The sequence below is a fragment of the Hahella ganghwensis DSM 17046 genome, from assembly GCF_000376785.1.
GTDB classification, from domain to species: domain Bacteria; phylum Pseudomonadota; class Gammaproteobacteria; order Pseudomonadales; family Oleiphilaceae; genus Hahella; species Hahella ganghwensis.
Genome location: NZ_AQXX01000119.1, coordinates 1 through 90,707, shown reverse-complemented (window position 1 = coordinate 90,707; position 90,707 = coordinate 1). Strand labels below are relative to the sequence as shown.

Sequence of the window (90,707 nt, the reverse complement as noted above, 5' to 3'; positions counted from 1 at the left end):
GCTGAGGTTATAAAATAGCTGCATGCAGTGGACACGAAGCATGGTGGATAACGGATACGGAGGGCGGCCGTTCTCGCCCTTGGGGTAATAGCGGGCGATCTTCTTTTCCATGCGTTTCCATGGGATCAGCTTATCCATTCGCTCCAGAAAGATTTCCCGGCGGGTCTTACGCTTCTTATTCTGGTATTCAGCTTCGGAGAAAGTCATCTGATCCATGGATAGTATTCCTGATGAGTGAAGTTGGCCGTATTATGACTGATTTGGGGAGTTATTCAGAGCCTCCCTAAATTTATATGAATTATCTGCCAGTAGTGTCCATCTGCCCCCCTTCTTAGATAGCCACACAAAGTAGCAAGCTAAATGACTTTCGGCATTTCACCTTACTATAGCTCGTTGTTTTTACTTAATTTATATCCAAGCATGATTTATAAATTCCGCTTTTATGGACAAGGGCTGTGGCATGAGTGTGAGCAAGCCCAAATATTGCGCTATCAGAATTGAGGAAGGTTATTATGTCAATTCATGGTATCGAAAGAGCTTACGCCATGTATGAAGATGGTAATTATGAATGGGATATTGACCAAACATAGGTATAAGCTGAAAACCAGGAAATCCAAATCAACTTATCTCCAGCAGGAGGGGGCACACGATGAACCTGAACAAAGATATTGTCACCGTCAGACCTGATACCACTATCGATACCATACAGAAGTTACCCAACTATGTCGGGATCTCTGAAAAAACCGCAGGGGCCACCGGCATCTCAATGAATATTGTCGTGATTCCTCCCTCCGCCAGAGCGGAACCCCACTATCATGACGGGTTTGAAACCGCTATCTACTTATTAAAAGGAAACGTTAAGACGCTATACGGGGAAAATCTCTCCAAATCGGTTGTTAACCAGGAAGGGGACTTTATCTTTATACCCGATGGTGTTCCTCACCAGCCGGTCAATCTGAGCGATACAGAGGAAGCCATCGCACTGGTAGCCAGAAACGACCCTAATGAACAGGAAAGTGTCCAGGTATATAAAACGTCAACTTAACTTTGCTGCATTGACATATAACGCCACATTTAGCTTATTTTCATTGGCTTGTACTTGGTATTGTGCAAGACCGTCCTTATATAAAACAGCAAAGGACTATAGATCTTATAAAAAGCATATGGACATGCAGAAGTATGTACAGAAACAGCTTAAGAAAAATAAATTTTAAGGACCTGCATGACATCTTCTGAAAAAAGCACTTCGCAACATATCGGCATCGTCGGCTGCTCCGCAGAAGGCGCGGCACTATGCTACCGCACTATCTGCTCAGAGGGTGCCGGTTTACTGGGCCCCCATGCGCATCCCGAAGTTTCCATGCATACCCACTCACTATCGGATTATGTGGAATGCCTTGACGCCGGAAACCTTGAGGGTGTTGCAGAATTGATGCTGTCTTCGGCCAACAAGCTGGCTGCGGCCGGGGCAGATTTTCTGATTTGTCCGGACAACACGATTCATCAGGCGCTTCGATTTATCGAAGACAGGCTTCCTCTACCCTGGCTTCATATTGCGGATACCGTTGCAGATAAGGCCAGAGAGCAGGGCTATCAATGTTTGGGGCTGACGGGCACTCGCTGGTTGGTCAACAGCGACGTCTATCCGGAAAAGCTCCAGTCCAGAGGGTTGAATTTTATTCGTCCGGAACAGGATCAGCGTGAAGAAATCAGCCGGATTATTATGGAAGAACTGGTTTATGGTCACTTCCGACAGCCCTCAGTCGAGTACTTTCAGATGGTCATCAAAGAGCTTCAGAAAGCCGGCTGTGATGCGGTTATTTTAGGTTGCACAGAGATCCCATTGATTATTAATGATCAAAATTCGGTACTGCCCACTCTCGATTCAACGCGCTTACTTGCGCATGCTGCATTATCACGAGCGGTCAATGATTAGAGCTAATTGACGATACCTGGTCGCCACATCACCATATTCCCTGATTTGATCATTTACAAATCGGGGAATATGGGCGAACCTCATAACTGTCGGTTTAGATTACTGAACGTCATCCTGAATAACAGCAACAGACCTCAGTATCACGAGACTCCTCAAGACAGGGACAGTGATCATGAACAATCTACCTTGGATAGTGGCAGGGCCGATCCTTCGGCGCACAACCGAAAACCGCGTTTGTGTTTGGTTAGCGCTTAGTGAACAGGTCAATATTCAGCTCAAAATTCTGGACCAGAATGAGGATCTCCTCGGTATCAGTCAGGCCTCTCCTTCTCAGTTACAAAAACTCGGTCGACACTTATACGTTGCCCTGTTGGAAGCCAGGCCTCTTGAAGAGGTCAAGATCTTTCCCAAAGATCAGTTGCTCTATTACCAGATCACCGAAGCAGACGAGGACAAACCATCTTCACACCCTTTTGATCTGGGTGATTGCCGCCTGCCTGGATGCCCCTTTCCGAGTTTCTATATTCCATCGCGTCTGACGAAAATCGTGCATGGTTCATGCCGAAAGCCCCATGGTAAAGCTCTCGATGACACCGGCACAGAGTTCCATCTGGATGCGTTTCCGGAGGTCGACAAAACACTCGAAGCCCACGTTGACAATCTGGAACAACGACCCGCTATATTATGTCTGACAGGTGATCAAATTTATGCCGACGATGTACCTGACAGCCTGCTAGGCCCGATCAATGAGCTGAGCCAGAGACTCATGGAGAGCGACCAGGGGGTTCCAGGGTTCGAACATCCTGGCTTTGAAACAGGAAAACGCTGGGAAAAACTGAAAAAGGCAAAATCCGGACTATCAACCTGTAGTGGTTCCAATCACCTGATCGGCTTCGGTGAATTCGCGGCAGCCTATCTGGTCGCATTTGGTAACCTCGTGAGTCTGAAACCCTCTAGGCATGACGAATCGGTCAGAGCTTATCTTGAAAGCTCGAAAGCCGTCCGCCGGGCGCTGGCCAATATTCAGGTCTACACGGTGTTTGATGATCACGAAGTCAGCGATGACTGGAACATCAGCGGAGAATGGTATAACCGGGTACGTTTCAATCGCACTGGCCGGCGTATCGTTTCCAATGCGCTGGCTGCCTACTGGGCATTCCAGGGATGGGGAAACAACCCGGATCATTTTGATGAGGAATTCAAACAAGTCATTAGGGAGCATCTGGCCGAGCCGCACTCTGACGACAAAGGCGAATTGTTTGATCTGATGATGTGGAAACATCGTCACTGGAGCTATACCGTGCCGACCTCGCCGCCGATCATTGCTCTGGACACCCGCACTCAGCGTTACTATGACTCATCCGACAGTCCGGCACGCTTAATGGACCGTTACAGTCTTGACGAGTTGCGTATCAATTGGTGGAGACTGAAAAACCAGGGCGTGAAGGGTGCTCCCATTTTTCTCTCTGCGACGCCAGTATTCGGCTTTGACCCGGCTGAAAAAGGCCAGAGTCTGCTGTCAGGACTCCGCATCAATCCGGAAATGCTTGATGCAGAAGCCTGGATACTCAATAAGAAAGGCTACTCCGCCTTTCTCGACACCCTGCTCCTAAGACTTGGTATCACCCACGCCACGTTTCTTTCCGGCGATGTCCATTACTCCTATGTCAACAAAGGAACCTATCGTTCTGGCGGCAAAACCCTCACCGGATACCAGCTCACCAGCAGTGCCATGAAGAATTCACCGGGCAGCGGCAAATACCTGGACTGGTTGCGAAGAGCGTTTGGGGAAACCGAACACCATCACGGGCTCAGATCACTCGTACATATCCCGTTTTATCGTAAGCCATGGCTCCAGTTTACCCGGAATGACGCCAAGTACCCTGTCTGGAACCTGACGATCAGGCAGGTAGAAGACAAATCCGGATACCGTTGTGTCACCTGCATTCCCAATGTAGCCGTCATTCATATCAATCACCTGAAAGTTACGAAGCAGGAACTGATCACCCCTATTCCAGACATTCCTCCGTTAGTTTTCAATATTGAGGATTCCGGTCAGGAAGGTCGAGAAACCGGGCATCAAAATCAGGTTGTTTCAGTCAACCCCAATCCTGCTGCCTAGGGTCTTTTAGCGTTTTATCTGAAACGTTAACAGACCCAGACCTCCCCGGGGAATTTTCAAAATTTTACCATCCCGTCAAAGATGAACACCGGGAGCATCAAACTCATGCGCCCGACAAAGCTTGTCATAAAATACAATGAATTAAGTAATTCGCTAAGTGGATTGGCAACTTCATCATTTATTTTAGGAACCTCAGATTTATCGGGGACAGCTCCAATCAATCAGGGATGAAGAAGGAAAATCACCAGTCTGTACTATACTGGTAGCAGAGCAATCACAATAAAGTTCATTGTTCCGCATACCGTTGCATGGACGGTTATTTATTGCAGGACGTTATGTGACGGTCTTAAGTGGAGTTAGAAGTTATGACCGTCAGTCCTGGTATCCGTAGAGCCCACACGAAAATAGAAGACCCAGTTGAGGCTGCACGGACCTTTTATGAACAGGTTCAACAGGATGACCCGGCACTGGTCCTGTTTTTCTGCTCCAGCCATTATGATCTTAGCGCTCTGGCGTCTGAAATGGAGCGCCTGTTCCGGGGCATCCAGGTCGTCGGCTGTACGACCGCTGGCGAAATCGGCCCACTCGGCTACCTGGACCACAGCCTCAGTGGCATCAGCTTTCCCGCTGACAGCTTTACTGCGGTTTCAGGACTGATCCAGTCATTGCATAATTTTGAAATTTCACGGGGTGTCGATACAGGTAAAACCCTCATCAGTGAACTGGAGCGCCAGGCTCCGGACTCCACTCCGGAAAACAGTTTCGCCTTTCTGATGATAGACGGCATGTCACAGCATGAGGAACCCGTCACACGCGCCTTGAACAGTGCTTTGGGTAATATCCCGATTTTCGGGGGGTCTGCCGGAGATGATCTGACATTCGACAAAACCTGGATTTACCACAATGGGGCGTTTCACACGGATTGCGCCGCACTTGTCCTGGCCACAACCCCATACCCTTTCAGAATTTTCAAAACCCAGCACTTCACCGCCACCGATCAACGCCTGGTTGTTACCGAGGCAGATGCCTCCCGCCGGATAGTGACGGAAATAGACGGCCTTCCGGCTGCGGAAGAATATGCCCGTCTGGTAGGCGTAGACGTGGACGACCTGAATCCGTTTCGCTTCGCCACCTCCCCTGTTGTCGTTCTGATAGATGGGATGGAGTATGTCCGATCAATCCAGAAGGCCAATCCAGACGGCAGCCTGACTTTCTATTGCGCGATAGAGGAAGGTATCGTGCTTCGTGTTGCCCGCGGTGTGGACCTTATAGACAACCTTCAACAAACCTTCCAACAGCTGAACGACGACATTGGAGAGCCACAGTTAATACTGGCATGCGATTGCATTCTGCGAAACCTGGAAATAACCCAGGACGGCACCAAGAGCCATGTCGCCGACGTGCTCACCGAGCACAAGGTCGTTGGCTTCAGCACCTACGGAGAGCAATTCGCAGGTGTACATGTTAACCAGACCTTTACGGCACTGGCCATCGGCACCTCTTCGGGCCAGCGGTAATGAAAAAGACACTTCCCAAGGCCTGTGTGGCTTCACTCAATCCCGAACAATCAGAAATCGCACGACTGAATAAAATTATTGAAGCTTTGATGAACCGTGCAGAACGCAGCATGAGTCGTCAGGGATCGGATTTCAGCCTATTTCAGACAGCACTGACTCTGGAGGAAACCGTCAAAGCCCGTACCCAGGCACTGGAAGATGCTCTCCGGGAAAACGAAAAGATCAACCGGACTCTCTACCGCACCACTCAAGCCATGGAGCAGGAAATTGTTGAGCGCATTCGAACTCAGGAGGCGCTGACCGAAAGCGAGTCCCGATATAGAAGCGTCACCGAAGCTGCACTGGATGCTATTGTGACTTTTGACGCAAGGAACATCATTGCCTACGTCAATCCAACGGTGCAAACCATATTCGGAAATGATCAACAGGAGCTTATTGGCTCACCCATAGAAAAGCTGCTGCCCTCTTTAAAGGAAAAACAGATTAATCTGGCGGAATATCTGGCGACACACAAAGCCAGACACTATCGCGAACACTTTGAACTCACAGGCTACCATCACGACGGTTTCGCTATCGATCTGGAACTGTCTTTTGGGGAATTCCAATCCACCAAGCGTCGCTTTTTCACTGCTATTGCCCGAGATGTGTCTGAAAGGAAAAAGGCGGAGCGACTGCGCCAGGGCGAATACGAAGTACTGGAGATGATCGCTGCTGGCAGTCCACTGGAAGATGTACTATCAACACTTTGCAGCCTGATTGACCAACACATCTCCGACTGCCGGACGTCCATCATGCTGTTGGATCATGGTGGCCGCCATGTTGCCACGGCGATCAGCCCGGGAATGCCTCCTGACTACAACCGTCTATTGTCAGGGTTGGTAATTGGTCCGTCCTCAGGATCCTGTGGTACAGCCATGTATCGAAAATCGCCAGTCATAGTTCCCGATATAGAAGCCAGCCCCTTATGGAAGGATGCACGCCATGTTGCAAAAGAGTTCAACTTTGCTGCCTGCTGGTCGACACCGATTCTGACACCGGCAGGCAAGGTGCTTGGATCCTTTGCTGTGTATCATAGCCAGGTCCACGAACCATCACTTAGAGAGCGTGAAGTGGTGGCAAGCGCCGTCCATCTTGCAGGCATTGTAATTCAACGGGGACAGGCAGAAGAACGTATCAGCTATATGGCGCACCATGACGCTTTGACCGGCCTCCCTAACCGTACTCTACTGCAAGACCGCATTGAACAGGCAATCGCCCTGGCCCAACGAAAGCAGTCACAGACTGCCGTGATGCTGATCGACCTGGATCGCTTTAAAGCCGTCAATGATTCACTGGGTCATCATATGGGTGATAAGCTTCTGCAACAGGTTGCCGCCAGCCTTCAGCGATGCATACGGCGCAGTGACAATCTCGCTCGACTTGGCGGAGACGAGTTTGTGATTTGTCTGCCTGATGTGAAAGAGAATGACGGCGTGGTTCAGGTGGCCGAGAAAATCATTACCGAGCTGAAACAGCCTTTTCTGCTTGATGATGTAGAGCTGCGAATTGGCACCAGCATCGGTATCAGCCTGTTTCCAGCCGATGGTGATAATCCCTATGAGCTTCTCCGTGCAGCAGACACCGCCATGTATGCAGCCAAACAAAAAGGACGGGGGAACTTTCAGTTCTTTACCAGCGCCTTGAACCAGGCAGCCCACAATCATCTGGAACTGATCACAGAGCTGCGCAAAGCCATCGACATGAAGGAGTTCGAGCTCTATTTCCAGCCGATCGTGCATCTGGCAAGTGGACAGATTATTGCTGCAGAAAGCCTGCTGCGTTGGAATCATCCCAGAAAGGGCATCGTGTCACCCGGCGATTTTATTTCCACTCTGGAAGAAACCGGTCTGATTGTATCTGTTGGAGAATGGGTTCTCGACTCAGCCTGCCAGCAAATCAGTCAGTGGTCCAAGGAGGGTCGACCAGCGGTACCGTTGTCAGTCAACCTGTCGGCCATGCAGTTCTACCAGGGAAATGTTATCAACACCGTTCGCAAGGCTTTGGAGAGACACAATCTCCATCCCAATCTGCTGTCTCTGGAATTCACCGAAGCAGTGTTCTTTGACGAATCAGAGGACATCATTCAGGCCATGCACGACCTTAAGGATCTGGGAATCAAGCTGGCACTCGACGATTTCGGCACCGGTTACTCTTCCCTGTCTTATCTGCAAAGATTTCCTGTTGATAAACTAAAAATAGATCGCCGCTTTATCCCGAACGCCAAACAGGGAACGGGGAACACCAATATCATCAAGAGCATTATACAGCTGGCCCAAAGTCTCGACCTCGTCAGTGTCGCTGAAGGGGTCGAGACCATGGAGCAACTGCAGCTTGTGCATGAAATGGGCTGCAACGAGGTGCAGGGATTTCTGTTCAGTCGTCCGTTACCATCAGAAGAGTTCATGCGGCTTTTGGAGGCGGGACCGCAATTGGTCTAGGATGCCTCTGAGATACGTTTGTATGGCCGCCGACATTTACCCCGGCAATGGCTATACAGTTAGTTATTCAGAATTTCCCCGCCTCCTTGAATCGGCTTCATTAAGCAGGAGCCTCCACCAGTCCTTCATTCCCGTCATCACTGACATTCCGGTCCCTGATTCCTTTGCTGCGCCACTTACCTGTGTTCCATCGCCACAGATTAATCACCGCACGAATCGATTCGTCTACAGTAGAACACAACCAGACTCCCAGCATTCCGTATCCGAAATCGATGCCGACCCAAAAGATGAATGGAATCACCGCCCACATGAATATCATACTGCTGAGTGCAGAAAACCTTGCATCCCCAACACCTTTCAGGGCCATCCCGGCAATAATATTGACCGCACGTGCAGGCTCCATCAGAATACCCGCCACCAGCATCCATTTCGCCAGTTCCATGATCTCCGGATTATCGGTAAACGTGGAAAGCACTTGCTCATATATGCCGACGTAAAGGAGCAGATTAATCGCCGCAAAACCCGTTGCAGCTGCAATGGACTTCCAGAATATCCGATTAACATCCCCGAATCTGTCTGCTCCCATGTAATGCGCCATCAGAATCTGGCTGCCTGCCCCCAGGGCAAAGGCAAAGGTTATCTCTACCACCAGGATACGCAGCACGTAGGTATTGGCTCCCATCGCAGCCAAACCAAGTTGAATCACCACAACTGACACAATAATCTGCTGGATGGTGTAACTCAGAGGTTCAACCGCCGAAGGTATACCGATTTTCAGAATCGGCCGAAGTACTTTACGTATCGGCTCCCCCATTCCCTTGAGGCGAAAATGGATCTTCATTGGCCCATGTACCACCCACATCAGCAACACCGCCCCCACGAAAAAGGAAACGGAAGTCGCCAGAGCAATTCCAAACAATCCCAGCTTGGGAATCCCCCACCAGCCCAGAAAGAATGCGGCATTCAGTAGCACATTCAGCAAATTGGTGACCAGTGCTGTCGCCATGTTCCAGTGTGTCATTCCTTTGGATGCCAGAATGGACGCATAGGAAAATCGCACTGCCACAAAGAAGAAGCTGAAAGATACCACCATCAGATAGATCGACGAGTGTTCGTTCAGTTCAGGCGTCATACCAAGCCAGGTGCCGATGTGATCAGCATAGAGAAATCCACCGAGAAACATCAGTAATCCCAGTAAACTGCTCAGACCGACATTCGCCATATAGGTTGGCAGAACATATTGGTGCTGTCTGGCTCCGATGTATTGGGAAGCGACACTGGTTCCCGCGGTCGTAAACATCGGAATAATGAAAAAGCCCAACAGAAGCACTGGCAGAAGCACACCGACAGTAGCGGCGACCTCATCAGAAATACGGCTGAGAAAAAAAGCATCCGCGAGAAACACCAAGCCACCGGTGATTTCTTCTACGAAAATAGGCCACGAAAGTACCCACAGGTTGTGGGACCTTAATTCATGAGTCATTTGTTTATCCTGGCTAAAAGCCCGTCCTGGTCTTCATCACAACCACGAAGGGTGTCCGGAGCATCCCGTCTGAAGACAACGATCTTAAAAGAATCAAGGCTTACACAAGCATGATCTTAGAAAATCTTTGATTAAATAAATTCGGTTTTTGAAACCTGTTTGTTTGAAAAAACAGGAACAGCCCGTCGGCAGCATCGCATGCGCAGACAACAACGGAACCGTTTTAGAAAAGGGTACCGTCAGGCGGTAATCGGAGTGTGATGAATATCCATTTTGCCTGGCTCCTTGGGAAGGGAGTTAATAGAGAGTGGCAGAATATATCGCATTCGGCGTTAGATGCCAACTGCCAGTTGAACATAAGGAAGCATTTGAATATGACCGAACCTTAAGCAAAATGCTTACACACATAAGTTCTTCAGACTAGTGCTTTCATCATACAAACCAATACGCACTTGTTGTGGAGAAACCTTTGCCTTAGGGTCATCATGTACAGGATCAATAGCTGCAATCATAACAAGCAATAACATTACTGCACTTCCCCCTGGACAATTCCATCACTCTAAACTGATAACACGTCAACGCTCCGACGGGCGGAGGCTATGCTTCCGGCTTGTCTGATCAGTTGGCCTGAGAGGATTCATGAAATATTGCACCGCCCTATTCGGATTGTTCCTATTCTTTACTAGTCACTTAAGTCTGGCGTTATCTTCAGACAAGTCTTATGCGAACTTTGACTATCCTATTTCCCACACTTACTTTGTCTCTCCCAAAGGAGACGATAACCATCCCGGGACAAAATATGCTCCTTTCAGAACAATCAACAAAGCCCTGGAGTATGCCGAGGCTGGTGAACGGGTTTACCTGCTGGAAGGAGAGTACTATCAGGATGTCAGAACCGTCCGTTCTGGCACCGCAGACAAACCCATCCTGATCCACGGCAGCAAGAAAGCCGTGCTCAAAGGTGAAAGCGGAGGTCGGGTTTTCCAGGTAAACCATGACTATATCCACCTTCGCGGTTTCACCATCAACGGCCTGGTGGGTGACGGAAAATCAGAAAATGACTATCGCAAGAGCCTGATATTCGTTCACGGTACTGAAACACGTAAAGGACCTGAAGGTTTTGTATTAAGAGCCATGCGCATTCGTAACGCTGGCGGGGAATGCGTACGCCTGCGTTACTACGTCACCAAAGCAGAGATTTTCGGCAACACTTTCTACAACTGTGGCGCTCATGATTTCCAGCTTGAAGGTCGTGGCAAAAATGGTGAAGCCATCTATATCGGTACCGCATCCGGCCAATGGCACGACGGCAAAAAACCCACCGGTGATCCGGACCACAGCAACTACAACTGGGTTCACCACAACTATTTTCTGACCCGTGGAAATGAATGCGTCGATATCAAAGAAGGCGCGGAAAACAATCTGGTGGAAAACAATATATGCGCCGGTCAGCAGGACCCGGATTCCGGAGGTTTTGATGCCCGCGGTGACTACAATATCATCCGTTACAACATCAGCTACGAAAACAAGGGGGCTGGTGTCCGTATAGGCGGCAACCTGGTCAAAGGCAAGCAATACGGCGTATACAACGAAGTTTACGGTAACAAGCTTTACGACAACGAGAACGCCGGTGTGAAAGTCATGGCTTATCCCCAGCAGTATATTTGCGGTAACGCAATGGGAGATAACTCGAAAGGGGATATCGGAGGCGATTCTGCAACATTCTATGATCCGGACCACAGGTGTTAACGCTCGTCCCGGACAAATATTGTTAATCCAACAGGCAAATAGTCTCCCTCTATTTGCCTGAACCACCTCGACTCTCAAAGGAACTTGTCATAAGCCGGAGGTCTGACTCCGGCGATCCTGTCACTCCCCGTGCGGACTGAGTCTGTTCAGATATGGAGAAATCTCCTTTGTCCCCCAACTCCAGGGTAATGCATTTTTGATCCAATGCATCTTCCCGACTTCCATCCGTATCAACCGTTGGGCTCCCACATGCTGTTTCACCTCCTGCCCCGACCATAGAACGTCACATCGCACTGACAGGTACAGAAGATGACCGTGCTCAAAGTCGATAAACAACAATCCGGCGCGCGGATGCAGCAATAGATTTCCTAAAGTATTAAAAAAGAAATTCCCGCTGTAGTCCGGAACCTCAAGGTATCTTCCTCCCTCCTTCACCCTGATAAAACCGGGCTTACCACCACGATGGGAAACATCCACTCCATGTGCCCTTGCAGGCGGATTCTCCGAAGATTCCCGAAGGCTGATTCCGGGATAGGAGGATGCAATAAAAAACGTATCAGCCTGGCCAATAAGGTTCTGCACCTCCACATCCGCATAATGGCACGGCTGAACATAAGGTCTCACAGATGAATCCTGAGATTGGTACAGCAGACTTCTGCTTTGGATATATTTGGGGCAATTGCCAAAACTCTGGCTGACACTCACTGCATATTGGCCTTCCGAGCAGTCGGCCACCACACCGTTTAGCCGGTTACGCCGACGGGTATGAAAATCAATCCCCAGAATTCCAACAGGCGCTCCCAGCCGAAGATTCTCAGCCAAAGGATCTCCATGGTAGGGAACAGATGAGATCGTCAGCTGCCTTGGGTCAGGAGAGGCCACAAAACCGGCCTCACCGGTTACGATGGATGCCCAGGGATGTCCTTCATCATCCAGGCTACCAATCAGCAAATACTGCAGCCCGGAAAAGAACTCTCTGTGCTGCTCCGGCATGTAGTTGCGTATTCCCTGCCGAGCTGGACCATCTAGCCGATGCCTGATGCCCATATATTCCTGAATTCCCAGTTCGCCTTTATGAAAAGGAGACCCCTCACTCACCGGATGGCTCCATGGTTGGACTTTCTCGTGATCAGACATGGCATCTCCCCCTCTCTAATTCACCTATAACCCTAATTCACCTGTCCCCCTATTGCGCATAAAGACCGACTGGGGATTGCTCCATGGGAACAAACCCGGGTAATGCTTCGATACGCTTTAACCAGGAAAGGACATGCGGGTATGGCTCCAGAGACACATTGCCTTCAGGGGCGTGGGCTGTGTAGGTATACATGGCAATGTCTGCGATGGTCGGTGTGGAGCCAACAAAGAACTCCCGGCGACTTAGCTCGGCCTCCATTATCGCAAGCAGATCTGCTGACTTTTTCAGGGCTTCTTCAACATTCAGCTTGGCACCAAACAGCGTAATCAACCTGGCGCTGCCAGGTCCGTTTAAAAGAGCTGTAGCTGCCACGCTCAACCACCGCTGAGTTGTACCCGCACGTTCCGGATCCGTGGGCAACCATGCTCCATCGTCATATCGGGAGGCCAGATAAACCAGAATGGCATTTGAATCCGCCAGAATTATACCGCTGTCATCCATTACCGGCACCTGGCCGAAGGCGTTCAATTCTAGAAACGACGGTTGTTTATGTTCGCCTTTGAGCAGGTCCACCATAACAAGTTCATAGGGAAGATTCAGTATGGAAAGGAACAACTGCACACGATGGCAATGACCGGAAAGCGGGTATTGATATAACTTCACAGGTTGCTGAGGAACAGGCCGGGACATGGTTTCACCTCCAAGTTGGTTAATAGACTCAAATCACGTCCTGATCAGTATCATCACTCTCTATTCTGAAATAAATAACAATAAAGTGATTTAACTACTCCGATTTTCGGAGTAATCTGCCCACATGGATAAACTCAAAGCCATTCGTACATTTGTCCAGATTGCCGCTGACGGCAGTCTGACTGCTGCGGCCAAATCTCTAGGCAGTTCACTTCCGTCTGTCGTCAGGCAATTATCCGATCTGGAAACCTCTTTGGGCGTCCGCCTGTTCAATCGCACGACACGACGCATCTCCCTAACCGAGGAAGGTCAGCGCTACCTGCAAAGCTGCACTGACATACTCGCTTCCCTGGACGATGCCGAAGCCATGTTACAGGCCGACACCATTGAGCCCAGCGGCTCTCTGCTGATTACTGCTCCCGTTATGTTTGGGCAGCTTCATGTGGCACCTGCCGTGACACGCTTCGTCAAGCGTTACGAGAAAGTCCGGTGCCAACTACATCTGAATGACCGCTATGTTGACCTGCTGGAGAATGGTATTGATGTGGGACTCCGTATAGGCAAGCTTCCTGATTCATCGCTGATAGCCCGTGAAATATGCAGTGTTCGACGGGTGGTCGTGGCCTCACCTGAATATCTCAAAAAGCAGGGGGTACCGAAGCACCCCAGAGATTTGTTACAAGGTAATGCGGTACAGGTTTTCAGCCAATGGCAACCCTGGGTATTCAATGAAGGCGAGCGTCAATTAACAGTTCCCGTCACCGGCAACCTGGACTTTAACCAGATCGCTCCAGCGATCGACGCTTGTCTGGCCGGTATGGGGTTCGGGCTATTCCTATCCTATCAAGTGGCCCCCTACGTACAAAAAGGGCAATTGGAGGTAGTACTTGATTCATTTGAACAGCCTCCTCGTCCGGTCAGCGTGATCTACCCACATGCGCAATTGCTTCCCGCCAGAACCAGAGTGTTTATTGATTGGATCATCGGCGACCTGCAGAATACTGTTTTCGAAGTTTAAACTGGTTCGCATTCTATTTGAGCAGGTATTGCCAGACTTTGTATTCTTCTCCACGCAGAAGCTAATTGACTTCGGGTGCAAGTCATGAAGTTTGAGGATAGCCATCCTCATAGTACTGTTCCCGCCAAACCTGAATAGGGAGTAAACGTTAAATTTCTGAAAAGGATCTATACTTCAAATACTGTAGGTATATTCAATCAAGGTTAATAACCGTTGACCATGCAACAATCTTCAAAACGGCTACCTATCGACAGAGAGATGTCTGTCGATCATCTACTGTCTGTTAAATATCTTCCGGTACAAAATCCCGGAAACCTGCAGATTGCCCGCGGAAAAAACAAAACTTGTTATTTCTTGGTGTGCAACGAGGGAACTTCATGGAGACATCACGCGGCTTTTCCCACCCCTTCACTACACTGGTTTGGTTTCGGGCTGGGCTTGCAGTTTGCAGCCTTCTTCTGGCTTTCTCCACTAACGCTGAAACCATCCATATTGCCACCGGAGAATACCCTCCCTGGGCCTCTCAACAGCTTCCTCACGAGGGAGTGATATCTCATGTGATTGCCGAATCATTTAAGGAAGCTGGAATCCAGGTAGAGTTTCATTACTTCCCCTGGGCTAGAAGCTACGACCTGGCACGGCAGGGGCAGCATGATGCAGCATCATACTGGGCCTGCAGTGAGAAGCACCAGGAAGACTTTTACTGCAGCACCCCCATCATTCAGGAAGAGACCGTGTTTTTTCATCTCAAATCAAGTTCATTCACCCACTGGATGACACTTGATGACCTCAGGCCTTTCAAAATCGGTGCGACAGCAGGTTATACCTACACTCCTGAGTTCTGGGAAGCAGCAGAATCTGGGAGGATCACGGTGGACACAGTATCTGAAGATATACAAAGTTTCAGGATGCTGATTTACGGCCGGGTTGATCTCAGTATTATGGGAAAAATCGCCGGACTCCGATTGCTGAGGTCTCGCTTTAGCCGGGATGAAGCAAGCCAGATAATATATGACCCTCAACCTTTGGTTCTTCAGCCGATGAGTTTGCTGTTTCCCAAGGCAAAGAGTCACTCATTACAGTTACTTTTTTTATTTAACCGGGGTTTCGAAAAACTCAAGGAGTCAGGTGTTTACGATGAGCTTATGTCCGATCTGATTACAGGGAAATATGATTAACTCGCAGAAGCCATCAAGAGCCGCAAAATAGAGACAGAGGTTGAGAGAGCTACTGAAAGAGCACACCTCGCCATATTCGGAGATAACTCAAGACGCGCCAGAAACGTCTTCAAGCATCATAATTCAATACTTACCCCAAAACAGTTCAACAAAAGTCTCGCCTTAGTCACCATCCCTTCAAGGTGCACACTTCCAATTCCTTTTATTCAAGCACCTGATGAGGAATCTGACCACAAGGGTGAAAACTCATGGAGACATCAACGAATTCAAGGGTGGTCACAATGTTGATCACCTTATTAATCACGACCTTATTACCAGCGTGGGCCAATGCCGCAGGATTACTTAAACCTCTTAACAGCCAACTCCCCGACCTGGACATGCTCTCTCATGATGTCAGCGTAACGATTGAGAGCGGCTATGCCATTACCACCATTGACCAGGTTTTTCACAACCCTAACACTGCAGCACTGGAAGCCGTTTACTCCTTTCCGGTTCCGGAAAAAGCAGCTGTAGGGCAATTCACTTACTGGATTAACGGACAGCCTATACATGGAGAAGTGGTTGAAAAACAAAAGGCCCGTGAAATATACGAACAGGAAAAAAATCAGGGCCGTGATGCGGGACTGACAGAGCAGGATGATTACCGCACTTTTGACATTTCGGTCAGCCAGGTTCAGCCCCAACAGGATACCCGAATCCGTTTAGTATATTTTCAACCTGTGGACATAGATACCGGTATTGGCCGCTACGTATATCCGTTAGAGGACGGTGGTGTGGATGAACATAAACTTGCCTTCTGGACTGCAAATGAAAGCGTCCGGGAAAGATTCAGCTTCCAGTTGGAAATGAAAAGTGGTTACCCGATAGAGGCCTTCCGCCTACCGCATCACCCTCAAGCGGCAATTACCCGCATGGATGATCAGCATTGGCAGGTCAGTCTTATCGCAGATCATCAGTCTGCAAATCCCAAAGCAGCTGATCTGGATGCAAGCACTCAAGCACCGACACCTTCAAGACAGTCACTTTTGGACGAGGCACCTTCACCCTCCTCACCAACAAACCATTCGCCAGGAGTATACAGATTAGACAGAGACATTGTTGTCTACTGGCGCCTACAGCAGGGACTGCCCGGCTCAATTGATCTGGTAACCTACAAAGCACCGGATCAGGCACGTGGAACCTTTATGATGACATTGACACCGGGAGATGACCTCGCGCCGATTAACGAAGGACGGGATTGGGTGCTGGTGTTGGATCGTTCCGGATCGATGAGTGGCAAGTACAGCACACTCGCAGAGGGTGTTCGCAAGGGCTTTGACAAGTTTAATGCCAACGACCGTATTCGGGTGATCATGTTCAATCACTCAGCCCATGAAATAACTCGCGGCTGGCAACATGCGACACCGGAAAACCTGGATAGACTGTCTCAACTGATCGAAGGCACACAGGCCGAAGGAAGCACCAACCTGATGGACGGCATTCGCCTTGGACTGCGGAACCTGGACAGTGACAGAACCACCGCCATCTGGCTGGTGACCGATGGCGTCGCCAATGTCGGAGAAACCCGCCAGAAAGCCTTTCTGGATCTGTTAAAGCAGCAGGATGTCAGATTGTTTACCTTCGTCATGGGGAACTCCGCTAATCGTCCACTACTGGAAGCCATGACCCGGCAAAGTAACGGATTCGCCACCAGTGTCAGCAACAGTGACGATATCGTGGGTCAACTACTTCAGGCTGCCAGCAAGGTCAGCCACGAAGCCCTGCATGATGTGAATGTATCCATAGAAGGAGTGAAAACAGCAGATATCTTTCCACAACAACCGGGCAGCCTGTATCGCGGAGAACAGTTACAGATTTTCGGCCACTACTTCGGCGAGGGTAAAGTGAAGGTTACCCTGACAGGAAAACGTTCTGGGAGACCCGTCAGCTACAGCAGTGAGTTCACCCTAGGTGATCAGTCAGCCCATCCGGAGCTGGAAAGACTCTGGGCATTTGCACAAATTGAACACCTGATGATGGAACAACGGGATTATGGCGAGGATGCGGATCGTCAGGAAGCCGTTGTTGACCTGGCAAAAGAATATGGCCTGGTCACCAATTACACTTCCATGCTGGTACTGGAAGACGAACGCTTTAAGCAATATGGCATCAAGCGTCGGATTGGGGACCGAATTTCAGAGGAAGAATCTGCCAGGACAAAACGCTCACAACAACCGGCAAACTCCCAACGAGTGGATCAACATCAGCCAGCCTTCTCGTCACCCAGATCCAGCTATGGTGGAGGCGGTGGTGGCGGTAGCCTGAATCTCTGGGCCATTGCCTTGCTGTCACTACTGTGGACTCTTTCACTGCGATACCGAAAGCAGCAGTAACGACTGATAGGGACAGGAATACCTGTCCCTTTTTAGAGATCTATTACCGAGATATTTTGATGTGATTTTTTAAGGCATCGTTCAATAGAAGCTGACAAACCAACAACGTCGTGACTGTATAATATTTGAGCTAGAATGGGGTCGAGCATAAGCAAAAAAGGAATTTGCGAATGAACATTCAAGCCCCATTCTTTATCAGCATCATGCTTCTCGCCTCTCTTGGCACTTCCCAACAAACCTTCGCTTCTGACCCTTTGGAAAATGGTGTTGAAGTCACCGGTCTTTCCGGAAACAGAGGGAGTGAAGTGCGTTACTATATTGACGTTCCCGACAAAGCGATCAGCCTGGTCATAGAAATCATAGATGGCAGCGGTGACGCGGATCTTTACGTGAAGTTCAATCAGGAGCCAAACAAAAGTGTATTTGACTGTCGCCCCTATCAATGGGGGAATCGGGAAACCTGTACCTTTAAGCCACCCCAAAAAGGCAAATACCATATCATGCTTCACGGCTACAGCAGTTATAGCGGTATGAGCCTGAAAGCCACTTTCGTGGTGGACGATGACGGACAGGACCCTCCTGATCCAAAAGACTGTGAGCTTTCAGACGATCAGCAGGCGTTACTGACTGCCCACAATAATGCCCGCAGCCAGGGACGAAACTGCGGTGGTAGCTATTATGAACCTGCTCCGGCACTGGTCTGGAATTGTAAACTTGATGCCGCCGCGACCAAGCATACCCAGGACATGGTAGACAACAATTTCTTCAGTCATACCGGATCTGACGGATCTCAGGTCAGCGACCGGGTCAGGGCACAGGATTATAACTATCGTCTGGTGGGAGAAAATATCGCCGCAGGCTATTCCTCGGTCGAACGGGTGATGGAAGGCTGGCTCAACAGTCCGGGGCATTGCTCCAATATCATGCGGTCCGGTTATACGGAAATCGGTGCAGAAAAAATCAGTACCTCCAGCGCAGATTATCCTCACTATTGGACGACAGTGTTCGGAGATCAGTGAGAACAGTCAACCGTGTTGAAACAAGGGGCCTCAGGCCCCTTCCCTAAACCAGACTTTTCACGAGAAACCACGAATTAAAGCCATCAAATACAAAGACTTTTATGAAAAATACAGCAGTGCCAGCCCCGTCCGACGAAGTCGTTATTCTGTTACACGGACTCGCCAGAACCCATCGCTCATTGAGCAAGCTCGAACAACAACTTCACAAAGCTGGCTATACCGTTATTAATCAGGGGTATCCTTCACGGAAATACCCGATACAGTTCCTTGCGGAGAATTTTGTCAAGCCAGCCGTAATTCAAAGCAGGCATGCCCATCGAATTCACTTTGTCACCCATTCGATGGGAGGCATCCTGGTTCGGGAATACCTGAGCCATCACTTGCCGGAAAACCTTGGACGAGTGGTGATGATGGCTCCCCCCAACCAGGGCAGCCAGGTGGTCGACAGACTCGGCAAATATCCCGGCTTCAGATATTTTAACGGTCCTGCCGGGCTTCAATTGGGCACCGGCAACGAAAGCATTCCCAACAAATTGCCTGAGGTCTCATATGAGACCGGTATTATTGCCGGAAACAAAACCATCAATTTCCTGCTTTCCACGCTGCTGCCAGGGGACAATGACGGTAAGGTCACCGTAACCAGTACCAGAGTCAAAGGCATGAAAGATCACATCACCCTTCCGGTTAATCATCCGCTGATGATGAATAATGATGAAGTCATCAGTGAGATCACCCACTTTCTGAACAATGGACTGTTCCGACACCATCAACCATAGAAGAGACTTCACTTAAGCTTTAGGCGAACACACCACACCTGCCCCCCTGAAATGTGTAGAATGAAGTGCTCAGTTGAGAATAAAGAAGAGCCCGCTCTTCCCTCTTAGTCCTGCTAGGGTCGGCTGACAAGTGATATGTAATTCATACAGAACGCCGAAGGACCCTATGCCATCAGAGAAGGATTCACCATGTCGCAATATCCCTTTGAAGCGGTCATTTTCGACTGCGACGGTGTTCTCGTTGACACGGAACGAATGGCCAACCGGGTATGGAAACGAATGCTCGCCGAGCTGGATCTGCACCTGGATGACCGGCAACTGCACGCCCACTTTACCGGACATACCACTGAGCTTAATCTGACAACCGCCAGCCGGCTCTTGGGCGCCCCTCTCCCGGAGGGCTTTCACGGCAGATTACGGCAAGGTTTCCTGGATGAAGTTTTATCCACCGGATTACCTCTGATCCCTCATATTGAATTCGCCCTGACTTCGCTGAAGCTACCCAAAGCCATGGCCACCAACGCGTTACGTCAGGACATGCACTTTAAACTTGAGAAGTCTGGACTCAGACAGTTCTTCACCCACTGCTCCTGTGTTGAAGATGTCGAGCGTCCCAAACCAGCGCCGGATATTTATCTGCACACCGCCGACATTCTGAAGATTCCGGCATCACAATGTGCCGTGGTAGAAGATTCCCCAGCGGGCATTGAAGCAGCCAGGGCAGCGGGAATGACGGTGTTCGCCTACAGCGCCGATATGATCGCAGAGGAACAACAGAGCGCCGGAGCGGTTGCCACCTTTGATGACATGCGCGAATTGAATCAGCTTCTTAAGAGCTACTCAGAGGCTCTCCTCTAATTTTTTCTGAAGATACTTCTCGAACTCATCCAAAGGCAACGGCTTACTGAACAGATAGCCTTGACCAACGGGGCATCCCAGCGCCACCAGAGCCTGGACATGCCCTTCTGTCTCAATTCCTTCAGCCACCAGATCCAGCGCCATGGATTCAGCCAATGATACAACCGTTTTCACAATGTCGTAGTCACTATTGTCAGTCAGCATGTCACGAACAAAGGACTGATCGATCTTCAGCACATCCATTTTGAACTTTTTCAGATAAGACAAGCTGGAATATCCGGTACCAAAATCATCCAGTGCCACCTTGATTCCTTTGTCGCTTAATATGGATAAAATACTCTGGGCCTTCTCAGTGTCGTCCATCAACGCCGTTTCCGTTACCTCCAACTCCAGCAAATGCGCCGGTAAGCTTGAGCCTTCCAGCGCTTCCACCACTGTCTGCACGAAATCACTTTCAGAAAACTGGGCCGATGCCACATTCACCGATAACGGTACCTCCCGATACAACTCTTTCCAGCGAACGGCATGGCAGCATGCTTTCTCAAGAATCTGCTGGCCCAGCGGCACAATCAGATTGGTTTCTTCAGCAAGGGGAATAAATTCCAGGGGGGACACATACCCGCCTCCCTCCGCCGGCATTCTTGCAAGGGCCTCAACCCCAACCAACGCACCGTCAGCCAGTCGAATCTTGGGTTGATAAAATACTTCAATACTTCGGGTGGCAATGGTTTCACGCAATTGTTTCTCCAGGTGGTGTCGCTGCATCAGCTGATGTTCCAGCTCATCCGAGAAGAAGCAATAACGGTTACGCCCCTCCTTCTTGGCACGATACATGGCCACATCGGCATGGCGCATGATGGTTTCCTGATCTTTAGCATCGTCGGGGAACACACTCACTCCGACGCTCACAGACACATTGTACTCATTCCCACCCAGGGTGAACGGTCTGCTGATAACATTTGTCACATTGCATGCGATTGCCTGTATGTCCTCCAATTGAATGACATTCGGCACCAGAAGGAGGAACTCATCCCCCCCCACTCGCGCCAGCGTGCAGTTGGGTCCGATAGTTTGACTGATCCTACCGGCAACCTGCTTGATCAGTCGGTCCCCGAAGGAATGACCAAGGGTGTCATTAATAAATTTGAAGTGGTCGATATCAATGAGTAGCGTCGCCACTTTTTTACTGGTGTAGCTGGCCAGTTTGCAGGCGTACTCCAGTCGATCATGCAGCAGAATTCGGTTGGGAAGGTCGGTCAGTTGATCATGATTCGCCAGATGGCTCATTTTCACCGACATGGCAATCGCTTCACTGACATCATGGAACACGATAATCGCCCCGGTGATGTTGCCTCCGCTGTCTCGAATAGGCGCAGCAGAATCTTCCACCCGATAGGCATCGCCGGCCTGACTGACCAACTGACAATTCATGGCCATTCCAACAATACGCGCTTCTTCAAGCGCCAGGCGAATAGGATTCAGGCTCTTCTGATGGGTACTGGCATCCATCAGATTCATCACCTCTTCCACGGGTATACCAATCGCATCTCTGGCATGCCAACCAGTCATCCGTTCAGCAATCGGATTGATAAAAGTGATCGTTCCCTCGATATCTGTCGCAATAACGGCATCGCCAATCGAATTCAGGGTAATTCTGAGGCGCTCTTTTTCGTTGAAAAGCTCGGCCTTGGCCAGCTTAATGGACGTAATATCCACCATAGTGAGCAGATAGCCCACAACCTCATCTTCCTGGATGCTTTTGGAAACGCTGATCTGGACATATTTGGGAGCTTGTCCGTTTTTACAATATGAACTATCAAACTGTACTGCGAGCCCATCCGACTGTTCAGTAAAACGGATAATTTCCTCTCCCAGCGGCACTGGAAAAGCTTCTGAAATAGATTGGGCAGACATGTCAGCCGCTGTAATACCAAACCAGGTTCCGCTGTAATCATTGCAGAACTGATTAACCCAGTTTGCATCCCAGTAAGTAATCTGTACGGGAACCTGAGTCACCAGCCGATGCAGCTCTTCCTTGGCCTGTTTGAGTGATTTGGCATGTTGCTGAATCAACAGCTGGTTCTTTACCCTGAGGCGACAGGTGTTGAAATTAATCGGTTTGGTAATGAAATCGACTCCACCATTGGCCAGGGAAGTGACTTCAATCTCATCTCCCTGGTAGGAAGTCACAAATATGATGGAAATATTGACGGTCCGGGCGTCGTTTTTTAATCGCTGGCAAACTTCCAGGCCACTCATGTCCGGCATATCAATGTCCAGCAACACAATATCCGGTGACAACTCCATTGCCATCGACAAAGCTTCATTGCCATTACTCGCACAGTAAATTGTGCCGAGTTCGCCTAAAGCTTCCTCCAGCATCATCAGATTCGCGGGTTCATCATCGACAAGAAGAATTCGAGTGGTGTCATCAATACGATTACTTAACAGCATGCTGAATTTCCAAAATTCCCTGTTAACAGACTACGAAATCCGACTCCCGTTAGATTGAGTATTAATGAGATCTAAGAGTTTTCAAGGTGAAATTTCAAAGCCTGGGGATCGAATTTGGTCTTGCTCTCCAGATAGACTATGGTTTAAGCAGGGCTTAACTCTCAATAGCCAAGGACAGACCAAAATCAAATTGTGGAAAAAACACTAGACTCTATTCAATACTCGCTACGACCACTCAATCAGACCACTGTGCTGGTTGTGGACGATGAAGAGTTCAATCGCACCCTGCTGAAGCTCACCCTTGAAGAGCATTTCCAGGTGGTTGAAGCCTGTGGGGGGAAAGAAGCACTGGAAGTCTGCCTGCATACTCCACCAGACCTGATCCTGATGGATGTCATGATGGAGTCTATGAGTGGCTATGAAGCCTGCCGGTTATTAAAGCAGCACCCGGATACCCACCACATCCCAGTCATCTTTGTCACTGCCATATCCAGTCCCGAGGAAGAAAGCAAGTGCTGGGAGTCCGGAGGCATGGATATTATCGCCAAACCGGTTCACACCCCCACACTGATCCATAAGGCCCGAGCTCATCTGACTCTGAAACTCCAAGGCGATGCACTCCGGGAAATGGCCTATTTGGATGGCCTTACCAGTGTTTACAACCGACGCTACTTTGATGACTACTTTTCAAAGCAGTTGAATCAGGCCAAGCGAAGTAAATCCCCTACAGCCCTGATGCTCATGGACGTGGACTGGTTTAAGAAATTCAATGACCACTATGGCCATCAGGCCGGTGATGATTGCCTCAGGGTCGTCGCCCAGACCCTGAAAAAAACCTTGATGCGGCCTCTGGACATTGTGGCCCGTTATGGCGGCGAAGAATTTGCCTGTGTGCTACCCGATACCAGTGAGGAAGGCGCCATTTTCCTGGCCGAAAATATTCTAAAGAATATTAGAGAGCTGTGTATCACTCACGAATTGTCCCAGTTTGGCCACGTCACCCTCAGCATTGGTGTGGCCATCAGTCTCAGTGATGAAATGAATGTCGACGAACTGCTGGCGCTCGCAGACCAAAAGCTCTATCAGGCAAAAGAACAAGGCCGTAACTGTTTTACAATTGCCACCGGCCCACAAAAAAAAGAAGAATCGCCTTTATACGAGCGGCCTTCAGGCTGATTTTCCTGAATGTAAAATCCTATGAATTACATAGCATCTGGAAAAATTGCTGCTATGCTCATGTTACCAACCGGGTCGGTCAATTAGTGAACGATCCCTATATACTGATCTGATAAAGGTGTGTAGTACTGGTAGGGAGACTCAATGGTTAGCAATCAACATCAAACCAAGGATATTGGCTCTCGGCACTTTCTCCTGATTTCTTTTGCTTTACTTATCATTGTTGGCTTCATCCTGGTCATCATAGCCGAGCAGCACGCCCGTCGACAGTCACTTGATGAATATCACAACCTCCTTTCGGTCCAGGTCACGACGGCTGCCAATCAAGTCGCTTCTGACATGGAGCGCTCAAAGCGGCTGGCGAGGTTTATTCACTCTACACCACCGGTGAAAGGGTTAGTGCGGGCAAAAGCGAATGCCGGTATTGATCCCCACGATAATACCCCCTATGACACATGGATCGACCAGCTGCAGACGATATTTATCGCCCTGCTTGAAAATAATCCCACCATCTTTCAGGTGCGTTATATCGGCGTGGAGAACAACGGTCGAGAACTCGTTCGAGTACAACGGGATCACGGCAATATCAGGCCGGTAGAGGGCGACTTTCTCCAGGAAAAACAAAACGAACCTTATTTCCAGGATACGCTGAAATTAGCCCCTAACGAGCTCTATACCTCCGACATTACCCTGAACCGGGAACATGGAAAAATACAGTTTCCCCCACTGCCGGCATACCGGGTGTCTGTTCCTGTATTTTCAGCCCCTGATAAGATTTTTGGCATGATCATTATCAATGTCGATGCACGACCGCTGTTCAGAGCACTTCGAGAGAACTCGGGGGGACATGTACAATTAATTCTACTGAACGACAATGACGACTTTCTGCTCCACCTCGATCCGGACAAGGACTTCGGTTTTGACCTGGGCTCAGCGCCCGGATGGCAAGAAATGTTCACAGACATACGTGACGTCAGCACGGAAGATGGCAGCCTGAAATTATCTGTGACATCAGGCAACGAACCAGTCTATTACCTTGATCGCAATGTTTGGCTATCCAGGCCAGAGGAAGGCCGACACCTTAGTGTTATATCCCTGGTGTCGGAAAAGTTCATTAATAATGGAGCATTGATGCAAAACCGGCTGACCTCAATTGCACTGGTGTCCGCAATACTGCTCGTAGTGTCTGTCATTCTGTTCTTCTACCAGCGCTTTATGAACAATCGCCTGGAACTGAGCAAAACCCAAACCCAGTTCGAAGCCATGATCAATGGATCCGTTGACGCCATTATCGGTGTCGATGACAAAGGCATTATCACCAGTTGGAATAAAGCCGCCACTAGGATGCTTGCGGTGACGGATAAGGACGCAATTGGTCAGGGGCTCTTTGATTTTATCAAGGTCAGGCATTCAGACAAATTTAACCTGAACCATATTCAACGGATCATGGCAGGAGAACACCTTCCCTCCCTGGAAACAGAAATTGCGAACCAGGATGGTAATGAAACTGCTGTGTCCCTGACCCTCTCTCCGATCAAAGGCAGCCAACTGGCGAATCGAGGGGCGGCGATTGTCATTCGGGATATCTCCGAGCGTAAGGAATTTGAGCATCGCATCATAGAGCTCAACACATCTCTGGAGTCCCAGGTCAAAGAACGCACCGCCGAATTGGAAGTCGCCCGCAACCAGGCACTGGCCACCAGCAAAATGAAGAGCGATTTCGTCGCTAACATGAGTCATGAAATCCGCACTCCCATGAATGGGATTTTCGGCATGCTAAATCTGTTAAAAAGGGGCACTCTCACAGAGCAGCAGGAACGCTACCTGAAAATGGCCGAAGCCAGCTGCGAAACACTCTCCACGCTGATAAATGACATCCTGGATCTGTCTAAGATAGAGGCAGGCAAACTTGAACTGGAGTACACAGAATTCAACCTGATTGACACCATCAGCGCCCTGGTCTCCTCCGTCGCACTGAAAGCTCAGGAAAAAGGTCTTGAGGTTATTCTCGACTTCTCCGGTCTTTATCAACCCAGTGCAGTAGGTGACCCCCACAGACTGAAACAGATTCTGATGAACCTGTTGGGCAACGCCATTAAGTTCACCTCTAAAGGCGAAATCAAAATCAGCCTTTCCAGCAAAGTCGTGGATGACAACCATATTGCGCTTAATTTAAAGGTTCGCGATACAGGAATTGGCATCAAACCCGAAAAACAAGCCAAGTTGTTTCACGCTTTCACTCAGGCAGACAGCAGCATCACAAGAGAGTTTGGCGGCACAGGTCTGGGCTTGTCCATTACTCGACACCTTTGCCGCCTGATGAACGGTAACACCACGGTGGAAAGTACACCCTTCGAAGGTTCTGTCTTTAATGTGGAAATACAACTGGGTCGCGGCCAGCGGGACGAGCCGTTATGGGCCGAGACTATCTCCTTATCGAACAAAAATATCTGGATACTCGAGAACAACCGGACCCTCGCCCAAACGTTGCAGAAACAACTTGAGCAATGGGGAGCACAGACGCTGATCACAGACTCACTGGACCTGCTGTTTACCCAGTTTCAGGAGGCTGATCAACGTCCGGATATTCTCATGATCAAGCACAGCTTTCTGTCATCGGATACCAGTCGCGAGATGCTTCATCAGCTCATTGAGGAGACCTCTGGCAACCTGAAAGTAGCAATACTGAACGATCAGATGAACGACACCAGCCTTCCAACTCTCTTTGAAACCGATCACCTTTGCACTCTGGTCAAGCCACTTTCCCCTGACGAGCTGATCAGAATGGCTCATGAGTTCTACCCAACTGAATACGAGGTTGCCTCCTCTCAGAGCAGCCAAAAGCTCCTGAGCTCCTTTTTGGAAGATAAACTTTATGGCTACAAGGGTATCAGACTGTTGGTCGCCGATGATGTCATGATTAACCGAGAGGTGGTGAAGGATCTGCTGGTGGATTATGGGTTTGATATTATCCTGACCGCCAACGGACAGGAAGTTCTCACCTATATAGAGAGATGCACCAAAGAAGAACTCCCCTCACTCATTCTGATGGATTGCCAAATGCCTATCATGGACGGCTTTACAGCGACCAAGAAAATCCGTGCCGGCCATACAGGAGCTGACGTCAAAGACATTCCGATCATTGCCTTGACTGCGGGAGCCATGACAGGAGACCGGGATTACTGTCTGGCAGCAGGCATGAGTGACTATATCAGCAAGCCAGTTGATCCGGCAGAGCTGAAATCCAAACTGATCAACTGGCTTCCCCAGTCGCCCGACGATGACCAAGGGGCCCCAGACAATGGCCAAGGGGCAGTCACACCTCCCAAAACCATGGATACACCGGAAAATGCGACTCGCCCAACACCCTCCATGGAAAAAGAGGAGCTATCACTGGAAGAGCTATGCGTCTGGGACAGGCAGAGTGCGTTAAAGCGCATGGATAACCGGGAAAATATCTTGCATAAAATGATCACACTATTTTTGCGGGAATCGCCGGATCGTGCAGCTAAACTTCAAAAGGCCCACTCCTCGATGAACCTTGAAGACATCCAACGGCAAGCTCATTCACTAAAAGGTTTAACGGGCACGATTGGTGGCTCTAGGCTCCAGCATATTTGCTCTCAAATAGAAAAATCAGCGATGGAGAACGATTCTGAATCCGTGACCACTTGGTACAAGGCTTTTGAACCGGCTCTTCAGGAACTGGATCAGAAATTAAGAGAAGTGGAAGCGGCTTGAATCCGGAATAATAGGAAATTTGGCAGGATTAGAACACGGCCAGGCGTTCCGCTTCAGCGAAACGCCCATGCCTGAGAGCAGTTGATTATTCAGCTGGTACCGCTTCTTCCATGGCCGGCTCTGATGATTCTACACCTGCGGCCGTCGCTTCACCCGCGTAAACCATGAACTCGTTCAGGGATACCATGCCATTCTGATCCAGATCGATGGCTTCAAAGTCCTGGTGAATTGTGGCATTGACGGAAACTTCCTGCTCGTCCAACAACGTGTCCTGGTTGGCGTCCAAAGCAGTAAAAGCACGCTCAGAAGGAGACATGGATGCATCCAGCTCAGGAGAATTCTGCAGAGGCGTGGGCTCCATCGGTGCGGTCTCTTCCATTTCTGACACTTCACTGACGGAATAAGAAACGCTTTCCCCTTCATTCGCCGCCGGCTGCTCCAAAGATGCTTGATCTTCAGGTGCTTTCGTTTCCTCACTACATGCAAGCAACCCGCCTGCTACCAGAGAACCGGCCAGAATCATGGCTGTCGTGTTTTTCATCGCCTTTAGCATAGTCATTACCTTGTTCCTTTATCGAATTTTTATCCCAGATTCCGCATGTTTAATCTGAGTGATAGTCAAAGCCATCTATTCAATATTAGTGCCAACTATAGATTATTCTTTATTTTCATAAGGTTACATAAAAGCACGTTCTCATCTGGATAGGCCAAATGTCGCAATCTCGCAACAGGTCATACTCATCAGACCAAATTTCGAGTGAAATCATCAGGTTATAAGTTTCATTTTTGCAACATAAAGAAGCGGGAAGTTAACTTCTTCCAGGCAACTCCCGAACTTATTCTTAGTCCGCCCAGCTTAACTGTCAGACGAAACCGGGATTGTTCACTAAACTATAAAAAGATTCCCAATTTGTGCAGGAGAAAAATAATGACCGCCCAAACCAAAGCGTTAACCAACCATGAAGTGACCATATGTCTGACAGGCGGAGCAGTATTGGGACCATTCAAAGCGACCTGGAGCACCGAGCTGACCAGTGACGTCAGAGAACTGGTAAAGGACTACGACGCCTTCCTGCAGACAGGAAAGCAATCCCGCTTCAAGTACCACCTTCACGACTCAGAAAAACGCTACTCCCATACACTGGTCCTGCACTTCACTAACGTGACAGGAATTTATGACCGGGTAGCACTATCTGACGAATGAAAACAGGGAATAGAAGGATTAGATGTAATAACAAAGTATATTGAAAAAAGCGCAGAACCTAACGTTGAGAAAGTACATGGACATGCCGGTTGCATAGAAGCAACCAATAGAGGGGACGGAGGCTTCACACACTCACAACCTGATCCACATCCACCTTTCTCAACCTGGCGATTTCTTCAGCAAACAACTGACGGGTATGCTCAGCCAATTCAATATCGTCCATATTACCGTGCTGCTCAGGCTCAATAGCCTCTAATACCTTGACTGTAATCTTATGATGCCCGTGAAACTCCAGACTATGCTTGGGCAATGCCTGAGTCGTCCCCTCAATGACAACCGGCAGAATTGGTAGCTGTAACTTTCTGGCCAGTATGAAAGCTCCCGGCTTGAAGTGCTTCAGACGCCCGTCAAACGAACGGGTGCCTTCCGGAAACATGTACACCGAGCTCCCCTGCTGCAAATGCGACTCGGCAGCCTTCATCATCTGTCCGACGCTTTCAGCATCACCCCGTTTCAACTTTACATAACGATTCAGCACCATATTCCAGCCAATCAGGGGAAGCCTGAATATTTCAGCTTTTGATACCCATTTGAAATGGAAGAACAACCCGAATACCACCAGGATATCCAACAGTGACTGATGATTGGAAACCACAACGTAGGTTCGTTTTGGATCGATCTTGGACTTATCAACAAAGGTAACCGCCCAGGCCGGCCTTGCCCATACGTACAGATAAGCCCAAAAACAGGTGTATCGATGAAGTAGTATCAGACGATCATCCACCCACCGCGTACATAACCAGAGACACAATGCCCCCGCAAACAAGACCACGGAGGTCACAGCAATAAACAACAGAAACGCAACGCCTATAATTTTTTTCATTATTCAACAGCAAATCATGCACATCATTTTAAGGTGCAAGAATTTACCAGACTTCGCACCTTTGAAAAACTCGCGGCGGATTTTTCACACTAACGAGCTTTTTTTGCTTTAATGACTATATAAGCACAAGATCAATTCAAGCCAGTACGCTGCAATTGTGGCAGCCAGTAACTGCGTTAATCATTAGTAGAAATAGCCAGCCATTGAGCTAATCAGACGCTGAGCTAATCAGTAGTTGAAATAGTCAGTAGTTGCGAGTGGTCCGGCGGCTGGCCGAAGCTCCAAGGGTCTAGAGACTCATACCAGATCGGGCACATGCCTATTAAAAACAAGGGGCAGCCAAAATGGCACAGTATACTACTGACAATATTCGCAACATCGCACTGCTGGGCCACGTCGGCTCAGGCAAGACCACACTTCTTGAAGCCCTGCTAGCCCGTTCAGGCGAAATACCCACAGCGGGAAGCGTGGACAAAGGCACCACGCTGACGGACTTTGATCCTCAGGAAAAAGCGTTGGGGCATTCTCTTTACTCATCGGTGTGCAGCCTCGATTTTGAGACTGCCCATATCAATTTCCTGGACACCCCCGGATACCCTGATTTTATCGGTCGGGCATTATGTGTGCTTCCCGCGGCGGATTCTGCCGCCATTGTTATCAATGCTCAAGCGGGCGTGGAAATGGTAACAGAACGAGTCATGACGGCCGCCAAACAGCGGCAACTCTGCCGGATGATCATCGTCAACAAGATCGACAGTAACGAACTCGATTTTCAGGAATTGATGACGAACATCCAAGAGACCTTTGGCCCTGAGAGCCTGCCAATCAATCTTCCTGCCGAGAACGGCAGTCGTGTGGTGGATTGTTTTTTCGCGCCTGATGAATCTCTCACCACTGACTTTTCCTCCGTCAGTGATGCCCACGACGCTCTGGTAGACCAGGTCGTCGAGGTAGATGAACAACTCATGGAAGTTTATCTTGAACAAGGTCAGGCACTGACACCAGACCAGTTGCACGAGCCGTTTGAACAAGCATTGAGGGAAGGACATTTAATCCCTGTCTGTTTTGTCTCTGCGCAGTCCGGCGCTGGCATTGATGAGTTATTGCAAGTATTTGCCCGACTCATGCCCACACCAAAAGAAAGCAATCCGCCATTGTTTCTCAAAGGCGAAGGAGACGAGGCCGTGAAGGTCAGCGTTGAGGCGGAACCTGACCGGCATGCGATCGCTCATGTATTCAAAGTGACCGTCGATCCTTACGTTGGTCGCCTGGGTATCTTTCGCATCCATCAGGGAACCATTTCTCCCAATACCCAATTGTATATCGGTAACTCCCGCAAGCCCTTCAAGGTATCTCACCTCCTCAAACTGCAAGGGAAAAAAACCTGGGAGGTCAGTCGTGGTATTCCCGGTGATATCTGTGCCATATCGAAAGTGGAAGACATCGATTTCGACGCGGTTCTGCATGATTCGAATGACGAAGATCATTACCACCTCAAATCCGTGGATTTTCCGCCACCGCTCTATGGAATAGCCATTGAACCCATTCGCAGGGGGGACGAGCAAAAGCTGTCAGAAGCGCTTCAGAAGCTGGCAGCGGAGGACCCAAGTCTGAGAATAGAACACCGGGCTTCGCTCAATGAGACCGTCATGTACGGCATGGGCGACATGCACTTGAATGTCATCCTGGAAAGAATGAGCAATCAGTTCAACGTTGAGGTGAAAACTCACCCACCCTCCATAGCCTACCGGGAAACCATTTCCAAACCCGCCGAAGGTCATCATCGCCATAAAAAACAAACCGGGGGAGCCGGTCAGTTTGGGGAGGTGTTTTTACGTATCACTCCTCTCGAACGAGGCAAAGGTTTTGAGTTTGAGAACAAAGTGGTGGGTGGCGCCATTCCCTCTCAATTTATTCCCGGTGTTGAGAAAGGGATTCGGCAGATTCTTGATTCAGGTGCTATTGCCGGTTTTCCCATACAAGACATTAAAGTCACTGTTTATGATGGCAAGCACCATTCCGTCGACTCAAAAGAAATTGCCTTTCTCACAGCCGGGAAAAAAGCATTTCTTGAAGCTGTCCGGAGCGCTCATCCGGTCGTCCTGGAGCCAGTCGTGCATCTAAAAATCACAGCGCCGGCGAGCAGTCTCGGAGACATCACCGGACATCTGTCATCATCCCGCGGAATGATCAGTGGCAGTACCAGCTTGCCACGCAACCGGGTATCAGTGACAGCCCTGGTTCCCATGGGGGAGCTGGAGGACTATCAATCCAAGTTGAAGTCGATGACAGGTGGCGAGGGGTTATTTACCATGGAGTTCAGCCACTACGACGTCGTCCCGACAGCATTGCAGCAAAAGCTGGTGAGCCAATACAAGCATGAAGAATAAACCAGCGTAGTGTGTTGGTTTAGATGAGTGTTGTCACCAGACGCACCAAGTGATCAAGCTTGTCGTTGCTTAATTGCCGATAGTCAAAGTAGGGACACAAAATCATCCGGCCACGACGACTGATACTGAACGCCTCATCAATCATGTTCCAGTCGTCGAACCAGTTGGCCACCCCCAGCGATTGGGCATATTGCTTCCCCATGACAACGCGGCAGGCTTGATTGGTGATCTCTGACGCTGAAGACACTGGCTCCGAAAACAAGAGTGCCTGCCGGCTTCCTGCCTGCAAAAGAAAGTGGTCTCGATATTCCTGCCAGCTCTGGCATTCTTTCCAGCATTGGAGCTCTTTCCGACTTTGGAGCCCCTTCCAACTTTGGAGCTCTACTCCGGTCCGGCCTGTTATTTCGGGCAGGCTTACTGTCAGCCCTTCCCGACGACTGCCAGAGAATGCACCAGGACCGTCTTCGGATACTGATCTGTCTTCAATTGCCAGAGCGTTTTTGAGGGTAAGAAAATATCCCAGTTTGGCATAGAGATTGAAGATTTTGCGCCAGTGATTACCGGTTTTCTCAACAATATCGCTTATTTCGCCAGCACGCAGCGGGACCAGTGTATTCAACCGATCATAAGGCGCAACAGGAGGCCGATTGGCGATATACACCAGTATGTCCGCCGTTACATCGCCTACGCCAACGACAGACAGGCCAGCCTCGGATTGATCACTTCCTGATAAAACCAAAATATTACTCAGTGGTTCCTGGCCGTCGAAGCTTTCGTTCTCTGGTTCTCGGATTTTCTTGCTCTCTTGTTCACCGGTCTATTCGTCTTCAGACTCACCGTACAGAACATCGGGTGTCTTGGCCGCCCTGGCAAAAAGATGGCGGTTTTCAGCAATTTTCATCGCCACCTGCTCAGCCAGATCATCAGTGAGATCCGGGACTTCCCGCTGCAGGAACATAAGCAGGGCCTCGGAATATTCGAGCATTTTATCACGCTCGTCAGCGTCTTTTTTGGATGCAAATAACAGGTTTTCAGGATCAGCCATGACATCCTCTAACGCATCGCGTTCTGAATAATAAAGTACTCCAACGCCCATACTTAGTTTTCCTCATAATGAAATCTGTTCAACATTGGTTCTATAAAGTAGGTTCTATAAAAACACAGGGTTTATCGATAATAGCTTTCGATAATAGCTTTGAAAAATGGATCATTAGCCAGCTCGACCACTGTATTTATATACAGACCACGAGTCAAGTAACGAACTGAAACAGCTCCTCAGGGTTGGCTCACTTCAATAACCTCTAAGACAAATCTTGCGCCCCTAGGACAACCCTTGGAAAATAATGCCATAATGTTAAGAGATCATAGACGCCGAAATAGCGAAAGCCCAGCCGGAATCAAAAAACCGCTGTGTGGAATCCATTACTGAGAACAGGTTCCGATACCACCAAATATGCTGATTGTCTCCAATAGTGTCTCCATCCCCGATAGCGAACTTGAATATAGTGCCATTCGCGCCCAGGGGGCCGGAGGCCAGAACGTCAACAAAGTATCCAGCGCCATCCATTTGCGATTCGATATCAAGGCCTCTTCCCTGCCGGATTTTTACAAAGAGAGACTATTGGCCTACAACGACCATCGTATTAGCAAAGATGGTGTGATTATTATCAAATCTCAGGAACATAAAAGTCAGGAGCTGAACCGTCAGGCAGCTGAACAACGCTTGATCGGCTTGATAAAAGACGCGACCAGAGTTCAGAAGAAACGCAAGCCCACCAAACCGACACGCTCTTCCCAGAATAAACGCATGGACAGCAAGACCAAACGCGGCAGGATTAAATCCTTACGGGGACGAATCGACTAGGGTCTGCATATTCAAGAGACTGTCTTGAGCTGGCATAACCATGATTGAGTTACTACAGAATACCTTTTACAGCGATATCCCCATCACGCAGGCAATGAAACTGCAGGTGTTAAAGTACGATGGCATGTCCCTGACATTACGGGCTCCATTGCCACCCAACCGTAATGATAAGGGAACCGCATTTGGCGGCAGCCTATACTCGACTGCAGTGCTGGCAGGATGGGGACTGATTTACCTGATGACCAAAGAACGGAATCTGCAGGCTGATATTATGATCCATGAAAGCCACAGCCGCTTTATTGCACCGGTAACCAGTGACATTACAGCCACCTGTGGGTTTGATTCAGAAGAACAGATTGAAAAAGCGTTAAAGCTGTTTCACCGCAGAGGATTGGCAAGATTTCAACTAAACACCAGAATCAATGCAGGCATGTCAGATGCGATGACGTTCGAAGGCTCTTACGCCATCAGCAGATAAGCCCCGGAAACCGTCTCTTTGAAATCAGACTGAATACTGACAGGGGCAACTGCATTTAATTTGTTAGTAATTTCGCAGCACGAACAAGATGCTCCAAGTGAGTCATCAATTCTACATAAATAAATAGTTTGCCACTTCAAAGGCATCAGGTCGGCCTTCTTCATGACCGAAATAGCAAATATCCTCCATGGCCCTGCTGTCCGGGTCATAAATGCCGACAACAAACTCCAGTTTATGAGTCTTGGCCAGACCATAGAGAAAGTTCAAGGGCTCCTTTAACTGGGAAGCCTTACTGGCCTGAATATTGATGCCAAGATGACGCTCACCAGTTGCCTCTTCAGAGACATTTACCAGCTCGATTTCATCCCCTTGCGTGCCAGCCCATTCTGTTATGGCTGCGGTCATCGACTCATCGACCTCACCCCAATCCATGGTGTCAACCAGCATATAAAGTTTCATTAATCAGTCTACCTCAATGAAAAGGAAAACCAGGGTTTACGGAGGGTCCTTTCCGTAATGTCCCTGTTCAGGAATCGCTGGCCAAGGCCATTTTCTGCTCGTACTCGGCAATTCTATCACGCTCGTATTGACGGGCGGCTTTTGCCACAGATCCACTATGGCCGGTGGTAATCCAACGTTTAACCCGACCGGCATCACCGATTGGGCTGCGCTTGCCGAAAGAGTCCAGAAACACCATAGCCACATCGCGACCAGCGATATTACTCACCATCACCAGACAGCGTCCGGCTTCGTTGATATACCCTGTTTTACTGAACTTCACATCCCAGCTGTCCCGACGTACCAAAAGGTTCGTATTGCCATAAGCAAGCGTGTACCTGGGACCTCTGAAGCGGGCGTCATGTCTTGTCGTGGTGGTGAATTCGCGAATCTTATCATAGGTCATGGCCGCTTTAACCATTTTCACAAGATCTGCCGCAGTCGAGACATTCGTTACAGCCAACCCACTGGGATCTGTAAACCGGCTGTCGCTCATACCAAGCTCCTTAGCTTTGGCATTCATATCAGTCACAAAGGCATCAAGTCCTCCCGGATGCGACTGAGCCAGAACATTGGCCGCCAGGTTTTCTGAGGACATCAAAGCCAGCAGCAACAAATCCCCCCGGGATATCCGGGACCCTATGCGAATTCGCGAGTAGGCATTTTTAACGGTATCTCTGTCGGGCTTTGTGATGGTAATCAATTCTTTTAAAGATTCCCCTGAATCCAGAACCACCATTGCCGTCATGACTTTGGTAATGGAAGCAATGGGTACTATCCAGTCATCATTTTTCTGGTAAAGCGTCCTGCCGCTACTGAGATCAAACACCGCCGCTTTTACAGATGCCAGCTGAATATTGGCAGTATCTGGCGATATCGAGGCCAACAGGCCTGATTGGGGGGAAGATTTTGACGTGTCACCAGGGGCCTGAGCCTGGACAAGTGAAGCAAAAAACAGGCATAAAACAATTAAAAGGCGGATTTTTCTCATCTCCATCCGGACAATCCATCAACTTCTGACATAAAACTGCAAAACATACTGACAGGCTTGAAGATGAAGAACAAGATATGACGCCATCAGTTAAGCGAGATTTAATGAAGACAATCCATAGCAGAACAGGCAGAGCGGGCTTTCGCCCCACTCTGCCTAAAGGGTCTGGTGTGTCACCTTATAGTTTCAGCTGCGCAGACAATCAACCGCCAATCAACCAATCTGGCAACCACCAGGTAAACGACCCTGTCATGTGAATCGAGCGTCGGGCCTAGCCTCGGAAATACCGGTGCTCAACAAAGATGGCCGGCACCACTTCCGCGGCAATTTCCCTGCCTCTCAATATCACTTTTAATTTGCTACCGACGGCAGCGTATTCTGAGCTGACATAACCCATGGCAACAGGTTTTCCGACTGTTGGCCCAAAACCACCACTGGTGATTTCACCGATCTTTTCACCATCCAATGTCTGAATTTCCGCCCCTTCACGAACAGGAGCGCGACCTTCAGGTTGAATGCCGACACGCTTACGGCTGCTGCCTTCTGCAAATTGCTTCAGAGTTTCAGCAGCTCCGGGGAATCCGCCTTCACGAGCTTCACCTGAACGACGTGGTTTGGACAGAACCCATTTCAGGTTGCCTTCCACCAGATTGGTTTCGGTATTCAGGTCATGTCCATACAGGCACAAACCGGCTTCCAGGCGCAATGAATCACGAGCACCAAGGCCGATTGGCTCGACTTCCTCATGAGCCAGCAGTGCACGCGCCAGCGCTTCACATTCGTCAGCAGGTACAGAAATCTCAAAACCATCTTCACCGGTATAGCCGGACCGGGTGACAAAGCACTCCGCTCCATTAAGGCTCGCATAGGCGCCCTTCATAAAAGTCAGCTTGTTCAGTTCCGGAGCAAAAGACTCCATCACTTTCGCTGCTGCCGGGCCCTGCAATGCCAGAAGTGCACGATCTTCAAGTACCTTGATTTCACAATGATCACTCAGATGCTGCTTCAGGTGAGCAATGTCCTGATCTTTACAGGCCGCATTCACCACCAGAAACAGTGATTCACCGTCATTGGTCACCATGAGATCATCGAGAATCCCACCCTTTTCGTTAGTGAACAACGTGTAGCGCTGCTCACCTGGAGCCAGCCCGACAACATCACCAGGTACCAGGGTCTCCAGAGCTTCGGCCGCACCGGAGCCGATCAGTTTCACCTGCCCCATGTGAGATACGTCAAACAGACCGGCTTTTTCCCGGGTGTGCGTATGTTCCTTGATAATGCCTGCAGGGTAAGATACCGGCATCATATATCCGGCAAACTCAACCATCTTGGCTCCCAGTTCCATGTGCAGATCATACAGTGGTGTTTTTAATGCAGTGCTGGATTCAGCCATCTGTCAGCTCCTTCGGCTTAACATTCAATTACGTTAACCGCCAATCCACCCCGGGCGGTTTCTTTGTACTTCGTTTTCATATCGGCACCGGTGGCCTTCATGGTCTTGATTACCTTGTCGAGGGAAACAAAGTGATGACCATCACCGCGTAACGCCATACGAGAGGCATTCAACGCTTTAATCGCTCCCATGGCATTGCGTTCAATACAGGGAATCTGAACCAGCCCGCCAATAGGGTCACAGGTCAATCCGAGATTGTGCTCCATACCAATTTCTGCCGCGTTTTCCACTTGATCAGGCGTACCACCGGTAACTTCGGCCAGTGCACCAGCTGCCATTGAGCAAGCCACCCCCACTTCACCCTGGCATCCCACTTCAGCTCCGGAAATGGACGCCCCTTCCTTATAAAGCACACCGATTGCTCCTGCTGTCAGGAGGAAGCGCACAATGCCGTCTTCAGAAGAAGAGGAGACAAAACGATCATAGTAATGCAGGACAGCAGGGATAATACCCGCAGCACCATTGGTCGGCGCCGTGACGACCCTGCCGCCGGCAGCATTTTCTTCATTGACCGCCAGGGCGTAGAGATTGACCCAATCCATCACATTAAGAGGATCTCGCATGGCCGCTTCCGGACGATGGATCAACTTGCGATAAAGTTCAGCTGCCCGGCGTTTGACCTTCAGGCCGCCGGGAAGAATGCCTTCGGTCTTGCAGCCACGATCAACGCATTCCTGCATGACGTGCCAGATATTGAGCAAACCTGCTCGAACCTCTTCCTCGCTGCGCCAAACCTTTTCATTTTCCATCATGACTTGACTGATACTCAGACTGTTATCATGACAGTGTTTGAGCAATTGCGCGGCATTAGTGAATTCATAGGGGACCGGCGTCGAGTCGGCAACGATTTTGCTATCCCCGGCCGCCTGCTCATCAAGAACAAAGCCGCCACCTACGGAATAGTAAAGGCGGGTTCTTAATGCGATGCCACCGTCACCGAACGCAGTAAAGCGCATGCCATTGGGATGGTAGGGCAGACTGGCCCGTTTATTCATCACCAGATGTTCGGACTCGATAAAATCGATCTCACGTACACCCAGCAGCTTAATTTTCTTACTGCTTCTGATGTTCTCAATACGAGACTCAACGGAGGAGGTATCCACGTCTTCCGGTGTATCTCCCTCAATGCCGAGCATCACAGCTTTGTCTGATCCGTGACCTTTACCCGTCGCCGCCAGAGAGCCGAAGAGTTCCGCTTTCAGTGTTACCACATCATTCAGATTGCCGTCTTTCTCCAACCCCTGGAGAAACAACAGAACAGCTTTCATCGGCCCTACAGTATGCGAACTGGATGGGCCGATACCGATTTTGAAAAGATCAAATACGCTAACGGCCATAATCATCCTCTCCCCGATAATGGTTTCGAATGAACGATTGTCATTATTTTACACCCACACTCGTTGGATTTATTGGATTACCTGATCAGCTCAGGAAATCTTACGGCCATATACCGGGAATCGACGGCAGATCTCTCCCACTTTTTCCCGGACGGTAGCGATAACAGACTCGTTGTTGATGTCTTCAAGCACATCGCAGATCCAGTTCGCCAGCTCTTTCGCCTCAGTTTCTTTGAAGCCACGAGTGGTAATACACGGAGTACCGATTCTCAGACCGGAAGTCACAAAAGGCGACTGCGGATCATTCGGCACTGTATTCTTGTTCACCGTGATATGGGCTTTCTCCAGTGCAGCGTCTGCATCTTTTCCGGTAATCCCCTTATCGATCAGGTCCACCAGGAATAGATGATCATCAGTTCCACCACTGACGATTTTGTAGCCACGGGTAATCATGGTCGTGGCCATGGCTTTGGCATTGGCAATCACCTGCTTCTGATAATCCTTGAATTCAGGCTCTAACGCTTCTTTGAAAGCAACCGCTTTGGCGGCAATCACATGCATCAGTGGACCACCCTGAATACCTGGGAAAATCAAGGATTGCAGCTTCTTCTCAATTTCAGGATTGGATTTCGCCAGTATCAATCCACCACGGGGCCCACGAAGGGTCTTGTGTGTGGTCGTCGTGGTGACGTCTGCAATCTGAACCGGGCTCGGGTAAAGACCTGCGGCAACCAGACCGGCGATATGCGCCATGTCCACCACCAGATAAGCACCGACACTGTCAGCAATGTCGCGGAAGCGTTGCCAGTCAATAATGCGGGAGTAGGCAGAAAATCCTGCGATTATCAGCTTGGGCTTATGCTCCTGAGCAAGCGCCTCAACCTGATCGTAGTCGATCTCACCGGTTTCAGGATTTAATCCATACTGAATGGCGTTATAGATCTTCCCGGAAAAGTTTGGCTTGGCACCGTGAGTCAAGTGCCCACCGTGGTCCAGGCTCATACCCAGAATCGTATCTCCTGGCTTGATCAGCGCCATGTAGACGCCCGCATTGGCTTGTGAGCCGGAATGTGGTTGAACATTCGCGTAATCTGCACCAAACAGTTCTTTGGCACGGTCGATCGCCAGTTGTTCGGCGACATCGACAAACTCACAACCGCCGTAGTAGCGCTTGCTTGGATAACCTTCGGCGTACTTGTTGGTTAGTTCGCTTCCCTGAGCTTCCATCACGCGTGGGCTGACGTAGTTTTCTGAAGCAATCAACTCGATATGCTCCTCCTGACGTTGCCGTTCAGACTGCATGGCCGCGGCCAGTTGGGGATCGAAATCCGCAATATTCATATCTTCATTAAACATGATGTAGCTCCTCTCGGATTCAGTGGAAACGCCTTCCGCCTGGGTCGATTCCCGCGATATTCAGGCACGGTGCTCCCTGCCGCGTTATCAGCAAGGGAGCACCGGTGTTTCCGGTTCGAATTTTTGTAAGAATTACCGGTCTGGTTACGACCTACCGGTGACTAACGAAAAGCAATCAGCTACTCGTAGTCACTCATTGAAGGACAGGAACAAACCAGGTTCCGGTCGCCATAGACATTGTCGATACGACCCACAGGACACCAGTATTTATCGGCGGGCAGGCTTGCCACCGGAAATACACCTTGTTCGCGGGTGTAAGGGCGATTCCACTCACCTACCAGATCACGGGTAGTGTGAGGTGCCATACGCAACGGACTGCTATCGATGCTGTACTCTCCACGCTCAACAGCACGGATTTCCTCGCGAATTGCAATCATCGCATCACAGAAACGGTCCAGTTCTTCTTTGGACTCACTCTCTGTTGGCTCAATCATTAAGGTTCCCGGAACCGGGAAAGACATGGTAGGAGCATGGAAACCAAAGTCGATCAAACGCTTGGCAATATCATCAACAGTGACGCCAACGCTGTCTTTGAAACCACGCATATCCACGATACATTCGTGAGCCACGTAACCGTTTGTACCGGTGTACAGTACCGGGTAATGCTCAGACAGGCGCTTGCTGACATAGTTCGCGCTCAGAATAGCAATCCGCGAAGCTTCCGCCAGGCCTTGCGGCCCCATCATACGCATATAGGTCCAGGAGATAGGCAGAATGCCTGCACTTCCATAAGGAGCCGCCGACACAGGATCGATACGTTCCTTGCTCTGAGAAACCAACAATGGGTGTCCTGGAAGGAATGGGGCCAGATGCTCAGCAACCGCCACCGGACCAACACCAGGACCACCGCCTCCATGAGGGATACAGAATGTCTTATGCAGGTTCAGGTGGGACACGTCGCCACCGAACTTACCAGGCTGACACAGGCCAACCATCGCGTTCAGGTTGGCGCCGTCAATGTATACCTGGCCACCATGGTGATGAATGATATCGCAGACTTCGCGAATACCTTCCTCAAATACTCCGTGAGTCGACGGATAGGTCACCATGATCGCAGCAAGATCTTCGCTGTGTTTTTCAGCTTTTTCCCGCAGATCGTTCAGGTCAACGTTGCCTTTGCTGTCACAAGCCACGACCACAACCTTCATTCCTACCATTTGGGCGGAGGCGGGGTTGGTTCCATGGGCAGAGCTTGGGATCAGGCAGACGTTCCGCTGACCTTCACCACGGCTGACGTGGTAGGCACGAATTGCCAACAACCCGGCATACTCACCCTGGGAGCCGGCATTCGGCTGCAATGAGCAGGCATCATAACCCGTCGCCTCACACAGCATATCTTCCAGGCTGGCGATCATATCCCGATAGCCTTCGGACTGGTCCAGTGGCACAAACGGGTGAATATCACAGAACTCTGGCCAGCTGACCGGCATCATTTCGGTGGTTGCATTCAGCTTCATGGTACAGGAGCCCAGCGGAATCATTGTGCGATCAAGCGCAAGGTCCTTGTCCGCCAGAGAGCGCAGGTAACGCAACATGGCTGTTTCTGAGTGATGCTGACTGAAAACAGGGTGCTCCAGATATGGCGAGGTGCGCTCCAGAGAAGCCGGAATGGCAGTAGCCACTGTATCCAGATTCAAGCCTTCGACTGTAGACTCACTCTGACCAAACACTTTCAGCAGAGTAACAACATCTTCCGCAGTTGTGGTCTCATCCAGAGAAATACCAAGACGATCATCTCCCACCCGGCGCAAGTTCATTTCCGCAGCCAGCGCAGCGTTATAAATTGCGTCGGTCTTGTCTCCGGTTGAGACAGTCAGAGTATCGAAGAAATGTTCAGGCATACCGTCAAAGCTAGCGGCTTGCAGACCTTGCTTCAGGCTGCATGCCAGGCGATGAATCCGCTGTGCAATTCGCTTCAGTCCTTCAGGGCCGTGATAACACGCGTACATGGATGCGATAACGGCAAGCAGCGCCTGTGCTGTACAAATGTTGGAGGTCGCATTCTGGCGACGGATGTGCTGTTCGCGAGTCTGCAATGCCAGACGGTAGGCGGATTCACCATTACTGTCGATAGAAACACCGACCAGACGGCCCGGCAACGAGCGACGGAATTGATCCTTGGTCGCCATATACGCGGCATGAGGTCCTCCGAAGAACAGAGGCACACCAAAGCGCTGACTGGACCCAACCGCCACATCAGCACCAAGCTCTCCCGGTGAAGTCAGCATTGTCAGAGCCAGAATATCGGCCGCCATAATGACCTGAACGGACTTATCGTGGCACTGCTTGATCAGATCCTTGTAGTCACGAACATCACCAAAGGTTCCGGGATATTGCAGAAGAACGGCAAAGCTATCATGTTGGGAAGCTTGTTCCGCCGGTGCCACAATGACATTAATGTCTAGTGGAGCCGCCCGACCTTTGACCACCTCAATGGTTTGAGGATGGCAGTCATCTGCCACAAAGAAGTTCAGACTTTTGTTCTTGGTGTTCATCCGACGGCAAAGTGCCATCGCTTCTGCTGCCGCTGTTGCCTCATCCAGCAGGGAGGCATTGGCGATTTCCATTCCTGTGAGGTCAGCAATCATGGTCTGGAAATTCAATAGAGCTTCCAGACGCCCCTGGGAAATCTCCGGCTGGTAAGGCGTGTATGCGGTATACCAGGCAGGGTTTTCAAGGATATTGCGCTGGATTACAGCAGGCGTGATTGTGCGATAGTAACCTGCACCAATAAAGCTCTTATATACTTTATTGCGGTCTGCATAGCCTTTCAGTTCTTCCAGAACTTTGTCTTCTGTAACAGCTGGTGCCAGGTTCAGGGGGTTAGGATTGCGAATAGTGGCAGGAACAGTGTTGTCGATCAGTGCATCAACACTATCAACCCCAAGGACTTCAAGCATTGCCTGAATATCATTGGCATTCGGCCCGATGTGCCGGGGCACGAACGCGTCGTTCTGCGCCAGTTCGGCGTAGGATGGGATTTTGCTCATAGCGATCAGCCTCCGATCAGTTCCTGATATTGCTCTTCGCTCAACAATCCTTCCAGCTCCGACACGTCTGACAATTCAATCTTGAACATCCAGCCTTCACCCATTGGGGATTCGTTGACCGACTCAGGGGCATCTGCCAATGCTTCATTCTGGGCAACAACTTTGCCGCTGACCGGAGATTTCACATCAGCGGCTGTCTTTACAGATTCAACGACACCGATTTCTTCACCGGCACCCACTTCACGGTCAATCTCTGGTAATTCAACGAATACCAGATCACCGAGCTGCTCCTGGGCATAATCGGTAATGCCGACAACGCCGACGTTATCGCTTTCCAGGGTTAGCCACTCGTGATCTTTGGTGTAGTAGGTGCGACTCATAGAAAAACTCCCAATTATGATGGCAAGACTTCGACAGTCAGATTGGTCGGTTATCCCAGCTTCTTACGTATAAACCGGGCCAGATAATTTGACCGCCATTTTAAAAAACTATTATTCAAACTTAGCAACGCAAGATACTCTTGCACTTTGGATTTGTTAAATTAATAGTTAAAATATAGCGATTTAAAAAGTTAATAGCCGCCATGAACTATATACCGACTGAACTACTGCACACTTTCATTGCCGTTGCGGAACAGGGTGGATTCACCCAGGCAGGCGATATTGTGGGCCGATCCCAACCTGCCGTAAGCCTTCAGATCAAGCGACTGGAGGAAATCACCGGCTCTGCATTGTTCAACCGCAGCAACAAAAGCCTGGAACTAACCCCCCAGGGAACCATGCTGTTGCAGTACGCCAGAGACATCATGTCGTTGAACAAGGAAGTCATGGTGAAACTTTCCGGACCCAAACTGGAAGGTTGTCTGCGCCTGGGAATACCAAACGAGTATGCAAGCTCCTTTTTACCCGAAGTCCTCGGGAAATTTGCCCAGGCTCACCCTAGCGTTGCACTGAAAGTGACCTGCGATCTTAGCGTTAATTTAATGGAACGGTTCCGCCAACGCTCTCTGGACCTGGTTTTCGCATTGAATACCAGTTTCGAACCAATTGCCGCCACTGAGGGCTGGTCTGAAAACCTGGTTTGGGTCACCAGCCCCAAACACACCTGCCATACCCGAAACCCTATCCCTCTGATCGTTGCTCCAGAAGGGTGCGTCTATCGACACCGCATTATCCAGACACTGAACCGCGCCGAAATCCCCTGGCGAATTGCCTACACCTGTGCAAGCTACAGCGGTATCAGGGCTGGCGTCCTTGCAGGACTTGGCGTCACGGCCCTGGGTGAAAGTATCGTCCCGGAAGGTTTAAGACAATTTAAATCCAGTGAACATCTGCCTGAGCTGTCAGCAGTACAGATGCGACTATTCTATAATCGCCAACACACACCCGAAGCCGTTTCTGGATTTATGCAGTTTATTGCGGAATCTGAACAGATGAGCGGAGATGTCATGCCTTTAATGGGGTCCTGAGCTTACCATGGAACATCTACTCTTCACTCGAGTACTGAAAAGCCAACCCGGGAGATTGCGATATATCCCAACTTCTGTAGATGTTCGCCAAAGTTCCATCTTGCAACATCTCGCGAAGTGCAGCATTAAAACGACTAACAATAGTACGATGCTCAGAGTTCCGGCGACTCACCGCCATATGCAAAGGCATTCGAGACAATGCCGGCTCACTGAACACCAACTTACCCCGCAGCCCAGGTTCCGTTTGTAACAGCGACTGAACAATCAGTCGATCCCCGACTCCGGCATCCAGACGACCCACTGATACCATTCGCAAAATGTTGATCAATTCATTCAACTCAACCTTTTGCAGGAAATCCGCCTTGTCGAATTCGCTGCCATAACGGGCGTTTTGCCTGACTCCAATACTAATACCCTGCAATGACTGAAGGCTTGCCGTGGTTATCAGACGCTCACGCTGGCGGAACAAATAGATTTCATTGACATAATAGGGTTTGGAATAATGAAACAGCTCAGCCCGATCAGCACTAAACCACAACCCCACCAAGGCGTCGATATCCCCGCGACCAGCTTCTGCCAACACTCTCGGCCAAGGCTTTATCACCACCTTTGTCGGATAACCCGCACGCTCAAGACAGGTAACCACTATTTCTGTCGCTACCCCCTTTCTGGGATGCTCCGGATCAAGAAACGGAGTCCAGGGAGGTCCCGCAATCAGTAAATCACGGGCCAACAGCTCCGGCGGTATCAGCAGAACAATGACAAACAGAAGCAACCTTGCCAATCGCACCTCCCTTAATTAGTCAGCGCCAAATCATAAACATCCAGACAATAGATGAATTTCCAAGACCATCAGCGCAACATCCATCAGTATAGACCCCACTGCCTCGAACTTCAGGATCACCCTACTGCTTGCTCGTCAACCCATCAATAGTAAAATTGTATAAAATTTAAACAATCGATAGCTTTATATTTGACGGCGCCCAACAGAAAAGGTCGCTTACTTTAACAGACCTCATATGGCTCACCACCGAACTGGACCATATACCCTGGTTTAATTGGCGCACTCACTACAGGATCAGAATGCGGCCTAAACTCAGAGGACTAAAACAAGGGAGGAGCACTTGATGAAAACCCCCTTAACCATCATAACCGGCATCTTACTTACTCTCAGCTCACTGACATTTGCTGAGCAGAATTCAAATATCGCTATCAATGGCCGCTGGCTGACCCTGACCGAAGCCTATACCCTGCAACAACGCTTCGGGACAAATATTGCACCCGGACAATATCTTGTCGATGAAAACACCGGCTGCTGGTATAACCAGTCCACTGGCACCAGTGGGTGCATCAGCGACAACAACGTGGCCTACAACACCACACGTGGTGGCGGCTCTTACGACAATCACGGCAACTGGAATCATTACGACAGAAACAGCCGCTGGGGTGTTGGTGGAACCGGTGACGGCTGCATCTATACTCCCGAATGGTCAAACTGCTGACCTCCCGCTCAGTATCGCCAAAGAGGCTCGGAAGACCACCAAACTTCCGAGCCTCACTCACAGAATAAATACCCCCCCCTGCCCGCATATCAATCTGCCACTCTTGGCCTAAACGAATGGTCGATACCGCTCTTAAGAAAAAGCGATTAACTTGACCCCTTCTAATTTTCCGCCCAAAGCAACAATCGCCCAAAAGAAACCACTGCCAGCTATCCTTCTATAGGCACGACCAGTACTAGTCAGTGTTAGCGAAGCGGAAATTGGAAGCATAAGATCTATTACATGTAATAATAAGAGATATTACATGTAATCTATTGACACCCTCAAACTCCTGATGCATAGTCACCTCATGAGCAAAAAAACTTCCGCACACTATCAGCGCGAATTTCGCCGTCGCATGCGCGAACAAGGCCTGATCAAAAAAGAGATCTGGATACTTCCGGAGAACGCTAAAAAACTGACAGCCATTGAAAGACTGCTACGTCAGACAGGCGATTTTTCCAACCAGATTAAGTTATTAAGCGAAGGAGAAGTGATTATGGAGAACATCACACTTTGGACTACCCAGAGCCTGTTCAAGGCACTTTCCAGTGAAGAAATCATCACCTCAGGGAGAGCCAGCATCGAGCTGATTGAGGGAGCAGAACCTTCTCTGATGATATTGATGAAAGAATACGGCGATCTGCCGGTCTTCGTCACAGTAGCGGGCGAACAAATCATCGCAGAATCCGTTCTGTGGCCTCTTTCCGAGGTGACTGATGTAGCCGGTTTTAACGAAGCCGTACTCAGAACCCACAAGTATTTCCCGCTTTCCACTATCAGTCTCGACAAAGTGGAAGATGACGAAGATTACTACCACATGTTTGGCGCACTGAGTTCTACATCCATCCTGCCAAACATCGTATTCGAAATTGAAGTATTAGCATCCAATGTTATCCAGGCAACAGAAGCCTACAACGAATACCTTTCTGTTGCCGTCACCGAGGAGGTTTAAGTCATGAACGTTTGGGCCAAGATGATGACCGCACTTAAAGGCGGTGTGAATGAAGCCGGTGAAGCCATCGTAGACAGTCAGGCTTTACGTATCCTGGATCAGGAAGTCCGTGATGCCTCAGAAGAACTCAAGCATTCAAAGGAAGGCCTGGTTTCCATAATCGCCCAGCAAAAAGTGGCTGAAGAAAAATGCTCCAAACTCAAAGAGCAAATCAAGGAATACGAGGGCTACGCTGTCCAGGCGCTCAGTAAAGAAGACGAAACCCTAGCTCTGGAAATTGCCGAGAAAATTGCAGCCTACGAGAATCAGTTGCAGACCGAAGAAGGCAGTGCTGCCGGATTCAAGGAAAATGCAAACAAGCTTCGCGCATCTATTCAACAAGCGGAAGCCAATATCAAGAGACTTAAACAACAGGTTGATACAGTCAAAGCGACAGAGAGTGTTCAAAGAGCCCAAAAGGCTGTTGCAGCCAGATATTCCGGCTCCAATTCCAAATTGAGAACGGCCATGGACTCTCTGGAACGCATCAAGGAGAAACAGGCACATAACGCGGCCAAGATGTCCGCCGCCGAGGAGCTGTCCCAGGAAACAGCTGAAGATGACTTAAAAACCAAACTGGAAAAGGCCGGCATTGTCAGCGACAGCCATAGTGCAAATGACGTACTGGCCCGTCTGAAAAAGAAATCAGGCAAGTAACCTGAAATAACTTGTAGTAACAGGAGATCAAATATGGCCGAGAGCCGTGACTATCTGGAAATGTCGTTTCGTTCAATAAATTGCTTTTCCAATGACGGAAAACTGGATGCAAACGAATTAGGAGCTATCTTTGATATTGCCAAGCGGGACGGCATTGTTGATCCAAACGAGATCCGGGTTTTGCGCAACATCATTTCAAAAATCAATCCGAGCGAACTTGATGCTGCGATGCTCGATAAACTTAGCGAAATCAAAAAAGAGATTGGTGTATAAGCACCGAAACAAGTATTCCCTGGAGCAAACCGCTCCAGGGACACTGCAAGGGAATTTCTGAAAAACGTTGGTAACACCGATATTTTTTCAGAAGCTCCCAAGCCCTGTAACTGGCAATCTGGACCACATCCAATGGATTGGGACAACAGACTTCGTAGAGGAGACAATGAGTGTTTGCCATCTTGCTCAGCGATAAAATGGATCCGTTCTATCAGAACATCAGTTCCTTCCCAACGGTTATCTTCACGTTTTTTCTGGCATTGTGCGTATTGTACTGGCTTATCGCTGTCCTTGGTTTTATCGACCTGGACATACTGGATTTTGACATTCCAGATCCCGACGGAGATTTGGGAGTCAACGAAACAAAATTTACCGGGCCGGACGTACTGGCAGGACTGATGCTGAAATTTGGTCTGTATGGGGTGCCTGTCACGATTATCGTTTCATTCCTGTCGTTATTTGGATGGCTTATCAGCTATTTTGTGGTGCACTTCCTGTTCGGACTGATCCCCGACGGATTTCTGCATTATCTCGCAGGAATTCCAGTTCTCTTCGGTTCTCTGTACATTGCAGCATTGATAACCGGCAGAGTCATTCGCCCTATACGCAAGTTCTTTATAAGTGCAACCCAAAACACGATAAAACATGTTCTGGGCCAAACAGCCATAGTCAGAACCTCCAGAGTGGACAACCACTTCGGCGAAGTAATGCTGGACGATGGCGGAGCAGGACTGATTTTCAAGGTTAGGTCCACGGGTAAAGACAAGTTCAAAAAAGGTGATCGGGTAGTGTTGCTGGAGTATTTACCTGAACAACATGTTTACCGGATCATCTCCGAAGAAGAGTTCAAAGGACAATAAGATCCTGACGCGAACAACACCATCAACGACCAATTTACCAAAAAGACATCCGTCTTCTTAAAGGAGTAAAAATCATGGGCATCGCAGATTTATCGGTGTTAATGCCAGTAGTCACATTTCTTGTCATTGCGGTTATCGCAATCTTGGGGATAGCAGGACTATTCAAAGCTTTCTACCACAAAGTCGAACAGGGCACGGCGCTTATTGTCAACGACATGAGCAGCACACCCAAAGTCAAATTTACCGGCGGATTGGTGTATCCGGTCATTCACAAAAAGGAATTGATGAAAATTTCATTGATTACCCTGGAAGTGGATCGCCGGGCAAAAGAAGGCCTGATCTGTAAAGACAACATGCGGGCCGATATTACCGTTGCATTCTATCTTCGCGTTAATGAAACTGCAGAAGACGTGCTAAGAGTAGCCAAAACAGTCGGAGCGACCAGAGCCTCAGATCGTGATGCCGTGCATGAATTGTTCGCAGCCAAATTCTCGGAAGCCCTAAAGACTGTTGGTAAACAGATTGAATTCGTTCAGCTGTTCGAAAACCGTATTCAGTTCCGCGAGAAAATCATTGAGGTGATCGGTGATGACCTGAGTGGTTATGTACTGGAAGACGTGGCCATTGATTATCTGGAGCAGACACCAAAGTCAGCCCTGGATCCCCACAATATTCTTGATTCCGAGGGGATCAAGAAAATCACAGAACTAACCGCCACACAAAACGTTCGTACGAATGTGCTGGAGCGGGACGAAGAGCTGGCGATCAAGAAGAAAAACGTAGAAACCGTTGAGGCCATGCTGGAGCTTGACCGTCAACAGGCGGATGCGGAAGCACGGCAGGAGCGCGAGATTGCCACTATCCGGGCTCGCGAAGAAGCGGAAACCAAGAAAGTCCAGGAAGAAGAACGCAAGAAAGCAGAAGCCACGACTATTATGGTGGAGCAGGATCTTGCCGTTCAGCGTGAAAATCAGCAACGTGAAGTGGAAGTTGCCTCACAGAACAGACTGCGCGCCGTTGCCATTGAAGAAGAAAAAGTTATACGTGCCCGGGATCTGGAAATTGTCTCTCGTGAGCGTGAAGTAGAAATCCAGAAAATTGAGGCCGAAAAAGCGGTTGAAGTTGAGAAGAAAGAAATCGCTAACGTTATTCGTGAGAGGGTTGCCGTGGATAAAACGGTTGCCATTGAGGAAGAACGTATTAAAGAGGTTCGTGAAGTTTCCGAAGCTGATCGCTTGAAGCAGGTTCAGGTATTGGCTGCAGAAGCACAGGCTGAAGAAGACAAAGTCAAGCTAGTAAAAGCAGCCGAAGCACAAGAGCAGTCGGCGAAGTTCAAAGCACTTGAAATCACCACCATGGCACAGGCTGAACTGGAAGCTGCCGCTAAAGACGCGGACGGCAAGAAGAAACTGGCCGAAGGTACTCAGGCAGAGGAAGCTGCGCACGGTCTTGCGCAAGCCAAGGTTCAGGAAGCCAAGGCAGATGCCATGGAGAAAGAAGGTCTGGCCGAAGCCAAGGTTATCGCAGCCAAGGGCGAAGCCAACGCCAAAGCTCAACGCGATGCTGGCTTGGTGGATGCAGAAGTTATCAGTGCCAAAGGGGCTGCAGAAGCCAAAGCCCAGAAAGATGTGGGTATGGCAGAAGCAGAAGTTGTTCGCGAGAAATTCAAAGCCGAAGCAGACGGTCTGGTGGACAAATTCCAGGCAATGGGCAGCATGAGCGACAAGGCTCGCGACCACGAAGAATTCCGCATGACTCTGGAAACTGCCTTCAAAGAAGCATTGGCCTCGATTGAAGCAGGTAAAGAGATCGCGCGCGAAAATGCTGATGTCCTCGGCAAGGCTCTTGAAAAAGCCCATATCGACATCGTGGGTGGCGAAGAGCACTTCTTCGATACTTTCGCCAAGTCTCTGTCCCTCGGTAAAGCCGTGGATGGCCTGGCCTCCAAGAGCGGTACGGTAAGCGCCCTGCTTGACAAGTTCCTGCAAGCAAAAACGGCGGATATCACCAAGCCGGATGATGCAACTCTGAACTGATAGAGATTGCATCTATATACAGAGGCGGGCTCTGTCCGCCTCGATCATTCAGCCCCGCTTGGTCAGACATGATCAATGTCCTTTGCGGGAGCAGCCTGATCACACCGCCCTTGTTTCAGCGTTTTGCAATGCATGCTGATTAACGAGACAGACGGTTGGACGTATCAACAGGACTAGGAAACAAGTTATGGCACAGCAGGATCAAACCAAAGCTACCGACCTGACAGAATCGGCCGTGGCCGAAGGCGGTGCTTACGAAGTCATCAGAAAACGTTTGATCGATCAGGGAAAACAGCTTGAAAACCAGGCGAAAACCCTAAACGAAGCACGCCTTGAAGAATTTGGCACTTCAGAAATGAACGTGGCAGCCCGAGTTCGGGTACGCACCGAGAATAACTGTATCCCACGGGATTTGGTTCAAGTGGGAGAGGTGCTCCTTTTCGGTTTCAATGTCTATATTGGCCTGAAAAAGGAAACCAAAGTCGAGGATGTTTTTGCCCTCTTCCGGCTTGAGGGTGACGGTGCAGACCAGACAATGGAAGAGGTGTCGCTTGCAGGCACTTTTCTGGCTGAGCGCAGCTTTGTTAACGATTTTGATGAACTTTATCGTTATTACAAACACACCCGACTGGTTGAACTCACAGTCAAAGACGGCAAACTGCTGGCCGGCTTCCAGATTGGTGAACGCCTTGAAGATATCCGTGTATTCCGCTGGTCTGTCTCACCTGACGGCAAACAAGTCAAATACATAGACAATCGCGGGGAGCGCGATATTCAGCTTCCCCCCGCCTTCGATTTCGAGTGGACAGCCACCGTTCGGGACGACACCGTCCATGGTCGCCATCCACACATCAATATTTTAGACAAAGTTTTCGTTGAGACCATCAATGGTGACCTCACCATCAAGGTGGAAAACAATACTGATGACGGTCTCGGTATTTATCGCGAAGACGTTGAAGATGAAACTCAGTCCATTGACGACGCCAGTATTTTCTATGCTCAGGTCGGAGATCTGATTCTGTTGAAAATACGCCCCTATCGGGAAGAGCTCTGGCGTTATCTGATATTCAATACGCTAACCCAGGATGTCATGCGCATCGATGCCATTGGACAATCCTGCGTTCAATTGCCAGAAGATCACGGAATTATTTTCCCCGGCGGCTACTACCTCCAGACCGGGGAATACAAGACCTTTGACGGTGAAGTTAAAGGCCTCAAGTTTAAACGTCAGATGAGATCCCCTAATGGTGAAGACGTTTTCTACTGCTTTTACCAACCGGAAGACGGCATAGTCTGTCTGCTGGCCTACAATCTGATCGATAAAGCGATTCAGAATCCGATCTACGGCCATGGTTACGCACTGGGTGATGACGGCACACTGGTAATCTTCACTGCCGAAGAAGAACCGACTCGGGTACATCCCATGCAGATCTGGCAAACCCCTTTTGTCAGTGAAGAGTTCGCCAGCAAGATACCGCCATCCCAGACCTTTTACGGCAGAATAGGAAATTCGGAGCTTGTCCGAGGTGTATCGGATCTCTTCAGCCTCGTCCGTATCATTAAAAACCAGTCTGTTTCGGCCAGGTTGTATGAAGAACTGGCCGTCAGTGCCAATAAGTTCTTTGATCATCACTTCTGGATAGATGAAGAGGAAGTGGCCACGATTGCTGGCCTTCTGAAAGAAATCTCTGCAACCGCAGAACTAGTCATCGATGAATTTGAAAAAGTTCAGTCCATTCGCCAGCAATCCGCCAAAACCATGGCCAAAGCGGAAGAAGAGCAAAAGGCCATTCTTCTGTCCATACGCCCGGAGAACTGGGAATCGGCGGAGGATTATGTTGCCGCTCTGGACAAGATCAGGCACCAGCGCGGGCATCTCACCACCATTAAAGAATTACGTTACATCGACACGGCACGTATTGATGTACTGGATGCAGAGCTGGTTAAAACCCAAGAAAGTCTGAGCGAGCGCACCGTCGAGTTTCTTCAGGGCGAAGATGCATTCAAACCTTATCTTGAGCGGATTGATCAGCTCAATGGAGAGGTAGAAGAATCAACCACAATGGCCGCATTGTCGCCATTAATCGAAACATTTACCTCCATGGCCTCAGGCCTCGACTTGTTGTCGGAGTTGATGGCCACGCTCAAAGTCGCGGACGCCAACATTCGCACTCAAATTGTCGATTCCATCTCGGATATCTACTCGCGGCTGAATCAAAGCAAGGCCAAAGCAGCCAATAAAGGCAAAAATCTGGGCTCAGAAGAGGCTGTCGCCCAGTTCGGGGCACAGTTCAAGCTGTTTACCCAAAGCATCACCAACGCTCTCAGTATGTCCACTACACCGGAACGTTGCGATGAACAGCTATCCCGCCTCCTGATTCAGCTTGAGGAACTGGAAAGTCAGTTCAGCGACTTTGATCAGTTTCTGGCAGACATCATGGAGAAGCGGGAAGAAGTCTACGAGACTTTCGAATCCCACAAACAACAACTGCTGGATGAGCGCCAGCGTAAAGCTCAGACCGTCCTGGACGGTGCCAACAGAATCCTGGCAAGCATTGAACGGCGAGCCATGAAATTCAATGAGGCAGATGAACTTAATACTTTCTTTGCCTCCGACGCTCTGGTGCAGAAGGTTCGCGAATCTGTAGAAAAATTACGGGAGCTGGACAGCAACGTAAAAGCAGATGACGTGGAATCACGCCTGAAGTCCGTTCGTGAACAGGCCACCAGATCTCTGCGGGACAAAACGGATATTTATGAGGCAGGCGGTAACGTCATCAAACTGGGGCCAAGACACAAATTCAGTGTCAACACCCAGGAACTGGATCTGACCATTCTTCCCAGAGAAGACCGCCTGAGCATACATCTCACCGGCACCAATTTCTTCGAGACCATTGAGCGGCCCGAACTACTGGAGCTGAAACCCTACTGGAGCATGTCTCTGGAGTCAGAAACCAGTGAGGTTTACCGTTCAGAGTATCTTGCCATGCTGATCATTCAGGCCGCTGAGTCCGGCAAAGATGAGTTCAATATGGACACTCTGAATCAGGCCATTTTGGATGATGATCAACTTTTGAAGATCATTCGATCCTTCTCTGCCCCCCGGTATAAGGAAGGCTACCAGAAAGGGGTTCATGATCATGATACCGCGCTCATTCTGAAACAATTACTGCCGGCCATGGAAAGTGCAGACCTGCTGCTTTTCAACCCTAGATCACGCGCATTGGCTCAAATTTTCTGGGCTAACCTGATCAAACCACTGGGCACACAATCCGCCCTTCCCGGCCGCAGTCAGATAGAAGAACTCTCCGGCACGGCAGCAACATGGCAGCAGCGGGCACAGTCAGCGTGGATGCTTAAAAATACCTTTGCCGACTCGCGCGCAATCAGGCACCTGGAAACGGAAGTGCAGTCTCATCTGAAACAGTTCCTGGAACGCTATCCCATGCCCTTTTCAACACTCGAACAACAACAGGCAGCTGCCTACCTTGTTGCCGAAGTGGGACGTGACCGACTGGAATTTATTTGCAGCAAATATGCTGAAGAACTATCAGAAGAGTTCAAACGCTCCCTTGATGAAGAGAGCTGGCGCACCTATCAGACGGCACAAGAGCAGTTGCACGGTCAGGTGGACGAACGTTGGAAGCTCGGAGAGGCCTGGTTGTCAGCCATGGTTGAGAGGAAGAAGCTGCAACAGTTTGAACATTATATTCCCGAAGCCGTAGCTCTGATGAATGCAGGCCAGAGAATTGAGCGGCGGGTCAGCCAGACGGATCTGGAACTTGAAGTCACCGATCTGCTGGGCGACCATCCCAATATGGACCAGCAGACCCTGCATTTTTCACTGGATAGCTTCATGCTACGCCTGCAGCGACACCAGCAAGAAGTGGTTCCTGGCTATCATGAGTATCTCAAGTTACGCCAGAACATCATCGAAGAGGAGCGCGAAGCTCTGAGACTGGAGGAGTTCAAACCTCGCCCGCTCAGCTCATTTGTGCGAAACCGACTGATTAACGAATCCTATTTGCCGATTATCGGGGACAATCTCGCGAAGCAAATGGGAACCGTCGGGGAGAGCAAAAGGACGGACCTGATGGGTCTTCTGATGATGATCTCACCTCCTGGTTACGGTAAAACCACATTGATGGAATATGTGGCCAACCGGCTTGGTCTGATTTTCATGAAGATCAACTGTCCTTCTCTGGGACATGATGTGCTCTCTCTCGACCCCGCACAGGCTCCCAACGCCACAGCAAGACAGGAACTGGAAAAACTCAACCTGTCGCTGGAGATGGGTAACAACGTAATGCTGTATCTGGATGATATCCAGCATACGCATCCGGAGTTCCTCCAGAAATTTATCTCTTTGTGTGATGGCACACGTCGAATCGAAGGGGTATGGAAAGGTAAAACCAAAACCTACGACATGCGCGGCCGTAAGTTCTGTGTTGTCATGGCAGGTAACCCTTATACCGAGTCAGGTGAAGCCTTTAAAGTTCCAGACATGCTCGCCAACCGGGCAGACATATACAATCTGGGTGACATCCTGGGCGGCATGGATGAGCAGTTCAGCCTCAGCTATATCGAAAACAGTCTGACCTCCAACTCTGTACTGGCACCTTTGGCCACCCGCGAGATGGACGATGTTTATAAGATCATTAACATGGCAAAAGGTGAGCCGATTGCAGCAACGGATCTTAAGCATCAGTACAGCGGTGCCGAACTGAATGAAATGAAATCCGTACTGGAGAAATTGTTTGTCATCCAGGATGTCATTCTGAAGATCAACCAGCAGTATATTGCCTCTGCGGCCCAGGACGATCGCTACCGGAACGAACCTTCGTTCAAGCTACAGGGAAGCTATCGGAACATGAACAAAATGGCAGAAAAGGTTTCCTCTGTCATGAATGATGATGAGCTGATGCAGCTGATTTCCGATCATTATCTCGGCGAAGCACAGCTATTGACCACCGGGGCTGAGGAAAACCTCCTCAAGCTGGCAGAACTGCGGGGTAACATGACGCAGGAAGAGCAACAAAGATGGGAGCAGATCAAGAAGGATTTCCTGCGCAATAAAGCCATGGGGGGCAGTGATGCGGATGTTGGTGGACGGGTTGTCGCACAGCTGACAGACCTGGTCGAAGGTATTCAGCATCTGAACCAAAGCGTTACCGATAACCGCTCAGTCACAGCCGAGCTTGAACAGCAGCGCGAGCAGGAAAAGCGGCAGTCAGTTCAGCAGTTCCAAAGCGGATTACTGGAGTCACTCAGTAGTCTTGGGCAAACCATTTCCAAAAGCACTCCAAGACTCAAAGTCGAGCCCAAGGTCGAAGTCACCAGCCCACCGGTTCCGGGATTGGAAAACATTCTCAGGGTACTGGCTGACACCTGGCAGAACAGTCTGTATCCCCTGGTCCACAGCATGGACAAAAAGATTGATATCGATCTGAAAACCCAGGAAAAGATGCACGATATTTCCAGGCAACTCAGGGAACTTGAAGAAGAAATCAAACGCTCCAGAAAACCTGGCTGACCATTAAGATAGATATGTATCACATTAGACAGACCAGCCCATGAACACATTATGGTCACGAACCAAAATTATCATGTGGCTGGCCATCATCATGATTGTTGTGCACTTTGCCAATATCATGTTGAACTTCCAGCTATTACGATATGGCATCAGACCGCATGTGGTTGAAAGTTTACCGGGGATATTTGCAGCCCCCTTTCTCCACGGTGGCCTGGACCATTTGTTCAACAACCTTATAGGCTTTGCCATTTTCAGTTGGCTCTGCCTGCTTCGCTCACTAAAGCTTTACCTTTGGAGCAGTCTGTTTATCATTACCTGCAGCGGACTGTTGGTATGGCTGTTTGGCCGCCCATCAATTCATATTGGCGCCAGCGGATGGATCTTTGGATTATGGAGTTTGAGTATTGCTCTGGCCTGGTTCAATCGTAGCGCCCTCAACATTTTTATAGCCTTAGTTGTGGTCTTTCTGTACGGCGGAATGATCTATGGCGTGCTCCCCAGCGACCCCAGAGTGTCTTTCGAAGCTCATCTGTTTGGGGCTCTTTCAGGTATCGGCGCCGCCTGGCTCAGCACCATCTTCAGAAAAGAACCCAAATAATAACAGGAGAACATCATGCACTGCCCTCAATGCACAGGATACACCCTGGAACCCAAATTACTGGATGAAAACCTGGTCGCCGCATCCTGCCCCAAGTGTGAAGGCGCACTACTTCCACTGCTCAACTATCGTCACTGGGTCAACCAGCGTGACGCTGATGTTGAGAAAGTCGATGTTGAAGTCATCTCTGAAGACGTCGAACATGCCAAAATGTGCCCGAAATGTTCACGTCTGATGACCAAATTCCGGATCGATCTGCGGACCCAGAACAAACTGGATCTGTGTACACATTGCGATGAAGCCTGGCTCGACAAGGGAGAGTGGAAACTGCCGAAGCAATTAGAGCTCGCAGGACAACTCCCCAAAATTTTCACCGAAGAATGGCAACGAGAGCTTCGCAGACAGCAGCAGATCAATCGCGTCAATCAACGCTACCAAAACACTCTAGGTGAAGAAGACTTCGAAAAAGTCCGCCTGTTCAAGGAATGGATGGAACAGCATGATAATACAGCTGAGATACGTCAGTACTTGTTGCTAAGCGTATAAAACCCGACGTTTACAGTAGACAAATACACCAGCGGAGCAATCTCACGGCTTCAGGGAGACATTATCTGGCCACCGGTTATCTTCGGTGTCTGTATAATACTCATGGAGCCCCAACTGACAAGCTGAGCTAGAATAAGTACGAGCACTTATGGCGGCTTAAATAAAATATGAGAGATAAAATAAGAGAAACCCTTAATTCGCTCGACTCGGCAAGCGAGCAACTAATAGCCGGAATAAACCGGAAGCTGGATAGTGTAAGTAAACACATCAACGGCCTCCAGCTCTTCGCTTCTCTCGAAAAAACGGACAGCTATGAGAAGCAATACGATGAAATGCATTACTTTGTTGTCCCATATAAGCTCTCTGCTGCAGGCTTTTCACTCCACACAACCCGATGCCTTCCTACTGACGCTCTGGAAGTTAACGATCTTCCAAAGCGTAGGGTTTTTCATCTCCCCAATGAACATTATGAAACGGCCTTGAAGAGCTATCTGATTGAAACAGCCAGGGAACTGTCAGAAACTCAAACTGCTGACACCCCACATAGCCTTGAAGAGCTCGCAGATTCAATTGACAATCTGGATCGCAAACTGACTTACGGCATGCTGCTGGTAGGGGGACTTACAGCTCTGGTAAATCCGCTGGCGGGGGCAGGAATAGCGGCAAAAGCCATGTTGCCGGGAATCGGTCCAACAATTGGTAAGTACGGGCTAAGGACGTTAGGCAGCAAGCTTTCCCAGCAACAAAAGAAGAAAGCCTTGATAGAAGCAGAGAAACATGTCCTGAAGCAATTTACCTCCGCAGATACGATCAAAGTCATCAACCCTATCTTACAGGAGCTTGAATTGGCTCTTCGCACCACTGAACAAGAGCACGATCCTTTGACGGACTTCAATCTCGCCACCGGATCTTTACCAGAATTGGACGGTGACAGGTGGAAAAGCCTGACCGAAAAAGCGGTACAGCACACCTACCAGGAACTTCTTCAACATCCAGACCTGCATACTAAAGCTTGCCTTGGGCCGGAAGATATTCGCTGGTTAAAAACAATGTTCAAAGAGCAATAACAGAGGCCAAGAAATACCCTACTGTTGCCAGTGCCAAGTCCGAGCATATCCTGAAATCAGACAGCCAGGTAAATTAACTTCTACGGCTGGCGTGTCTTTGATTGTGTTCAGCCTGCTTCTGCATAAACACCTTTATTTCTTCCTCACACCATTTTTTGGCATCCGCCTCAGTGGCAAATCCTTCCCGGCGCTTGGATACGACACTCTTGCTGTTAGAGACCTTTCTGACGATCTCGCCGGTCCAGCTCATCTCATCATGGACTATTCGATAATCGTATTTTTTGCTCTTGGTCATATTCAGGTTTCCGGATTGACGAGTTCAGAGGCCATTGTGCCTCGGCACACATAAATAAGGCGACTTTACCTGATAGATAAAGCCGCCGGAAGGATATACAGATTATCAGAGGTCTGCCAGAGTTTTTTCCTGTCTGTCACACCCGGAACTGGCCAACTTGCTGCTTCAGAGTTTCACCAACCAACCGAACATCCTGGCTGGATTCCAATACCCTCTTGGTCGAACTGGCAGCATCTTCTGTACAATGAACAATATTGGAAACGTTCTTGTTTATTTCTTCTGAGACCAGACTCTGCTCTTCAGATGCCGTTGCGATCTGAGAGCTCATATCATTTATGAGATTAATCGCATCCGCCACTTTCAACAGCATTTCGTCCGCTTCTCCAGCCTGTTCCAGAGAAGATTTGGTTTTATTCTGGCTTTGCTCCATAGCGTCGACTGCAGAAGTCGCTCCCTGCTGAAGTTTGGCAATCATCTCGTTGATTTCTTCAGTGGATTGCTGGGTTTTGCTTGCCAGCGCTCGCACCTCATCCGCCACTACCGCAAAGCCTCGGCCTTGTTCACCTGCACGGGCCGCCTCAATAGCCGCATTCAGCGCCAGCAGATTCGTCTGCTCTGCAATCCCCTGAATGACCGTCAGGACAGAGCCAATATTGACCGTTTCAGATTTGAGATTAGCGATTGAATCGGTGGTTTCTCCCATTGTATCGGCCAGTTCTGCCACCATTCGGAGAGTTCGCGTGACAACTTCCCGTCCTCTTTCCGATTCCTGCCTGGCTTCTTCTGCACTGGCTGAAGCCTTTTCAGCACTTTGCGCAATTTCACTGGCAGAGGCCGTCATCTCATTCATAGCACTGGCGACCTGATCTGTCTCACTCTGCTGGCGTTTGACACTTTCAGCACTGGATTCAGAAGCATTCCCCAATGTCTCAGCAGCACTGGAAAGCTGCGAAATAGATTCGCTGACATTGATCACAAGGGCCCGGATTTTGGCAATAAAAGTATTGAATTGCTCCGACAGATTGGCCAGCTCATCACTGCCTTGGACCTTGAGCTCTTTCGTCAGCTCTCCTTCACCGGAAGCAATATCACGCATCCTCTCCAGAGTTTCCCTCAGCGGTATGGAGATACTGCGCAAAACCACCACCATCACTGCAACCAGAACGATCAAGACACTGCCCATGGCCTTCACCAAATCCAGCGTCTGGGTATTGAGTTCCGCGATCACGTCATCAGTGTAAACACCGGTTCCGACCACCCATTGCCAAGGGGCAAAGCCTTTCACATAACTGGTTCTCGGCACAGGATCTTCATGGCCGGGTTTTGGCCAGTCATAACCGACATAACCTGCCCCGTCCTTTTTGACTACAGCGACAAAATCCCGGAAGAGTTGCACACCATTAGGGTCTTTCAGGCTGAATAGGTTTTTACCTTCCAGTTGAGGCTTAATTGGATGCATCAGCATGACGTGCTGATAGTCGTTGATCCATAAATACTCCTGACCGTCATAGCGAATTTTTCTAACGGCTTCCAAAGCCTGTTTCTTCGCCTCGGATTCTGTCAGGCTACCATCCTGGGACTTGCTGTAATAGTATTCAATAACACCAATGGAAGTATCTACTACGCTCCGGGTAGTATGCTGTTTACCTGCCATCAATGTATCGGCCGTGTTCAACCTGGCCATCCAGATCATCACCAGCATACTGATGATGACGAGGCCGAAAATCAGATTGAACCGGTTGGTAATACTTATTTTTCTGAAATAGTCCAACACAGGAGTTTACCACTCAAATGGGCCTAACCGGCCTTTTGCGCACCTTTGAAGGGGAAGGCCGCTAAGACGCTCCCTTGATTCAGCATAACGCCCAAATCAAACCCAAAAGGTGAATAATCCAAAAAGCCGATGTTCTGGTATCAGATAGCGTCCTAAGCTAAACGAGGACGCTTCAACTGAGAAGTAGGCCTATCTGGAAGAATGAATAATCAAGGACATAATGAGATGAAAAGAACAATTCTGGCAGCTTGTCTGACCGCCTTTACGACTATCAGTAATGCAGGAACTCTTAAGGGAGAACTGGACGGTATTTATCGTCCGATTATCGGCAATATCCTGACCAAGGAAGTGGGAGTCATCCAACCCGAACAACTTGGGCAGTTTGTTATTTATTTTGAAAGAGAAGGCTGGGCCGATTCATCGGAAGACGAACAGGAACGTGTTCGTCGGTACATGCTGGTCCATGGACTGGTACAGGGTAAAGTGGACCCTGCAACCTTTTTGGCGCAGCACGTACTAGTCAATTCAGATCGTACCGGCATCGTATATACTCAGAACGATTCGATCATCCCCACCAGCGGAGATATGTTCTGTAGTACTGGTCAGCCTATGAAGGCAATGGAAACCATCAACCCAGTCCAGGGTACCGGGGTTTATTCGCATCTGGAAGGCGGCGAACTCAAGCTTTCTGCTACGATCAACAACTGCCCGGGAACCGAAGGCTTCGGGAACAATAATATGACCGTTAAGACTTCCGGCTACATTAAGTTCGCATCCAAAGTTCAGTGAAAGCCTGAACTTCCCATCATTCGAGGGGCCAGCTCAAAATGATTGCTGGCCCCTTAGTACTAACTGTACTTCCTCGATACCATCATCCTCCCTGTCCAAAGGGAATGCCAGGTCCACATGCACCACACGAGTGACTCTGATCCTGCTGGAAGTCACCCGAATACCGAACCCAACGTCAGTCAATACTTTACCGTTAATGCCGTTACCCTGCCCCGGAAACCAGGCTCTTCCAGCGTCAAAAAAAACCACACCGGCGACATGAAATGTCTTAAGTGGATACCACTCCCAGAAGAAGCGCCGTTCTGCACTGAACAGAAAACTTTGAGTCCCTGCCTGATAGTTGGAAGGATACCCTCGGAGTCCATTATTTCCTCCGAGTAATAACTGGTTATCCAAGGTCAGGTTATGGACATACTTGTAAATAATCGAAGTAAACCATGCCCGGTCCCGTTCTTCGTTTAATTGGGTGAAATCTCCCGCCAAAGTCAGAACCAGGTTTTCAGAGGTTCCGTTATCAACATTCCAGTATCCTTCCTGCGATACCGCCAGTGAGCCTATACGGTAGGCGTCACCGTACCGATGGCGGCTTTCGAAACCAAAAACAATTTGATCAGAGGAAGCTCCCAACTCTTCATCCGACCATCCAAATTTGACATAGTGGCGCCAGCCGAGGGGGATGTCTTCCACTTGTTTAATCTGGCTGATATTGAACGCTTTGAGATACTCGTTATCCTGCCATTCATAGGCGATCCAGGGATACCTCAGTTGACGGTCTTCAGGAATAGGCCCCATTGTTTCAGGTATCTCACTGAATTCATGGGTCTCTGCCGACGCTCCAAGAAAAAGTCTCTGCTCCTGGCTCCCATCGAAGAACGTGGAAACACCAACAGAGATATTTAATTTATCAACCAGATGACGAAATTCATTAATGGTTTCATCGCGGAAGTAGAGTTCATCGCTGCGGATTTCATGAAACCCGGATAATTCGAAAGCCCAAGGTGCTCCTGCTCGATAGAAAGGATGAATCACACTCCCGCTCTGACGCTCCCCATCACTGCTGTCAGCCAATTGAAATCCTGCCTGCCAGCGGCTTCCAAACAGATTCGGGTCAAAATAATCCACATTGTATTCAACCCTGTCTTTTTCTGCTTCGCGATTAAATGACACCTCTTTGCCTGTGCCAAAAAAGTTCTTATCGCTTAATCCAATGATGGTTCGGTTGTCTCCACCTGACCGTGACAGCCCTATCGTCGGCAGCAAAGTCCAGAGATCTCTGGTCACTACGGCAAGATCAACCAGATTACCGCACACCTGAGTGGGCACAATTTGAGCATTATAAAGATAAGGACTGCGACGCAGATTACGTTCGGTTTCTTCGATCAGGTCTTTGCTATATTCGTCCCCTTTCTCGAAAAGCAGCTGTGATTCTATCGCCGACTCGATAGTAATGGGATGCAACGCATTGACGGTATGTTCATACCAACGCAGATTTTCCTCTTTGCCATAATCATGGTAAATATCCTGAGGATATATGCGGATGCTGCGTATCACAGCACCATCAGGTACCTGAAGAAGCTCAGCGACACGCCCCTCCAGGTCATCCAGGTCCAAATCGGCCGGGTTGGCTCTTATCGCAGTACAGCCTTCGTCAACCTGACTAAAAGACTCACCGGCAGAAACCTCCCCTGTTGCCGAAGACGACAGCAATGCTGCGTACATAAACATGAGACAGGGGATAAATTTCAGCGATAGCTTAAACTGCCCCACCTGTTTAAAAAGTGGTAGCGGTTTAAACAGGTAGATGCAAAGTTGGCAGACCTGATGACGTTTCATCTGACCTCATATTGGAACCCTATCTCGTTATGACCACAGCAGAGACAAAAACAATCGCTACACTAATAGTGTAGTCAGTCATAAGCGATAGAATACTTTTTGAGTATCAAATTTAATCTTGATACAGGCCGAAAATTAGCTACTCGCTATCATTTCAGCGACATCCAGACCTCAACCCTTGGATTCAGCGGAATCAGATTTTTCCGCATCATCGTCCGCCGATATCAGCAGATCAGCAGCCCCTTCGACAGTCTCAGGGTTAAACTCATCCATAAATATCTGCCAGAAGGCAAGAAACAGAGCAGCCAGAATAGGACCAATGACAAAACCATTCAGACCAAACAACCCAATACCGCCCAAGGTGGACAAGAGCACCATGAAATCGGGCATTTTTGTATCACGCCCAACCAATATGGGCCGTAAAACATTATCAACCAAACCGATAACAAAGATCCCAAACAGGATCAGAATCACGCCTGAAACATATTGCCCGCTAATCATCAGGTAGGCAGCGGCAGGCCCCCAAACCAATGCAGAACCGACGGCGGGAAGCAACGACAGAATCACCATGACCACGCCCCAAAGGACTGCTCCCGGCAATCCCAGGATGGCAAAAATAATTCCACCCAGAGTTCCCTGTACTGTTGCCACAACCAGGTTACCTTTCACTACAGCCCGAGAAACTTCTGCAAACTTGCTAAACAGATGGCGTTCGCGGGTGTCACCAAGTGGCAGAGCTCGGATCATCAATTGAATAAGCGAATTGCCATCACGGAGGAAAAAGAAAGTCAGGTACAGCATCAGCACAAAATTGATGAGGAAGTTCATGTACTCCTGCCCCACGCTGACAGCCTGGGAAGCAAATACTTTACTGGCGGCCAATGCAGCGGAGGAGAGGTGCTGATTGACGTTGCTCAAATCGATATCAAAACGTTCCGCCAGTTCCTGCAGCAATGGAACCGTCGCCTTGATTTTGTCGACCCACACCTGCACCTGTATATCTCCAGTCTTCATCCCCTGGTATAGATTCGCCAGTTCTACGCCCAACATTGCCACCACCAGTGTAATCGGGATAACCACAATCAACAGACTGGCCACCAGAGAAATCAGCGCACTGAGATTGGGCCCCTGCCCGAGCTTGCGAGTCATGAAGCGATGCAGCGGGCTAAATAGAATGACCAGGACAGCAGCCCAGAATATAGCGGAGAAAAACGGCATGATCATAATGCCGAAACCAATGGAAACGATAACCAGAAATATCAGAAATGAACCGTCTTCCAGCTTTCTAGACATAATGTCCCTCTTTAGCCCGGGAGTCTCAAAACAAAACACCGGCCAGCTTTCGCACAGGCCGGTGAAAACTTATTTGCTCAGGTGAACAAAGCGCCAACACTTTCGCCGGTGTGGATGCGCTTGATAGCCTCCGCAAACAGCGGAGCCACAGACAGAGGAGTAATTTTATCAATGCGCTTCTCATCGGGGATATCTACCGTATTGGTGACGATCACCGACTCAATACCGGAACTCTTGATCCGCTCAATCGCCGGACCACACAGCACTCCGTGGGTGGCTGCCGCATGAACACTTCTGACACCGGCGGCCAACAATGTATCGACGGTGGAAATCAACGTTCCTGCAGTAGAAATTTCGTCTTCAAAAATAATGGCGTCTTTACCTTTCACATCCCCAACAACAACGCCCTGCTTGACCTGCGTATCACTGACACGACGCTTATCAATAATCGCCATGGGCACATTCAGGCAAGAGGAGAACTTGCCAACTCGCTTGGCACCACCGGCGTCTGTAGCAACGGCAACCATATTGGAGATGTCGTGGTGATCCTTGATGTAGGCGGCCATAGGCGGTAATGCTGTCAGGTGGTCAACGGGGATATTAAAGAATCCGTGTACCTGATCTGCGTGCAAGTCCATGGTCAATACCCGGTTCGCCCCGGCAGTCTGCAGCAGGTCCGCAATCAATCGACCGGTAATGGAAATTCTTGGAGCATCCTTCTTGTCCGAACGGGCATAGGAATAATAGGGAATGACAACGGTTATCCGGCGGGCAGACGCACTGCGTAATGCATCAATGGCAATCATCAATTCCATGATATGATCACTGACCGGATGAGTGAAAGACTGCACAATGAAAACGTCCCTCTCCCGGACATTGTCCTGAATCTGAACGTGCAGGTTGTCGTTAGAGAAGCGGGAAACTTCCATCGGACTTAATTCCATACCAAGGTTTTGACTGATTTCCCTGGCCAGGGAAGGGTTGGAATTACCGGAAAATATTCTGAGGACGTCTTTCATGGTACTGTCTCGACTTACCTGCATGTGAAATGTTCGTTGACTTGACCCAGATAACCTGCTGATTTTTGCCATCAAGCAGACTGCTGGTATAAACGGCGCCTATTATGGCAGACTCCCCACAAATTTCATTCACCTCTATGCCTGAGTCTTAAATTCCATGGCCCTGAAATCGACAATTTTCAAAGCGACTCTTCATGTTGCAGATATGGACCGGAATCTTTACGGAGATTTTCCGCTAACCCTGGCCCGCCATCCATCCGAAACCGATGAACGCATGATGCTCAGGCTGGCAGTGTTCGCTTTTAATGCCAACGAACGGCTCCAGTTCACCAAAGGCCTGTCAACCCAGGATGAACCGGACCTGTGGATCAAGTCCTTAAGTGATGAGATTGAGCTGTGGATTGACCTCGGGCTTCCAGAGGAAAGCCGCATCAAAAAAGCCTGTGGACGAGCCAATGAAGTGATCATCGTAACTTACGGTGATCGGGCAGCACCCGTCTGGTGGCAGAAAATCAAAGATGACCTGGCCCGGTTTGATAATCTGAGGGTGCTTTCAATAAGTCAGTCTACCCTGGCAGAACTTGCCGCCATGGCACAACGCACGATGGATCTTCAATGCACTATCCAGGACGGCCAGCTTTGGCTCAGCGATAATGACAACAGCGTGTGCGTCGAATTACCTCAGCTACTCTAACGCTTCAACAGCTTCCTTGGCTTCTTTTAGACCAACATTGTATTTTTCGCGGTAGAGCTTGATCGCCTGAATCTTTTTACCACCATGGGCCAGTTTGCGGATATCTTCATCCGTTGCCAGATCAGCCGGAGGCACCACAACTCTGTTGATCTGGCCACCTTCCTTGCCACGCGAGCGAATGGCAAAAAACACCAAAATGACAGCCAAAACCACAGCACCAGCAGCCCAGGGATTAATATTTTCCATAACAGCCTCTACAGATGGATTAAAAACTCCTCCAATAATAGACACTATTTCAGGTATCGGCATTTATCCGACAGCTGCGACAAGACTGAGAACTGAGAACTGGGAACTGGGAACTGGGAACTGGGAACTGGGAACTGGGAACTGGGAACTGGGAACTGGGAACTGGGAACTGGGAACTAAACAGTATGCTGAAAGGATGAGCGGCCCTGCAATAGCTACAGAGCCGCTTACAGATATCAGTGCTTAGGCGCTTCTGCCGCCTCTTCACCTGCAGCAGCTTGCTGCTTACGGCGAACAGCCTCTGCATAAATAGCGTCAAAGTTGACCGGTTGCAACATCAGTGCAGGGAAGCTGCCTTTCACAACCATCGTGTCCACAGTTTCACGGGCATATGGGAATAACAGGTTGGGACAGAATGCTCCCAGCGTCTGAGCCAGTTGCTGAGGATTCAGGCCTTCAATCAGGAATACACCTGCCTGCTGAATTTCGACCAGGAAAGCAGACTTGTCATCGACTTTGGCTGTAATCGTCAGAGTCAGGATCACTTCCCACTGATTTTCGCTCAGTTGCTTGTTCTCAGTGTTCAGATCCATATTGACCTGAGGTTTCCATTCCTGTTGGAAAGTTGCAGGAGCATTAGGTGACTCAAAGGACAGGTCCTTCAGGTAGATGCGCTGCAATGCAAATTTGGGTTGTTGTGCGTTCTGTTCTTCAGCCATGAGCTTACCTTAGGTTTCAATACTCGATAATTCGGGTTTCAATACACGATAATTCGTTTAATTCAAAAACGTTCATAACGAACGTATTAAAAGTTTATTGTGCAGATTTCATAGACAAGACACCGGAAAGATGTTTCGCCCTGCTATTTTGGATTCCGGTTATTCTACCAGAACCGCATCCAGATTCCCGGTTCTCTCCAGTGCGTACAATTCGTCGCAGCCACCAATATGCTGATCGCCAATCCAGATCTGTGGAACTGTGCGTCGCCCGCTCCGCTCCATCATTTCGCCACGCTTGGGAGGATCAAAGTCCACTTTGATTTCCTCAAAGCCAACCTCTTTTGACTCCAGCAAACGCTTGGCCCGAATACAATAAGGACAGAACTGAGTCGTGTAAATGGTTACGGGTTTAATCTGAGACATTACTTCTTTCCAATCTGGCTCTCTGACTCTTACATTTCCAATCAAGCACCTAAGTTTCCAAATTGCGGATTAGGCAATTCAACCGGAATCAAGCTGTTTACTTCTTAGCCAGAGGAAGATTGGCGTTTTTCCATTCAACGACACCGCCTGAAAGGCGCTGGACATTGGTAAAACCAGCTCCAGTCAGAGTACGCACCGCCATACTGGAGTGCTGCCCCATCTTATCCGCAATGATGATGGTTTTGTCTTTGTGCTTCTCAAGTTCAGAGGCGCGCTCTTTCAAAGAGCTGAAAGGTATGAGAACAGAGCCGCGAATCACACCCTCGGAAGTTTCCTTCTTGTCACGAACGTCTACCACCACAGCCTGCTCTTTGTTCAGCATCATCACAGCCTGCTGAGGAGTCACCGCTTTCCCGCCACGCATACGCTCGGTAATAATCAACGCTACCACCAACGCCACAAATAACGAGCTGAGGATCCAATGATCCATCGCAAAAAATAGAAACTTCTCCATAACCTCTTCCACAGTAAAAATCCCGGGCATTATACACACCACGCCCCGGATTCAGAAGCTCCCACAAGGCTTAAACCCTATTTAATAACCCATAAAAGTGACAGACTGCATCTCCTCGCAGATAAATCCGGTTACTGTCATTACTGACAAATAGAGGCGAATTGCCCTCTGATCTGCTTACCGGCTATCGATATCATACAAAGAGACAATTGAACTGATCAGGACATTCCCTCTTAATCTGGGTAAAATACCCTGGCTCTGCAAAGTTTTATTCAGACACTAGACAGAGCCTATGTATTCCGGGGCCTTTAGCTGATTATTGATATCACATCTGAACAAACACACTCATCACTACCAACGATAAGAAAAATGAAATGGTTGAGAAAATGATTTTAATTTTTCGGAGTAAGACGGACCATGACAGACAAACGCGTACCAACTGCCCTCTTTATACTGGACGGCTGGGGCCACAGAGAAGAACTCGACAATAACGCCATCGCCCACGCAAACACCCCATTCTGGGACAAAATCTGGAAAGAGCAGCCACACACCCTGATTCACACTTCAGGAATGGCGGTCGGCCTGCCAGAAGGTCAGATGGGAAATTCTGAGGTTGGTCACATGAACCTCGGCGCAGGACGCATCGTTTACCAGAATTACACCCGAATCAATAAAGATATCGCCGAAGGAACCTTTGCCACCCAGCCAGCCCTGACGAACGCAATTGATCAGGCAACCAAAGCTGGTAAAGCCGTACATATTCTAGGCTTGCTTTCCCCCGGTGGCGTTCACAGCCACGAAGAACATATCTTTGAAATCTGCCGTGTGGCACAAGCCCGGGGCGCCCAAGAAGTTTATATCCACGCATTTCTGGACGGCCGGGACACCCCTCCTCGCAGCGCCGCCCCCTCTTTGGAAAAAGCTTCCAGACTACTGGCAGATCTGGGCTGTGGCCGGGTAGCCTCAGTTGTTGGACGCTACTTCGCCATGGATCGCGACAATCGCTGGGATCGCGTGCAACAGGCTTACGACTTACTGACACAAGGCAAAAGCGAATTTTCCGCCGAGTCCGCAGAACAGGCTCTGTCTGCCGCTTACGAGCGCGGAGAAGACGATGAGTTTGTCAAAGCGACCCGAATCCAGGCCGAAGGCGAAGCTGACGCTTACATCAAAGACGGTGACAGCGTTATCTTCATGAATTTCCGCCCGGACCGCGCCAGAGAACTGACTCGAGCGTTTGTCGACTCGGATTTCAGCGGCTTCGAACGCGCTACCCAGCCACAGCTGGCTGATTTTGTCATGCTCACGGAATACGCGGCAGACATCAAAACCACCTGCGCTTACCCACCCTCAACACTGGTCAATGGTATCGGCGAATACCTGTCCAATATCGGTAAAACCCAGCTGCGTATTGCCGAGACCGAGAAGTATGCCCACGTGACATTCTTCTTCAGCGGAGGCCAGGAAGCAGAATATAAGGGTGAAGACCGGGTGCTGGTACCTTCTCCAGATGTGGCCACTTATGATCTCAAGCCCGAAATGAGTGCGCCGGAAGTGACAGACAAGTTGGTTGAAGCCATCAAATCCGGCCACTATGACCTGATTGTCTGCAACTTTGCCAACGGCGACATGGTCGGGCACACAGGAAACTATGATGCGGCAATCAAGGCTGCCGAAGCTTTGGATCAATGCCTGCAGCGAGTATCCGATGCATTGAACGAAGTGGGCGGACAATGCCTGATCACCGCTGATCACGGTAATGCCGAGCAAATGGTCGATGAGAATGGCCACCCTCACACTCAACATACCACCGGGCCCGTTCCACTGGTCTACATTGGCCCAGAAAAAATATCCTTAAAGGATAACGGCAGTCTCTGCGATGTATCTCCGTCACTGCTGGCTTTAATGGATATTGATAAACCCGAGGAAATGACCGGCGAATCCCTGATTCAGGCTTCCTGATCGACCCGCATCCAAACTCTCCCCGGTTTCCAAATCGGGGAAGTTTGGTTATGCCACAATCTTCTTCTGATACTCCCTTTTGCTCATTACCTGCAAACTCCTCTATACTCCCACCGACACAACCTGACTCCTTATCCCACGAACATTACCGGTATTGTTGTTACTCTCTCATGCAGTTGTCATTTCGCCATTGTCTATTGTTTCTCTGCCTGAGTATCAGTCTGCCGGTGGATTCAGCTACTGACCCTTGGGAAGATCATGAGCTGCAGCAACAAAAGCTTGATGCACTGAAACAGAACATTTCCAAGCTACAGACCTGGATTGATGATGCCAGTGGCGAGCAAAGCCAACTGGAAAAAGACCTGCGTGCCACAGAAGAAAAGATCCAGACAAAAGTCCGCGAGATCAATGCCATTGAAGGCGATATCCGTGTCACTGAAGACAACATCAAAAAGCTGGAATCAGAAGAAAAAGAACATCTCTCCTCCCTCAACCAGCAGCAGGCCCTGCTGGGCAAACAGATCCGGGCCGCCTATGCCATGGGACAGGAACAAGGCATCAAGTTGCTGTTAAACGCTGAAGACCCGCTAAGACTGCAGAGGCTGATGAGCTACTACAGCTATCTGAATAAAGCCCGGGGCGAGCAGATTGACGAGTATCGGGAAACCATTGATAAGCTGAAACAGACACGGGCCGGCATTCTGGAACGTAACCAGGAGCTGATCAGCTACCGCAACAACCTGGCCAAAGCACGCGAAGGGCTTGAGGGACAAAGAAAGGACAGAGCCATAACCCTGGCTAAACTGACTAAAAGCCTCAGCTACAAGAAAAATGAACTGGTTCGCATGGAAAAGGACCGTCAACAGCTCGAAACACTTGTTCAGGAAGTCGAAAAAACCATATCTAACTTAGAGTTAACTCAGGATTCGGTGCCTTTTGCCAAACTCCGTGCTAAATTACCTTGGCCAACATCCGGAAAATTGCAAAGGAATTTCGGCCGTTCCGCCGGAGGCAAAAGCTACAGAATGCCGGGCGTCTTTTTTTCCGTGCCGGTTAACTCACCAGTCAAGGCAGTCCACCATGGACGTGTCGTCTTTTCCGACTGGCTCAGAGGGTTCGGCCTGCTCATGATCATTGACCATGGCGACGGCTACATGAGTCTCTATGGCTTCAATCAGGCTCTTCTTAAGGATACCGGGGATTGGGTAAATAGCGGCGAACTGATTGCCAGCGCCGGAAACAGCGGTGGACAGCAGGAAAGCGGGCTATACTTTGAGATACGGCATAAAGGAAAACCGGATAGCCCCACAAAGTGGCTTAAGTGAAGGGCTTCGTCCTGAGACGATGCGACAGGAAATCAACGAAAAGAGTGGTATCTAGAGTGAAAAGATTGACGATCGCAGGGGCTGTACTTGCCTTAACCTTACCTTATGGTGCCTGGGCAGAAGATCCTGCGAACACAGCCAATACCGAACAGGCCGACAACGCCCCGCAGGCGACACAACTGCCGGCGGCCCAACTTCCCCTGGACGACCTGCGCAAGTTTGCCGAAGTTTTTGACCGTATCAAGAAAGCCTATGTGGAAGACGTTGACGATACCACACTCCTCAACAACGCCATCCGGGGCATGCTTTCCGGGCTAGATCCTCATTCCTCCTACCTTGAACCAAGCGCCTTCGATGATCTCCAGGAGTCTACGACCGGAGAATTCGGGGGACTTGGCATCGAAGTCGGATTAGAGGATGGCTTTATCAAGGTCATTGCTCCTATCGATGATACGCCTGCACAAAAGGCCGGTATCGAAGCCGGAGACCTGATCATCAAGTTGGATGACAAGTCCGTAAAAGGCATGTCGTTAGAAGAAGCCGTCAGCAAAATGCGCGGCAAACCAGGGACGCCGATCAAACTGACCGTGGTAAAGCGAAATTCTGATACGCCTACCGACATCGAAGTATTGCGGGACGTAATCAGAGTGACCAGCGTGAAAAACCTCACCCTGGAACCAGGCTTTGGCTATGTGCGCATCACCCAATTCCAGGCACAGACCGGTGCTGAATTTGGTCGGGCCCTGGAAAGACTGAAAGAAGACAACCCCAGTGGTCTGAAAGGCGTGATCCTTGATCTTCGCAACAACCCGGGAGGCGTTCTCCAGGCGGCTGTTGAAGTATCCGATGCACTGCTGGATGAAGGTCTGATCGTTTACACAGACGGGCGCATCAAGAGCTCCAAACTCAGATTCACAGCGACTCCCGGCGACAAAATTGAAGGCGCTCCGGTCGTGGTGTTGGTGAACGGCGGATCAGCTTCTGCATCTGAAATTGTGGCCGGCGCTCTGCAGGATCACCACAGAGCCGTCATTCTCGGAACAGAAAGTTTCGGTAAAGGCAGTGTTCAGACCGTTCTGCCGCTTGATGAAGAATATGGCCTGAAACTGACGACTGCCCGCTACTTTACCCCCAGCGGACGCTCGATCCAGGCACTGGGAATTGTCCCTGACATCAAAGTTCAGCGCGCGACCATTACAGAACTTGAATCGCAACCCGTCTTTAAAGAGGCTGACCTTTCAGGACATTTGTTAAATGGTTCCGAGGGTGATTCTGGCAATTCTGAAAACTCAGACAACTCGGCAACCCAGGAAATCATCGCGAAAGATTTTCAACTTCGGGAAGCCCTCAACCTGCTGAAAGGTTTGAGCATCATGAAGCCGAAAACAACGGCACAAGGATAAAACCGGTTGAATTGCAAAACGGCCATACTCAGCCTTGGGCTGTCACTCCTGACAGCCCTTAATGTGGTTGCAAGTCCAGCCGGAGAGAAAAGCAATCCAGGGCAGGACACACCTCCGCCCACCATTGCCATTATCATTGATGATATGGGCAACTATAAGGACATGGGGCTGAGAGCCATCAATATTCCCGCCCCCATGACGTTTGCCTTCCTTCCTTTTCGTCCTTACACGGAAGAGCATGCACGCCTTGCCCATGCCAGCGGCAAGGAAATCATGCTGCACGCCCCCATGGAAAACACCAAAAGCCTGCCTTTGGGTCATGCCGGACTGACCAGTGATATGGACAGCCTGAAGATGGCAATTACATTCCGTAGAGCGATTCGTTCCATCCCTTATCTCAGTGGCGTCAACAATCACATGGGCAGCGCGCTCACTCAGAACCGCAGTGCCATGAATGTGCTGATGAAGGAATTGAGTTCCTACCCACTATATTTTGTCGACAGCCGAACGACGCCCATGACGGTTGCCTATGATGTGGCAACCGAACACGCGATTCCCTCTCTGGGTCGGGACGTCTTCCTTGACCACCTTATCACCACCAAAGCTATTGATTTTCAGTTCCAGCGACTTCTATCTATTGCCAGAAAAAACGGCACTGCCATCGCCATCGGCCATCCACACAAAGAAACCATCGAGTACCTGGAAAAAGCGATTCCCATGCTGGGCAAGGAAGGCGTGGCTATCGCCACGGTAAAAGGTATCTGGGCTATTCGTCATAATGCCATGAGCATGTTTAAGCCGAACCGGAAAGAGAACGCCCGGCTGATGGCTGTCTCATCTGTACGCGCTAAAGATAAAGATGACGATAGTGAAGAACCAACCCTCTGAGATTCGCGATTAACTGCTGACGCTCCCGCTCATTCAAAAACCGGCCAATCGGCACTGACTCATCACCACACTGCACATTGACCAATGGGTGTTTTGCCATATCCGTCTCAATAAGAATTCGGGTATGCAACCGGGGGAATGACCACTGCTGTTCAGGGGTGTTCATACCTCGCTGAATCAGCACTTCATAAGGGCTCAGTAACACCACCTCCTGAGAGGCACATTTTCGGCTGACATAGCGCAATGCCAGATACAGCACCAGCAATTCGGCACCACAGAAAAACACTACCAGAAACGCGCAGACCGCCAATGACAATATGGCAATCACAGCCGTTACCACGCCAATCAACGCGAGAAATACGCGATTTCCACGCCAGCCCGCAGAATTGTTGGGCGTTAGGACAAGGCGGGCACATGCCTCATTTTCACCCGGTGTCACCTTCAGCATCAGACGTACACCACATAGCCCCTCAGCGGTAGCTTGAGAGTTATTCACACCACCGCTAATTGCTTTTTTATGTTGCTTTTATTAGGCCTATTACACTTTAAGAGTAGTACGAAGAAAAGATGAAAGAGAGCAGAATCAATAACGAGGAATAAAAGAAAACAATGAAAAAAGACGAGGCGCGCTACAAGCGCACCTCAACTCCTTGATCGGCCATAAACTTTTTGGCTTCGGGAATACTGTATTCGCCGAAATGGAAAATACTGGCCGCCAGCACGGCATCTGCACCGCCCTGCTGAACGCCGTCCACCAGATGCTGGAGATTACCAACACCACCGGACGCGATGACAGGAACTGAAACCGCGTCACTGATCGCCCGAGTCAGCGACAGATCAAAACCGTTCTTGGTCCCGTCACGATCCATGCTGGTCAGCAGAATCTCACCGGCACCGTATTTGACCATCCGCTGCGCCCATTCCACAGCTTCCAGTCCAGTCGGTTTACGTCCACCGTGAGTAAAGATTTCCCAGCGATCCGGTTCACCTTCCGCAGATACTTTCTTGGCATCAATGGCGACAACAATACACTGGTTACCAAACCGGGCGGCGGCTTCTCCCACAAATTCCGGGTTAAACACCGCCGCGGTATTAATACTCACTTTGTCCGCGCCGGCATTCAGCATGGTGCGAATATCTTCCAGCTTGCGAATTCCACCACCGACCGTCAGCGGAATAAACACCTGACTGGCCATACGCTCGACAGTATGCACCGTGGTTCCACGATCTTCATGACTGGCAGTGATATCCAGGAACGTAATCTCATCCGCCCCCTGCTCATCATAACGTTTGGCGACTTCCACCGGGTCACCGGCGTCACGGATGTCGACAAATTGCACCCCTTTCACGACGCGGCCTTTATCCACGTCCAGACAGGGAATAATGCGCTTGGCTAATGACATCAGAAAATCCTCTCTACCTCAGCGAAATCAGGACGCTTGCGAATCGCAGTAGTCCTGGGCCTCTTTAACATCCAGAGTACCCTCATATATGGCTCTGCCGGTAATGGCCCCGACAATACCGGCATCAGAGACTTCCCGCAGCCGCTTGATATCATCCATATTGGTCACACCACCGGAAGCAATCACTGGCAAACCAGACACTTTGGCCAAGTGTGCCGTTGCCTCGACATTAACGCCCTGCATCATGCCGTCACGGGCGATATCGGTATACACGATTGAGGAGACACCCGCGTCCTTAAACTTCAGCGCCAAATCCGCCGCCTGTACGGTACTGATATCCGCCCAGCCCTCGGTAGCAACCCAACCATCTTTGGCGTCGATACCGACAATGATATGCCCCGCAAACTCCTGACAGGCCTGCTTGACGAATTCAGGATCTTTCACCGCCTTGGTACCGATAATAACGTACTGAACGCCCGCTTTGAGATAGTGTTCGATCGTGTCGAAATCGCGAATACCACCACCAATCTGAATCGGTAGATCGGGATATTTTCTCGCGATGGCCGAGACGATTTCGCCATTAACCGGCTCACCGGCAAAAGCACCATTCAGATCAACCAGATGCAGTCTGCGACAACCTGCTTCCACCCACTTTGAAGCCATGGATACCGGGTCATCAGAAAACACGGTGGAATCATCCATACGCCCTTGTTTCAAACGCACACACTTTCCATCTTTAAGGTCGATCGCAGGAATAATCAGCATAAAATCACTCTATCTGGTCGTTGGCCGGTGTTGTCATTTAGCAATATGGATTCTTGCTATCCATCCACCGGCATCATTGGGTTTCAGACAACATTTAAGACGTCTTCAGCAATCGCTCACAACGCAACGAGCGTTATAAACGACCGTTCCAGTTGGCAAAATTCTTCAGCAGCTGCAAACCGGCATGCTGGCTTTTTTCCGGGTGAAACTGGGCAGCAAAAATATTGTCTCTGGCGATGGCCGCCGCAAAATCCACACCGTAATGACAGGTACCTGCCACCGCATCAAAATTGGCCGCATCCACATAATAGGAGTGCACAAAATAAAAACGGTCGCCGTCGGTAATCTTGTGCCAGAGCGGGTGATCGTGGCTGTGAAACACTTCATTCCAGCCCATGTGTGGTACTTTCAGGCGCTCACCATTCTGCTCTTTCAGGTCCTGCCCGAAGAAACGTACTTCACCTTTAAAGATACCCAGGCCATCAACACCGTTGTTTTCTTCACTATGTTCCAGCATGGCCTGCATGCCGACACAAACTCCCAACAAAGGACGACCGGAAGCAACAACCTCATGCACCACACGATCAAACCCCAGACGACGGATTTCCGCCATGCAGTCGCGCATGGCACCAACGCCCGGTAACAGAACACGATCCGCTTCAGAGATAACGTTAAAGTCGTCCGTCACGATCACATGAGCCTCAGGGGCCACATGTTCCAGGGCTTTGGATACGGAGTGAAGATTTCCCATGCCATAGTCAATCACGGCAATGGTATTGGAAGAGACGCTAGAAGAAGTACCCATGTTGAGTCTTAATCCTGAATCAGAAAATTAGCAGGAGCCGGGACAACCGCCTTTCCTGAAGATACAGAAAGGTCGGCAAATATCCAGAACTTCAGAGGCTTAGCCAGGTTGTTGTTTTACCTGGTCATAGTGTTCCCTTGGTAGAGGGCATGATACCGCTCATCCGGGGATCCGGTTCGATCGCCATACGCACAGCACGACCAAACGCCTTAAAAACGGTTTCAATCTGGTGATGTGAATTACGGCCGCGAAGATTATCAATATGCAGGCTTACCTGAGCGTGATTAACGAAGCCCTGGAAGAACTCATAGAACAGATCGACATCAAAATTACCGATCACGGCACGGGTAAAGTCCACGTGCATTTCCAGTCCGGGACGACCGGAGAAATCAATCACCACTCTGGAAAGGGCTTCATCCAGCGGAACATAGGCGTGTCCATAGCGGCGAATACCTTTCTTGTCACCAATAGCTTGGGCAACGGCCTGGCCCAGGGTAATACCAATATCTTCCACTGTGTGGTGAGCATCGATATGCAGATCACCCTTGGCAACGATATCCAGATCAATCAAACCATGGCGGGCAATCTGATCCATCATGTGATCAAGAAATGGCACTCCGGTTTCAAACCGGGCCTTGCCGGTTCCGTCCAGATTTACAGAACAGGTGATTTGCGTTTCCAGCGTGTTGCGGGTTACTTCCGCCTTGCGCTCAGTCATTCATCGCTCCGGGCACAGTGAAAAAGGCGCATTATACCCGTTTCAATGCCTCTAGCCTACTCAGGAGCGCCCGCCAGATGCATGAAATCGACTATGATTGTCATGAATAAGAACTATGATCTCGTTGAGTCAGCACAGAAGAGCAATGCTGCCAGGCCAAAACACTGACAGCATCTCACTCGCCAGAAATCGATCATCGACAGAAAAATCGCGAGAAATCAAAAGAAATCGCCACCATTCAAAAGTAATCAGGTACCGAATTCTTTCTTCAGATTTTCAACGTAGGTATCAACCAGTGAGTTGAATTCATGTTTCACCACCGGGCTGATCGCCAGTTTCAGCAGTCCCGGCAATGGAAGCGTGAGTTCACCTTTGGTCTGGAATCTACACTCAGTGCCATCCCCTTTCTTCTGGATAGACCAGGAACCTTGCACAACACCATTCCCCTCCCCCTTGATGGGAGACCAAGTAATGCTACCGCGTTCCTTGTCAGCGCTGTACTGGCTGGCATAAATGGTCTGAATAGCGTGTTTATCGACGCCGATCTTTTTCATTTCCCAGCGATAAGTGTTATCGCCCAGATCTTCCAGTCTGTCGACTCGGGGGAAAAAGCTGGCGGACTTGGGTACGTCGGCAAGTAAATCAAAAACGGTGTCGTAGTCTGCCGCAACCTCAAAGGTACGACTGATTTCAATGGTGATACTGACGGCCACGAATTGCTCCTTCAAAACTTCAACTTATTATTTTACATACAGATCGCTGGCAGCAGACGCATTCAAAAGATCATCTGAGCCAACCCTTCTGCAGCATTATTGGTGCCGGGCTCTGGCTTGCGCTATTGATGTTTTTTCTTCAGAGTAGCACAGCCCAGATACCAGAGAGCCAATCCAGAACTTCCGTTTCTGGGCTCCCCCGAAATTAACGCCGACGGCGATAGTTTGCTACGCACACCCAGTGAAGTCCAGAAAGAGCATGACTGAAGTCTTAACCACTGCATTTACCCCGGAAAAATTCGCCGAAAACCTCCTGAACTGGTTCGACCAGCATGGCCGTCATGACCTGCCCTGGCAGCACCCCAGATCCCCATACCGAGTCTGGCTGTCTGAAATCATGCTGCAGCAGACCCAGGTCTCGACGGTCATAGGTTACTTCAACAAATTTGTGGAACGCTTCCCCCAAGTGGCCGATCTCGCCGCCGCCCCTGTCGATGAGGTGCTTGTTTACTGGGCAGGGCTTGGATACTACGCAAGAGCAAGAAATCTGCACAAAGCCGCCATCAAAGTAATGGAAGACTTTAACGGAGAGTTCCCCAAAGACACCGAGGCTTTGCAGTCTCTTCCAGGAATCGGACGCTCGACGGCCGGTGCAATACTGGCGCAGGCCTACAACATGAGAGAGCCGATCCTCGATGGCAATGTGAAACGGGTACTGGCACGTGTTGAAGGCATTCATGGCTGGCCGGGGCTCCCCGCCATTGAGAAGCAGCTCTGGAAGATTGCCGAGGTGTACACACCTGAAGACCGCGTTGTCGACTACACCCAGGCGATCATGGATCTGGGTGCAACCCTGTGTAGCCGAAGCAAACCCGCCTGCGAACGCTGCCCTTTTCATAGCGGATGTCAGGCGTACCAACTGAACGAAACAGCCGAACTCCCCACCCGCAAGCCCAAGAAAAAAATTCCTACCGTGGAAAGATATCTGTTGGTATTACAGGATCGGGACGGACGCTTCCTGATGGAACGTCGCCCGGCCAGTGGCATCTGGGGCGGCCTGTGGTGCTTCCCGGAAAGTGAAAAGGATGCAGCGCTGGAAAATACTCTGAGCGAGTGGCGCCAGCATTATTCCATCAAGAACGACTACGAACTGGCAGAACCGTTCAAGCACACCTTTTCTCACTACCATGTCATTCTGAAACCAGTACTCATCAATCTGGACAGCCCTCCCCCCTCCATCGGGGAAGACGGCATCACCTGGATGCACCTTGAACAAAAAGATCTGGCCCTGCCCGCCCCCATTGCTCAGTGGCTGGCCTCGGGCACGCTCAGTCAGAGACAATTGCTGTAATGGATGACCCGGCCTTATTTGCTATACTCCGAGGCCAGTCGATTCATAGCGCAACGTCCAAACATTCACCATCAACAGATAGACACAGGTAATTTTCATGGCACGTACTGTTTTCTGCAAAAAGTACCAGAAAGAGCTCGAAGGCCTGGACTTCCCTCCCATGCCCGGCGCCAAAGGCAAAGAGCTGTTCGAAACGGTGTCCAAACAAGCCTGGCAGGAATGGCTCAATCACCAGACCATGGTGATCAACGAAAAACACCTGAACCTGATGGATCCGGACACCCGCACCTACCTGACAGAGCAGATGGAAAAGTTCTTCAGCAACGAGTCAGTGGACAAAGCAGAAGGATATGTACCACCTTCTGAAAAATAAGCTTGACACCAAAACGGGAAGTAGGTTTAATACGCACCCGTTGCCGGTCAAGGCATCTGGTGTTCGGTCAAGCACCATTTAAATACATGACATTTGTGCCCAGATAGCTCAGTCGGTAGAGCAGGGGATTGAAAATCCCCGTGTCGGTGGTTCGATTCCGCCTCTGGGCACCACCTTTCAACCCCTTTATTTCCAAGGGGTTTCAGTCCTCAGAGCACTGTTTTTCTTCTCGATGTGTACACACTCTGCATACACACGAGGCTTCTTAATTTGAGTTTACCAATGCCATCTCCTGTTAAAGACAAACGTACAGGGACCTACTACGCTCGTGTTCGGGTTCCCGCAGATATCAGAAATACTCTCAACAAATCAGAAATCAAACGCTCTTTGAAGACTAAAGATCCAAATACTGCAAAGGCCAACTTCAGCCTTGCACTGGAAGAAATTCAACAGATTTTCACGGAGGTTCGCTTAAACGGTCCTCAAGCATCCCCCTCTGCCTCGTCGTTATCTCTCTATGATTGCAATGTACTTGCAGACCGATGGTTTAAACTGCAGCTCAAGAGCTTGGACGAATCAACTGATCCCTCTGTTTACAAGGAGTGGCTAATCTCATATGGGGAAAATGTTGACACAATCGACAGTGTGACAGAATTCATTGATGAATATGGCCCAACCCCTCTCTTGATGCGAAGACTACAGAGACACGCAAAGGAGATAATGAAGGGCTATGAATTACGCTCTTCTGACGACCTTCACAACCTAACTGAAGCCCTTAGCAAAAGAGTCGGGAAGTTGTCCAAGCATTGTCTTGAACGCTACCACGGAAACTACAAAGAAATCGTTGCGCCATTGGCTGATACAAAGCTGGCGCTGGACGCTCGTACAACAAAACTGTCAGAGGTCCTTGCAGATTACTGCGAGTATGCAAGCCTTACAGGAGACATCAGCCCCCAAACACTCGGAGAAACAAAAAGTTTCTTCTCTCTGTTTATGAACCACTATCGGGATATGGGAATTGAAAAGGTTGATAAGAAAGTCGCAACAGACTTCCGCAATCTTTCTCTGAAATTACCCAGTAGCCGGGGAAGCAAGCTTCAATCTATGTCTGTGACTGAGCGAATAGATTATGCGTCTCGTGAAGACTTACCAAGGCTATCTAAAAAGACAGTACGAAAGAATATTCGCCTGATAAGCTCTGTTTTCTCTTATGCCGTCGAACAGGGAATCATTGATACTAACCCATTCATTGGTATTACCAACAAACTAGGAACGAAAGACCATACGCCTCTGGAGAAAGACTACAAGCCTGAGCAGCTAAAGCGGATATTCACTTCAACAGTGTGGTCAGAAAAAGGCTGTCAGGAATCCCAAGCGCGATTTGGCGAGGCGGCCTATTGGCTCCCCCTCCTGCTCTACTATACAGGCGCACGACGTGAGGAAATCTGTCAGCTATACACTCATAACGTCAGGCAGATAGATGGCCTTCATGTGATTGAGATTACAAACGAGCTTGAGGACCAATCTGTAAAAACAAACAAAACTCGATTAGTTCCAATTCATGCAGATTTGATTGACTTAGGCTTTATAAAGTATTGCCAAAAGCAGGGCTCCGGTCGGATATTTCCCAAACTTAAAAGGACTCCCTCCGGTAAGTACGCCGTAGCCATTGGCAAATGGTTTAGCAACTACTTCAAAACTATCGGAATAGAAGGACGGGTATCCCCTCTTCACGGGTTTAGGCATACGTTTAAAACAATGTGTCGTCAGTGTGATATACCCGAAGAACTTCATGACACACTGACAGGCCACTCAAATCAAAGCGTAGGACGCTCATACGGCCATGTTCCAATGTCCACACTAAAGAAAGCTATAGACAAAGTCCCTTCGGTGACGATGTATATCAGAACGCTGCGAACAAGCTGAAGCTTTAATCCTTTTCGAGCCCTGTCAGACATACCAAGTCTGGCGGGCCGCTCCTCCACCAGAACCATACGTACTTTCCACATCAACGAAAGTTTAGTCTGGTCGTCCGTAAGGCCGATGGACAAGGAGTGACCATTTGTTACCATATCGCTCCGAATACGATCAGTGCAGCCGGAGACGCTGCCGACAATCCTACCGCTTTCTATTAATGCCATGACCACAAGGAGTCTGACATTGGCTATCTATCTCAATTTCAACAATCTCACCGTTAAAGGCAATGTAACCGCAGAAGGTTATAAAGACTGGATTCGCCTGGATAGCTTCAGCTTTGGTGTCAGCCGCCATATCACAATGGAAGCCGGACATATGTCCAACCGGGAAGCCACCCGCCCGAGCCTGACCGCCGTGTCGATCAGCAAACTGATGGATTCAGCATCTTCTAGTTTGTTCAAAGAATCTCTGACTGGTGACGCTGGCGTGAAGGTCATCATCGATGTGGTCCGCACCCACGCCGATAAGATTGAGAAGTATGTCAGCTATGAACTGGAAGACGTCATTATCAGCGACTACAAAGTAAGCGCTGGTGCTGAGTCAGCCCCTTCCGAAACGCTTTCTCTGAGCTACTCCAAAGTTACCATGAGCTACACCGCCGCAGACAGGGCCAACAAGGGCGCATCTCCTGAGCGTGTCGGCTACGACTTGGAAACCGGTAAGAAACTTTAAATCTCGAAAGACCATCAGCGGTTAATAGAAAGGAGATCGTCAGCACGATGAATGCACCCGCAAATGTCAAAGCCCCGGTCAGTCAGACCAGCCTTAATAACCACGGTTTCAAGCGTATGGTCGGCTTAGCCTCTTCAGGCTTTATTCTTTATTCCGACGGTCCCGAAAGCGGTATCGGCCACCGGATTTACATTCCCGCCGTTCTGGCGGAGTGGTTCGCCAGTCTTGTGAACCTACAAGGCCCTCAAACGGCTCATCGGGTGATGCGGGGAATGTCCCAGCTTTCATCCTCTGCACAAGGATTTCAAGCCTACAGCAATGCTCAGAACGCCTTTGAGCATTTTGTGATGGTAGAGAACCTGCGGATTACCTATATCGTCCTGCAAGATTACAGTCAGAAAGGTTTAAATCCGGGAGTGTATATCACTGATATAGACGTGGCCGAACACGCCAGCGGACACAAACCAGGGTTATATAGAGTTAAGTCAAAAGTTGAAAGATGGGAGTTATCAAAAAAACCGGCAAGCACTATCGCCACCTCTCACGCAGCTATCAACGGGCTAGCAGAAAGCATTGAACATGCAGCTCAAAAAACGATGCCCAGTATGATTGCGGCTGCCTATAAGGACGATGCCGCACGCCTGCAAAGCGAAGGGTACACCCTGGCCTACAACCCACCACCGTTATATCAACGTGGTTCAGAGTGGCGTACACCGGAACAGAAAGCCGTTTCTGGTGATCATACCGCTGCCATACTGGCAAAAGGATTGTACAACGCCCAGCTTCAACAAAAGGAAGTTCATTGGACTATTCACGGTGACGGGGCAACCTTGCTACTGAACGCCTTGAAGAAGTTGCCACCCAGGTTTAGTCTGGACAAGCACACGCTGTTTTTCGCGGCTCCTTCCCCGGTGATGAATGAACTGTTTACCGAAGTGGAAAATCGCCAAATGTCGTTAGCCAAAGACGTCATGAAGTTTCATAAAGACGACTGGCGGAGTGTCACTGTCAGAGCTTGGCAACAATACAAAGTGGGACAGCGATTGGCTGCGAAAGGTGGAGACCACGCGTTGACTGCTGAGATGCTGAAAGGTCAAGCCTGGACAGACGCAAAAGCGTTGAATAGTCTGATAAAGCCAGCGTATCAAGCTGGTGGCGGTCTTGGCGCTATCGGGCTGGCGATTGCTGCTGGAATGGAGCCAGGAGTGGCTATTGCTGTTGGCCTTGGTGGTGCGGAAGGATTGCGGAGAGCTTGCACTTCTCTGGTCTTCAATGCAGAAACTTATCGGAACCTGCTCGCCATGAACACGACTAATATGACCCTGAACCCACATTTTAACCCAACCATGAGCCCCACAGAATTTAACGCTCGTGCCCGAGTGCAACATGGTGGCGTTGTTAAATCTTTTGTTGCCTTAGTTCGGGAGTTGGGGAGTGTCTGGAGGAGACAATCCTAATGCAGTTCTTGCGCCGTCTTAAAGCCTCCAAGATGAACCCTCTAGGGCCGGATATCGCAAATGCTCCTTGGATGGCGTTTAATCTGTCAGGGACGGAACTACGGTTTCACTGCCCGCCTCATGAGCTTGCGGGAGACCAAGCTGTAACAGCCTCCCAGACCCTAAATATTTATCAGGATGATATCTACCAGCCTTGGGCAGGAGTTGAAGATAGAGGTATGTCTGCACACCTGTTATACACTGGTTGGAAATATTGGGATAGTCCTCTTGGGGATGGAGCCATAGGCTATGTAATGTTTGATGTTCATCTTCAAAGACGTCATCCGCATTATCGGAAAATCGACTCTTTACTCAAGGCAGCAGATACTAAGGCATGGATAATAAGATACTGCGACGATGTCTGGGGAGCGCTAAACCGTGAGTTATGGGAAGAGCGAGATAGTTTAGATAGCCCAGTCATTCCTGAAGAAGACTTTTGGCGTTTCCCTCAGTCTGCTGATGAGATCCGTAAGGTATCTTTCCAAGGCATGGATTGGTACTGTTTTATTGCGGAAATGACGCACGGGCCAAAACGCCACATTTGGAATCTTCCTATTTCAGATGACCATATACTGAATTTCCACTTTCAACCCAGCGCCCTGAACCGTGAATACTACGAGCCTGACCACGACCTAGACGGGGCAGTTGAAAAGACAGTCCAAGAGTTCATGTCTCACGTTCACGTCAAGCTAGCCCCTGACGCTCAACAGCGTTATGACGAAGTGATGGCCGAAGTTAATCAGGCCGGGTGAGCTATAACAGCATTAACGGAAAGAGGGACGGAAGGCCCAGCTAAACGCCTTTCTTTCCGTTTCCCCTACAACATGCATTGTTAGAATAACCTATTACTATCAATCAGACATTGAGTTTCAAAGACCGTAACTTGCCGCACAAGAAAACTTAGCTTTTCGAGACTTTTCTGTTGTTGGAGGGGTTGACATTGTTTATCGTAGTCAAGGTGAAAGGCCCCACCAGTAGTGAGGCCCTTCAGGGGGTTGCTGGCCTATCCTAGCAAGATATCCGCCAGCGACTAGACAAAGGCCCGTAGAGAGCCTTCGTATAGTTGTAGTTAACGATATCACGCGAGTTGAATTGTTGCCACAATTGTAATACAAAACCGAAATCGGGAAGGCTCTCTACGATTCCAATCAGGAGGTTTTCCTAATGGAAAACAATGATCTACGTGAGCCAAGCCCTACTTGTATTCGAACTCGATTCAGTATATCCGTTGCAGGAATACAGCTTGAATTCGAGCGATGTCGACCGTATCACGCAACTACTAGTGGTTCAAGGCCGCTGTGGAATGGCATCCAGAAGTGGCTGAGGCGTGGGTAAGTTAGCAATACTACCGAGCGGTCTATCTGGCCGCTCTTCCTAGTTTTCAACGAATTTCAAATCTGAGAGATCTAATTGCCTTCTTGAAGAAGACTTAAGCCATGTCTTAAAGTATAGGGCCATAAGTCTTCTACTACAGGAGAATCATTTATGCTCTCAAATGAAGCGATTGAAGCAGCCAAAACCGAGACTAAATACGGTACTGACAGTGCTCATCATGAACACAACGACTGTATCAGAATGGCTTACCAATGGTTAGACGCCCAGACAAGGACCAAGGGCAAAATGCGGAAAATTTACCCGCTGAAGCATCTCATCGAGAAATGGGCTGGCCGTTACGTATCTGCATCAGATGTTGCAGTAGCGGCAACTATGCATCCTGATATCTACGGTGAATACCCTTTCTTCAATATTAGCTCCCGACTTACAGAACCTTCCACTAAAAGGCTTGAAGGGATCTCAGAAGCCTTCAGACATTCCTACAGAGAAAGATTTGATGCGACGGCATACAAGGCCCATGAGTGAGTTTATTTGCTTATAAAGCCACTCAACTCTGACATTAAGTCTCACCCTAGAATTGGTCGCCACATAATTTGAGCGATATGTGATCTGCACTCTCCATTACCTCTTGACCCGCCCTAGATCAACCTAGGGTTTTCATCTATTGAACCGTAATGGTATCTCCCTTTTAATCGTCGCCGACGAATGAAACGGAATATTTTGACAGGGTAGTCGTTGTTACTTTTCAAAGGCTTAGTCGTACCTTCTCAATATGGACGTTACATCTCGTCGTTAGATTATTTTATCTATCTAACCGCATAGGGATATTACATGAAGCGACCTTCTACAGGCCTGCCTGCACAGGTTATGGCCTTTCTTTGTGCATTGCTTGTCACCCTGACATCCAATGCCGCCAATCCACTCAGTGTGGACGCATATCTGTCCAACGAATCTTTATCCAACGGTGAGGATATCGAAGGATTCACCAGCACTCTCAAATGGCGGGTCAAAGAGTTTTCTCTGCCCGGTACTGGGTTGAATATTGATCTTTACCGGTCCTACGGCTACACCACAGGACTGGGAACTTTGGGACTGTGGCACATTGAGACGCCCCGCGTAGTCCTCAATGCCTCCTTTGACTATGACAAGAACTGTGACCGTATTTCCTGTCGTAATGATGGGGTTTGGAAAATCGGCACAGCACGTCTGGAGATCCCCGGCCATAAACCTCTCTCGTTAGTGAAATCAAAAACAGAAGACGGAACTTTTGTTTCGGTTAACGGCCAATATGGCTGGAAAGTCACATGGTCCATCTCTGATGATAAGCTCACCATGACCGGTTATGCTCCCAATGGCTTGGTATACCGCTTTGATTATCTTGATAACGACATTTCTAAGAAGGGCATAGCCACTCGTGCCATACACGCTTCCAAAGTATCTGACCCTTATGGCAACTATCTGGCCTATTCCTACACGCGCACGCGGTCTGAAGACTCAAAGCTGACTGACAGCATTTGGCAAAGTATCGTACTGCCGAACAGTATTACGGCGTCCGATGGCCGAAAGGTGACTTTCAGCTATAAAGACATTGAAGACTTCTGGACCAAATCCAAACGCAAGCTCGACAAGATCACAGTCCACGAATCTACCGGCAACCGTGTCTGGAGCTACGAGTACAGCCGATGGTCACACTCTGCACCGGTCGAACTTAAGCGCGTTAGACGCCCTGACGGGTTGAGCTGGTATTACACCTGTTCACTGACCAGCAGCCATCCCCGCGAACATCGCCTTTCCTCTGTAACGGTGCCCCATGGTGCGAAGATAAGTTATCACTATGACTACCAGCATGAGCTGGATTTTGGGCGAGTTGGGGTGTCTAAACGTATTCTTTCTATAGAAGGAAAGGATGACTTTATAACCACCTATTCCTATGACAAGGACGGTAATTGGCTGAAATTTATTTCTTCTAATCCCCTGTCGACCAAGATTACCACTTTTCATAATGACAAATCGAAGCTGTACTACCGAGGAAAGATTGCCAAGGAACAGGTGTTCAATAAAGCCTCGGATTCTCAGCCCTTGAGAACCACTGAGTATTCCTACAATAAGTGGAGTGCTATTGGTGACCACGACTATCTGGCCAATCCTGTACGTCTGACTCGCATCAAGGTTGATGGTCTGTTGGAAACTCTCTATTCCAACTTTAACAGTCACTATCAGGCACGGACTGTGACCGAACGCTTGGGGGACACTTCTCGCATCACCACTTTGACCCTTGAGAATAAGATAGGTGACGGTCGCCGTTACATCGGCTTACTAAGAAAGAAATCGGTAGATGTCGGGATTGGTAGCCATCCAGAAACGATTGTTGCTACCTACCAATACAACAACAAAGGGCGAATTGTCCGTAAAGTGGAGAACGGCCTTGAAGAGCGCTACGACTACCACACCTCTGGCAAGCACACAGCGGGATTACTGGCCAGCCTTTACTATACGAATCATCTCGGAGAGCAGGTTGTCCAATACCCGACCTATTACCGGGGAATTGCCACTGAGGAATCTCTTCCAGAGAGAACGATTCGTCGAACAGTCGATGATCGGGGATTGATCACCTCTGAAAGTGATGGCGCAGAGAATTACACCTCCTATACCTATGATGCGATGGGGCGTGTTCGTAGCGTCCAACAACCCGAACGGACCAAGCAAATTATCACATACACCAAAAACGCCATCACGTTAAAACGTGCGGGCTCCACATTCCAGCAAGTGGTGACTTTGGACGGCTTGGGGCGGTCAATACGAACGGACAACGAGCTGAACGGCGAAAGATTAAACTTTCTGATTACGACTTATGACGGATTAGGCAGAAAAACCTTTGAGTCTCATCCGATGGACAGAAGCAGTAATGAAGCAGGGGTCAAGTACACCTATGATGCCTTAAGTCGCATCACCCAAATGCAGGACACAGGACGGGGCACGATGGCTGGCTATTGTTATGGCTTGAGTTGTGTTTCTGGTGCTTTACCTTCAGACACTCTGAACGCTGCCAAAGCGGCAGGTGCACGTTATGCCATTACCGAAACCAATCTGATAGACGGGAAGTTCTATAAAACACACTATCTGAAGGCGGGCTTCGGTGGATACGGTTACCTCTACGATGTTCTGGTGTATCGCGTTATTGACCAACAGGGCAATGCTCAGGTGACCAAGTTCCAAAGGAATAAAGCGGGATTGGTGCAAAAAGTCACGCAGGACGGTGTTTCTCGGAGCTACACCTATTATGCTGGGACAGATCGAATCAAAATGATCAATGAGCCAGAGCGTCAGCCCATCACTTACACCTACGATGAATCAGGTAACCTCCGAACCGCTCTAATCGAGGGACAGGGGAGAATCAAGTATTACTATGATGCGCTGAACCAATTGCAAAAAGTCGACTACCCATCAGGCCATGATGTTTGGTTCCGGTATCATGCCAATGGCTTGCTCAGCTATGCCAAGAAGGGCCTGACAGCAAGGACCTATGACTACTCGGCGTCTGGCGATCTCATCAGTGAGAAACTGAAAGTTGATATTGATGGACCAGAGTACTACACACTTGCCTATCAATATGATGATGACGGCCAGTTGGAGAAGATCACCTACCCTAACCAGTTTTTCCTGGAGTACGATCTGGACGATGCGGGACGCCCCTTGGCGCTTCATTCACCGGAAGGCACACTGATCTCTGACGTTGATTACAGCTATACCGGTATTACCAAGACATACACTTATGCCAATGGAATGAAGGTCTCCCAGGCCTCAGATAAAGCGGGACGGATCACTGCAATCAACAGCAATCTCGGGTCCACTGTTGTGACCAGTCAAGCCTACAGTTATGACGGACACAACAATGTGACGTCCATCATTGATCACCACGACTCTGCCAACAGTTTTAACGACATCAAATATGACGGCCTTTCCCGTTTTATTAGTGCCGATTGTCCCTGGGGAGATTGTGGGGCTCGTTACAACAGTCGTGGAGACATCTTGAGCAAGTCCATGGGAACTTTAGGATCACTGAAATATTTCTATGATTCCGATACCAACAGGTTGGACCACACGACCGGAACCAATTACCAATTCAAGTATGACGATTTCGGGAATGTGACGGACAATGGCCGTTTTGACATGACCTATGATCATTCCGGTGACATGCTCAGCATTGTCTCAAAGAGCGGCGATATTGATATCGATTACGAATATGACGCCCACAATCTGCGTACTATCGAAATCCACGGCGATAAAGCCATTATTCAGGTCCACTCCAAAGACGGAAGTGTGCTTTATGAAGAGAATCTGCTGGAGGACACGGCGACAAACTATGTGTATTTTGACGGCAAGATGATCGCGGAGATCGAACGGGATTTTCAAGCAGAATACACCTGTGAGGCAGGCTGGATCTTGGATGGCGATACCTGCACCAAAACGGTGTTTGCAGAACCAACGGAAGGTTGCTCTGAAAACCTGTCAATTTCAAACGGAATTTGCCGATGGGAAGAAACAAGGGCGGCTAACCGCCGATGCCCTGTTGACTATGAGTATCCTTGGGGGATTTTCTGCAGCCCCGAACAAAAGGTCCAAGTGTACTACTGTGACCCCGGATATATGAGATCGGGCAAAGAGTGTTTCAAACTTCATATCGAGCCAATCATCCTATCTTGCCCCACGGACTATAGCCTGACCGGTAATAATTGTGCGAAAACGCAAATCAAAGCCGCAATCAGGAAGTAGCCTAAGGAGATCTCATAAATGGAAATTCTAGCAAAACTTAAATACTCGCTGTGTCTGACACTGACTGTTCTGATGCTGTTGGTCAGCGCTCAGGCTCAGTCAGAAGCCCGCATCACGTTCTATCATCACGACAACCTGGGCTCGCCTATTGCTGCCAGTGACAGAGACGGCAATGTTTTATGGCGGGAGACTTACGCTCCTTTTGGGCAAAAGACGGTAAACGACAGCGCCGCTGAAGAGGAACGTGTCGGCTACACCGGGAAACTGCATGATAACGATACGGGTCTGACGTATCTGAACGCCCGTTACTATGACCCTGTGGTCGGGCGGTTTATGGCGATGGACCCTGTAGGGCCGCTTGAGGGTGG

The 90,707-nt window shown here is 49.4% G+C and carries 76 protein-coding genes and 1 tRNA gene; 45 read left to right on the top strand and 32 right to left on the bottom strand.

What is annotated here, in order from left to right; all coding sequences use genetic code 11:
• A partial coding sequence (locus F566_RS0115595) for an IS5/IS1182 family transposase (RefSeq protein WP_020407938.1) occupies nt 1-216 on the bottom strand: 216 nt, incomplete at its 3' end.
• A 433-nt stretch (nt 217-649) separates the two neighbouring features.
• On the opposite strand from F566_RS0115595, the gene F566_RS0115590 reads away from it, so the two are divergent.
• The 5 genes from F566_RS0115590 to F566_RS33080 all read left to right on the top strand — a co-directional run bounded on the left by F566_RS0115590 (nt 650) and on the right by F566_RS33080 (nt 8,052).
• Nucleotides 650-1,045 (top strand): cupin domain-containing protein, encoded by a 396-nt coding sequence (locus F566_RS0115590; protein ID WP_020407937.1) that lies wholly within the window; start codon nt 650-652, stop codon nt 1,043-1,045.
• A 177-nt stretch (nt 1,046-1,222) separates the two neighbouring features.
• Nucleotides 1,223-1,936: an aspartate/glutamate racemase family protein gene (locus F566_RS0115585; protein WP_020407936.1), complete on the top strand. Its 714-nt coding sequence runs from the start codon at nt 1,223-1,225 to the stop codon at nt 1,934-1,936.
• 172 nt (nt 1,937-2,108) lie between these two features.
• Nucleotides 2,109-4,058, top strand: a complete 1,950-nt coding sequence (locus F566_RS0115580) for a metallophosphoesterase family protein (protein WP_020407935.1) — start codon at nt 2,109-2,111, stop codon at nt 4,056-4,058.
• A 365-nt stretch (nt 4,059-4,423) separates the two neighbouring features.
• Complete coding sequence (gene nosP, locus F566_RS0115575; protein ID WP_020407934.1) at nt 4,424-5,575, top strand: nitric oxide-sensing protein NosP; 1,152 nt, start codon at nt 4,424-4,426, stop codon at nt 5,573-5,575.
• Complete coding sequence (locus F566_RS33080) at nt 5,575-8,052, top strand: bifunctional diguanylate cyclase/phosphodiesterase (RefSeq protein WP_020407933.1); 2,478 nt, start codon at nt 5,575-5,577, stop codon at nt 8,050-8,052. Before nosP ends, F566_RS33080 begins: the two co-directional genes overlap by 1 nt.
• A 100-nt stretch (nt 8,053-8,152) precedes the next feature.
• Here F566_RS33080 and F566_RS0115565 read toward each other — a convergent pair whose 3' ends face one another.
• Nucleotides 8,153-9,535 carry an MATE family efflux transporter gene (locus tag F566_RS0115565; RefSeq protein WP_020407932.1) on the bottom strand — a complete coding sequence of 461 codons (1,383 nt, stop codon included), beginning with the start codon at nt 9,533-9,535 and terminating at the stop codon, nt 8,153-8,155.
• A gap of 639 nt (nt 9,536-10,174) precedes the next feature.
• Here F566_RS0115565 and F566_RS33075 point away from each other — a divergent pair.
• On the top strand, nt 10,175-11,284 hold the full coding sequence (locus F566_RS33075) for a right-handed parallel beta-helix repeat-containing protein (RefSeq protein WP_020407931.1): 1,110 nt from the start codon (nt 10,175-10,177) through the stop codon (nt 11,282-11,284).
• Nucleotides 11,285-11,404: 120 nt separating this feature from the next.
• On the opposite strand, the gene F566_RS0115555 is transcribed toward F566_RS33075, so the two are convergent.
• Both F566_RS0115555 and F566_RS0115550 read right to left on the bottom strand, forming a co-directional pair.
• Complete coding sequence (locus F566_RS0115555) at nt 11,405-12,421, bottom strand: pyridoxamine 5'-phosphate oxidase family protein (RefSeq protein ID WP_020407930.1); 1,017 nt, start codon at nt 12,419-12,421, stop codon at nt 11,405-11,407.
• A 49-nt stretch (nt 12,422-12,470) separates the two neighbouring features.
• Nucleotides 12,471-13,112, bottom strand: a complete 642-nt coding sequence (locus F566_RS0115550) for a glutathione S-transferase family protein (protein ID WP_020407929.1) — start codon at nt 13,110-13,112, stop codon at nt 12,471-12,473.
• 124 nt (nt 13,113-13,236) lie between these two features.
• Here F566_RS0115550 and F566_RS0115545 point away from each other — a divergent pair, with 124 nt between their 5' ends.
• The 6 genes from F566_RS0115545 (at nt 13,237) to F566_RS0115520 (ending at nt 20,333) form a co-directional block, all read left to right on the top strand.
• Nucleotides 13,237-14,130, top strand: a complete 894-nt coding sequence (locus tag F566_RS0115545; RefSeq protein WP_020407928.1) for a LysR family transcriptional regulator — start codon at nt 13,237-13,239, stop codon at nt 14,128-14,130.
• A gap of 377 nt (nt 14,131-14,507) precedes the next feature.
• Complete coding sequence (locus F566_RS0115540) at nt 14,508-15,308, top strand: substrate-binding periplasmic protein (protein ID WP_020407927.1); 801 nt, start codon at nt 14,508-14,510, stop codon at nt 15,306-15,308.
• 281 nt (nt 15,309-15,589) lie between these two features.
• Nucleotides 15,590-17,680, top strand: a complete 2,091-nt coding sequence (locus tag F566_RS0115535; protein WP_020407926.1) for a VIT and vWA domain-containing protein — start codon at nt 15,590-15,592, stop codon at nt 17,678-17,680.
• 170 nt (nt 17,681-17,850) lie between these two features.
• Nucleotides 17,851-18,699, top strand: coding sequence for a CAP domain-containing protein (locus F566_RS0115530; protein WP_020407925.1), 849 nt, complete (start codon nt 17,851-17,853; stop codon nt 18,697-18,699).
• Between the two features lie 101 nt (nt 18,700-18,800).
• The gene (locus F566_RS0115525) at nt 18,801-19,475 is read left to right on the top strand and encodes an esterase/lipase family protein (protein WP_020407924.1); all 675 of its coding nucleotides are present in this window, start codon (nt 18,801-18,803) and stop codon (nt 19,473-19,475) included.
• Between the two features lie 189 nt (nt 19,476-19,664).
• Complete coding sequence (locus F566_RS0115520; protein ID WP_020407923.1) at nt 19,665-20,333, top strand: HAD family hydrolase; 669 nt, start codon at nt 19,665-19,667, stop codon at nt 20,331-20,333.
• On the opposite strand, the gene F566_RS0115515 is transcribed toward F566_RS0115520, so the two are convergent.
• Nucleotides 20,316-22,787: a GGDEF domain-containing protein gene (locus F566_RS0115515; protein WP_020407922.1), complete on the bottom strand. Its 2,472-nt coding sequence runs from the start codon at nt 22,785-22,787 to the stop codon at nt 20,316-20,318. The two genes, F566_RS0115520 and F566_RS0115515, sit on opposite strands and share 18 nt — an antisense overlap.
• Before the next feature lie 192 nt (nt 22,788-22,979).
• Here F566_RS0115515 and F566_RS0115510 point away from each other — a divergent pair, with 192 nt between their 5' ends.
• Nucleotides 22,980-23,963 carry a GGDEF domain-containing response regulator gene (locus tag F566_RS0115510; RefSeq protein ID WP_020407921.1) on the top strand — a complete coding sequence of 328 codons (984 nt, stop codon included), beginning with the start codon at nt 22,980-22,982 and terminating at the stop codon, nt 23,961-23,963.
• Nucleotides 23,964-24,107: 144 nt separating this feature from the next.
• A complete protein-coding gene (locus F566_RS0115505) occupies nt 24,108-27,704 on the top strand; it encodes an ATP-binding protein (RefSeq protein WP_020407920.1) in 3,597 nt (1,198 codons plus the stop codon).
• 85 nt (nt 27,705-27,789) lie between these two features.
• Here the strand turns inward: F566_RS0115505 and F566_RS33070 are convergent, their stop codons facing one another.
• Nucleotides 27,790-28,263 (bottom strand): EF-hand domain-containing protein, encoded by a 474-nt coding sequence (locus F566_RS33070; protein WP_020407919.1) that lies wholly within the window; start codon nt 28,261-28,263, stop codon nt 27,790-27,792.
• Between the two features lie 369 nt (nt 28,264-28,632).
• Here F566_RS33070 and F566_RS0115495 point away from each other — a divergent pair, with 369 nt between their 5' ends.
• On the top strand, nt 28,633-28,908 hold the full coding sequence (locus tag F566_RS0115495; RefSeq protein ID WP_020407918.1) for a hypothetical protein: 276 nt from the start codon (nt 28,633-28,635) through the stop codon (nt 28,906-28,908).
• A gap of 124 nt (nt 28,909-29,032) precedes the next feature.
• Here F566_RS0115495 and F566_RS33065 read toward each other — a convergent pair whose 3' ends face one another.
• Nucleotides 29,033-29,791 carry a lysophospholipid acyltransferase family protein gene (locus F566_RS33065; protein WP_020407917.1) on the bottom strand — a complete coding sequence of 253 codons (759 nt, stop codon included), beginning with the start codon at nt 29,789-29,791 and terminating at the stop codon, nt 29,033-29,035.
• Between the two features lie 344 nt (nt 29,792-30,135).
• On the opposite strand from F566_RS33065, the gene fusA reads away from it, so the two are divergent.
• Nucleotides 30,136-32,181, top strand: a complete 2,046-nt coding sequence (fusA, locus tag F566_RS0115485; RefSeq protein ID WP_020407916.1) for an elongation factor G — start codon at nt 30,136-30,138, stop codon at nt 32,179-32,181.
• A 19-nt stretch (nt 32,182-32,200) separates the two neighbouring features.
• Here fusA and F566_RS35515 read toward each other — a convergent pair whose 3' ends face one another.
• Complete coding sequence (locus F566_RS35515; protein ID WP_020407915.1) at nt 32,201-32,920, bottom strand: DUF6942 family protein; 720 nt, start codon at nt 32,918-32,920, stop codon at nt 32,201-32,203.
• A gap of 78 nt (nt 32,921-32,998) precedes the next feature.
• Nucleotides 32,999-33,277, bottom strand: a complete 279-nt coding sequence (locus F566_RS0115475) for a YebG family protein (protein ID WP_020407914.1) — start codon at nt 33,275-33,277, stop codon at nt 32,999-33,001.
• Nucleotides 33,278-33,634: 357 nt separating this feature from the next.
• On the opposite strand from F566_RS0115475, the gene arfB reads away from it, so the two are divergent.
• The gene (arfB, locus tag F566_RS0115470) at nt 33,635-34,045 is read left to right on the top strand and encodes an alternative ribosome rescue aminoacyl-tRNA hydrolase ArfB (protein ID WP_020407913.1); all 411 of its coding nucleotides are present in this window, start codon (nt 33,635-33,637) and stop codon (nt 34,043-34,045) included.
• Nucleotides 34,046-34,085: 40 nt separating this feature from the next.
• Nucleotides 34,086-34,523 (top strand): YiiD C-terminal domain-containing protein, encoded by a 438-nt coding sequence (locus tag F566_RS0115465; RefSeq protein WP_020407912.1) that lies wholly within the window; start codon nt 34,086-34,088, stop codon nt 34,521-34,523.
• Nucleotides 34,524-34,634: 111 nt separating this feature from the next.
• Here F566_RS0115465 and F566_RS33050 read toward each other — a convergent pair whose 3' ends face one another.
• From F566_RS33050 to gcvH, 7 genes are all read right to left on the bottom strand, one after another.
• Entirely contained in the window at nt 34,635-34,982 is a 348-nt protein-coding gene (locus F566_RS33050) for a hypothetical protein (protein WP_020407911.1), read from the bottom strand.
• A 67-nt stretch (nt 34,983-35,049) separates the two neighbouring features.
• The gene (pbpG, locus tag F566_RS0115455; RefSeq protein ID WP_020407910.1) at nt 35,050-36,018 is read right to left on the bottom strand and encodes a D-alanyl-D-alanine endopeptidase; all 969 of its coding nucleotides are present in this window, start codon (nt 36,016-36,018) and stop codon (nt 35,050-35,052) included.
• Between the two features lie 265 nt (nt 36,019-36,283).
• Complete coding sequence (gcvT, locus tag F566_RS0115450; protein WP_020407909.1) at nt 36,284-37,405, bottom strand: glycine cleavage system aminomethyltransferase GcvT; 1,122 nt, start codon at nt 37,403-37,405, stop codon at nt 36,284-36,286.
• 17 nt (nt 37,406-37,422) lie between these two features.
• Nucleotides 37,423-38,802 carry an L-serine ammonia-lyase gene (locus F566_RS0115445; protein WP_020407908.1) on the bottom strand — a complete coding sequence of 460 codons (1,380 nt, stop codon included), beginning with the start codon at nt 38,800-38,802 and terminating at the stop codon, nt 37,423-37,425.
• Nucleotides 38,803-38,892: 90 nt separating this feature from the next.
• Nucleotides 38,893-40,158 (bottom strand): serine hydroxymethyltransferase, encoded by a 1,266-nt coding sequence (gene glyA, locus F566_RS0115440; protein ID WP_020407907.1) that lies wholly within the window; start codon nt 40,156-40,158, stop codon nt 38,893-38,895.
• Nucleotides 40,159-40,337: 179 nt separating this feature from the next.
• Nucleotides 40,338-43,208, bottom strand: a complete 2,871-nt coding sequence (gcvP, locus tag F566_RS0115435) for an aminomethyl-transferring glycine dehydrogenase (RefSeq protein WP_020407906.1) — start codon at nt 43,206-43,208, stop codon at nt 40,338-40,340.
• Between the two features lie 5 nt (nt 43,209-43,213).
• Complete coding sequence (gcvH, locus tag F566_RS0115430; protein ID WP_020407905.1) at nt 43,214-43,588, bottom strand: glycine cleavage system protein GcvH; 375 nt, start codon at nt 43,586-43,588, stop codon at nt 43,214-43,216.
• A 203-nt stretch (nt 43,589-43,791) separates the two neighbouring features.
• On the opposite strand from gcvH, the gene F566_RS0115425 reads away from it, so the two are divergent.
• A complete protein-coding gene (locus F566_RS0115425) occupies nt 43,792-44,676 on the top strand; it encodes a LysR substrate-binding domain-containing protein (protein ID WP_020407904.1) in 885 nt (294 codons plus the stop codon).
• 16 nt (nt 44,677-44,692) lie between these two features.
• Here F566_RS0115425 and F566_RS0115420 read toward each other — a convergent pair whose 3' ends face one another.
• Nucleotides 44,693-45,460 carry a substrate-binding periplasmic protein gene (locus tag F566_RS0115420; RefSeq protein ID WP_020407903.1) on the bottom strand — a complete coding sequence of 256 codons (768 nt, stop codon included), beginning with the start codon at nt 45,458-45,460 and terminating at the stop codon, nt 44,693-44,695.
• A 343-nt stretch (nt 45,461-45,803) separates the two neighbouring features.
• Between F566_RS0115420 and F566_RS0115415 the strand changes: the two genes are divergently transcribed.
• The 10 genes from F566_RS0115415 (at nt 45,804) to F566_RS37370 (ending at nt 58,781) form a co-directional block, all read left to right on the top strand.
• Entirely contained in the window at nt 45,804-46,178 is a 375-nt protein-coding gene (locus F566_RS0115415) for a hypothetical protein (protein WP_020407902.1), read from the top strand.
• A gap of 349 nt (nt 46,179-46,527) precedes the next feature.
• Nucleotides 46,528-47,172, top strand: coding sequence for a biofilm formation regulator BacA (gene bacA, locus F566_RS0115410; protein ID WP_020407901.1), 645 nt, complete (start codon nt 46,528-46,530; stop codon nt 47,170-47,172).
• Between the two features lie 3 nt (nt 47,173-47,175).
• Entirely contained in the window at nt 47,176-47,868 is a 693-nt protein-coding gene (locus F566_RS0115405) for a PspA/IM30 family protein (protein ID WP_020407900.1), read from the top strand.
• Between the two features lie 33 nt (nt 47,869-47,901).
• The gene (locus F566_RS0115400; protein WP_020407899.1) at nt 47,902-48,141 is read left to right on the top strand and encodes a hypothetical protein; all 240 of its coding nucleotides are present in this window, start codon (nt 47,902-47,904) and stop codon (nt 48,139-48,141) included.
• Nucleotides 48,142-48,311: 170 nt separating this feature from the next.
• The gene (locus tag F566_RS0115395) at nt 48,312-49,001 is read left to right on the top strand and encodes a hypothetical protein (RefSeq protein WP_020407898.1); all 690 of its coding nucleotides are present in this window, start codon (nt 48,312-48,314) and stop codon (nt 48,999-49,001) included.
• 74 nt (nt 49,002-49,075) lie between these two features.
• Nucleotides 49,076-51,037 (top strand): hypothetical protein, encoded by a 1,962-nt coding sequence (locus tag F566_RS0115390; protein WP_020407897.1) that lies wholly within the window; start codon nt 49,076-49,078, stop codon nt 51,035-51,037.
• A 187-nt stretch (nt 51,038-51,224) separates the two neighbouring features.
• Entirely contained in the window at nt 51,225-56,570 is a 5,346-nt protein-coding gene (locus tag F566_RS0115385; RefSeq protein ID WP_020407896.1) for a DNA repair ATPase, read from the top strand.
• A 40-nt stretch (nt 56,571-56,610) separates the two neighbouring features.
• Nucleotides 56,611-57,168 carry a rhomboid family intramembrane serine protease gene (locus F566_RS0115380; protein ID WP_020407895.1) on the top strand — a complete coding sequence of 186 codons (558 nt, stop codon included), beginning with the start codon at nt 56,611-56,613 and terminating at the stop codon, nt 57,166-57,168.
• A gap of 15 nt (nt 57,169-57,183) precedes the next feature.
• Nucleotides 57,184-57,714 (top strand): TFIIB-type zinc ribbon-containing protein, encoded by a 531-nt coding sequence (locus F566_RS33045; protein ID WP_020407894.1) that lies wholly within the window; start codon nt 57,184-57,186, stop codon nt 57,712-57,714.
• A 167-nt stretch (nt 57,715-57,881) separates the two neighbouring features.
• Nucleotides 57,882-58,781 (top strand): nucleoside triphosphate pyrophosphohydrolase family protein, encoded by a 900-nt coding sequence (locus tag F566_RS37370; RefSeq protein ID WP_020407893.1) that lies wholly within the window; start codon nt 57,882-57,884, stop codon nt 58,779-58,781.
• 73 nt (nt 58,782-58,854) lie between these two features.
• On the opposite strand, the gene F566_RS33040 is transcribed toward F566_RS37370, so the two are convergent.
• Both F566_RS33040 and F566_RS0115360 read right to left on the bottom strand, forming a co-directional pair.
• The gene (locus tag F566_RS33040) at nt 58,855-59,076 is read right to left on the bottom strand and encodes a DUF3622 domain-containing protein (RefSeq protein WP_020407892.1); all 222 of its coding nucleotides are present in this window, start codon (nt 59,074-59,076) and stop codon (nt 58,855-58,857) included.
• Between the two features lie 136 nt (nt 59,077-59,212).
• Nucleotides 59,213-60,850, bottom strand: a complete 1,638-nt coding sequence (locus F566_RS0115360) for a methyl-accepting chemotaxis protein (protein WP_020407891.1) — start codon at nt 60,848-60,850, stop codon at nt 59,213-59,215.
• 225 nt (nt 60,851-61,075) lie between these two features.
• Between F566_RS0115360 and F566_RS0115355 the strand changes: the two genes are divergently transcribed.
• Nucleotides 61,076-61,639 carry a hypothetical protein gene (locus tag F566_RS0115355; protein WP_026180034.1) on the top strand — a complete coding sequence of 188 codons (564 nt, stop codon included), beginning with the start codon at nt 61,076-61,078 and terminating at the stop codon, nt 61,637-61,639.
• Between the two features lie 33 nt (nt 61,640-61,672).
• Here the strand turns inward: F566_RS0115355 and F566_RS0115350 are convergent, their stop codons facing one another.
• The 3 genes from F566_RS0115350 to F566_RS0115340 all read right to left on the bottom strand — a co-directional run bounded on the left by F566_RS0115350 (nt 61,673) and on the right by F566_RS0115340 (nt 65,784).
• Nucleotides 61,673-63,472 (bottom strand): BamA/TamA family outer membrane protein, encoded by a 1,800-nt coding sequence (locus F566_RS0115350; protein WP_020407889.1) that lies wholly within the window; start codon nt 63,470-63,472, stop codon nt 61,673-61,675.
• A gap of 171 nt (nt 63,473-63,643) precedes the next feature.
• Nucleotides 63,644-64,765, bottom strand: coding sequence for an AI-2E family transporter (locus F566_RS0115345; protein WP_020407888.1), 1,122 nt, complete (start codon nt 64,763-64,765; stop codon nt 63,644-63,646).
• Between the two features lie 77 nt (nt 64,766-64,842).
• Complete coding sequence (locus tag F566_RS0115340) at nt 64,843-65,784, bottom strand: ribose-phosphate diphosphokinase (protein ID WP_020407887.1); 942 nt, start codon at nt 65,782-65,784, stop codon at nt 64,843-64,845.
• Between the two features lie 157 nt (nt 65,785-65,941).
• Here F566_RS0115340 and F566_RS0115335 point away from each other — a divergent pair, with 157 nt between their 5' ends.
• The gene (locus F566_RS0115335; protein ID WP_020407886.1) at nt 65,942-66,478 is read left to right on the top strand and encodes a YaeQ family protein; all 537 of its coding nucleotides are present in this window, start codon (nt 65,942-65,944) and stop codon (nt 66,476-66,478) included.
• Here F566_RS0115335 and F566_RS33035 read toward each other — a convergent pair.
• The 4 genes from F566_RS33035 to F566_RS0115315 all read right to left on the bottom strand — a co-directional run bounded on the left by F566_RS33035 (nt 66,470) and on the right by F566_RS0115315 (nt 68,410).
• Nucleotides 66,470-66,724 (bottom strand): ribosomal protein L7/L12, encoded by a 255-nt coding sequence (locus F566_RS33035; protein WP_020407885.1) that lies wholly within the window; start codon nt 66,722-66,724, stop codon nt 66,470-66,472. The two genes, F566_RS0115335 and F566_RS33035, sit on opposite strands and share 9 nt — an antisense overlap.
• A gap of 236 nt (nt 66,725-66,960) precedes the next feature.
• Nucleotides 66,961-67,443, bottom strand: a complete 483-nt coding sequence (gene secB / locus F566_RS0115325) for a protein-export chaperone SecB (protein ID WP_020407884.1) — start codon at nt 67,441-67,443, stop codon at nt 66,961-66,963.
• 159 nt (nt 67,444-67,602) lie between these two features.
• The gene (gene grxC / locus F566_RS0115320) at nt 67,603-67,866 is read right to left on the bottom strand and encodes a glutaredoxin 3 (RefSeq protein WP_020407883.1); all 264 of its coding nucleotides are present in this window, start codon (nt 67,864-67,866) and stop codon (nt 67,603-67,605) included.
• A 97-nt stretch (nt 67,867-67,963) separates the two neighbouring features.
• Nucleotides 67,964-68,410, bottom strand: a complete 447-nt coding sequence (locus F566_RS0115315) for a rhodanese-like domain-containing protein (protein ID WP_020407882.1) — start codon at nt 68,408-68,410, stop codon at nt 67,964-67,966.
• A gap of 387 nt (nt 68,411-68,797) precedes the next feature.
• Between F566_RS0115315 and gpmI the strand changes: the two genes are divergently transcribed.
• The 4 genes from gpmI (at nt 68,798) to F566_RS33030 (ending at nt 73,958) form a co-directional block, all read left to right on the top strand.
• Complete coding sequence (gene gpmI, locus F566_RS0115310; protein ID WP_020407881.1) at nt 68,798-70,342, top strand: 2,3-bisphosphoglycerate-independent phosphoglycerate mutase; 1,545 nt, start codon at nt 68,798-68,800, stop codon at nt 70,340-70,342.
• Between the two features lie 170 nt (nt 70,343-70,512).
• On the top strand, nt 70,513-71,667 hold the full coding sequence (locus F566_RS0115305) for a murein hydrolase activator EnvC family protein (RefSeq protein ID WP_020407880.1): 1,155 nt from the start codon (nt 70,513-70,515) through the stop codon (nt 71,665-71,667).
• Nucleotides 71,668-71,723: 56 nt separating this feature from the next.
• Nucleotides 71,724-73,070, top strand: coding sequence for a S41 family peptidase (locus tag F566_RS0115300; protein WP_020407879.1), 1,347 nt, complete (start codon nt 71,724-71,726; stop codon nt 73,068-73,070).
• A 6-nt stretch (nt 73,071-73,076) separates the two neighbouring features.
• Complete coding sequence (locus F566_RS33030; protein ID WP_020407878.1) at nt 73,077-73,958, top strand: divergent polysaccharide deacetylase family protein; 882 nt, start codon at nt 73,077-73,079, stop codon at nt 73,956-73,958.
• Here F566_RS33030 and F566_RS0115290 read toward each other — a convergent pair.
• The 6 genes from F566_RS0115290 to F566_RS0115265 form a co-directional block, all read right to left on the bottom strand.
• On the bottom strand, nt 73,918-74,454 hold the full coding sequence (locus tag F566_RS0115290; RefSeq protein WP_245555260.1) for a DUF2244 domain-containing protein: 537 nt from the start codon (nt 74,452-74,454) through the stop codon (nt 73,918-73,920). The genes F566_RS33030 and F566_RS0115290 overlap by 41 nt on opposite strands.
• A gap of 133 nt (nt 74,455-74,587) precedes the next feature.
• Nucleotides 74,588-75,361, bottom strand: coding sequence for an imidazole glycerol phosphate synthase subunit HisF (gene hisF, locus F566_RS0115285; protein ID WP_020407876.1), 774 nt, complete (start codon nt 75,359-75,361; stop codon nt 74,588-74,590).
• A gap of 27 nt (nt 75,362-75,388) precedes the next feature.
• The gene (hisA, locus tag F566_RS0115280; RefSeq protein WP_020407875.1) at nt 75,389-76,126 is read right to left on the bottom strand and encodes a 1-(5-phosphoribosyl)-5-[(5-phosphoribosylamino)methylideneamino]imidazole-4-carboxamide isomerase; all 738 of its coding nucleotides are present in this window, start codon (nt 76,124-76,126) and stop codon (nt 75,389-75,391) included.
• Between the two features lie 133 nt (nt 76,127-76,259).
• Nucleotides 76,260-76,931 (bottom strand): imidazole glycerol phosphate synthase subunit HisH, encoded by a 672-nt coding sequence (hisH, locus tag F566_RS0115275; protein WP_020407874.1) that lies wholly within the window; start codon nt 76,929-76,931, stop codon nt 76,260-76,262.
• 124 nt (nt 76,932-77,055) lie between these two features.
• Nucleotides 77,056-77,649, bottom strand: a complete 594-nt coding sequence (gene hisB / locus F566_RS0115270; RefSeq protein WP_020407873.1) for an imidazoleglycerol-phosphate dehydratase HisB — start codon at nt 77,647-77,649, stop codon at nt 77,056-77,058.
• A 248-nt stretch (nt 77,650-77,897) separates the two neighbouring features.
• Complete coding sequence (locus tag F566_RS0115265; protein WP_020407872.1) at nt 77,898-78,362, bottom strand: SRPBCC family protein; 465 nt, start codon at nt 78,360-78,362, stop codon at nt 77,898-77,900.
• Nucleotides 78,363-78,621: 259 nt separating this feature from the next.
• Here F566_RS0115265 and mutY point away from each other — a divergent pair, with 259 nt between their 5' ends.
• The 10 genes from mutY to F566_RS0115215 form a co-directional block, all read left to right on the top strand.
• The gene (gene mutY / locus F566_RS0115260; RefSeq protein ID WP_020407871.1) at nt 78,622-79,713 is read left to right on the top strand and encodes an A/G-specific adenine glycosylase; all 1,092 of its coding nucleotides are present in this window, start codon (nt 78,622-78,624) and stop codon (nt 79,711-79,713) included.
• Between the two features lie 97 nt (nt 79,714-79,810).
• A complete protein-coding gene (locus F566_RS0115255) occupies nt 79,811-80,086 on the top strand; it encodes an oxidative damage protection protein (protein ID WP_020407870.1) in 276 nt (91 codons plus the stop codon).
• 97 nt (nt 80,087-80,183) lie between these two features.
• Nucleotides 80,184-80,259, top strand: a tRNA-Phe gene (locus F566_RS0115250).
• 109 nt (nt 80,260-80,368) lie between these two features.
• Nucleotides 80,369-82,012 carry a DUF6538 domain-containing protein gene (locus F566_RS0115245; RefSeq protein WP_020407869.1) on the top strand — a complete coding sequence of 548 codons (1,644 nt, stop codon included), beginning with the start codon at nt 80,369-80,371 and terminating at the stop codon, nt 82,010-82,012.
• Nucleotides 82,013-82,246: 234 nt separating this feature from the next.
• Nucleotides 82,247-82,735 (top strand): Hcp family type VI secretion system effector, encoded by a 489-nt coding sequence (locus tag F566_RS0115240; protein ID WP_020407868.1) that lies wholly within the window; start codon nt 82,247-82,249, stop codon nt 82,733-82,735.
• Between the two features lie 47 nt (nt 82,736-82,782).
• On the top strand, nt 82,783-84,192 hold the full coding sequence (locus tag F566_RS0115235; RefSeq protein ID WP_020407867.1) for a hypothetical protein: 1,410 nt from the start codon (nt 82,783-82,785) through the stop codon (nt 84,190-84,192).
• Nucleotides 84,192-84,983: a hypothetical protein gene (locus F566_RS0115230; RefSeq protein ID WP_020407866.1), complete on the top strand. Its 792-nt coding sequence runs from the start codon at nt 84,192-84,194 to the stop codon at nt 84,981-84,983. The genes F566_RS0115235 and F566_RS0115230 overlap by 1 nt, the downstream gene beginning before the upstream one ends.
• A 733-nt stretch (nt 84,984-85,716) precedes the next feature.
• Nucleotides 85,717-86,091 carry a hypothetical protein gene (locus F566_RS0115225; protein ID WP_020407865.1) on the top strand — a complete coding sequence of 125 codons (375 nt, stop codon included), beginning with the start codon at nt 85,717-85,719 and terminating at the stop codon, nt 86,089-86,091.
• A 306-nt stretch (nt 86,092-86,397) separates the two neighbouring features.
• The gene (locus F566_RS0115220) at nt 86,398-90,339 is read left to right on the top strand and encodes an RHS repeat domain-containing protein (RefSeq protein ID WP_020405087.1); all 3,942 of its coding nucleotides are present in this window, start codon (nt 86,398-86,400) and stop codon (nt 90,337-90,339) included.
• A gap of 18 nt (nt 90,340-90,357) precedes the next feature.
• Nucleotides 90,358-90,707 (top strand): RHS repeat domain-containing protein (locus F566_RS0115215; protein ID WP_020405093.1); only part of this gene is annotated, 350 nt, incomplete at its 3' end.

Bases quoted from the DNA above. Each gene is read 5' to 3' on its own strand.
- F566_RS0115445 (WP_020407908.1), bottom strand. From the start codon at position 38,802: ATGGCCGTTAGCGTATTTGATCTTTTCAAAATCGGTATCGGCCCATCC.
- F566_RS0115315 (WP_020407882.1), bottom strand. From the start codon at position 68,410: ATGCCCGGGATTTTTACTGTGGAAGAGGTTATGGAGAAGTTTCTATTT.
- F566_RS0115505 (WP_020407920.1), top strand. From the start codon at position 24,108: ATGGTTAGCAATCAACATCAAACCAAGGATATTGGCTCTCGGCACTTT.
- gcvP (WP_020407906.1), bottom strand. From the start codon at position 43,208: ATGAGCAAAATCCCATCCTACGCCGAACTGGCGCAGAACGACGCGTTC.
- F566_RS0115255 (WP_020407870.1), top strand. From the start codon at position 79,811: ATGGCACGTACTGTTTTCTGCAAAAAGTACCAGAAAGAGCTCGAAGGC.
- F566_RS0115230 (WP_020407866.1), top strand. From the start codon at position 84,192: ATGCAGTTCTTGCGCCGTCTTAAAGCCTCCAAGATGAACCCTCTAGGG.
- F566_RS0115405 (WP_020407900.1), top strand. From the start codon at position 47,176: ATGAACGTTTGGGCCAAGATGATGACCGCACTTAAAGGCGGTGTGAAT.
- F566_RS0115305 (WP_020407880.1), top strand. From the start codon at position 70,513: ATGCAGTTGTCATTTCGCCATTGTCTATTGTTTCTCTGCCTGAGTATC.
- F566_RS0115380 (WP_020407895.1), top strand. From the start codon at position 56,611: ATGAACACATTATGGTCACGAACCAAAATTATCATGTGGCTGGCCATC.
- F566_RS0115540 (WP_020407927.1), top strand. From the start codon at position 14,508: ATGGAGACATCACGCGGCTTTTCCCACCCCTTCACTACACTGGTTTGG.
- F566_RS0115225 (WP_020407865.1), top strand. From the start codon at position 85,717: ATGCTCTCAAATGAAGCGATTGAAGCAGCCAAAACCGAGACTAAATAC.
- grxC (WP_020407883.1), bottom strand. From the start codon at position 67,866: ATGTCTCAGATTAAACCCGTAACCATTTACACGACTCAGTTCTGTCCT.
- F566_RS0115390 (WP_020407897.1), top strand. From the start codon at position 49,076: ATGGGCATCGCAGATTTATCGGTGTTAATGCCAGTAGTCACATTTCTT.
- gcvT (WP_020407909.1), bottom strand. From the start codon at position 37,405: ATGGCTGAATCCAGCACTGCATTAAAAACACCACTGTATGATCTGCAC.
- arfB (WP_020407913.1), top strand. From the start codon at position 33,635: ATGCTGATTGTCTCCAATAGTGTCTCCATCCCCGATAGCGAACTTGAA.
- hisF (WP_020407876.1), bottom strand. From the start codon at position 75,361: ATGTCATTAGCCAAGCGCATTATTCCCTGTCTGGACGTGGATAAAGGC.
- bacA (WP_020407901.1), top strand. From the start codon at position 46,528: ATGAGCAAAAAAACTTCCGCACACTATCAGCGCGAATTTCGCCGTCGC.
- F566_RS0115495 (WP_020407918.1), top strand. From the start codon at position 28,633: ATGACCGCCCAAACCAAAGCGTTAACCAACCATGAAGTGACCATATGT.
- F566_RS0115345 (WP_020407888.1), bottom strand. From the start codon at position 64,765: ATGTCTAGAAAGCTGGAAGACGGTTCATTTCTGATATTTCTGGTTATC.
- hisH (WP_020407874.1), bottom strand. From the start codon at position 76,931: ATGGGTACTTCTTCTAGCGTCTCTTCCAATACCATTGCCGTGATTGAC.
- F566_RS33045 (WP_020407894.1), top strand. From the start codon at position 57,184: ATGCACTGCCCTCAATGCACAGGATACACCCTGGAACCCAAATTACTG.
- F566_RS0115400 (WP_020407899.1), top strand. From the start codon at position 47,902: ATGGCCGAGAGCCGTGACTATCTGGAAATGTCGTTTCGTTCAATAAAT.
- F566_RS0115555 (WP_020407930.1), bottom strand. From the start codon at position 12,421: ATGTCTGATCACGAGAAAGTCCAACCATGGAGCCATCCGGTGAGTGAG.
- F566_RS0115580 (WP_020407935.1), top strand. From the start codon at position 2,109: ATGAACAATCTACCTTGGATAGTGGCAGGGCCGATCCTTCGGCGCACA.
- F566_RS0115245 (WP_020407869.1), top strand. From the start codon at position 80,369: ATGCCATCTCCTGTTAAAGACAAACGTACAGGGACCTACTACGCTCGT.
- F566_RS33070 (WP_020407919.1), bottom strand. From the start codon at position 28,263: ATGACTATGCTAAAGGCGATGAAAAACACGACAGCCATGATTCTGGCC.
- F566_RS0115340 (WP_020407887.1), bottom strand. From the start codon at position 65,784: ATGAAAGACGTCCTCAGAATATTTTCCGGTAATTCCAACCCTTCCCTG.
- F566_RS0115385 (WP_020407896.1), top strand. From the start codon at position 51,225: ATGGCACAGCAGGATCAAACCAAAGCTACCGACCTGACAGAATCGGCC.
- F566_RS0115475 (WP_020407914.1), bottom strand. From the start codon at position 33,277: ATGGGCGTTGGAGTACTTTATTATTCAGAACGCGATGCGTTAGAGGAT.
- F566_RS0115565 (WP_020407932.1), bottom strand. From the start codon at position 9,535: ATGACTCATGAATTAAGGTCCCACAACCTGTGGGTACTTTCGTGGCCT.
- hisB (WP_020407873.1), bottom strand. From the start codon at position 77,649: ATGACTGAGCGCAAGGCGGAAGTAACCCGCAACACGCTGGAAACGCAA.
- F566_RS0115425 (WP_020407904.1), top strand. From the start codon at position 43,792: ATGAACTATATACCGACTGAACTACTGCACACTTTCATTGCCGTTGCG.
- F566_RS0115545 (WP_020407928.1), top strand. From the start codon at position 13,237: ATGGATAAACTCAAAGCCATTCGTACATTTGTCCAGATTGCCGCTGAC.
- F566_RS0115535 (WP_020407926.1), top strand. From the start codon at position 15,590: ATGTTGATCACCTTATTAATCACGACCTTATTACCAGCGTGGGCCAAT.
- F566_RS0115220 (WP_020405087.1), top strand. From the start codon at position 86,398: ATGAAGCGACCTTCTACAGGCCTGCCTGCACAGGTTATGGCCTTTCTT.
- F566_RS0115415 (WP_020407902.1), top strand. From the start codon at position 45,804: ATGAAAACCCCCTTAACCATCATAACCGGCATCTTACTTACTCTCAGC.
- F566_RS0115585 (WP_020407936.1), top strand. From the start codon at position 1,223: ATGACATCTTCTGAAAAAAGCACTTCGCAACATATCGGCATCGTCGGC.
- F566_RS33065 (WP_020407917.1), bottom strand. From the start codon at position 29,791: ATGAAAAAAATTATAGGCGTTGCGTTTCTGTTGTTTATTGCTGTGACC.
- hisA (WP_020407875.1), bottom strand. From the start codon at position 76,126: ATGCTGATTATTCCTGCGATCGACCTTAAAGATGGAAAGTGTGTGCGT.
- F566_RS0115515 (WP_020407922.1), bottom strand. From the start codon at position 22,787: ATGCTGTTAAGTAATCGTATTGATGACACCACTCGAATTCTTCTTGTC.
- F566_RS0115530 (WP_020407925.1), top strand. From the start codon at position 17,851: ATGAACATTCAAGCCCCATTCTTTATCAGCATCATGCTTCTCGCCTCT.
- F566_RS0115520 (WP_020407923.1), top strand. From the start codon at position 19,665: ATGTCGCAATATCCCTTTGAAGCGGTCATTTTCGACTGCGACGGTGTT.
- pbpG (WP_020407910.1), bottom strand. From the start codon at position 36,018: ATGGAGATGAGAAAAATCCGCCTTTTAATTGTTTTATGCCTGTTTTTT.
- nosP (WP_020407934.1), top strand. From the start codon at position 4,424: ATGACCGTCAGTCCTGGTATCCGTAGAGCCCACACGAAAATAGAAGAC.
- gpmI (WP_020407881.1), top strand. From the start codon at position 68,798: ATGACAGACAAACGCGTACCAACTGCCCTCTTTATACTGGACGGCTGG.
- F566_RS33050 (WP_020407911.1), bottom strand. From the start codon at position 34,982: ATGAAACTTTATATGCTGGTTGACACCATGGATTGGGGTGAGGTCGAT.
- F566_RS33035 (WP_020407885.1), bottom strand. From the start codon at position 66,724: ATGGAAAATATTAATCCCTGGGCTGCTGGTGCTGTGGTTTTGGCTGTC.
- F566_RS33080 (WP_020407933.1), top strand. From the start codon at position 5,575: ATGAAAAAGACACTTCCCAAGGCCTGTGTGGCTTCACTCAATCCCGAA.
- F566_RS0115350 (WP_020407889.1), bottom strand. From the start codon at position 63,472: ATGAAACGTCATCAGGTCTGCCAACTTTGCATCTACCTGTTTAAACCG.
- fusA (WP_020407916.1), top strand. From the start codon at position 30,136: ATGGCACAGTATACTACTGACAATATTCGCAACATCGCACTGCTGGGC.
- F566_RS33075 (WP_020407931.1), top strand. From the start codon at position 10,175: ATGAAATATTGCACCGCCCTATTCGGATTGTTCCTATTCTTTACTAGT.
- F566_RS33040 (WP_020407892.1), bottom strand. From the start codon at position 59,076: ATGACCAAGAGCAAAAAATACGATTATCGAATAGTCCATGATGAGATG.
- F566_RS37370 (WP_020407893.1), top strand. From the start codon at position 57,882: ATGAGAGATAAAATAAGAGAAACCCTTAATTCGCTCGACTCGGCAAGC.
- F566_RS0115465 (WP_020407912.1), top strand. From the start codon at position 34,086: ATGATTGAGTTACTACAGAATACCTTTTACAGCGATATCCCCATCACG.
- F566_RS0115590 (WP_020407937.1), top strand. From the start codon at position 650: ATGAACCTGAACAAAGATATTGTCACCGTCAGACCTGATACCACTATC.
- F566_RS0115355 (WP_026180034.1), top strand. From the start codon at position 61,076: ATGAAAAGAACAATTCTGGCAGCTTGTCTGACCGCCTTTACGACTATC.
- mutY (WP_020407871.1), top strand. From the start codon at position 78,622: ATGACTGAAGTCTTAACCACTGCATTTACCCCGGAAAAATTCGCCGAA.
- F566_RS0115525 (WP_020407924.1), top strand. From the start codon at position 18,801: ATGAAAAATACAGCAGTGCCAGCCCCGTCCGACGAAGTCGTTATTCTG.
- F566_RS0115235 (WP_020407867.1), top strand. From the start codon at position 82,783: ATGAATGCACCCGCAAATGTCAAAGCCCCGGTCAGTCAGACCAGCCTT.
- secB (WP_020407884.1), bottom strand. From the start codon at position 67,443: ATGGCTGAAGAACAGAACGCACAACAACCCAAATTTGCATTGCAGCGC.
- F566_RS0115550 (WP_020407929.1), bottom strand. From the start codon at position 13,112: ATGTCCCGGCCTGTTCCTCAGCAACCTGTGAAGTTATATCAATACCCG.
- F566_RS0115335 (WP_020407886.1), top strand. From the start codon at position 65,942: ATGGCCCTGAAATCGACAATTTTCAAAGCGACTCTTCATGTTGCAGAT.
- glyA (WP_020407907.1), bottom strand. From the start codon at position 40,158: ATGTTTAATGAAGATATGAATATTGCGGATTTCGATCCCCAACTGGCC.
- gcvH (WP_020407905.1), bottom strand. From the start codon at position 43,588: ATGAGTCGCACCTACTACACCAAAGATCACGAGTGGCTAACCCTGGAA.